We start from the raw sequence: 113,691 nt of genomic DNA, 5'->3' as shown, positions 1-113,691 counted from the left end.
TCCGCTGCTGCTGATGTGCGAACCGCAGGCCTACAGCCTGTTCCCGCTGTCCAACTGGCAGTTGTGCGCACCGCTGGACAGTGTGTCGGCCTACGACAGCTACGGGGCGGTGAACAGTTTAATCAACCTGCTGGCGAACGCTTTTCTGCATGAAATTCTCGATAAAGGCCGCCCGCGGATCCACGATATTGCCACCTTGTATCAGCAACTGGATGAGCTTGAGCAACGATAATGGGGCCTCAGGCTGGTGCTTTGCCTTTTTTTAGTGCAGTGAAACGGTGAGTAAATAACAGCGATTTTGTCACCGTTTTTCGCTATCTCTTGTTTATGCTCTCTTTTATTGCGCCTGACGCGGTGAGGTCATAGTTTTTTGTATCTGGCACATTAGTTGCAAAAGTTTATTTAAAGAATCTTTTGTTTCATACTAACGTAACGGGTAAACACCATGAAAAAACTGCTGATCGCCCTGGCCGGGGCCGCTTGTCTGTTCACCAACATCACCGCGGCAAAAGCCGACCAGCTGCAGGATATCGAAAAGCGCGGCGTGATCCGCATTGCGGTTCCGCAGGATTTCCCGCCGTTCGGTTCGGTGGGGACCGATCTTCAGCCGCAGGGCTATGACATCGACATGGCGCGTTATCTGGCAAAGCAGATGAAGCTCAAACTGCAGCTGGTGCCGGTAACCAGCGCCAACCGGGTGCCGTATCTGCAAACCGATAAAGTGGACCTGGTTATCTCCAGCCTCGGTAAAAATGCCGAGCGTGAGAAGGTGATTGATTTCAGCCGCGCCTACGCGCCGTTCTTCCTCGGCGTGTTTGGCCCGAAAGGGGCAGAGGTGAAAGATGTGGCGGCGCTGAGCGGCAAAACCATCGGCGTGACCCGTGGCGCGGTGGAAGATATGGTGCTGACCGGCATCGCCCCGAAAGAGGTGCAGATTAAACGCTACGAAGACAACAACACTACGCTGTCGGCGTATCTCTCCGGGCAGGTGCAGTACGTGGCGACCGGTAACCTGGTGGTGGCGGCGATCTCCCGCCAAAACCCGGCAAAAGCACCGGTAGCGAGCTTTATGCTGAAAGATTCACCCTGCGTGATTGGCCTGAAAAAGAATGAACCGGCTTTGAAAGAGAAAGTGAACGCCTTGATTGAGCAGGGAGTGAAGGACGGTACCCTGAATGCTCTCTCTCAACAGTGGCTGAAAGCTCCGCTGCCCGCCGACTTTGCTGCATAAGGTCTGTGAATGACGGAACAACTTCATTTTTCTGAGCTCTGGCCGCACTGGCCGGAGCTGCTGGCCGGGCTGTGGGTGACCATTCAGCTGACGGTGCTGGCGACCGCCGGCGGTCTGACCATCGGTATTTTTGGGGCCGCTATTCGTAGCGGGCGTCCATCATGGTTCAGCCGCATCTGGGGCGGCTATGTGGAGCTGATTCGCAACACGCCGTTTGTGGTTCAGCTGTTCTTTATTGTCTTCGGGCTGCCAAATCTTGGGCTCAAGATGACCGCTGGCGAAGCGGCGCTGCTGGCGATGGTTGTTAACCTTGGTGCCTACAGTACCGAGATCGTGCGCGCCGGTATTCAGGTGACGCCAAAAGGGCAGTGGGAAGCCGGGCGAGTGCTCGGGCTGAGCCGCACCCAGACCTTTATCCGCGTGGTGCTGCCCCCGGCTTTGCAGCGCATTTATCCGGCGCTGGTGAGCCAGTGCATTATTGTGATGTTGGGATCGTCGGTGGTGTCGCAGGTCTCTTATGAAGAGCTGACCTTTGCCGCCAACCTGATTCAGTCGCGGACGTTCCTGAGCTTTGAGGTCTATCTGGTGACCACGGGGATCTACCTGCTGCTGTCGATAACAATGCGTCAACTGCTGATGGCAGCAGGACGAAAATGGCTGAGGGTACAGGCATGATGACCACTTTTACCGACTGGGACATTATCCGCAACCTGCTGCTGGCAGGACGCTGGACGGTGCTGCTGTCGCTGGTGGCGTTTATCGGCGGCGCGCTGGTGACCCTGCCGCTGCTGCTGCTGCGCCTGACCGGCGGGCGCCAGGTGAAGCGCCTGATCCGCGGCTATATTGAGCTGTTTCAAGGTACACCGCTGCTGATGCAGCTGTTTCTGGCCTTCTTCGGCGTGGCGCTGTTCGGCATCGATGTGTCGCCGTGGACCGCCGCCTCGCTGGCCCTGACGTTTTACACCAGTGCATTTTTGCTCGATATCTGGTACGGCAGCATTCGCGCGCTGCCAAAAGGGCAGTGGGAAGCGTCGCGCTGCCTGGGGCTCAGCTTTGGCCAGACTCTGTTTCGCGTCGTGGCGCCCCAGGCGTTACGGATTGCGATTGCCCCGACCGTCGGCTTTGCGGTGCAGGTGGTGAAGGGCACCGCGCTGGCATCGATTATCGGTTTTGTCGAACTGACTAAAGCCGGCACCATGCTGACTAACGTCACGTATCAGCCGTTTAAAGTCTTTGCGCTGGTGGCGCTGGGCTATTTCGTTCTGTGTTATCCGCTGTCCCGTTACAGCCGCTATCTGGAGAATAAATTCAATGCCTCTCATCACCATTAATCAGATGCAGAAGTACTACGGCGACAACCACGTGCTTAAGGGTGTCGATCTGGACATTGATATGGGCGAGGTGATTTCGATTATCGGCCGCAGCGGCTCGGGGAAAAGCACGCTGCTGCGCTGTATCAACGGGCTGGAAGGGTACCAGGAAGGCAGCATTAAGCTCGGCGGCATGACCATCACCGATCGTGACTCGCAGGCGCGGGAGATCAGCCGCTCCGTCGGGATGGTCTTCCAGAATTTTAACCTGTTCCCGCATATGACCGCTCTCGAAAACGTAATGCTGGCGCCGCGGCGGGTGCTCAAGAAAAGCGCCGCCGAATGCCGGGAACTGGCGCAGCGGATGCTGGAGAAAGTGGGGCTGGGTGACCGGATCGACTATTACCCCTCCAGCCTCTCCGGCGGCCAGCAGCAGCGCGTGGCGATTGCACGGGCACTGGCTATGTCGCCCAAAGTTTTACTCTGTGACGAGATTACCTCGGCGCTGGACCCGGAGCTGGTGGGCGAAGTGCTCAAAGTGCTGGAGCAGCTGGCAGCGGAAGGCATGACGCTGATTCTCGTCACCCATGAAATGAATTTCGCCCGTGAAGTGGGTGACCGCGTGGTGTTTATGCATCAGGGGCGCGTCTGGGAGCAGGGCGACAGCAAGACGCTGTTTGCCAACCCGCAGACCAGCGAGCTGAAGCAGTTTATCTCCTCCGTGCGCGGTCTCAATTAATAAGGACTAAAAGATGGATATCACTCAGTTTTCGCAAATTAACCCGCCGTCACGCCTGCTGATGGGGCCGGGGCCAATCAACGCCGACCCGCGGGTGCTGCGCGCGATGGCAAGCCAGCTGATCGGCCAGTACGACCCGGCGATGACCCACTATATGAATGAAGTGATGGCGCTCTATCGCGGCGTCTTTCGCACCGAAAACCGCTGGACGATGCTGGTGGACGGCACCTCCCGCGCGGGGATCGAAGCGATCCTGATTTCGGCGATCCGCCCCGGCGACAAGGTGCTGGTGCCGGTATTCGGTCGCTTTGGCCATCTGCTGTGTGAAATTGCCCGCCGCTGCCGCGCCGAAGTGCACACTATTGAGGTGCCGTGGGGCGAGGTCTTTACCCCGGATCAGGTTGAAGAGGCGATCAAGCGCGTCCGTCCGCGGCTGCTGCTGACGGTGCAGGGCGATACCTCCACCACCATGCTTCAGCCGTTGGCCGAACTGGGGGCGATCTGCCGCCGTTACGACGTGCTGTTTTACACTGACGCCACCGCCTCGCTGGGGGGCAACGCCCTTGAGAGCGACGCCTGGGGGCTGGATGCGGTGTCGGCCGGGATGCAGAAATGCCTCGGCGGGCCGTCCGGTACCTCGCCGATCACCCTGAGCGAGCGCATGGAAGAGGCGATCCGCCGCCGCAAATGCGTTGAAGCGGGTATTCGTACTGATGCCCATCAGGATGGCGTCGACGAAATGGTCTATTCCAACTATTTCGACCTTGGCATGGTGATGGATTACTGGGGGCCGGAGCGCCTGAACCACCATACCGAGGCCACCTCGGCGCTGTTTGCCGCCCGGGAATGCGCGCGGCTGATCCTACAGGAAGGGCTGGATAACGGCATTGCCCGGCACAAGCTCCACGGCGATGCGTTACTTAAGGGCATTCAGGCAATGGGGCTCGATACCTTCGGCGACCTGAAACATAAAATGAACAACGTGCTCGGGGTGGTGATTCCCCACGGCATCAACGGCGACCAGGTCCGTAAGCTGATGCTGGAAGACTTTGGCATTGAGATTGGCACCTCGTTCGGCCCGCTGCATGGCAAAGTCTGGCGCATCGGCACCATGGGCTACAACGCGCGAAAAGATTGCGTGATGACCACGCTCAGCGCGCTGGAGTCGGTGCTGAATCACCTGAAATTTGCCACTACTCAGGGTGCTGCCATGCAGGCGGCGTGGGATCACTATCGCCGCGAGAGTGCGCTATGAGTCCATTGCCACGCCAGCAGGCGGAGACGACGGAAGCGGCGGTGCGGGTGATGGCCCGCGCCGATGAACTGGCGGCAATCAGCGCCACTGCGCAAGGGCTGACCCGGGTGTACCTCTCCCCGGAGCATCTGCAGGCCAATCAACGGGTGGCCCGCTGGATGACGCAGGCGGGAATGACCGTCTGGCAGGACAGCGTCGGTAATATTTGCGGGCGCTACGAAGGGGTTCAGGAAGGGGCGCCGGCTATTCTGCTGGGGTCGCACCTTGATACGGTGCGTAATGCCGGGCGCTATGACGGCATGCTGGGGGTGTTGACGGCGATCGCCGTGGTGGAAGATCTGCACCGGCAGGGACAACGGCTGGCGAAAGCTATTGAGATTGTCGGCTTCGGCGATGAAGAGGGGACGCGCTTTGGCATTACGCTGCTCGGCAGCCGTGGCCTGACCGGGACGTGGCCGGAGGGCTGGCTGGCGCAGTGCGATGCGGATGGCATCAGCGTGGCGCAGGCGATGGTTCAGGCCGGTCTCGACCCGGCCCGCATCCGCCAGGCCGAACGTCCGGTTAGCGACATTAGCGCCTATCTTGAGCTGCATATTGAGCAAGGACCTTGTCTTGAACAGGCCGGGCTGGCGCTCGGCGTGGTGGAGGCCATCAATGGCGCGCGCCGCCTGAACTGCCGCTTTACCGGCGAGGCGGGCCATGCCGGTACGGTACCGATGCTCCATCGGCGGGATGCGCTGGCCGCCGCCGCCGAATGGATGGTGCTGATTGAAACCATGACCCGGCAGCAGGCCGGCAACCTGGTGGCGACGGTCGGTACGCTGCGCTGCGCGCCCGGCGCGGTGAACGTCATTCCCGGCGAGGTGGCCCTGACGCTGGATATTCGCGGGCCGCAGGATGGTCCACTGGATGCGCTGCTCAATACGTTGCTGGAGGAGGCCCAGGCGATTGCAGCCCGGCGTCAGCTGCAATTCAGCGCCGCAGAGTTTTACCGCATTGCGGCCACCGCCTGTGACCGGCACTTACAGGCGGTGCTGGCGACGGCGGTGCATGAGGTGCAGGGGACGTCGCTCTCTCTACCGAGCGGTGCCGGACACGACGCGATCGCCATCGGCGAGCGCTGGCCGGTAGGGATGCTGTTTGTGCGCTGCAAAGGCGGCGTCAGCCACCATCCGGCGGAGTCGGTGACTATCGACGATGTGGCGCTGGCGATTGACGCGTATTCTCGCGCGGTCCTGGCGTTGGATGAGGCGAAATAAGAGCTGAAAGGCGCGGGATGCGTTCGCGAAATAGGGCGGCGTGCCGGGGGGCATTGCGATGTGGCAGAGTGGTTGCCGGGTATGCTTTAGCAGTAGTAATGCTGGTTATGCGTGCTCAGTGATAACGTCTGCTGTCTGGCTAAGCGGGTTGTCCAGGAGCATTACGGCATGGAACAGGAGAGAGGCTGACTGTCGATCGCAATGGCGACGATGCTGATGGCGGATCCAGCAGGGCGGCCACCGCTGAGATACAGCAGTGGCCGATTTGGCTTTCATATTGTGATGATTTTCTTTGTGTTGTATCAGACTGGACGCAAAAAGAATGTCGTGGGTGTTCTGCCATTTCCACTGGCGAACCGTTCATGAGGTACAGGTTGCTGATTGTCGGCAATCAGCATTTTGTCGCTATCGCTACGTTTCAGAACCAGATAAATATGATCATAACCATGATGTGCAGTAGGGCCGCAGGTGGAGCCGACATCGCCAGGTTGCTGTTGACCAACAGGGATGACGTTCCATTTTCTTTCATCACGAAGATAATTACCCAACGCTAATGCCTGCATAATATCGGGAACGGCAATTCCTCCTGCTTGTAATAAGTTAGATAAATTTAGGGCGCAACCATCATGTGGCCAATACTCATGAGCTAATTTGAAAAGCTCAGTTGCAGCGACAGCCTGAACTTTTTCGTAACGTGCAGGCGTGGTGGCAATATTCAACACGTCGAGCATTTTTTCTTTGTCGCTTAGAGGCTGTATTTTATCAGCTAAAATCTCAGCAGCGGGGGTATGTAGCGTGACGAATGTCTGAAACTCTTCCACGGCATCACGTCGCACGTGAGAAATAACCTTAGTGGGGTCTTTTATCGTTCCGCACCAGCTGGTGTTGAAACGTAACAATCGAGCACAATACTCTATAGCCAGCTTGTGGTCTGTTTTCATTTTGGTAATGAATGTTTCGGGTGTATCTATGCCATGCTGCCTGACAAAATCACGGAGTGCCGGGCCCCCTTTGTCGATGCTGTCAAATGACACCTGAAACGCCCCGGTTTCCTCGCTTTCAATGTGAGCCTTTGAACGTTCATTTTCCTCATCAACGCCTGCCTTCCAGCGCCAGTCTGATTCAAACCCCGCTTGCACACGAAGCACTTCACACATGACGGCTTTACGGTGTAAAAGGCTGGTGTAGGGCCCCAGCGCTCCTTTCATGACCGCATAGATATCATGAAGCTTATTTTCAGCGAAAATATCATCAGGTAAATCTTCTAAAGTATCGACTAACTGTTCCAGAAACTCTATGGGTGGGCTGGCGTGTTGCGCGCTGACAGGGTAGCGAGTCGTGATGAATATGCGTTTGTTCAGAGCATCCATAACACTCTCCTTCATGATGTTTATTAACATTGCGATGTTTATTGGTCTATTTATTAGAGGTTAACCCCTGAAATAGAGATGCGAACTTATTCACCAGATAAGGCGCAAACAATGTCATACCGGCAACCAGGAATTTAATGATTTCACTAAGAGCATCTGGGTCTGATATTTTATTGTTCTTGCCAAAATCAAGCAGTAATAATGATCCGAAGCCGATATACATGAACAAAATGACCAGCATACCGATCAGTGCAATAAGTCGGCTTGAACTGGCTTTCATTTCTGTGACCAGAAACGGTTTACCATCACCATCATAAAGGGGAGTCTTTGTCACTGTATCAACGCCGTTCTTAGATTCTTTAACCTCTGTGGTAGCGGATAATTCAACATCTTCAGAAAGCGCATCAGCTAAAGACCATTCTTTAGGAAGAGACTTGCGGATGACTAAAATTGAAAGTAATGTGCCAAAGATAACGATAAAAAACACAAGATAAACTAAAAATGAGTAACTGTGTGATGAAGACATAAGTGTACTCCTCGTTAATATTAAACTCACTTATGGTTGGCGCTTGAAGATAAAATAATATGCACCTGGATTGTTTGATTGCCTGGTCTTATCCATGCCTGTTACAGGGTCCTAAAAATTACCCTTGTATAAGGTTAAGTATAATGGTGGAAAGATAACCTACATTCATTCAAATGAATGAGTGGTTAAAAAAAATTAGCCGTGAATAGCCCTGATAATGAGCAGGAGTTCAGACTGATTACGGGTGTGTGTCTTCCGGTAAAGAGCGCTAAGGTGGGTTCTGACGGTGGTGATGGACACGCCAAGATGCAAGGCGCATTCATTCGGGGTCATCCCTCTGACCAGCAGTTCTGCCACCGCATTCTCGGCGGGTTTGACATTAAATAGCTCCATTAATGCATTGCTGCTGAAGAAAGGCTCAGGAATGATGATGCAAGCTGTACCGGGATTTCGTGGGGCCGGAATGACCAGAATCGGTGTGGGATTCCGTCCGGCGGTATAGCATAATCCTGCCCGAGGTCGCGCGGTTGTCAGAGTGGCCTGTTCGATAGCATGTCTCAGTTTTTTACTGTCGGTATTGAGGTTTAGCGTGTCAGCCCCCACGGGCCAGACCACCTTATGATTGTTGCGCTGGTAATTTTCGGCGTGGGCAGTGGCGTAAAGAATTTTCCCGGCATGATCCACCAGCCAGACCGGGTAAATCCCGTTATCGATGACGGTACTCTGATATTTAATGGTATTACGAAGCTGTTCAAACCTGGCGTGAATCTGACTAGCGGCAATTAACGCTGGGATAAGGCGCCGGAACACGTCAAATTGTTCAGGTCGGGGATAGGTAGCGTCATTCGCTGTCATCAGCGATAGATAGGTGGAATAGCCATTGATGGTACATAACTTAACGCTGGTTAGATAATTAAGATCGTTCGGGTGATGAAATTCATTGTAATAAATACTGTTAGTGATGAATTTATCTCCTAAAAAATCTCTGTCTCTGTACATTTGCCCGATAGGTAATCCCGTCAATATTTTTTCAGCAGGATCGATTGCCAGAAACACATCCCGGTAGGCCGTAAAGACCTTGTCATCGAAGAGCAATGAATCTGACATCAGATGCGCATTACCTTTGTCATAATAAAGCAATGCTGCGTACTGATGTCCTGTCAGTAACGCAAGTTTCTGCAGCGCGGGTTTCCAAAATTGCGGGTCAAGCGTTGCCATTAGGATATTTTCTAAAATTTCCAGATATATTATTTCCGGATCAATAGCCATAACGACACCTTATATTTAGTGTTTAGCCTGCCAGATGTGGCTAGTGATGCAGGTACTGTTATCATAGTCCCGGTAGATAAATGATGGCAATCTTGCCTCGGTCAGTTGGCATGGAAATTCATAAATGGCTTTGACCCCATTATTTTTCGGTGGGCTTCGTGCTTTTCATAAAATTTCTCGCTGTCTCAGTAACAGAATCTTCCGGCATTCCACAGTCCTGCAAAGTCCTTGCACCCAGCATCCATAGCTAAATTTCCGCAGCACTAACGTGATACCATCCGCGCCACTGACCTCGTCGCCATGGATTGGTAGCACGTTGGAAAAATTCCGCGGGGTCAGTCTATTCTTTTCGTCACATCCTTATGATTCCTTGAAATCAAACCGAATTTATCTTTAACCCTCAGAAAATTATCATTTTTATTCGACGAAAAACCACGGGCTGCTATGCTACCTGTTGAAAAGTTCTGATACCGCCGAGAGACATGCCGATGTTGAACTCAGAAAAGAATATCAATATAAAAACCCAGCCAGTCAGTCCCCATACCAACCTTTTCCCGGCGTTACTGGTGATCGTCGCCGTCGCCACGTTATGTATTGCCATTTCGACACCATTAGGCCCCTGGGACGTGATTTTTGCTAAAGCCGGGCTGTATATCGATTTGCTGGCGCTGCTGTTTTTGGTCTTTATGTTGTGGATCTCGTCGAAAGTCAGAATGAGCCATGTCGCGGTGAACTGGGTGCGCTACGGGCTGCTGCTGTGGATAGCCGGGGGCACCTTTGATTTAATGGATGAAATGTTCGTTCAGCCGAGATGGATGGGGTACTACTGCGAAGATCTGTTGCGGCTGTCGGGCATGCTATTGACCACGATTGGCATCTACAAAATCATCGAACGGATTAACGTTCTGTACGTCGACGCGCGCTCCCAGTCATTAAAAGATGAACTGACCCAGCTGCCTAACCGACGTTTCTTTATCGATACGATCCGCGAAAAACAGGACCATAGCCCGGTGGCGTTGATGATCCTCGATATCGATTTCTTCAAGAAGATTAACGATACCTACGGCCATCTGGTGGGCGATGAGGTGCTATTCGCGCTGGGTAAGCAACTGTCGAAACTGACCAGCAACACGGTCCTGCCGGCGAGGATCGGCGGCGAGGAGTTTGCTATCATCGTTGACGGGATGCCCGCCGATGAGGTGGCACAGCTCGCAGAGTCCATTCTGCTCAATGTCGGTTCCATTCTGATTAATCACGATTATCCGCTGTCGGTGAGCATTGGCGTTGGGATGCGGGAAAAAGATGAACCCCAGGATGCGTTTATTAAGAAAGTGGATGAAGCGCTCTATGCTGCGAAACACAACGGTCGCGGCCGGGTGGAGTGGGCTGTCTAGCATGGCCTTGCCTTACCCCTGCTGCGCGCTGCGGCAGTGGCGGCGGTATTCGGACGGCGAGCGCTCGGTGTAGCGTTTGAATACCCGGCAGAAGTAGTTGCTATCGACAAATCCGCAGTTGTGGGCAATCTCTTTGACCTTGAGATCGTAGCCGCGCAGCAGTTTTTTCGCCTTTTCCAGGCGCACGCTGGTGAGGAATTCATTGAAGCCGACGGAGCCTGATTTCTGGAAAATATGCGACAGGTAGTTAGGCGTAATGTGAAAGCGCCTGGCTACCGATTCGCGGGTTAAAGGCTGGCTGAGGTGCTCTTCAAGATAATCCTGCACCGCCATAAACAGGTCGCGACTGCGGCTGACCCGCATCTCCAGCCCCACCAGTTGCTCAAGACAGTGGCTCAATAACGCAGAGACCACCAGTCGGGCGGTCACCGGGTCCGGCTGCAGACAGATTTCATTCAGCGACAGCAGCAGATAGGAGCCGACCCGCGGCCCCAGACGGGCGACGTTCTGTTTTTCCGTCCGCAGCTGTTTGCCGTCCCAGTGCTGCAGACAAAACCCCAGCTTCTGGCGGCCAAACAGGATGCTGAGCGTCGATGCCGGCCCGTTCCATTCCGGCAGCGTCCATTTTCCGGCCTGAACATACAGGACCTGTGAGGCGGAGAGCATTGTCTCCGACAGCGGCAGCCCGTTCTCCTTTAGCTCACCCTCGAGCACAATTTCCAGTCGCGGAAACGGGACTTTCAGCGCCAGCGCGGGCTCGGAGATATCCGGGTCGGGGAACCTGGCATGCAGATTATCTTTCTGATTTACCAAACGATTTAAAATATCTGCCAGATCGTCAATCATCCTGTAGGCCTTAGCATGGAGTAATTATCTTGTTGATTGTCATCTATTTTATAACAGCTGAGCGTGCACGATGCGCTATTCACATCATGGATCGCATCGAGCAGACGGGTCGGGACGACAGACTTTGAGGCGTGTCACATTTTTCCCTGCCGTGTACGCGTGTCCAGTTTTTCGTAGTTTTGCCTTCATGTTTTCCGCCTCGCCGCAGCTTAGAGTTTGTTCTGTGTTATCGATACGTTAAGGAATATAAATATGGAACAACAATCTGCGGTTTATCTGAATGCGCTGGGGGCGAACATCGAACTGCCTCCGAAGATGAAAGAAGAGCTGGATACCCTGGGCTATACCGTGGTGCATAACGTTGCGGACCCGGAGTGGCTGGCGGCGATGCGCGAGTTGATTGACGCTATCGTCGAGAAAGAGGGCGATAATCTGGCGATTGAACATCATCAGGAGGCAACGGCGACGCGCATTGCCAACCTGATTAACAAAGGGGTGATTTGGGAAAAAGTCTGGTCGCATCCGCTGATCCTCTCCGCCTGCCAGTATGTTTTTCAGGGCGATTTTAAGGTTTCCAGCCTGAACGCGCGGGAAGCGTTGTTTAACGGCGGCCAGCAGCCGCTGCATGCGGACTGGAAGAAACCCCGTCCGGATTTTCCGAAAGTACATCTGGTGAACACCATTTGGGCTATCGATGATTTAAGCGCGGAAAATGGCGCGCCGCGTATTATTCCCGGCACGCATCAGCGCCCAGAGCTGCCGGAAGAGGTGCTGGACGATCCGGAGTTAACGCACCCTGACGAGGTGGTATTTGCCGCACCGGCGGGCAGCGTGATGATTTATAACGCCCATGCCTGGCATGGCGGGACCCGCAATCGGGTCGGCAGCAGGCGCCGGGTACTGCACGGGTTGTACATCGACCGGGAAGATACCGCGCAGCAGGATCAGCAGCGCTGGTTAACGCCGCAGACCGCGAGCCGCCTGACGCCGGCGCAAAAATGGCTGCTGGGCGTAGCCTAAATTTGACGTTGCCGTTTGGTGTTGTTCCCCGGAGGCGGCAGGCCAGCATCGTCTCCGGTCGTGTAGCCCGCACAGGTGCACAGCACCGCCTCCGGGGAAAACTGAAGATGCCCGAAGAAGGATTCTCCCCGGGTTCAGGGGATGTCGATATAAACCACCGGCTTTTTCATAATGCACTTCACCGCCTCGATAATCAGCTGCGGCTGCAACAGGAAGGTTTTGATGCTGGTCTTAATGGTGCGGATGCCGTGAAAACGTTTTGCGTCGTCAATTTCAATATCCGTCACCAGCAGGACGACATCAACATGGGCGATATCGTCAGCCGTGATTTTGTTCTCTACTCCCAGCGCGCCCTGGGTCTCGATTTTAATATGCCACTTTTCAAGGTGGCCCACCTTTTCCAGACGCTCGGCCGCCATGTAGGTATGCGCGACGCCGCTGACGCAGGCCGTTACGGCAACGATATTAACATCCATCGTATCCTCCTGGCGTTATCCGCCGATGGTCACCTGAAAACCGGACTGTTCAGCCAGCGCCCTGAAGGGGTGAATTTCAGACGCCTCCGGGGCGCGAACTCGCGACATTGCCCCGATTTTTCCCAGTAAGTGATATTTGGCTTCGCCGTATTGATGGAACGGCAGAAGATGAATTTCGGGCAGCTTAAAGGGGGCCAGGAACGCCAGAATCTGGCGGAAATTCTCTTCGTTGAGGGTATACCCCGGAATGAGCGGCACCCGGGGAATAACCTGAATATTCGCCGCGACCAGCCGGGTGAAATTATCCCGTACCCGCGGCATATTTATCTGCAGTACCGTTTGAGCCCGGGCGTCATCCATAATTTTCAGATCAAACAGCACTTCATCGCAGGTTTGCGCCAGCGGGAAAAAGCGGCTGAATGCGGCGTCGCCCGCCGTTTCAATGGCGGTGCGGATCCCCCATTCGCGCAGCCGGCGCAGCAGATGCGTAGCAAATTCAGCCTGCATCAGCACTTCGCCGCCCGACAGCGTGACACCGCCGCCGGAGGCGCGGAAGAAGACCTCATCTTTCAGCACCTCCTTCAGCAGATTATCCAGGGTGACGTCGCGGCCTATTTGCTCCCAGGCACCGGTGGGGCATTCGACCACATCCTGCTGGCAATGGGCGCAGTGCAGGCACTTGCTCTCCCGACGCACGGTCTGGATTTTGGGCGAGATCGACTCCGGGTTAGCGCACCACGGACAGGCGTGCGGACAGCCCTTAAAGAACACGACGGTACGGATACCCCGACCGTCGTTCAACGAGTAGCGCTGGATGTTAAAAATGCGTGCCCTGTCGGCACGCGTGGCCATCACCTCACAGCTGATGCGCGGTGCGACGGATAATGTCATCCTGAATCTCCTGCGACAGCTCGACGAAAAAGGCGCTGTAGCCCGCGACGCGCACCACCAGACCGGCAAAATCCTGCGGTCGTTGCTGGGCTTCCCGCAGCGTATCGGCGTTGACCACGTTGAACTGAATATGCTGCAGCTTCAGCCGGGTGAAGGCTTGTAAAAAATCTGCCAGCTTGTTGAGCCCGCTATCTCCGGCCAGCGTCGCCGAGGTGAATTTGACGTTCAGCAGCGTCCCGTTGGAAAGCAGGGTGTTATCCAGCTTGCTCACCGATTTCAGCACCGCCGTTGGCCCGAGGGCATCCTGACCGACCATCGGCGACAGTCCGCCGTCCGCCAGCTGTTCACCGGCCAGGCGTCCGTCCGGCGTCGCGCCGACCACCGAGCCCAGCGGCACGTGGGCAGAGACGGTGTAGGATCCGGGGGTAAAGCGGCCGCCGCGTGGGTTCTCGTAGCGTTCCACCTCTTTACAGTAAAAGCGCAGCAGATCGGCGCTGATGTTGTCCACGTCGTCGATATCGTTACCGTATTTTTCAAAGCGGTTGATCAGCCGGGCGCGAATTTTGTCGCCCTCCGGCGTCTGGAAGTTGGCTTTCAGCACTGCAACCAGCTCCGCGAAGCTCAGGCGTTGTTGCTCAAACACCATCCCATTTAGGGCGTGTAGCGAATCGCTCAGGTTGGCAATGCCGATACCCTGCACGCCGGAGAAGTTATAGCGCGCGCCGCCTTCGGTAATGTCTTTGCCATGCGGCACGCAATCCTCGACGAACGAGGAGAGCAAAGGCACCGGTGCCCAGTCGCGGTGGCCGATATCGCAGATATTGCTGCCTTCGACCATGAGCTTGATGTAGTAGCGGATCTTGTCACGGATCTGCACCATCAGCCCGTCCCAGGTGATGTCCGGGTTGTTTTCATTTTCCAGCATCACGATTTCCATCACCTTCAGCAGGTTGAACATCGCGATATCGTGCAGGCCGTACGTCCGTCCGGGGATCGACAGCTCTACGCAGCCGACCACCGCGTAATCCCGCGCATCTTCCAGCGACACGCCGCGGTTGAGAAACGCCGGGATCACCACTTCATCGTTGAAGATCTGTGGAATGCCGGTGCCCAGGCGGATGGTCTCGGCGGTTTTGCGCAGGAAAGGGCGGTCAATCAGCTCGTTGACCCGCACGCCGAGGTTCGGCTGCGGCAGGCGAACGTTCTGATAGGCGTCGAGGGACAAAAAGGAGAGGATATTCACCGCGCTGCGCCCGGTTTCGCTCAGGCCGCCGAGCAGGGCGGTATAGCCGGTAGGGAAGCCGGCGAAATAGCGCGCGCTGCTGGTGGAACGCAGCAGGACGATATCGTTACATTTCACCCACAGTGACTCCAGCAGCTCCTGCAGGAACTGCGGGTCCTGGCCGCGATTCAGCGACGCCTGATAATAGGGCAGCATGTACTGGTCAAAACGTCCCAGGGAAATCGAACTGGCGTTAGATTCATACTGCAAAATGATGTTCATATACCAGAACAGCTGGCAGGCCTGGGCGAAATCTTCCGGACGGTGCCGCGCATTGTGGCGCGACGTGGCGGCAATGGTTTCCAGTTCCTTGCGCCGCAGCGGGTCAACGCAGGCGACGGCCATCTCATCGGCCAGGGCCGCATAGCGCAGGATATGGCGCTGGGAGGCCTGCAGCAGGATCAGCACCGCCTCGTAAAACGCGTTTTGCGGGTGCTGGGCGTGGAGCGCATCCAGTTCCGCCACCAGCGCGGCGAGGCCATTGCCCAGCAGGCGTGGGTAGTCGATGATGATATGTCCCTGGCCTTTATCGGTCTGGTTCACGCTAAAAATCTGCGTGCTGATGGCGCGTTTTACCTCATCGGTCATCTGCTGGTTGATAAAGTCCTTCATTGAGCGCTTTTCCCAGTAGGGGAACAGCATTTCCCGGTAGATGCGCTGGTCTTCTTCACTGATGTTGAAGCGGTCCTGAGGACGGGTCGGGAAACTATCCAGCTCGTTAAGCAGCCAGTAGGGGTCCATCTCCGGAGAGATAATCCCGGCACGCGGCTTCACGGTACGGTTACCGGCGATCAGTTCATCATCACGAATCGAAATCTGCACATGGTCGAGGATCCAGGCGGTCGCTTTGGCCCGGCGGATCATCACCGGTTCTCCTTCTGTCTGCTGATGGCTGGCGGTATAGAGCAGGGCGCGCTCGAGGGAGATCTCCCGCGGCTGGGCGAACAGACGATCTTTCAGGCGTTGAGTGCGATTGGTCATGACAAACTCCATGTTATTCAGGCGGGGCACAAACCGTGCCCCGCGTTATTCATTCAGGCCTTCTGGGCAAGATGGCTGTCGATTTTGTTCATAATGGCGTCGGCCCGTTTCACCGCGTCGCTGATGTTGACGCGCACGATGGTTTTGCCGGCGAAGCGTTCTTCGAACTTGATACCGATATCTTTAGTGAGGATCACGATATCGGCGCTGGCGACGTCTTCGCTGTTTAGCTCGTTCTCAATCCCGATAGAGCCCTGCGTTTCGACTTTGACCTGCCAGCCCTTAGTTTTGGCGGCGCTCTCCAGCGACTCGGCGGCCATATAGGTATGGGCAACGCCAGACGGGCAAGCGGTAACGGCGATAATTTTGGTCATACAATATTCCTTCCCGTGTATCAGTTAATTTCGAAATCAAGATCTATCTCGTCGTCGGCTTTCGCGGCGGACGCTTTCTTTCTGGCGAGGGCTTTGAGCAGGATGACGCAGCCCGCGCTGACCACGGCTCCCACCAGCAGGCCCGCAATAAAGCCGCCTTTGCCCTGCACCACCGGCAGGACAATCAGCCCGCCCCAGCCGGCGTAACACTGTGCGCCGAGCAGCGCTGCGGTCACGCAGCCTGCCGCCGCGCCAATCATATTGGCGGGGATCACCCGCAGCGGGTCAGCGGCGGCGAAAGGAATCGCGCCTTCGGTGACGCCTACGCACCCCATCACCAGCGCGGCTTTACCGGTTTCGCGCTCTTCCGCAGAGAAGTATTTGCGGCCAATCAGCGTCGCCAGCCCCATGCCCAGCGGCGGTACGGCGATACCGACGGCGGCGATGGCGACCACGCTGTAGACCCCTTGTGAGACGCAGATCAGCATGAAGGCGTAGGCGACTTTGTTGACCGGGCCGCCCATGTCGAAGGCCAGCATCAGCCCCATAATGACGGCCAGCACGATGATGCTGCCTTCGCGCATTCCCTGCAGCCAGCCGGTCAGGCTGGCGGTCAGCGCGCCAATCGGCTCACCGAGGCCCCACATCATGATCCCGGCGGTAATAAAGGTGCCGATAATGGGAATAACGAAGATAGGCATCACCGAGCGCAGCACTTTGTGCACCGGGATTTTTTTCAGGTAGTAGACCACCAGGCCGCCAATCAGCCCGGCAATCAGCGCGCCGAAGAAACCGGCGCCAAAGCTGTTGCCGACCCAGGCGCCGATGGCACAAGGGGCCAGCGCCGCGCGGTCGGCGATGGAGTAGCCGATATAGGCCGCCAGAAACGGCACCATCAGCGTCAGGCCGGCCACGCCAATATCAAACAGTTTTTTGAGGTTAGGGTCGGAGACCGCATCGGGCACCGCCCCCTTGCCATACAACATGACGGAGACCGCCAGCAGGATCCCCCCGGACACGACAAAGGGGATCATGTGCGAGACCCCGGTCATAAGATGCTGGCGTGTATTTTTTAGTATTTGCACCAGTTCGTTCATCATTTTTCTCCTGAGCGCTGTGTGGCCCGTGACTGAGTTGATGCATCAACCTTAGAAAAAGGGCGACGCTTAAAACAGTAGAGAAAAAGTGCATTTACTGGATATTTGTAAGGTGAGCAGAAAATTGCGATCCACCTCAAATGTTAGTCTTGCCGGGAGATTGAATGATGTTGCCACGGGATTTGTGATGGCGAGCATAAAAACGAACGAAGCATACAATTGTCCAGTAATTGCCAGTTTTGTCGCGTAGTGACTGGCAAAGACATTCTTTACCTTTTGAATAACTCACGCATTGCTCAGGAGGAAGGCGATGGCTCTGGTAATTGAATTCATATGTGATTTGCCCAATGGCGTCCATGCGCGACCGGCAAGTCTGGTAGAAACGCTGTGTAACAGGTTTTCGTCTTCGGTCGAATGGGTCAATACCCGCGGCGACGGGCGCGGCAACGCCAAAAGCGCGCTGGCGATTATCGGCACGAATACCCTCAAAGGGGATGGCTGCCAGCTGATTATTGCAGGTCAGGACCAGCAGCAGGCGTTCGATGCGCTGTCGGCGTTTATGCGTGATGAGTTTCCGCACTGCGATGCGCCGTTGCCGACGGTGGACAAGATGGATATCCAGCCGGTGCCGCAATCGCTGTCACGCCTTAATCCGACCCTGTTTCACGCGTTACCGGTCTGTGCGGGCAGTGCCGGAGGCGTGCTCACGCACCTGAAATCTCTGGATCTGCGCGACGCCGGGACGCTGCCTGCGGCGGGGAGTATCGAGCAGGAGCAGGCGTTACTGGATAACGGCCTGACGCTGCTGGTTAAAAATATCGCGTTTCGGCTGCTGGACAACGATGGCACCGCCAGCGCGATCCTTGAAGCGCATCGCTCTCTGGCGACCGATGCCTCGCTGCGCCAGCACCTGCTGGGCGGGCTGCTGACCGGCCTGAGCTGCGCCGAGGCCATCGTCGCCACTGGTGAACATTTTTGCGCGCAGTTCAGCGCCTCCGGTAACGCGTATTTGCAGGAACGGGTGCTGGACGTTCGCGATGTCTGCTTCCAGTTGCTGCAGCATATCTATGGCGAATCGCGCTTTCCGGCGCCGGGCAAACTGATGCAAGCGTCCGTCTGCCTTGCCGATGAGTTAACCCCCAGTCAGTTTCTGGAGCTGGATAAAACGCTGCTCAAAGGCCTGCTGTTGCGCAGCGGCGGCACTACCTCGCATACGGTGATCCTCGCGCGATCGTTCAATATTCCAACCCTGGTGGGGGTCGATGTGACGGCACTACTGCCGTGGGTTGACCAGCCGGTGCAGATCGACGGCAATGCTGGTCTGGTGGTGGTGCAGCCGGATGAGGCGGTGACACGCTACTACCGGCAGGAGGCCTGGGTGCAGGCGCAAATACACCAGCAGCAACAGGGCTGGCTGGATAAAGCGGGCCGGACTGAAGACGGCATTCGCGTAGAGGTGGCGGCGAATATTGCGCACTCTGTCGAGGCCGCGGCGGCGTTCGGCCATGGCGCGCAGTCGGTGGGACTGTTCCGCACCGAAATGCTGTATATGGATCGCCCAAGCGCGCCGTCGGAAAACGAACTCTACAATATTTTTTGCCAGGCGCTGGAGCCAGCCAACGGGCGCAGCATCATCATTCGCACCATGGATATCGGCGGCGATAAGCCCGTGTCCTACCTCAATATCCCGGCGGAGAACAACCCGTTCCTCGGCTACCGGGCGGTGCGGATCTATGAAGAGTATCAGGCGCTGTTCCGTACCCAGCTGCGGGCCATATTGCGCGCGTCGGCGCACGGCTCGCTGAAAATTATGATCCCGATGATTTCCTCAATGGAGGAGATCCTGTGGGTGAAAGAGCAGCTGGCGGATGCGAAACAGTCGCTGCGTAGCGAGCATATTCCGTTTGATGAGACGATCCCCTTCGGCATTATGCTCGAAGTGCCGTCGGTGATGTTTATCATCGACCAGTGCTGTGAAGAGATTGATTTCTTTAGTATCGGCAGCAACGACCTGACCCAGTATTTGCTGGCGGTGGATCGTGATAACGCCCGGGTGACGCGCCACTATAACAGCCTCAATCCGGCGTTTTTACGCGCGCTGGATTATGCGGTTCAGGCGGTGCATCGCCAGGGGAAATGGATCGGCCTGTGCGGCGAGCTGGGGGCTAAGGGGTCGGTGCTGCCGCTGCTGGTGGGACTGGGGCTGGACGAGCTGAGCATGAGCGCGCCGTCGATCCCGGCGACCAAAGCGCGTCTGGCACAGCTCGACAGCCGCGCCTGTCGGCAACTGCTGAATCAGGCGATGCAGTGCCGCACCTCGCTGGAGATAGAGCATCTGCTGGCCCAGTTCCGCATGACCCAGCAGGATGCGCCGCTGATTACTGCCCAGTGCATTACCCTCAACAGCGACTGGCGCAGTAAAGAGGAGGTGCTCAAAGGCATGACCGATAACCTGCTGTTGGCCGGCCGCTGCCGCTACCCACGCAAGCTGGAGGCCGACCTGTGGGCTCGTGAGGCGGTGTTCTCCACGGGGTTAGGCTTTAGCTTTGCCATTCCGCACAGCAAGTCAGAGCATATTGAGCAGTCGACCATCAGCGTGGCGCGTCTGGCGCAGCCGGTGGCGTGGGGTGATGACGAGGCGCAGTTTGTGATTATGCTGACCCTCAACAAGCATTCCGCCGGCGACCAGCATATGCGGATCTTCTCGAGGCTGGCGCGACGCATTATGCACGAAGCGTTCCGCCAATCGCTGGTGACGGCGGAAAGCAGCGAGGCGATTGCCGCGCTGCTGCAACGGGAGCTGGAGCTGTAACCCGGACGTCCTCCCCGGTGGCGCTGCGCTGACCGGGCTACGGGCTCGCGGTAGCCCGGACAGGCGCAACGCGCCGCCTCCGGGGGATTTTTCTTACCGGCCCAGCGCCTGGCAAATTGCAGCGCCCACCTGTTGGGTAGAGGCGCTGCCCTGCATATCCGGCGTTTTCGGTCCGCTGGCGATGGTCTGCTCAATCGCCGCCAGAATGCCGTCATGGGCGGCCCGATAACGCGCATCTCCGTTGCCGAGGAAATCGAGCATCATCGCCCCGGCCCAGATGGTGGCGATGGGGTTGGCGATATTTTTGCCGTAGATATCCGGCGCCGAACCGTGCACCGCTTCAAACAGCGACGGGAAGGTGCGCTCAGGATTGAGGTTTGCTGACGGGGCAATCCCGATGGTGCCGGTACAGGCCGGGCCAAGGTCGGAGAGAATATCGCCGAACAGGTTTGAGGCGACCACCACATCAAAACGTTCCGGCTGCAGCACAAAACGGGCGCACAGAATATCGATATGCTGCTTATCCCACTGCACCTGCGGATAGTGCCGGGACATCGCTTCAACGCGTGAATCCCAGAACGGCATGCTGATGGCGAGGCCGTTGGATTTGGTGGCTGACGTTAACGTTTTACGTGGGCGGCTTTGCGCCAGCTCAAAGGCGTAGCGCAGGATCCGATCTACGCCGCGGCGGGTAAACACCGACTCCTGAATCACCACTTCATGCTCGGTCCCCGGATTGACATGCCCACCGAGGGCGGAATATTCCCCTTCGGTATTCTCGCGCACCACGTAAAAATCGATATCGCCGGGCTGCTTGCCGGCCAGCGGGCAGGGAACCCCAGGAAACAGGCGCACCGGACGCAGGTTGACGTACTGGTCAAACTCGCGGCGGAACTTCAGCAGCGAGCCCCACAGGGAGATGTGATCCGGCACGATAGCTGGCCAGCCGACCGCGCCGAAATAGAGAGCATCGAACGGTTTCAGTTGCGCCTGCCAGTCGTCGGGCATCATTTTCCCGTGCCGGGCGTAGTAATCGCAGCTGGCCCATTCAATGTGCTCGAAGCTTAACGCCAGCCCCCAGCGCTCGGCGGCGGCCTGCAGTACGCGAATGCCCTCAGGTAGCACTTCTTTACCGATGCCATCGCCGGGGATGGCGGCAATACGTAGGGTTTTATTCATCGTTGTTCTCAGTTTGCGGTAAGGAAAATTGACTTCATCGCTATCCTATAATTGACTGATTCATAATTAATCCCGTCAACTGGTGAAACATAAAACACGAATCATGAATAATCTGCCGCTGCTGAACGATTTACGCGTCTTTATGCTGGTTGCCCGTCGCGCCGGTTTTGCCGCCGCCGCCGAAGAGCTGGGCGTCTCACCGGCGTTTGTCAGCAAGCGGGTGTCGTTGCTGGAGCAAACGCTCAATGTCCAGCTGCTGCACCGCACCACCCGCCGGGTTGCCATCACCGAAGAGGGAGAGCGTATCTACGAGTGGGGACAGCGCATTTTGCAGGATGTCGACCAGATGATGGATGAGCTTTCCGATGTGCGGCAGGTGCCGCAGGGGACGCTGCGGATTATCAGCAGTTTTGGTTTTGGCCGCCGGGTGGTCGCTCCGGCCCTGTCTGAGCTGGCCCTGCGTTATCCGCAACTGGAGATCCGTTTTGATGTCGCCGACCGGCTGGTGGATTTGGCTAATGAAGGCGTCGATCTGGATATCCGCGTGGGGGACGATATCGCTCCTCATCTGATTGCCCGCAAGCTGGCCACCAATCACCGTATTCTCTGCGCCTCGCCGGAATTTGTGGCCCGCCATTCCCGGCCAAAACAGCTGAGCGACCTTGCCGCACTGCCTTGCCTGGTGATCAAAGAGCGCGACCGGCCTTTTGGTGTCTGGCAGCTGCACGATAAAGAGGGAGAACACGCGATTAAAGTGACCGGGCCGCTGTCGTCGAACCACGGCGAAATTGTTCACCAGTGGTGTCTGGAGGGGCAGGGCATTGCGCTGCGCTCGTGGTGGGACGTCAGGGAAAATATCGCCAGCGGCAATCTGCTGCATCTGCTGCCCGAGTACTATCAGCCCGCCAGTATCTGGGCGGTGTATGTGTCGCGACTGGCGACCTCGGCGAAAATTCGCATCTGCGTGGAGTTTTTGCGCCACTACTTTCAGCAGCATTTCCCGCAGAGCCTTCCCCAGCAAAAGAGTGAGGCAACCTTGCCGACGGCGGGCGCCGTCGGCTGAGGGGATTAAACGCCCAGCCGATCGCGCAGGCTGTAGTACGCCGCGCCCATGGCGGTAAACGGAATACGTAAGCTGCGCCCACCCGGGAACGGATAGTGCGGCAGGTTGGCAAAGGCGTCGAAGCGCTCGGCATCCCCGCGTAGCAGTTCGGAGATCAGCCTCCCGGCGAGGTGGGTACAGGTCACGCCGTGGCCGCTGTAGCCCTGCATGTAATAAATATTGTTATCCAGGCGGCCAAACTGCGGCATCCTCGAGAGCGTCAGCAGGAAGTTGCCGGTCCAGCGGTAATCGATTTTCACCCCTTTCAACTGCGGGAAAGTTTTCAGCAGCTTCGGCATAATCAGGCGTTCGACGTCGTCCGGGTCACGGGCGCCGTAGACTACGCCGCCGCCGTAAAGCAGGCGGTTGTCGCCGGTCAGGCGGTAGTAATCCAGCAGGTAGTTACAATCTTCCACGCAGTAGTTTTTCGGGATCAGCGAGCGCGCCATCTCGTCCGAAAGCGGTTCGGTGGTGACGACCTGGGTGCCGCACGGCATGCTGCGTTTGGCCAGTTCGGGCTCCACTTTATCGCCAAGGTAGGCGTTGCCGGCGACGATCACGTAGCGGGCGGTGACCTGGCCTTTGGCGGTAGTGACCACTGCCGGGCTGGTGTGCTGGATGCGGGTCACCGGCGACTGTTCGTACACCCGGCCGCCGTTAAGGCGAATGGCATCCGCTTCGCCGATGGCCAGGTTCAGCGGATGAATATGCCCGCCACTATGGTCAAGCAGGGCGCCGGTGTAACGGTCGCTGTTGACTTCCTGGCGGATGGCGTTGGCGTCCAGCAGCTCCAGTTGCTGATTACCGTAGCGCTCCCAGTTCGCTTTCTGCTCTTCCAGAGTTTCCAGCTGCTTGTGGTTCATCGCCACAAACAGACCGCCGGGGCGGTAGTCGCACTGGATCTGATAGCGCTGAATGCGCTCGCGAATAATATTGCCGCCCTCGAACATCATGCTGCCGAGCATGCGTGCCGTATCGGGGCCGTAGGTTCGTTCAATCACGTCGATATCGCGGCTGTAGGAGTTGACCAGCTGGCCGCCGTTGCGCCCGCTTGCGCCAAAGCCAATGCGCGCGCTTTCCAGCAGCACTACGTCGTAGCCCATTTCGGCCAGATGCAGGGCCGAAGAGAGGCCGGTATAGCCGCCGCCGACAACACAGACATCGCAGCTGATGGATTCGCTCAGCGTCGGAAAGGGTTCGTAGCGGTTGGCGCTGGCGGCATAATAACTGGTGGTATGTTCGGTCATGATTAAGACTCCAGAGTCATCCATATCGTTTTCAGTTCGGTGAATTTTTCCAGCGCGTGCAGCGATTTGTCGCGTCCGTTGCCGCTCTGCTTATACCCGCCAAACGGCACGGTCATGTCACCATCGTTATAGTTGTTCACAAATACGGAGCCGGCTTTCAGACGGCGGCTCATCCGGTGGGCGCGGGAAAGATCGCGCGTCCAGACCGCGGCGCCCAGGCCGTAATTGCTGTCATTGGCAAGACGCAGGGCTTCTTCTTCTGAGGTGAAGCGGGTCACTACCAGCACCGGGCCAAAAATCTCCTCGCGGCTCAGCGGGGAAGCCGGGTCAACGTCAACGAAAATTGTCGGGCCGACGGCGGCGGGCCACGGGTTTTTACGCCCGTCGAGCAGCAGGGTGCTGTGGCTTTCTCCGACGCGGATGAAGCTGTGCACGCTGTCGGCATGGGTGTTATCAATCAACATGCCCATGGTGGTCTGCGGATCCAGCGGGTTGCCCGGCTGCCAGAGGCGAGCCTGCTCCTGCAGGCGACGCAGAAACTCGTCGGCGATGCTCGCTTCAACCAGCAGACGGGTACCGGCGATGCAGACCTGGCCCTGGTTGTAGAAGATGCCGCCGGCGGTGGCGTTAACCGCCTTTTGCAGATCCGGGCAGTCGGCAAAGACGATGTTGGCGCTCTTGCCGCCCGCTTCCAGCCAGACGCGTTTCATGTTGCTGTCGCCGGCATCTTTTAACAGCTGTTTGCCGGTCCGGGTGGAGCCGGTAAAGGTGAGCACCTCGACGTCGGGGTGCAGGGACAGGGCCTGACCCGCTTCATGGCCGTAGCCGCTGATCACGTTCAGCACGCCGTCCGGCAGGCCGGCCTCTTTCGCCAGCCCGGCCAGACGCAGGGCCGTCAGCGGAGATTTTTCTGACGGTTTCAGGATCACGCTGTTGCCGGTTGCCAGCGCCGGGCCAAGCTTCCAGCAGGCCAGCAGCAGAGGGAAGTTCCACGGCACCACGGCGGCGATGACGCCTACCGGTTCGCGGACGATCATCGCCAGTTCATTGGCGCCAGTAGGGGCCACTTCGCCATACACTTTGTCGATGGCTTCGGCATACCAGCGGATGGCGCGGGCGGCACCGGGAATATCGTCGCGCAGGCTGTGGCGGATCGGTTTCCCGGTATCAAGGGTTTCCAGCAGCGCCAGCTCTTCACGATGGAGCTCCATCAGGTCCGCCAGCTTGTTCAGCACGGCTTTGCGCTGCGCCGGCGAGGCCTGGGACCAGTCGCCGCGATCGAACACGCGGCGGGCGGCCTGAACGGCGAGTTCGACGTCGGCCTTTTTGCCCCGGGCAACGTGCGCCAGCGTCTGCTGTGCGGCGGGGTCGATGGTTTCAAACGTGGTATTATCGACAGCAGAGCAATAGTCGCCATTAATAAATAACCGCGTTTCAATCTCCATGCTTTGCGCTTTATCCTGCCACCAGGCCAGATGTTTGAAATCCATATAAGACTCCTTAATCACATAATCGAATTGTGGGCATGCCGGACCGTGCGGGGCGTAGGGCGTCCCCGGGGTCAGATACCGTTATTGCGCGTTTGACTTACGCGTATATATTCGTGGGCCCGCAGGAAATAAGCCGCCGCACGACGCAGCAGAATCGCTGCGCGGCAGGATATTTGCGTGTTCTTCGCGCCGCGGGATAAGAGGCTTCCGACGGCGCTGGCCTGAAGAAAGCCTGAGATAGTCTCAGGCTAAAAAATCAGAATGTGGTGGGAGTATGGGCACTGATAATTCGGCAAACACCTGCCGAAGTATTGCTGAAACTGTGCGGTATGCCGGTATTAATGGCATAGCTCTGTCCAGCCACCAGATGATACGACTGGCCGTTCATCTCCAGTACGACTTCACCTTCCAGTATGGTGCCAATTTCCTCACCCTGATGTTTGATCCTCTCCCCGGTCGTGGTTCCAGGCTGGTAAGTTTCAAAAATCATCGCCAGCGTACGGTTCGGATTTCCATTATGGACCAGCTTCATCGAAACCCCCTGACTGCCGATTTCGATAAGGTCATCCTGATTAATCACCACCTGGGGTTCATCAGGTTTTTCTGGTTCAGAAAAGAATTCCGAGAGCGACAGCCCATAAACTTTCAGCAGCTTTTGCAGCGTACTGATGGCAGGACTGACTTTGTCCTGTTCTATGGTGCTGATGGCACTATGTGTTAACCCAGACAGTTCGGCGGCACGACGTTGTGAGAGACCCAGCTGTTGGCGGATCGCTGACAGACGTTTTCCTGGCGCCAGTCCGTCATCGCTCATATTTGCATTTCCTTAACTGTAATGGTCAGAGCCGCTGCTTTTCAGCCATGTGGTTCTGACAGGCGGTGATAAAACCTTCAAACAACAAACGCGAGAGGGCATATTCGCTACTGTTCCATTCCGGGTGCCATTGCACGCCCAGCGCGAAAGGGTGGTCATTGACGCTGACCGCCTCTGCCAGTCCATCTGAAGAACGAGCTTCGACGCGCAGACGTGAGCTTATGGTGCGCGCTCCCTGCCCATGTAGCGAGTTTACCCAAAACGTGTTGCAGCCCGGTATTAACTGAGAAAGTAATCCTCCTTCCTGAACCAGAACTTCGTGAGAGGGGGCATATTGTTGTTCAACCGGCAGCTCCGGATCTTCGCGATGCTCAAGGAGCTCCGGCTGTTCGAAAAGACGACGATACAGAGTCCCTCCGGTGGCGACAACCAGTTCCTGTAACCCACGGCAGATGGCGAAAATGGGGATGCGCCTTTCGAGCGCGGCGTTAATCAATGCCATGCTCAGAAGATCACGCCCGGGATCGGCGTCAGGCTCATCGCCGTTTTCACCATAAAGGTGCGGCTGCACATTGCTGGGGCTGCCTGGCAGATAGATGCCATCCAGTTTAGGTAACAACGCGGCAAGCATTTCCGGCTCGGCCAGCGCATGCGGCAGGGCAATCGGCAACCCTCCGGCGTTAATAATGGCATTCAGGTACTTTTCTTGCAGAGTCTGGGTCTGGTGACCCTTCAGCCTGTTCCTGCACATCACGACACCAATAACTGGTCCGTACATTATATTTTCCATGATCGCCCTCACAAAGTGGACTAAATAATGACCGTTTAGCGTGCCAAATGGCCATATCGTTCAATATTTTCTCAATCTAGCAGCGCAAATAGCCGTTTGCAAACTTAATTTAACATTTGACAAACATTTTGTTTGCATACACATTCGAATGGTGGACATTATATTTAACGGCAAGATAGCCAGCGGTCCGAAACCAACACAACGGCGGTGAATGATGGAAACCAATATTGTAGAAGTTGAGAATTTTGTTCAGCAGTCAGAAGAGAGACGGGGCAGCGCATTCACTCATGAAGTGAAGCGCTACCTTGAGCGTTATCCCGAGACGCAGTACGTCGATGTGTTGCTGACCGACCTGAACGGTTGCTTCCGTGGCAAACGTATTCCGGTCTCCAGCCTGAGCAAGCTGGAGAAAGGCTGTTACTTCCCGGCGTCAGTTTTTGCGATGGATATTCTCGGTAATGTGGTGGAAGAGGCCGGGCTGGGTCAGGATATGGGAGAGCCGGATCGTTCCTGCATCCCGGTGCCGGGGACCTTAACCCCTTCAGCTGCCGATCCGCAATCTATCGCTCAGGTACAGCTGACGATGGTGGATGAAGATGGCGCTCCCTTTGACGTTGAGCCGCGGAACGTACTTAACCGCCTCTGGCAGCAGCTGCGCCAGCGCGGATTGTTCCCCGTGGTAGCGGTAGAGCTGGAGTTCTATTTACTGGATCGTAAACGTGATGCCGAAGGCTATCTGCAGCCGCCTTGCGCGCCGGGCACCGGCGATCGCAACACCCAGAGCCAGGTTTACTCGGTGGACAACCTCAACCACTTCGCCGACGTGCTCAATGACATCGATGAGCTGGCCCAGCTGCAGCTGATTCCGGCCGATGGCGCGGTAGCTGAAGCCTCACCGGGCCAGTTTGAAATCAACCTTCACCACACCGATAACGTGCTCGATGCCTGCGATGATGCGCTGGCGTTAAAACGCCTCGTGCGTTTGATGGCCGAGAAGCATAAGATGCATGCCACTTTTATGGCCAAGCCCTATGAAGAGCACGCGGGCAGCGGGATGCATATCCATATCAGCATGCAAAACCACCGGGGCGAAAACGTGCTAGCGGATGCCGATGGTGAAGATTCTGCACTGTTGAAACGCGCGCTGGCCGGGATGATTGACCTGATGCCGTCGTCGATGGCGCTGCTGGCACCGAACGTCAACTCGTGGCGTCGTTTCCAGCCGGGGATGTATGTCCCGACCCAGGCTTCCTGGGGGCATAACAACCGCACAGTAGCACTGCGGATCCCGTGCGGCGATCGTCAAAACCACCGGGTGGAATACCGCGTGGCCGGCGCGGATGCCAACCCGTATCTGGTGATGGCGGCGATCTTCGCCGGCATATTGCACGGGCTGGACAATACGCTGCCGCTGCAGGAAGAAGTGGAAGGCAATGGCCTGGAGCAGGAAGGGCTGCCGTTCCCGATCCGACAGAGCGATGCGCTGTGGGAGTTTATGCAAAACGATAGTCTGCGTGCGCGTTTGGGTGAACGTTTTTGCCACGTTTACCATGCCTGTAAGAATGATGAATTAATGCAGTTTGAACGGCTTATCACCGAAACCGAAATTGAGTGGATGTTGAAAAACGCCTGATGGTCGCCCCGCAAGGGGCCACTGTCGTCGGGCGATAAAGTTGCATCATACGGCCTGAGCGGAGCCTGGTCGGACGTTTTGCTGGAATTCCAGTGATTTCCCGGATGTCGCGTAAAGGAGCGCAGGCGATACCGGGCTTCAGTTAACGACACAGTGTGTGACGAGGAAAGAGATGATGCCGATGTTCAAATATCCGCAGGGAGAAGGGGGCCATGAAGGCCGCAAGATGTCCGAATCAACCGCCGCTCGTTGGTCTGTCCGAAGCGATTTTTTATGCCTTACCCCCCTGTTAAGCAGGTTTGTCACCCGATCGTTGTGCGCACAAACCTACGTTTGCATGGGGGGGGATGCTCATGGTTGCTAACACTTCACTCGATGTGTCTTCTGCCGCCGGCAAACCCGGACTGCGCAAGTCGCTCAAGCTGTGGCAAGTGGTGGTGATGGGGCTTGCCTATCTCACGCCAATGTCGGTATTTGATACCTTCGGGATTGTGTCCGGTATCAGCAACGGCCACGTTCCCGCCTCCTATATTCTGGCGCTGGCCGGGGTGCTGTTTACGGCTATCAGCTACGGCAAGCTGGTGCGGCAGTTCCCGGAAGCCGGGTCGGCGTACACCTACGCGCAAAAGTCGATCAGCCCCCACGTCGGCTTTATGGTGGGTTGGTCATCGCTGCTCGACTACCTGTTCTTACCGATGATTAACGTCTTACTGGCGAAGATTTATCTGTCGGCGCTGTTCCCGGAAGTGCCGCCGTGGATCTGGGTGGTGGGGTTCGTGGCGATTCTGACGGCGGCAAACCTTAAAAGCGTTAATCTGGTCGCAAACTTTAATACGCTGTTTGTACTGGTACAGATTGCGATCATGGTGGTCTTTATTTTCCTGGTGGTGCAGGGACTGCATAAAGGGGAAGGGGTCGGTACCGTCTGGTCGCTGCAGCCGTTTATCAGCCAGAACGCCCATCTGATCCCGATCATTACCGGGGCGACGATCGTCTGCTTCTCGTTCCTTGGTTTTGACGCGGTGACGACGCTGTCAGAAGAGACCCCTGACGCCGCGCGGACGATCCCGAAAGCGATTTTTCTGACGGCGGTGTACGGCGGCATTATCTTTATCGTTGCCTCGTTCTTTATGCAGCTCTTCTTCCCTGATATCAGTCGTTTTAAGGACCCGGATGCGGCGCTGCCGGAAATTGCGCTGTATGTTGGCGGGAAGCTGTTCCAGTCGATTTTCCTGTGCACCACCTTTGTGAACACCCTGGCGTCAGGCCTGGCATCGCATGCCAGCGTGTCGCGTCTGCTGTATGTTATGGGGCGGGATAACGTCTTCCCGGAACGTATTTTCGGCTATGTGCATCCGAAGTGGCGGACGCCGGCACTGAACGTCCTGATGGTCGGGGTGGTGGCGCTGTCGGCACTGTTCTTCGATCTGGTGACCGCGACGGCGCTGATCAACTTTGGCGCGCTGGTGGCCTTTACCTTCGTTAACCTGTCGGTGTTCAACCACTTCTGGCGGCGCAAGGGCTATAACAAAACGTGGAAGGATCGCCTGCACTATCTGATTCTGCCGCTGATTGGCGCCGCGACGGTGGCGGTACTGTGGATCAACCTCGAAGCGACATCGTTGACGCTGGGGCTGGTATGGGGAGCGGTCGGGCTGCTGTATTTGACCTATTTGACCCGTCGCTTCCGTCAGCCGCCGCCGCAGTTTGATGCTGCGAAAGCGGAGCGGGCATGGGAGTCCTAGTCGTTCCGGCCGATCGGAAATCACTGCCGGCATAGCGCCTGAGGCTGGTCACCTGAGTGACCAGCCTGTTTCTGTACATGGCGATCGGCAGAGAGGGGTTACTTTTTCTTTTTATGGAAAGGGAGTTGGCTGGCGCGACGTTCTTTGACGTATGACACCAGACTATAAACCGCAACCCCCAGCAAAATGACCGCGACAACAATGAGAATAATACCGGACATAAGCGATCCTGGGCTTGAGTGGAAAACCATGAACTCTATAAATTTGCCGCCACGATAGCATCAGGATGTGTCTGAAATGTGACGTTTAACAGTGATAAATTCGCCGAAAATCAGGATGATATGGTTTTTGTGACCGATGTAAATGCCTGTTTTCTCGCTGAGAAACAATCCGTTAACTGATTTTACAGACGTAAGACCTTCAGACTGTTACCCTGTACCGGAGTGAGAATTATCTGAGAACAATGCATGTGTAAGAAACCTATCGTCGGCCTGCTTGGGCTGACCTTGATCCTGACCTCCTTTACCACTGTGGCAGAGTCAGAGAGCCAGCAAACCCGCGAACGGGTTATGGACCAGGTATTAAAACCCTGTGAAGGCAAAAAAGCCGGCGACAAAGTGGTGATGATCGATCGCCGCGGCGGACAGCATGAAGCCATTTGCACCCTGGCGGCGGTCCCGCTACCGGAGTAACGCCCGCCGCCACCGTGATATCAGAGATTTTTCGTCCCGCCATCCACCAGTAGCTCGCTGCCAACAACGTAGCTGGACTCATCCGATGCCAGGTACAGCGCGGCTTTGGCCAGCTCCTGCGGTGTGCCCATGCGTCGGACTGGTACCAGGTTCTTGATCTCTTCCTGCAGGGCGCTCATGGCCTGCGCGCTGAGGCCCAGCTTATCCAGTGCCGGGGTGCGAACCGGACCGGGGCTCAGGCCATTCACGCGGATGCCGCGCGACAGCAGCTCCGCCGACAGGGTACGCGCCAGCGACAGCAGCCCGGCTTTGCTGGCGGCGTAAGCGCTGCTGGTCGGCAAGCCGATATGGGCGCTGACCGATCCGCAAAGAATCACCGACGCGGGGTTGGCGAGCAGCGGCAGCAGCGCCTGCAGCAAGAAGAACGGCCCTTTGAGGTTAATGTTCATCAGCCGATCCCACTCCTCCTCATGCCACTCACCAAAGGCACCGTGGGTCACGTCACCGGCGTTGATAAAGACGGCATCCAGCCGCGGCCAGCGTGCGCTCAGGGTCTCTGCCAGCTGGCGCTGCCCGCCGGCGTCACCGGCATCTGCCGCAATAACCCATGCGTTTTCCCCCAGCAGCGCCTGCGCCTGTTCGCGCGCTGCAGGCTGGCGGCCAGTGACCGCCACCTGCGCCCCTTCGGCAATAAATTCCTGCGCGGTGGCGAGGCCAATGCCGCTGGTGCCCCCGGTAATCAGCGTATATTTTCCTGCTAAACGTCCCATGATCTTGCTCCTGACTGCGTCTCTGGAAAAGGGACTATAAAAGCTTTAGTATTCAAAGGATACCAGGTACCAATTGGATACTAACGAGGCAAAAGGTGTGCTATGGCGAAGACCGCGGAGAGCGTCGGTGAAAATAATTTGGGGCACTCATCTTGCCCGATGACCGACTTTGTTAATTTGATTGCCGGGAAATGGGCGATCCCGATCCTCTACCGGCTGATCGTCCTCAATGCGCCGGTGCGCTTCGGCGAACTGCTGCGGGCGGCGGCGCCCATTACGCAAAAAGAGCTGACCCGTCAGCTGCGCTTGTTCGAGCAGCGCGGGCTGGTGTCGCGCTGCGTCTATGCCGAAATCCCCCCTCGGGTGGAATACCAGATAACCGGGCTGGGGCTGTCGATGCGCAGCGCGTTACAGCCGCTGGCGGAGTGGATGAGCCAGCACGGTCATCTGCTCAAGCGTTAAATGAGGCGGTAGCGGGGCGCCGGCTGGCCGGTGCGCGCGCTGTCAAACAGCGCCACTCTTGTCCGGTCAAAATCTTCCCATAGCTTCAGGTCGTGCACCGGCGGCAGGGTGATATTTTCACCCTGGTCCAGCCCGCTAAGCGCTGCATCGACGAGGTCTTCCGTGGTCATCACCGAGCCGGCTGGCAGAGCATCAAGGGCGACGCCTGAGGTCGGCCACAAGTCGGTGGCGGTGGCCGCCGGGAGAACGGCCTGAATGCGCAGGCCGCTATCGGCAAATTCTTCCTGAAGCGCGCGGGTAAAACTGAGCACCCACGCTTTACTGGCGCTGTACACCGCACTACCCGGCAGCGCGTGGAGCGCGAGAATCGAGGCGATATTGATAAGCGTACCCTGGCCGCGAGGCTGGAAGGCAGCCAGTGCCGCATAGCTCAGGCGCAGCAGGGCGGTAGTATTGAGGGTATGGACCATCTGATGATCGGCGACATCGCTGGCCAGCAACCCGCCCATTTTGGCTGTCCCAGCGTTGTTAATCACCAGCGCGATCGTCGGATCTGCCTGCAGGCGTGCTTCAACGGCACGGATACCGCTTTCTTCACTCAGGTCTGCCGTCAGTACATCGGCCTGAATACCGTACTGGCTTTGCAACTGCCCGGCGAGCGCCTGCAAACGCGCTTCACGGCGTGCGACCAGGATCAGGTGGTAGCCCCGGGCGGCGAGGCGCTCGGCGTAAACGGCGCCGATGCCGGAGGAGGCGCCGGTAATTAAAGCGGTGTGAGTTGTCATGATGTACCTCTGTTATGTTGGTTGCATTATTAAACCAAATTAAGCATGAGATAACTGGTTTAATAATGCAACCACATGGCGCGGTATTTTTTTGTTATGCCACCCGGGTTTGGGTGGCTATTGCTTTAAATCAGTTGGTTATAGGGAGTTTAGCGCGAATGTCATCGGGCTGGAGCGTCCGGCCATCGGCGGCCTGCAGTACCAGCTTACGCAGCGGCTGGTGCGTCAGGTTATCCACCAACACGGTTGCGGGCTCGTCGGGCGTCAACAGGTATTCATCGGCCCACTGCGCGAGCGCCACCAGCACGGTTTGCAGCCCACGCCCCTTTTCGGTAAGCACGTACTCCTGCCACGCGCTGCCGTCGGAGGCGGGCTGCAGCATCAGGATGTCTTCTTCCACCAGCATTTTCAGCCGTCCGGCGAGCATGTTTTTAGCAATGCCAAGGTGCTTTTGAAACTCGCTGAAGCGCCGGGTTCCGCCCAACGCTTCGCGAACGATGAGCAGCGACCACCAGTCGCCAATGACATCCAGTGAGCGGGCGATAGGGCAACTGCTGTTTTCCAGACGGGTACGTTTCACGAGAGCTCCTCCAGCTTTAGTGCCTGGCACATAATTGTTTTATTATAAAACTATTTCAGCGGGTTGATAAAAGTTTCTCCCGGTGCCTCAGTTTGCGAGCGACGAAGCGGAAAAATGTCATAAATTTGCCACAATAAAAAGCGATGAAAATGACTGAGGATAAAGGGATGAGAAAGAGTCTACTCGCAGGTATCGTGGCCCAGGCGCTGGTGTTATCCGCGGCGGCCCAGGCGCAAGAGGCGGTGGCACCGCAGGGTTACCAGCTCCAGCAGGTGTTGATCATGAGCCGCCACAACCTGCGCGCGCCGCTGGCCAACAATGGCAGCGTACTGGAACAGTCAACGCCGAAATCATGGCCGGAGTGGGATGTCCCCGGCGGTCAACTGACCACCAAAGGCGGGGTGCTCGAGGTGTACATGGGGCACTATATGCGCGAATGGCTGGCGCAGCAGGGGTTGGTGACCAGCGGTGAGTGCCCGCCGGATAACGCGGTTTACGCTTACGCCAACAGTCTGCAACGCACCGTCGCCACCGCCCAGTTCTTTATCACCGGCGCCTTTCCCGGCTGCGGCGTGACGGTCCATCACCAGCCGCAAATGGGTACCATGGACCCGACCTTTAACCCGGTGATCACCGAAGATTCTGCCGCATTCAGCGAAAAAGCGGTGCAGGCGATGACCAAAGAGCGCCAGGGCATGCAGCTCACCGACAGCTACAAGCTGCTCGAGGAAATGACGGACTACCAAAACTCGCCCTCCTGCAAAGAGAAGCAGGTGTGTGAGTTAAGCGCAGCGAAAGATACGTTCAGCGCGAAATACCAGCAGGAGCCGGGCGTTTCCGGGCCGCTGAAGGTGGGGAACTCGCTGGTCGATGCCTTCACGTTGCAGTATTACGAAGGTTTCCCGCTGGATCAGGTGGCATGGGGAGAGATCAAAACCGATAAACAGTGGCAGGTGCTGTCGAAGCTGAAAAACGGCTATCAGGACAGTCTGTTCACCTCGCCAGAGGTGGCGCGCAACGTGGCTAAACCGTTGGTGAAATATATCGATAAGGCGCTGGTCAGCGATGAGCAGCAGGCGGCCAAAGTGACGCTGCTGGTGGGGCACGATTCCAATATCGCTTCCCTGCTGACCGCGCTGGATTTCAAGCCTTATCAACTGCATAACCAGTATGAGCGTACCCCTATCGGTGGCAAAATAGTCTTCCAGCGCTGGCACGATAGCGGCAGCAACCGCGAGCTGATGAAGATTGAGTACGTCTATCAAAGCACCTCACAGCTGCGAAATGCTGAACCGTTAACCCTGCAATCACCACCGCAGCGGGTGACGCTGGCGCTTAACGGTTGCCCGGTAGATGCCGACGGTTTCTGCCCGATGGCGACGTTTAAGCAGGTGATGAACGAGGCAGCAAAATAGGGGATAAAAAAAACCGGACGGCCTGGTGGCCGGTCCGGTTGTCAGTACTGGCGTGCCGGTAGCGATACCGGCGCGTTTTGCGTCAGACGTTTTTACGTTCGATGGTCTGTTCGCCCCAGAACAGGGCGTCTTTGTCCGTTTTGGCAAAGGCCAAAGCGAGCACCTCGTCGCTGCCTTCTTCCCAGATTTTTTCTGCTAGCTTTTCATCGTATTTGGCTAATTCGAAAATCGCCTCGGCGATCTCGGGAGAGGTATTACGTAAACTTGCCCATTCGCCCACATGGTGGGTCTTCGCTTCTTGAGTTGGCATGCACATCCTCCTGCTGAAGGTTAGCCGTGTAATTTAACTGCCAGTCCTGCGACGTGTTCACCTTGATAGCGGGCAATCGCCAGCTCTTCCTGACTCGGCTGACGTGAACCGTCGCCGCCGGCGATGGTGGTCGCGCCATACGGCGTACCGCCGCGAACCGCCGACACATCAAAGAGTTCCTGCGCACCGTAGCCGATTGGCACAATCACCATCCCGTGATGGGCCAGGGTTGTCCAGGTGGAGGTAATGGTTTGTTCTTGCCCACCACCGGTACCGGTGGAGCAAAAGACGCTGGCCAGTTTGCCGTACAGTGCACCCGATGCCCACAGGCCACCGGTCTGATCGAGGAAGGTGCGCATCTGTCCGGACATATTGCCGAAGCGTGTTGGGGTACCAAAGATGATGGCGTCGTACTCTGCCAGTTCCTGCGGCGTGGCGACGGGCGCATTCTGCGTTTTCCCGCCTGCTTTGGCAAACGCCTCTGCTTGCATAGTTTCCGGCACGCGCTTCACGACCACGTCAACGCCATCTACTTTGTTCGCCCCTTCGGCGACGGCATGAGCCATGGTTTCGATGTGTCCATACATTGAATAATAAAGCACCAGAATTTTAGCCATTTGCATCACTCCTCGGTTGCGTTTGAGACCAGCCAATCGACTGGCTACCTTTAAAGATAAGGCGTCTGGCTAAGAGTGCAAATCTAACAATCATTTATTTGATTTATAACAAAATTGCAAAAAGTGCTGCTGTCGCAAAAAGAAACATCTTTGCCGGACGGCTTTTCGTGAGCCATAAGAGACGCTTAGCGTGACGCGGCCGAGGGAGGGGCCGTTTTACCCCGGCAGGTATTGCAAAATATTTCCATTTGCCAGGTGAATGCGTTTCATTCACTACGCTTAACAATACGCAACACCAAAATGGCCATGCCCTATGCTGCGCTGCAGGGCCAGGTGCTGCCGGTAATGCAAGATGATGTCTAACCAAGTGGAGGTCAGTGATGGCAAACCATCGTGGCGGTTCCGGTAACTTTGCCGAGGATCGTGAAAGAGCATCAGAAGCAGGTCGCAAAGGTGGCCAGCATAGCGGGGGGAACTTTAAAAACGATCCTCAACGCGCGTCGGAAGCTGGCAAAAAAGGAGGGAAAAACAGTCACGGAAACCGTCATAGCTGACGAGCAGGCTGATTGTTTGTGATGTGGCGTTAATCTCCTGGGCACCCGCTACATCCTCCCCGCCGCCGGTCTCTACCGGCGGTTTTTTTATGCCTTTATACGGGGCGAACGGCACGATGACTGCCGTCGCCCCAGAGCACGGAGGGGGATCACACGGTGACGTTGGACTGCGCCGTCTCCGGTGCGCGGCGGTTAAGCAGCGCGTGGAGCAAAATGGCGCCAAAGGTGGCCGTCCCGATACCGCCGAGGGTAAAGCCGCCGAGGGAGAGGGCAAAATCGCCGGCGCCGAGCACCAGCGTGACCGCCACCATAATCAGGTTGCTGTTCTGACTCAAATCCACCCGGTGCTGGATCCAGATACGCGCGCCGGCCACTGCAATCAGTCCGAACACGACGATTGATGCGCCACCGATCACCGGTCCGGGAATGGTGTGGATCAGGGCACCAAACTTCGGCGAGAAGCCAAGCAGTATCGCAATCACCGCCGCCGCCACGAACACCAGCGTAGAGTAGACTTTGGTGACCGCCATCACCCCAATGTTTTCCGCGTAGGTGGTCACCCCGCTGCCGCCAACGGCACCGGAGAGCATCGTGGCCAGCCCGTCACCGACGAACGCCCGGCCCATATACGGGTCCATATTGCGCCCGGTCATACCGGCGACTGCCTTCAGGTGACCGAGGTTTTCCGCCACCAGAATGACCGCGACCGGGGCGATCAGCATCATGGCCGGGCCGCTAAAGGTCGGGGCCGTGAAGTGCGGCATGCCGAACCATGCGGCCTGTTCCAGCAGGCTAAAATCGAGCGGTTTACCCAGCCCGAACACGTTCGCCAGCAGTGCGTACAGCGCGCAGGCGACGATCAGGCCGACAAGGATCAACAGCCGCTGCACCATCCCGCGGGTAAACACCGCCACCAGCCCAATACACAGCACGGTCAGCACCGCCATCCAGCCATCGAAGGCCGTTGCCGAGACGCTGCGCACGGCGATGGGCGCGAGGTTCAGGCCAATCGCCATCACCACCGCGCCGGTCACCACCGGCGGCATCAGCCGTTCAATCCAGCGGGTGCCGACTTTCATCACCACCAGTCCAATCAGGGTATACACCAGGCCGCAGGCGATGATCCCGCCGAGCGCGACGCTCAGATTCGGGTTCAGCCCCTGGCCGTTAAAGCCGGTTACGGCGATCACCACTCCGATGAAGGCGGCGCTGGATCCAAGATAGCTGGGCACCCGGCCACCGGTGACCACGAAAAACAGCAGGGTCCCGACCCCGGAGAGCAAAATCGCGAGGTTCGGATCCAGCCCCATCAGGATCGGCATCAGTACGGTGGCGCCAAACATCGCCACCGCGTGCTGGACGCCCATTACCATCGTCTGCCCGAAGGAAAGCCGTTCATCGGGGGCCACAACGCCGGACGCGGCGGAGGGGGAGGTCAACTGCCAGCGAGGAAAATCGAAAAGTGCCATGATGATATCCCGGGTTTGAGGTTAACAGGCTGGACGCATGAGCGTGTGGTAGCCGCGGTCGAACCACATCAGCCCGCGCGGCTCTGGGTGTCTGACAATATCGGCGACTTCACAGAATAAAATATCGTGGGTGCCGACGCTGACTATCTGGCTGATACGGCAGTCGAAGCTGACCAACGCATCGACCAGGCGTGGACAGCCGGTAAGACCGGTTTGCCATGCGGCGGCGGCAAAGCGCTCCGCCATCGGGGTTTTACCGCCAAAGACGTTTGATAACGACTCCTGTCCCGCCGCCAGCGTATTGACGCACAGCGCCTGATGCTGATTAAAGGTCGGCCACACCGAGGCCGAGCGGTTCAGGCAGACCAGCAGCGTCGGCGGCGTATCGGTGACGCTACAGACCGCGCTGGCGGTAAACCCGGCGCGTCCCGCCGGACCGTCGGTGGTGATAATGTTGACCGCCGCGCCGACCTGCGCCATGGCGTCACGAAAATGCTGTTTATCCGCTACGGACATAGGGGCTCCTTATGCCAGCTGGCAGGCATCATCAAACGCAAGACGCGGCAGACGGCCATACAGCTTGCCGGCATCGCCATAGCCGATATTGATCAGCAGGTTGCTCTGCCAGCCGCTGTCAGCGAAGAACGCCGCATCGACCTTCTGGCGATCGAACCCTGACATCGGGCCGGTATCCAGCCCGAGAGCGCGACAGGCGAAAATCAGATACGCCGCCTGCAGCGAACTGTTGCGAAAGGCGGTCTCCTCGGCCAGCTGCGGGCTGGAGGTGAACCAGCTGCGGGCGTCACCGTGGGGAAACAGTTCCGGCAGGCGATCGTAGAAGGCGCTGTCCCAGGCGAGGATCGCCGTCACCGGGGCGGTCATGGTTTTTTCGAGGTTACCGCTGGAAAGCGTCGGGCGCAGCAGCGCTTTGCCTTCCGGGGTACGGACAAACAGGATCCGCGCCGGGGAGCAGTTGGCGGAGGTCGGCCCCATTTTCATCAGATCGTAAATCTCGTGCAGCAACGCATCAGAAACCGGCTGATCCAGCCAGCCGTTATGGGTTCTGGCGTGAGTGAACAGGGTGTCTCGCGCGTTCTGGCTAATGCTTTCGCTCATAGATTTTCCTTAATTACGGGGCCAGCATCCTGGCCAGTCCGTCGCATAAAATAGGGTTGAAGGTCCCGGCATCGGTCACGTTACAGGCGTGTCCTCCCCATGCCATCTCCACCTGCTGGCTGTTCGGTATCGCCGCCGCCAGGGTGCGGGAGCAGGAGGCGGGAACCAGCAAATCGTCATTGGCGCTGACGATCAGCGCCGGGCAGGCCAGCTGAGCTGCCCGCCGCGAAAAATCGGCCTCTTTCAGCGCATGCAGGCGCTTCAACAGGTTGTCTTTACCCTGAAAATGGCTGAGGGCCAGCGCATCTTCCGCCTCCAGCCTTGGCATGCGTGCAGCCATCCATTCCGCCGGGTAGAGGAACAACGGCTGTGCTTCGACCCACGCCTGGGCGCCGCCAGCGTGCAGCAGGCGTTCGCGCACCTGAAAACAGCGGCGGGTATGTGGCGAGAGGCTCAGCCAGGCGTTAACCAGCACCAGCGCGCTGACCGCCTGCGGAAAGTCCAGCGCCAGCTGGAGCCCAATCAGGCCGCCCAGGGCGTGACCGACGAAGGCAAAGCGAGTGATACCCGCCACCTGCAGCGCCTGCTTAAGCTCCAGCGCCATCGTGGCCATGCTGTAGCCGGCGGGCAGCGGGCCGGCATTTTCGCCGGTGCCGTTCTGGTCATAACTTACCAGTTGATACCGCTCCGCCAGCGCCGCACGCTGCGGGAGCCAGTAGCTGCCCGCGCCGCCTAAACCCGCGCTTAACACCACCACCGGTGCGCCATCGAAAGGGGCTGGGGAGATATTCAGTTTCATAAGCCCGGTTTCCCGATGTGGGCGACGGTGGCGATTTCGACCAGCGCCTCAGGCTTAACCAGCCCGCACTGGATACAAAAACGCGCCGGTTTATCGCCGGGGAAAAATTCGGCATAGACTTCGTTAATCGCGGCGTAGTTTTTCCAGTCGGTGATAAAGATGCTGTTGAACGTCACATCCTCCATACTGCCACCCGCCGTTTCGATCACCGTTTTGATGGTGTCGAGGACGTGGCGGGTTTGCGCCTTTGGGTCGCCGGGATAGACCACGTTATTTTGTTTATCAAACGGCAGCGTGCCGGAGACATAGACCACCCCGTCGGCCAGGGTACCGGGGACAAAAGGGGCAATCGGCGTGGTGGTGCCGGGCGGTATAATGACCTGTTTAGGCATAACGTTTCTCCTCCGGGAATGAGAGCGGGGCGGCGGGCTCCAGCGCGTCGCAGAAGCTGGCGACATCGCTGACCCAACCAAAAAAGGTTTCGATATTGAACAATGCGGCCTGCTGGGCGAAGGCCGGACCAGCCTGATGGGTGGCGTCTTCCAGCACGATGCCGAAATATTCAAGGAAGAAGCCGTCGCGCAGGGTCGACTCCACGCAGACGTTAGTGGCAATCCCGGTAAACACCAGATGGCGAATGCCGCGGCTGCGCAGGATGCTGTCGAGCGGGGTGTTGAAAAAGCCGCTGTAGCGCGGTTTCGGCAGCACCACATCGCCGGGCTGCGGTTGCAGTTGATCGACCAGCTGGTAGTCCCAGCCGCCTTTCGCCAGCAGTTTGCCCTGTAGCTCCGGGCGGCTGCGCATGGTCTTCAGGGCGTTCGATTTATGGTAGTTCGGCGAACCGGGACCGCCGGCTTCAACGTACTGCTCGTCCCAGCCGTTCTGGAACCAGATAATCAGCATGCCGGCGCCGCGCGCCGCGGCAACGGCGGTATTAATATTGTCGATCACCGGCCGGGTGGCGGAGACGTCAAACCCGGCGAGGTCGAGGTAGCCGCCCTGGCTGGCATAGGCGTTTTGCATATCGACGACGATCAGCGCGCTGTTCTGCGCCGGGAAGGTCAGGGATTCCGGACGGGCGGGAAGGGTAATCATCAGGCAACCTCACGGGTAACGGTGGAAACAGCGTCGCGGCAACGCATCAGCGGCTGGATACGCTCGCCAAAGGCTTCTATGCCGAGCAGGAAATCGTCAAAGGTGAGCAGCACGCCGTCGGTGCCCGGCACTGTCGCCACCTCGTCGAGCATACGCGCGACATTGGCGTAGGAGCCGACCAGCGTGCCCATGTTGATATTGACCGCCGAGGTTGGGTCCGCCATCTGGCGCACGTTGGTATCGCTGCCGGAACGGGTGTCTTTCTGGCTCTGTTCGGTGAGCCAGGCCAGCGCGTCATCATCGGCGCCGGCTTTGTAGTGCTCCCATTTGGCCCGCGCCGCCTCGTCGGTTTCGTCGGCGATAATCATAAACAGGACGTACGAGCCAACGTCGCGACCGGTTTTTTCTGCCGCCTGCATCATGCGTGCCGCGGTAGGGGCAAAGGCGGTGGGCGTGTTCACCCCTTTGCCGAAGCAGAAGTTGTAGTCGGCGTATTGCGCGGAGAAGGCCATGCCCGCGTCGCTTTGTCCGGCGCAGATCACCTTCATTGGCTGTGACGGTTGCGGGCTGACGCGGCAGTCGTTCATGGTGAAATAGTCACCTTTAAAGTCGCTGCGCCCGGTTCCCCACAGGTCGCGCAGTACCTGGACATATTCGGTGAGATACTCATAGCGGCGGGAGAAGTATTCGTCGCCGGGCCAGATGCCCATCTGATCGTATTCCGGTTTTTGCCAGCCGGTCACCAGATTGACCCCGAAGCGTCCGCCGGAGATGGAGTCGATGGTGGAGGCCATGCGCGCCACAATCGCCGGGGGCAGGGTGAGTGTGGCGGCGGTAGCATAGATCTGGATCCGCGACGTCACCGCCGCCAGCCCGGCCATTAAGGTGAAGGATTCAAGGTTGTGATCCCAGAATTCGGTTTTGCCGCCGAAGCCGCGCAGTTTGATCATCGACAGTGCGAAATCAAAGTGGTAGTGCTCGGCTTTCTGCACGATCGCCTTATTCAGCTCAAAGGTCGGCATGTACTGCGGAGCGTGAGTGGAGATCAGCCAGCCGTTATTACCAATCGGAACGAAGACACCAATTTTCATACGTACCTCTCTGCAGTCGGGGAAGAAGAAGGCGCGTGGTGCTGCATCCTGCATCTCCCTGGTCACCTCGCCTGAAAGATAAAGCAAACTCGATGCCAGTTTTTCAAAAACTAATGTTATTAATGTGTTGCGCTTTGGTTGCTGAATGTGTTGATTGAAAAAGTGGACTGAATGGTCAAAAAGAGTGCACGAAAAAACGGCAGTCATGCGCAATTGGGGTGCATAACGTCGTGTCGGCGTTGGGCTTTTGCTATGCTGAGGGCGTTGATTACAGGAGATGACGTATGGCGCAGGGCGCTGTGAAAAAAACCGGCAAGCGTGTACAGGCGGTAAACGCCAAAAAAGAGGCGATTCTGGCCGCGGCACTGGACGCGTTTTCACAATTTGGTATTCATGGGACGCGGCTTGAACAGGTGGCCGATCTGGCTGGGGTATCAAAGACCAATCTGCTCTATTACTACCCGTCGAAAGAGGCGCTGTACATCGCGGTGCTGCAACAGATCCTGACCATCTGGCTGGCGCCGCTGCGGGCGTTTCGCGAGGATATCAGCCCGTTGGTGGCAATCCGCGAGTATATTCGCCTGAAGCTGGAAGTCTCCCGTGATTATCCGCAGGCCTCGCGGCTGTTCTGTCTGGAGATGCTGCAGGGGGCGCCGCTGCTGATGGGCGAGCTGACCGGCGATCTGAAAAGTCTGGTGGATGAAAAATCGGCGATCGTCTCTGGCTGGGTAGAGAGCGGTAAACTGGCGCCGGTGGACCCGCAGCACCTGATCTTTATGATCTGGGCCACCACGCAGCATTACGCCGATTTTGCCACTCAGATTGAGGCTGTAACCGGCGCAACGTTACGCGACGAGACCTTTTTCCAGCAAACCGTGGATAACGTTCAACGGATGATCATTGAAGGGATCCGGGTTCGTTAATTGGCCGGAGGCAGCGGGCAGCTCTGATCGCCATCTTCGCACTGCAGGAGCGAGGCGAGGAACGATTCGCGCTCGACGGTTTTATCCGCCATGCATTGATTGAGCAACATCGGCTGGGCGCTGCCGCCTTCTGCCCCGGAGACGAGGAACGCGCAGTCGTCGTTGCGCAGCGCAATCCAGGCCAGCTGCGCCTTTTTCAACATTTCCTGCTGTTTGCCTGAGGCCCGCTTCAGCGCTTCCTGATAGGTTTGATTGAGTTTTTGATCGTCTGCCTGATACTGCGCCGCCGTACACTGGTTCATTTCCGCTTGCGTGCTGGCGCTGGCGCATTCGTCTGCCAGCGCCTGCCCGCTTGCCAGCAGGGCGACAAGGGCAATTACAGTACGTTTCATTGGTTTTCTCCCATAAAAAAGCTCCCGTCGGGGAGCTTTAATTAAGCACAGCTTTGGCCTGCTGTCATCCGCTGCCGTGGGTTTCCCCGGTGGCCTGCGCTGACCGGGCGGCAGGTACGTGCGGCCTGTCGCCCGAGATGCGGGCTTAGCCAATCGTCATCAGGCTGGCGTTGCCGCCTGCCGCTGCGGTATTGACGCTCAGCGAGCGTTCAATATAGAGGCGTTCCAGCAGCAGATTGGTTTCACCGCGGGCGAAGCCCTGCACCGAAACGATCGCACCATCACGCGCCGCCACCTGTTCGCACAGCTCACGCAGCTGATCGGAATCGCCGTGGTAGATCACCGCGTCGAAGGCCTGGGTGGTCAGCGTCTCTGGTTTGGCAAAATGGAGACGATCGCTGACGTCACGCGGCAGCTTCTTCGCCAGCTCACGCTGCAAAGCGCTATCCGGCCACAGAATTTCACAGCCCACGGCGGTGACCGCCGCCAGCTGAATCAGCGCATCCTGCTCGTTATCCGCGATGCACAGCACGCGATCACGCGGGATAAAGGTCAGAGTATTGCGCTCGCCGGTTGGACCCGGCAGCAGACGCTGCGTCCCTGCCTGCGCCAGCTCGCTGTACTGCTGGCACAGGGCCTGCAGATCCGGACGACCGGCCGCCCATTGCTGCAGGGCCGTTAGCGGTTTTTCCAGCAGGGTTTTCAGCTGCGCATCCAGCGGACGTTCGGCATCCTGACGGGCAAGAGTGGTCCCCACCGCGTTTTGCGGACGGCTGGAGAGCAGACGATACAGATACAGCGGGCCGCCGGCTTTCGGACCGGTTCCCGACAGACCTTCGCCACCGAATGGCTGGACGCCAACCACTGCGCCGACCATATTGCGGTTGACGTACAGGTTGCCAACTTTTGCACTGCCGGTGACCTGGGCAATGGTCTCGTCGATACGGGTATGTACGCCAAGGGTCAGACCGTAGTTCGACGCGTTAATTTGCTCAACCAGCTTATCCAGTTCATTGCGGTTGTAGCGAACCACGTGCAGCACCGGGCCAAAGACCTCTTTTTTCAGCTCATCAAAGCTGTCCAGCTCGATCAGCGTCGGCGGAATAAAGGTCCCGCTTTGCCACTCCCGCGCATCGTCGCTGTTCTCACGCACCGCCTGGAAGACGGTACGCCCTTTGGCGCGCAGGGTCTGAATATGGCGTTCAATATTCTCTTTGGCTTCGGCGTCAATCACCGGACCAATGTCGGTGGTCAGACGACCCGGGTTGCCCATCCGGCACTCGCCCATCGCGCCGCGCAGCATGGTCAGGGTATGGTCGGCGATCTCTTCTTGCAGGCAGAGGATACGCAGGGCGGAGCAACGCTGCCCGGCGCTATCAAATGCCGAGGCCAGCACATCGACCACCACCTGTTCGGTCAAGGCGGAGGAGTCGACGATCATGGCGTTCATCCCGCCGGTTTCGGCGATCAGCGGCGTCGGGCGGCCCTGAGCATCGAGGCGGCTGGCGATATTGCGCTGCAGCAGGGTGGCGACTTCGGTGGAGCCGGTGAACATTACGCCACGCACGCGCTCATCGCTGGTCAGCGCGGCGCCGACGGTTTCCCCGCGGCCCGGCAGCAGCTGAATGACGCCCGGCGGTACGCCGGCTTCCAGCAGGATCGCCACGCCCTGAGCGGCAATCAGCGGCGTCTGTTCGGCTGGTTTTGCCAGCACGCTGTTACCTGCCGCCAGCGCGGCGGCTATCTGGCCGGTGAAAATAGCCAGTGGGAAGTTCCATGGACTGATACAGACCACCGGGCCCAGCGGACGGTGGGTTTCATTGTCAAAATCGTCACGAACCTGGCCGGCGTAGTAGTGCAGGAAGTCCACCGCCTCGCGGACTTCAGCGATGGCGTTACTGAAGGTTTTACCCGCTTCACGGACCAGAATGCCAATCAGCGTCTGGGTCTGACCTTCCATCAGGATCGCGGCACGTTCGAGGATCGCGGCGCGCTCCTGCGGCGGAGTTGCAAACCAGATCGGCGCGTTATTGACCGCGCTGCTGAGCGCCAGTTCGACCTCTTCCGGGCGGGTTTCACGCACGTGACCGACAATATCTTTCGGTTCGGCCGGGTTCACCACGGCCTGCAGTTCCCCTTCAATCACCGGATGCTCCAGCGCCGGCAGGGCCTGCCACTTGTGCAGCGCACTGTTCAGCAGCGAAGAGGAGAGGGAGGCCAGACGGTGTTCATTCGCCAGATCGAGACCGGCGGAGTTGATGCGGCCTTTGCCGTAGAGATCGCGCGGCAGCGGGATTTTCGGGTGCGGCAGGCCAGCCTGGCCCTCTTGCTGCGCCAGTTTCTCGACTGCGCTGACCGGGTCGGCAACCAGCTCATCGAGCGGCAGGGTGGTGTCAGCGATACGGTTGACGAAGGAGGTGTTCGCGCCGTTCTCTAACAGACGACGCACCAGGTACGCCAGCAGCGTTTCATGGGTACCGACCGGGGCATAAATACGGCACGGACGGTTCAGTTTGCCGTCGGCCACTTTGCCAACGACCTGCTCGTACAGCGGTTCACCCATGCCGTGCAGGCACTGGAACTCATACTGACCAGGATAGTAGTTTTGTCCCGCCAGCTGATAGATGGCCGCCAGGGTATGGGCGTTATGGGTGGCGAACTGCGGGTAGATCAGGCTCGGGACCGCCAGCAGCTTTTTGGCGCAGGCGAGGTAGGAGACGTCGGTATACACTTTGCGGGTATAGACCGGGTAGCCTTCTAAACCGTCCATCTGCGCACGTTTGATTTCGCTGTCCCAGTAGGCCCCTTTCACCAGACGGATCATCAGGCGACGGCGGCTGCGGGTGGCGAGGTCGATCAGCGAGTCAATGACAAACGGGCAGCGTTTCTGATAGGCCTGAATAACGAAGCCGATGCCGTTCCAGCCGGCCAGTTCCGGTTCAAAACACAGTTTTTCCAGCAGATCGAGCGAGATCTCCAGACGATCGGCCTCTTCGGCATCGATGTTGATCCCGATGTCGTACTGGCGGGCCAGCAGGGTCAGTGATTTCAAACGCGGGTAGAGTTCGTCCATGACCCGGTCATACTGCGCGCGACTGTAGCGCGGATGCAGGGCGGAAAGCTTGATGGAAATCCCCGGGCCTTCATAAATGCCCCGGCCATTGGACGCTTTGCCAATGGCGTGGATCGCCTGCTGGTAGGAGACCATGTAGGCCTGCGCATCGGCGGCGGTAAGCGCCGCTTCACCCAGCATGTCGTAGGAGTAACGGAACCCTTTCTCTTCCAGCTTGCGGGCGTTGGCCAGCGCTTCGGCAATGGTTTCCCCGGTGACGAACTGCTCGCCCATCAGGCGCATCGCCATATCGACGCCTTTGCGAATCAGCGGTTCGCCGCTTTTACCGATAATCCGGTTCAGCGAGCGCGAGAGGCTGGTTTCATTGTGGGTCGAGACCAGCTTACCGGTGAACAGCAGGCCCCAGGTGGCCGCGTTGACGAACAGCGACGGGCTGCGGCCGATATGCGACTGCCAGTTGCCGTTGCTGATTTTGTCGCGGATCAGGGCATCACGGGTGGCTTTATCCGGAATACGCAGCAGCGCTTCCGCCAGACACATCAGCGCCACCCCTTCCTGTGAAGAGAGGGAGAACTCCTGCAGCAGGCTTTGCACCATGCCCGCGCGGCCGCTGGCCGTTTTCTGATTGCGCAGTTTTTCCGCCAGCTGGTACGCCAGCTTATGCGCCTGCTCGCCCAGAGGCTGTGGCAGACGAGCCTGTTCTAGCAGCATCGGTACGGCGTCGGTTTCTGCCCAGCGATACGCGGCGGTGATCGAGGCGCGGGAGACGGACTGCGGCAGGATTTGTTCGGCAAATTCCAGGAACGGCTGATACGGCTCATCCGCCGGGCTGCCGGCTTCGTCGCTTTCGTTGGCGGCACCGGAGAGCAGCGCCGGTAACTCAGGCAGCGTCTCGTCGTTTTCCAGTTTTTCCAGGTAATTGAAGATGGCCTGCTTAATCAGCCAGTGCGGCGTGCGGTCAATACGGCTGGCGGCAAACTTAATGCGTTCGCGCGTCGCGTCGTCAAGCTTAACACCCATGGTGGTGGTGCCCATGCTTATCACTCCTGTAATGAATCATTGTTCTTTTTTCGGTTACGCGAAAATATCTACCATGTTGCAACTTTGTGCAACCTTGTTAATCGTGATTTGTGTCGCACGGTCAGAAAAGGGCTGGTTGTTAAATTTAATGGTGCATATTGGCAAAAATTAACATTTGTCAAATAGGGGATTTGTATGCGTGAGTTAACAGTTTCACCAGGTGCAACCAATAAAAATGTGAGAGAGTGCAACCTATGGCGAAATGCTGTTTGGTCACGATAAAAATTAGTGTAAATGCTGTGTTAAATCGTTTGTGAAATGCAGTTGCTTCCGTCAGGATACGGTCGCCCAATACAACCAATGTGCCATTACCCCGTTCCGGTAGTGGAATAAAATGACAAAGCAGGACGTTGTCGACAAAAAAACTGGAGATTTTACATGGCTATCAGCACCCCCATGTTGGTGACTTTTATTATTTATATTTGCGGCATGGTACTTATCGGTTTTATTGCCTGGCGTTCGACTAAGAACTTTGATGATTATATTCTCGGCGGCCGTAGCCTTGGTCCATTCGTGACCGCGCTGTCTGCTGGAGCCTCTGATATGAGCGGCTGGCTGCTGATGGGTCTGCCGGGGGCGATATTTCTCTCCGGTATTTCCGAAAGCTGGATCGCCATTGGCCTGACCCTCGGCGCATGGATTAACTGGAAACTGGTTGCCGGTCGCCTGCGTGTTCACACCGAAGTGAATAATAACGCGCTGACCTTACCGGATTATTTCACCGGCCGTTTTGAAGATAAAAGCCGGGTGCTGCGTATTATTTCCGCGCTGGTTATTTTGCTGTTCTTCACTATCTATTGTGCCTCCGGGATTGTGGCTGGCGCCCGTCTGTTTGAAAGCACTTTCGGTATGAGCTATGAAACGGCGCTGTGGGCCGGTGCGGCCGCCACCATTATTTATACCTTTGTCGGTGGCTTCCTCGCGGTGAGCTGGACCGACACCGTGCAGGCCAGCCTGATGATTTTCGCGCTGATCCTGACGCCGGTGATGGTGATTATTTCCGTTGGCGGCTTCGATACCTCGCTGGAAGTGATTAAGCAGAAGAGCATTGAAAACGTCGATATGCTCAAAGGGCTGAATTTTGTGGCGATTATCTCGCTGATGGGCTGGGGCCTGGGCTATTTCGGCCAGCCGCATATTCTGGCGCGCTTTATGGCGGCGGACTCCCACCACAGTATCGTCCATGCACGCCGTATCAGCATGACCTGGATGATCCTGTGTCTGGCAGGTGCGGTCGCGGTTGGTTTCTTCGGTATTGCCTGGTTCAACAACAACCCGGCGCTGGCGGGGGCGGTCAACCAGAACTCAGAGCGCGTGTTCATTGAACTGGCGCAGCTGCTGTTTAACCCGTGGATTGCCGGGATCCTGCTGTCAGCGATTCTGGCGGCGGTGATGTCGACCCTGAGCTGCCAGCTGCTGGTGTGCTCCAGTGCAATTACTGAAGATTTGTACAAAGCGTTCCTGCGTAAAAACGCCGGTCAGAAAGAGCTGGTATGGGTTGGACGGACCATGGTGCTGGTGGTAGCGCTGATCGCTATCGCATTGGCAGCGAACCCGAACAACCGCGTACTGGGTCTGGTCAGCTACGCGTGGGCAGGCTTCGGCGCGGCGTTTGGTCCGGTGGTGCTGTTCTCGGTGATGTGGTCACGTATGACGCGTAATGGCGCACTGGCCGGGATGGTGATCGGCGCGCTGACCGTGATTGTCTGGAAACAGTTCGGCTGGCTGGGACTGTATGAAATCATTCCTGGCTTTATCTTCGGTAGCCTCGGGATTGTCTTCTTCAGCCTGCTGGATAAAGCCCCTTCGGCGTCGATGCAGAAGCGTTTTGCTGAAGCGGACGCGCATTATCGCTCCGCGCCGCCGACAGATACCGTCGCAGAGTAAACCCCCGCTTTCCCTCAAGCCCGCGTCCAGCGGGCTTTTTTGATCCTCTTGCTAATTCGCTGAAAATACGCTGATATCGTGGCACAAAAAACAATGAGGATAGCAAAATGACGTTCAGACAGGGTGCGATGGTGCTGGTGATGGCAGGGCTGCTTGGCGGCTGTGTGGCTCCGGCGAAGAACAGTGCCCCGGTTCCGGCCAGCGCGGCATGCCCGGCGGACAATGCCATGGTACAGACCACGCTCTATTTCGGTTTAAGCCGTCCGGCGGGGAAAGATATTACCGCTCAGGAGTGGCAGCAGTTTGTCGACCGGGACGTGACGCTACGCTTTCGCGATGGCTTGACGGTGTTTGATGCTCGTGGCCAGTGGCTGGGTAATGATGGCAGCGTGGCCCGCGAGCAGAGCAAAGCGCTGATGCTGATCCACGGTAAAGACGGCAAGAGTGAAGAGGGGATTGAAGCGCTGCGTAACCTCTATAAATCACGCTTTGCTCAGGAGTCGGTAATGCGTGTCGACCAGCCGGTCTGCGTTCATTTCTGATGGTGTGAGGGATAATCCCGGCTGGCGCTGCGCTTCGCCGGGATTCGGTTTGAGTTCAGATGGTTACAGCACCAGTCCGGCAAAGCTGGCGGAAAGCAGGCTCACCAGGGTAGCGCCGTAAACCAGACGCAGGCCGAAGCGGGAAACGATATTCCCTTGCTTTTCGTTCAGCCCCTTAATGGCCCCGGCAATGATGCCAATTGAGGCGAAGTTGGCGAAAGAGACCAGGAATACCGAAAGGATCCCCAGCCCGCGCGGCGTCATGCTGGCGGCAATTTTTTGCAGTTCAAGCATGGCGACGAACTCATTAGCCACCAGCTTGGTGGCCATAATACTGCCGGCGTTCAGCGCATCGCTCAGAGGAATACCGATAAGCCAGGCCAGCGGATAAAAGACATAGCCGAGGATCTGCTGGAAGCTAAGGCCAAACAGCGTGGCAAACAGGGCATTAATGGCGCTGATGATGGCAATAAAGCCAATCAGCATGGCCAGAATAATCATCGCCACTTTGAAGCCGGCGAGAATATATTCGCCGAGCATTTCAAAGAAGCTTTGCGATTCGTGCAGCTTCTCGAGCTTAATTTCCTCTTCGCTGCCCGGACGCGTCGGGTTAATAATCGACAGCACAATAAAGGTGCTGAACATATTAAGGATCAGCGCCGCTACCACATATTTCGCATCGAGCATGCTCATATAAGCGCCGACGATGGAGAGCGACACTGTCGACATTGCGGTTGCGGACATGGTGAACAGTCGGCGCGAGGAGAGGTCGCCCAGCACCCCTTTATAGGCGATGAAATTCTCGGACTGCCCGAGGATCAGCGAGCTGACGGCGTTAAAGGATTCGAGTTTGCCCATGCCGTTGACTTTCGACAGCAGGGTGCCAATCACGCGGATGAAGATCGGCAGGATGCGCCAGTGCTGGAGGATGCCGATCAGCGCAGAAATAAAGATAATCGGGCACAGCACGCCGAGGAAAATAAAGGCCATCCCTTTTTCGCTCATGCCGCCAAATACAAAATTGGTGCCCTCGGCGGCAAAGCCGAGTAAAGAGGTAAAGAAGCTGGAAATATTTTTCACTATCCACAGGCCGCTTTCGGCGTGGAGGAAAAAGAATGCCATGGCAATTTCAATGATAATGAGCTGGATAATATAGCGAATGCGGATTTTTTGTCGGTCATAGCTGACCAGCCAGGCGAGGGCAAGGATAACCACCAGCGCCAGCAGGAAGTGCAAAAATTGTGTCATGTTATTCATTTCGCAGGTCAATAAGGCCGCTATTTAGCCACAGCCGGTCAGTTCGGTAAATATCTGAGGCGAAAAATCGCCAGCCCGACTGGCCTGGCCGACGCGCAGACAGATAATCCCGTAAGTAATTATTTTGCAGCGATTAATTTACAACTCGTCACCATTCTCTCTACATTTCACTTGTGTTTCTGATTATTGTAATGATAATCACTATCAGAAATATTTACCTATCTTTGCATCCACTGACTGCGATTCACATTGAAGGGTGTCGGCATGTTTGTTCCATTTCTCATAATGTTACGCGAAGGGCTGGAAGCGGCGCTGATTGTCAGCCTGATTGCCAGCTATCTCAAACGCACCCAGCGCGGCAACTGGATTGGTGTGATGTGGATCGGCGTTATCCTGGCCGCAGCACTGTGTCTGGGCCTTGGGATCTTCATCAACGAAACCACCGGTGAATTTCCGCAGCGCGAACAGGAGCTGTTCGAAGGCATCGTCGCGTTGGTGGCGGTATGCATCCTGACCTGGATGGTGTTCTGGATGCGCAAAGTGTCACGCAACGTGAAGCAGCAGCTGGAACAGGCGGTGGATAACGCGTTGCAGAAAGGCAACAACCACGGCTGGGCGCTGATCCTGATGGTCTTTTTCGCCGTGGCGCGGGAAGGGCTGGAGTCGGTGTTTTTCCTGCTGGCAGCCTTTCAGCAAGATGTTGGGATCTGGCCGCCGATCGGGGCGATGCTCGGACTGGCGACCGCTATTGTCCTCGGTTTCCTGCTGTACTGGGGCGGTATTCGCCTTAATCTTGGGGTGTTCTTTAAGTGGACCAGCCTGTTTATTCTGCTGGTGGCGGCGGGTCTGGCTGCCGGGGCGATTCGCGCGTTCCATGAAGCCGGTCTGTGGAACCATTTCCAGGACGTCGCATTCGATCTGAGCGGCGTGCTGTCGACGCACACCCTGTTCGGTACGCTGCTTGAAGGGATCTTCGGATACCAGGAAACGCCGACCGTCAGCGAAGTGGCGGTGTACTTTATCTATTTGATTCCGGCGTTGGTGCTGTTTGCCCTGCCGCCGCGTAGCAATACAGCAACCTCGCGCACGGCTCCTCTTAAATAGAGCTCCGCAGGATTTTGGGTTACATCTACTTACCGAAAGGGATGATCATGATGATTCATTTTCGCCGTAATGCGCTGCAGCTTGCCGTCGCAGCGTTGTTCAGCTCTGCCTTTTACGCACAGGCTGCGGATATTCCGCAGGTAAAAGTCACCGTCAATGATAAACAGTGTGAACCAATGAACGTGACCGTGAAGGCGGGTAAAACACAGTTCATTATTCAGAACCATAGCCAGAAAGCGCTGGAGTGGGAGATCCTCAAGGGCGTGATGGTGGTGGAAGAGCGCGAAAATATTGCGCCTGGCTTCACCCAAAAGCTGACGGCAAACCTACAGCCGGGCGAATATGACATGACCTGTGGCCTGCTGACCAACCCGAAAGGTAAGCTGATTGTCACCGGCGAGGCCACCAAAGACGCGGCTAAAGCCGATGCGGTGCTGAGCCTGGGCGAGGCGATCACCGCCTATAAAGCCTATGTCACCGCAGAGACTGCTGCGCTGGTCAGCGGTACTAAAGCCTTTACCGATGCGGTGAAAGCGGGCGATATCGAAAAAGCCAAAGCGCTGTATGCGCCGACGCGTCAGCATTATGAGCGCATCGAGCCTATCGCCGAGCTGTTCTCCGACCTTGACGGCAGCATTGATGCCCGTGAAGACGATTATGAGAAGAAGGCGGAAGATCCGAAATTTACCGGCTTCCACCGTCTGGAAAAAGCCCTGTTTGGCGACAACAGCGTCAAGGGGATGGAGCAGTATGCTACTCAGCTGAACGACGATGTGCTGGAGCTGCAAAAACGCATCAGCGAGCTGGCCTTCCCGCCGTCTAAAGTGGTGGGCGGCGCGGCTGGCCTTATCGAAGAAGTGGCGGCCAGCAAAATCAGCGGGGAAGAAGATCGCTACAGCCACACCGACCTGTGGGACTTCCAGGCCAATATTGACGGCGCGCAGAAGATTGTTGACCTGCTGCGTCCGCAGCTGCAAAAAGAGAACAGCGCGCTGCTGGCGAAAATTGACGCTAACTTCAAGAAAGTTGACGGCATTCTCAGCAAATACCGCACTAAAGACGGCTTCGAAACCTATGACAAGCTGACCGATGCGGATCGTAATGCGTTGAAAGGGCCGATCACCACTCTGGCGGAAGATCTGGCGCAGCTGCGTGGGATCCTCGGTCTGGATTAAGTCGATGGCAGAACAGAAGCAATTCGACGTGGATGAACCTTCACGTCGTCAATTATTAAAAGGGATCGGCGCGCTCGGTGGCGCGCTGGCCATTGCTGGTGGCTGTCCGGTGGCGCACGCGGCGAAGGGCGGTAGCGCGCCGGGCGTGCTGTCTCCTGACGCGCGAGCCGAGGTGCAGCCTTTTTACGGGCAGCACCAGGCGGGCGTACTGACGCCGCAGCAGGCATCGATGATGCTGGTGGCCTTTGATGTGCTGGCCAGTGATAAAGCCGATCTTGAACGGCTGTTTCGTCTGCTGACCCAGCGCATTGCCTTTCTGACCAAAGGTGGCCCGGCGCCGGATACGCCGAATCCGCGCCTGCCGCCAATGGATTCAGGGATCCTCGGACCGTGGATATCGCCGGACAACCTGACGGTGACCGTGTCGCTGGGCCATTCGCTGTTTGACCAGCGTTACGGACTGGCGAATCACGCGCCGAAAAAGCTGCAACCGATGACCCGTTTCCCCAACGATTCACTGGACGCCGCGCTCTGTCATGGCGATCTGCTGTTGCAAATCTGTGCCAATACTCAGGATACGGTCATCCACGCGCTGCGCGATGTGATTAAACACACCCCGGATCTACTGAGCGTGCGCTGGAAGCGTGAAGGGTTTATCTCCAGTAGCGCCGCGCAGAGTAAAGGCAAAGAGACGCCGGTGAACCTGCTGGGCTTTAAAGATGGCACCGCGAATCCGCTCAGTACCGATAAGGCGTTGATGGATGAGGTGGTGTGGGTCACTGCCGGGCAGGGCGAGCCCGCGTGGGCGACCGGCGGCAGCTATCAGGCGGCGCGTATCATCCAGTTTCATGTGGAGTTCTGGGATCGTACTCCGCTGAAAGAGCAGCAGACTATTTTTGGCCGGGATAAGCACAGCGGCGCGCCGCTGGGGATGCAGAACGAGCACGATGTGCCGGATTACAGCAACGATCCCAACGGCGATACTATCGCCCTGGATAGCCACATTCGACTGGCAAATCCGCGGACCCCGCAGACCCAGTCGAGCCTGATGATGCGCCGCGGTTACAGCTATTCATTAGGGGTAACCAACTCCGGTCAGCTGGATATGGGGCTGCTGTTTGTCTGCTATCAGCACGATCTCGAGAAGGGATTCCTGACGGTGCAAAAGCGCCTGAATGGCGAGGCGCTGGAGGAGTACGTCAAACCGATTGGCGGCGGTTATTTCTTTGTGTTGCCGGGGGTTATCGACAGCCAGCACTACCTGGGACAATCTCTGCTTGAAGCCTGATCGCTCTGCCCGTAAGGGCAGGGCGTTTTCTGCTGTTTTTCCATTCTTTTTTTGTATTTCCTGCCTTGTGTTATTTTTCTGTAATCTAAATGACGGAAACTCTCTTCAGCTGTTCGGGGAATTATTTGTTGCGTTTGTGTAAAAAATTAGTTGCATCTTAGACGATTTTTGATGTAATTATTACAGACGCGGTAGTTCCCGGCAGTGATGTCGTTTCACTATGGAGATCGCGAATGGTAGGGTCCTGTACCGGACAACGCAAAACAACACGCCGTACTCTTCAGCGCGGAGGGAAAACCTCCGGCAGCGACTTCGTCACCGTAAATTCACCCCTTTCCACCACGACAGAACATCCGAACCCTGACAGGGTACGCGGTGCGCGTAGCCGTGACTCATTGTCAATTCAACAGGCAAGCAATGGCTTAAAAGGAAGCCAAACCTCAATCGTTTGTGCGCATAGTCGCGTCGATAGTGACGCGTGTGATGTAAACCAACAACGCAAGGTGCTATCCATGGGAAGACAAAAAGCAGTGACCAAAGCTCGTCGTGAAGCAAAACGTGTGCTGAGACGCGATTCGCGCAGTCATAAGCAACGCGAAGAAGAATCGGTCACATCGCTGGTGCACATGAGTGGCGTAGAAGCAATTGGCATGGCGCGGGATAGCCGTGATACTTCCCCAATTGAAGCACGCAATGATGCTCAGGCGCATTATTTGAATGCCATCGACAATAAACAGCTGATTTTTGCCACGGGCGAAGCCGGGTGCGGTAAAACCTGGATTAGCGCCGCGAAAGCAGCCGAAGCCCTGGTCCACAAAGATGTGGACAGGATTATTGTTACCCGTCCCGTTCTGCAGGCCGACGAAGACCTCGGCTTCTTACCGGGAGATATCGCCGAGAAGTTCGCTCCTTATTTCCGACCGGTTTATGACGTTCTGGTGCGGAGATTGGGCGCTTCCTTTATGCAGTACTGCCTGCGACCGGAAATTGGCAAGGTGGAAATCGCGCCGTTCGCCTACATGCGCGGACGTACATTTGAAAATGCCGTGGTGATTCTGGACGAGGCCCAGAACGTGACGGCTGCGCAAATGAAAATGTTTTTGACCCGCCTCGGGGAGAACGTCACGGTCATCGTCAATGGCGACATTACCCAGTGTGATTTACCGTCTGGTGTGAAATCTGGCCTGGTCGATGCGTTGGGACGTTTTGAGGAAGACGAGATGATCGGTATCGTGCGCTTTACCGCCGATGATTGCGTCCGTTCGATGCTCTGCCAGCGAACGCTGAAAGCTTACTACTAGCGGCTAATTAGTGTGCAAAGCCCGGGGAAACCCGGGCTTTGTTGTTTTGTGGTTCCCGTGAACCACGCTTTGCTTAGTATTGCGGGTTAGCCAATGGCGCCCAGCGCATCCTCATTTCCCTGGCTTTTTGGCAACAGGAACAGGGTGGCGAAAATATCCAGCAGGTAGAGCAGCGCCAGCAGGGTGATGGCGGCGGTAAAGGACCAGTGGCTGACGAACAGACCAATCACCAGAGGACCAAAACCACCGACGCCCCGACCAAGGTTGAACAGGACGTTCTGCGCCGTCGCGCGGACCTGCAGCGGATAGGTATCCGAGATCAGCGCGCCGTAACCGCCGATCATTCCGTTGACGAACATGCCCATTAACGCTCCGGTAAACAGCATAATGGTTGGATCACGCAGTTGGGCGTAGATAATCACCATCACGACCGCGCCGGCCTGGTAAATCAGGAAGATTTTCCAGCGCGCGAAACGGTCCGCCAGCACGCCAAACAACCAGATACCGAAGGTCATTCCCACGACGGTGACGGCGGTCCATACGCCTGATTTGGTGAGCGAAAAACCAAAGTTGGATGACAGATAGCTCGGCATCCAGATCATCAGGCCGTAGTAACCAAAATTCTGCACCGAGCACAGAATAAAGATACCGAGGCTGGCCTTCGAGGTGGCGCGGTCGGAGAGCAGCATTTTGATCCGCGACGAGAATGAGAGCTGCTGGGTGGTATCGATATCTTTGGTAAACGCTTCCGGCTCGCCCATTCCACGACGGATGGCAAATGACACCAGCGCCGGCAGCAGGCCGACGAGGAACATTCCGCGCCAGCCGATAATATCCAGCAGCAGCGGGGTGATAAAGGCGGCAAGCAGAACGCCCAGCTGCCAGCCGATGCCCACCCAGGCAGAGGCCCGGTTGCGTTTGTGCGCCGGCCAGACTTCAGCAATCAGCGCCATGCCAATGCCGAATTCACCGCCTAACCCCATTCCCGCCAGCGTGCGGTAGGCCAGCAGATCCCAGTAGCCCTGAGCGACGGCGCACAGGCCGGTAAAGACGGAGAACATCAGAATGGTGAAGGTCAGGACGCGAATGCGACCAAGGCGATCGCTAAGGTGGCCGAAGATAATCCCACCCAGCACCGCCCCGATCAGCGTCCATGTCACCAGTGAACCGGCCTGCGAGGTGCTGAGGGCGAGTGAAACGCTGATGGCCGGTAACATAAAACCGAGGATCAGCAGGTCAAAGCCGTCCATTGCATAGCCGCTGATGGCGGCGACCATGGCTTTTGCCGGGGTCACGCCGCGTTTTGTTTGTGAAGAAGAGAACGTCATGTTCAGGCCTTTGGCAGTCAATTTGGCGCCAAGTATAGATTTGTCAACGAATGCGATCTACACAACAAAGAGAGCATTGTAGGTCGCATTGATGGCATTAACCGGATGTTTGTGTGTTTTTAATGGAGTAAATGACTGGTTTATGTTTTTAGGTGTTAGTGGTAATGCTTAATGTGTGAATAACGATGACGTAATGTGCTGTCGATAAAAAACGACGATTGTCGGATTTTTGCTTCGCGGGGGTTGAGGGCTGCTGGTAGCCCGGTCGGGGCTTACGGTCTGTCCAACTGGTGTTGGTAGCCCGGGCGAGGCATTTATGCCGACCCCCGGGAAAAGCGCGCACCATGCTGACAGAATGACTGGTGCAACATACGAAAAAAAAGCCCGTGACTGCGTACGAGCTCTTCTTAAAATATGGCGGTGAGGGGGGGATTGACTCGCGTTGCTCGCCCTGACGGGCAGCCCGTTCGCAGGCTCACGGTCTGTCCAACTGGCGTTGCCAGTTGTCGAACCCCGGTCGGGGCTTCTCATCCCCCCTGGTGGGGTGCAACATGCGAAAAAAAAGCCCGTGACTGCGTACGAGCTCTTCTTAAAATATGGCGGTGAGGGGGGGATTGACTCGCGTTGCTCGCCCTGACGGGCAGCCCGCTCGCAGGCTCACGGTCTGTCCAACTGGCGTTGCCAGTTGTCGAACCCCGGTCGGGGCTTCTCATCCCCCCTGGTGGGGTGCAACATGCAAAAAAAAGCCCGTGACTGCGTACGAGCTCTTCTTAAAATATGGCGGTGAGGGGGGATTGACTCGCTTTGCTCGCCCTACGGGCAGCCCGCTCACAGGTTCGCGGTCTGTCCAACTGGCGTTGCCAGTTGTCGAACCCCGGTCGGGGCTTCTCATCCCCCCTGGTGGGGTGCAACATGCGAAAAAAAAAGCCCGTACTTGCGTACGAGCTCTTCTTAAAATATGGCGGTGAGGGGGGGATTCGAACCCCCGATACGTTGCCGTATACACACTTTCCAGGCGTGCTCCTTCAGCCACTCGGACACCTCACCATATTGTTTTGCTGCTCACCTTGGGTGGGCAACGGGGCGCTACTATAGGGAGTTGCGCTAAAACGGTCAAGCAGTATTTATTCTTTCTTTACCGTTCGGTCAAGCAATGAACACTGCCCCGCAGAAAACCGACGGGGCAGTGATTTTAACGCAGAGAATCAAGCTGTTTGCGCTGCTTTAGCACTACGCTGGCAGGCCGGAAGACGCTGAAGTCAGATCTGGCCGAAGCGCCCGCTGTTAAAATCGCTAACGGCTTCGGCAATCTGCTGCCTGGTATTCATCACGAACGGGCCATAACCCACAATGGGCTCCTGCAACGGCTCACCGGCCAGCAGCAGCACTTTGGCGTTTGCCGTTGCCTTGAGATGAATCGTTTCTCCCTGCTGGCTCAATACGACCAACTGCCCTTCACGTGCCTGCTCGGTACCATTGACCGCGACTTCGCCTTCAAGGACCACTAACGCGCTGCTCCAACCATCAGGCTGACGGAGCGTAATGTCATGGCCCTGATTCAACTGCATATCCCAGACGTTCAGCGGCGAGAAGGTATGCGCAGGGCCAGACACTTCGCCATAGCTGCCGGCGATAACCCGGATATTGCCCGCACCGTCCGCCAGGGCGACGTCCGGGATAACATCTGCGGTAATGCTCTGATAGCCCGGATGAGCCATTTTGTCTTTTGCTGGCAGATTGACCCACAACTGGATCATCTTCAGTTCGCCGCCGGTGCGGGTAAACTCTGCCGAATGGAACTCTTCATGCAGAATGCCGGCGCCCGCGGTCATCCACTGCACATCGCCCGGGCCAATGACCCCGCCTTTACCCGTCGAGTCGCGGTGCTCAACTTCACCGGAATAGACGATGGTGACGGTTTCAAACCCACGGTGCGGGTGTTCGCCAACCCCGCGTCTGCCGCTTCCCGCCGGGAAGTGGTGCGGACCGGCGTAGTCCAGCAGCAGGAAGGGGCTTAACGGTTCGCCATGAGTCTGGTAAGAGAACAGTGAGCGGACCGGGAAGCCATCCCCCACCCAATGCTGGGCTGGTGCGGTGTAGACGCCTGTAATCTGTTTCATGGTGCTCTCCTGTATCGCTATTTCTGATGACCATAAGCTTATATGCGTGGCCAATAAACCGGTAGATAGCAAAAGTAGCCTATACTGTTCTTAAAATGGAACAATGGAGGAAGGATGCTGGATCTCAATGACTTAGCCTGGTTTGTCCAGGTCGTCGACCATCAAGGATTCGCCGCGGCGGGCAGGGCGCTCGATCAGCCGAAATCAAAATTAAGTCGTCGGATCGCGCAGCTGGAAGAGCGGCTTGGCGTACGGCTGATTCATCGCACGACCCGCCAGTTCGTGGTCACCGAAGTGGGACAGACCTTCTACCAGCACTGCAAAGCGATGCTGATAGAGGCCGAAGCGGCGCAGCAGGCGGTGGAAACGTTGCGTTCAGAGCCGCGCGGCAGCGTGAAGCTCACCTGTCCGGTAACCTTACTCCATGCCCACGTCGGGCCAATGCTGGCGCGATTTATGCTGCGCTACCCCGGCGTCAATGTGCAGCTGGAGGCTACCAACCGGCGGGTGGACGTTGTCGGCGAAGGGATCGATGTGGCGATCCGCGTGCGTCCGCGCCCGTTTGACGATAGCGATCTGGTGATGCGGGTGCTGGCCGACCGCGGGCAACGGCTGGTCGCCAGCCCGGCGTGTATTGCCCGAATGGGGCGGCCGCAGGCGCCATCGCAGCTGAGTACATGGCCGGGGCTGAGTCTCGATGCTGGAAAACATCAGCATAAATGGCAGCTGAGCGGGCCCGAGGGGGCGAGGGCGGAAGTCTATTTTACGCCGCGGATGGTCACGACGGATATGTTGGCACTGCGCGAAGCAGCGATAGCCGGCGTGGGGGTGGTTCAGCTTCCTTTATTAATGGTGCGCGATCAGCTGACTGCCGGAACGCTGGAAGTAGTGCTGGATGCGTGGCAGCCGCAGCGGGAAGTGATTCATGCGGTCTTTGCCTCGCGTCGTGGCCTGCTGCCGTCGGTAAGGGCGCTGGTGGATTTTCTCAGTGAGGAATATCAGCGGATGGAAGAAGATTGATTTTTTCCGTGCCCGCCTGGGCACGGAAATGACCTCAATTAAAACGACATGGTGACTCCAGCGTAATAAGCACGGCCCGGCTCATTATAGGTAGAGGCCCCTTCGTTCTCGCGGTAAACACGCTTATCAAACAGGTTGTTGATACCGGCATTGGCGCGCAGGTTTTTCGTGATGTCATAATTGACGTTTAAACCCACGATGGAGTAAGGACTAATCTCTTTCTGGGAAAGTCCATTTCTGTTTTCAAGAGTGGTTTCAGCATACTGGCGTGGTTTCTGGCGACCATATTGCGTCCAGTTAATGTCGGTACTCAGGTCCTGAGTGACTTGCCATTCCAGTTGGGAGTTGATGGTAAATTCCGGGATGACCGACAGCGGATTACCCGTTTTTTTGCTTTCAGAACGGAACATGTAGGTCGCGTTGGTGCGCCATTCCAGCGTATCGGCAATCAGAGGAACGGCCAGGTTACCCTCGAGCCCTTCAACGATGGCTTTACCGCCGTTCTCCCACTGCAATACGTTATAGGTGCCATTGCTATAAATAGCAGAGGTTCCTGAGACGATTTTATTTTTGTAATCATTGCGGAAGTAGGTAATACCGGCAGTGTAACCTGCATGGCTGAATTCTATTCCCACTTCTTTGTTGACGCTAATTTCAGGGTCGAGGTTATCGTTACCAAGTAAATAGCACTGGCTCAGACCAATCGGGCAGCCGTTGCCACGCGTGGACAGGAGGTAGCCTGGCGTTGACTGATAAAGATTGGGGGCTTTAAATGCGCGGGCAATACCGGCTTTCAAGACGAAATATTCGCCCAACCCTTGCGACATATTCAGGCTGGGGCTCCAGTTAGCGCCGAATTGATCGTGATAATCAAAGCGCAGACCCGGAATAATTTCGGTGCTGTCGGTTGCCGCAATATTATCTTCGAAATAGAGTGAACTGATGGTGGCGGAGTTTTTACTGCTACGTTGGGAAGGGTCACCTGAGCTACCCGGTAAATATAAGTCCGTGTTTGCGGATTGCATGGAGGCGGGATCGTTGAGCTCATCGCGGTTCCATTCCGCCCCCAGCGTCACCGTTTGATCAACCAGCAGCTGCAGAGGGAAGTTTATCTCCCCGCCCGCGCGATAACTTTCCAGACGGCTGGTCGAATTCTCATCGCTATTAATCATACCTTCAGTACTGCCGCCGGTACCTTCTTTTAAGCGCGTGTTATTGGTTTTTTCATAGTTAAAGTTGAGCCTGGATGTTCCCCAGTCCCAGATACCGTTATGGGTGATACCGTAGTTTTGACGATATAAACGGTTTGTTTCGCTGCCATATAACGATTCAACCAGACCGTTCGCGCTGCTATTACTATTGCTGTTTTGCGTATCACCGGCGTAGATATTTCCCTGACGGCTGTAGGCATAGGAGAAGTCAACGATCTGGGTCGGCGTCATTTTCCAGGACAGTACGCCGCTGATGTCTTTATTGCGCACGCCTTCACGACCCGCGGCATAGGAGCCGTTTTGTGCGGTATTGATGTCAAAGGCATCAGCATCGGTGCGGTTGAGGTTGCCGTACAGACGCATTGTCAGCGCGTCGCCTGCCAGCGGGCCACTGAGGTTGAAGTTGGCGCGACGGGTGTCGCCTTCTTTACTGTTTTCGGGCTGGTTGGTGAAGAGAGAGAGTGAACCGTGCCAATCATTGGTAGGGCGCTTAGTGATGATATTCACCACACCACCGGCTGCTCCGGAACCATAACGGGCGGCTGCCGGGCCGCGAATCACCTCAATACGTTCCACCATTTCCGCCGGGACCCAGTTGGTATCGCCGCGAGAATCACGTTCGCCACGCCAGTTGTAGCGAACGGAGTTACGAGAGCTTACCGGCACACCATCGATCAGCACCAGGGTGTTTTCCGGCCCCATGCCGCGAATATCAATTTGGCGGTTGTTACCGCGGCTGCCGCTGGCACCGTTGCCGGTCAGGTTTACGCCGGGCATTTTACGGATGATGTCAGAAAGATCGTTCACCGGGGGGCTTTTTTGAATGTCTTCTGCCGTGATAATCGAGACGCCTGGTTGCTGTTTTAGCTCCTGTTCAGCGGTGACCAGCATGACTTCATCATCAGCGAGATTTTCTGTCGGTTCGGCGGCCAATGCAGGAGCGGACAGTAAGCTGGCAAAAAGCAGCGTTATCGGGCGCTTTCTACCATAAAAAGTAACATTCATTTTCATTATCTCCATAATATGCAGGAATAAGGCGCAGATGCGGATGATAATGAGATTGATTATCATTGTATATTGCGTGCGGTGTTTCTCCTTTTTTTCTACATTGTTCGTCAATTTTTCGTTTTTATGTAAGAGGATGTAAAAATTTGCCGCTGAGGATCTCGATGCTGAGAGGAATGTGATCTGGCCCGCTTTTATTTGTAATACATTGATAAATATGGCTATTAACACCTTTAAATCATGTGGTTATTTTTTGTTCTCACGGTCTGGCTCTAAACGCAACTCCTGTGGCAGCGAAAAATAAGGAGAAATGGTGTTATTCGCAATACAAATATTTACATTCAATATCATCCGAAAATGCAATTTCAGACTATGCGAATGTCATCAGGCGATTCATTGCACCTGCCGGTGTTGTAACGCTTTGTTAACAAATATTGCGTCATCTGCCAGAGAGTGGATGGCAGTGTGGGGATGCAACGGCGAGGGTAGCGATAGTAGCCCGGGCGAGGCATTTATGCCGACCCCCGGGAAAAGCGCGCACCGTGCTGACAGGATGGCAGGTGAAACAGCGAAGGTAGCCCGGGCGAGGCATTTATGCCGACCCCCGGGAGAAGCGCGCACCATGCTGACAGAATGACTGGTGCAACATACGAAAAAAAGCCCGTGACTGCGTACGAGCTCTTCTTAAAATATGGCGGTGAGGGGGGATTGACTCGCTTTGCTCGCCCTACGGGCAGCCCGCTCACAGGTTCGCGGTCTGTCCAACTGGCGTTGCCAGTTGTCGAACCCCGGTCGGGGCTTCTCATCCCCCCCTGGTGGGGTGCAGCATGCGAAAAAAAAGCCCGTGACTGCGTACGAGCTCTTCTTAAAATATGGCGGTGAGGGGGGGATTGACTCGCGTTGCTCGCCCTGACGGGCAGCCCGTTCGCAGGCTCGCGGTCTGTCCAACTGGCGTTGCCAGTTGTCGAACCCCGGTCGGGGCTTCTCATCCCCCCTGGTGGGGTGCAACATGCGAAAAAAAAGCCCGTGACTGCGTACGAGCTCTTCTTAAAATATGGCGGTGAGGGGGGATTGACTCGCTTTGCTCGCCCTACGGGCAGCCCGCTCACAGGTTCGCGGTCTGTCCAACTGGCGTTGCCAGTTGTCGAACCCCGGTCGGGGCTTCTCATCCCCCCTGGTGGGGTGCAACATGCGAAAAAAAAAGCCCGTACTTGCGTACGAGCTCTTCTTAAAATATGGCGGTGAGGGGGGGATTCGAACCCCCGATACGTTGCCGTATACACACTTTCCAGGCGTGCTCCTTCAGCCACTCGGACACCTCACCATATTGTCGTTCCCGTTGCTGCTGGGAACGGGCGCTAATTTAGGGAAATACGTATCTCTCGTCAATCAACTTTTTCAAAAAACCGTGCGTTTAGCCAAACTTCGCGCAACTTGCGTTTTAAATGCGCGACAATCGATTTTTTTGTCACCACTTTCTTTTTACTCGATAGAAAAATGAAATTTGTTATGCTGGCAACCCAATAGAAAACAACAAATAAAACATGACGCTTGGGTAGACCTGCACGACGCGTCAGCTATCAGGAGCCACGATGGACATTATTTATTATCACCCGACATTTGATACCGCTTACTGGATTGCAGAGCTGGAAAAACGGCTGCCAGGGGCGCGCGTACGTGAATGGAAATCCGGTGACAACCAGCATGCTGATTACGCGCTGGTCTGGCATCCGCCAGTCGAAATGCTTCAGGGACGGGATTTAAAAGCCGTCTTTGCCCTCGGAGCGGGCGTTGATTCGATCCTCAGTAAACTACGCCAGCACCCGGAAATGCTGCCAATGTCGATCCCGCTTTTCCGTCTCGAAGACACCGGAATGGGTCAGCAGATGCAGGAGTACGCGGTCAGCCAGGTATTGCACTGGTTCCGTCGCTTTGATGACTATCAGGTCTTAAAACAGCAAGCGCGCTGGCAACCGCTGGACGACTATCCGCGAGAAACCTTTACTATCGGGATTATGGGCGCGGGCGTACTCGGCGCAAAAGTCGCCGAAGCGTTACAGGTCTGGGGCTTCCCGCTGCGTAGCTGGAGCCGCAGCCGCAAAGCCTGGCCGCAGGTACAAAGTTTTGCCGGCGCCGATGAGCTGGGCGCGTTTCTCGGCGGAACCCGGGTGTTGATCAACCTGCTGCCGAACACGGCGGAAACCGCCGGGATTATTAACCAGCAGCTGTTGGCGCAGCTTCCGGATAACAGCTATGTTCTCAATCTGGCACGTGGTGTTCACGTTGTGGAAGACGATCTATTAGCGGCACTGAATAGCGGCAAGCTCAAAGGGGCGATGCTGGATGTCTTTAGTCGTGAACCGTTACCGGCAGCAAGCCCGCTGTGGGCGCACCCTCGGGTAGCCATGACCCCACACGTGGCCGCGGTCACGCGTCCGCTGGAAGCCATTACCTATATTGCCGGCACCATCGGCCAGCTGGAGCGGGGCGAAACGGTAAGCGGGAAGGTCGATCGTCAGCGCGGATACTAAGACATAACCCCGCTGCGGCGGGGTTTTTGCTAATCATAGGTCCTGATTCCTGCTATCCTTGCCACAAACAGAGAAGGAGAATGTGATGTATCCTGTTGACCTGCACATGCATACCGTCGCCAGTACCCACGCCTACAGTACCCTGCACGATTATATTGCTGAAGCAAAGCGCAAGGGGATCAAACTTTTCGCCATTACCGACCACGGTCCGGATATGGCCGATGCACCGCACTACTGGCATTTCGTCAATATGCGCATCTGGCCGCGGATGGTGGATGGCGTTGGCATCTTGCGCGGCATTGAAGCCAATATTAAAAATATCCAGGGCGAAATTGACTGCAGCGGGCCGATGCTGTCGTCGCTGGATTTGTTCATCGCCGGCTTCCATGAACCGGTGTTCCCGCCGCAGGATAAAGCGACCCACACCGAAGCGATGATCGCCACCATGGCCAGCGGCGCGGTACACATTATCAGCCATCCGGGCAACCCGAAATTCCCCGTTGATATCCCGGCCATCGCCGCGGCTGCGGCAAAATATCAGGTGGCGCTGGAAATCAATAACTCATCCTTTGTCTCCTCGCGCGTGGGCAGTGAAGATAACTGCCGGGCCATTGCCGCCGCTGTTCGCGATGCCGGCGGCTGGGTGGCGTTGGGCTCTGATTCGCACACCGCCTTTACCCTGGGTGAATTTTCCGCGTGCCGTAAGATCCTGGATGAAGTGGGCTTCCCCGAGGATCGGATCCTTAACGTCTCTCCACGTCGGCTGCTGAATTTCCTTGAGTCCCGCGGGATGCCGGCAATCCCTGAATTTGCCGACCTTTAATGTGAAAAACTGGAATAATTGAATGAACGAGTTTTCAATCCTCTGCCGTGTACTGGGTTCTTTGTACTATCGCCAACCTCAGGATCCGCTGCTGGTGCCGCTGTTTACCTTGATTCGGGAAGGGAAGCTGGCGGCGAACTGGCCGCTGGAACAGGATGAGCTGCTGGAGCGTCTGCAAAAAAGCTGCGATGTACAACCGCTGGCTGCGGACTATAACGCGCTGTTTGTCGGGGACGAATGCAGCGTTCCCCCATACCGTAGCGCATGGGTTGAAGGGGCGAGCGAAGCCGAAGTGCGTGGTTTCCTGAGCGCCCACGGCATCCCGACTGGCGAAGGCAAAGCCGATCATATTGGTTCCTTGCTGCTGGCGGCCTCCTGGCTGGAAGATCACGCGACCGAAGACGAAAGCGAAGTCCTGGAAACCCTGTTCGCGGACTATATTCTGCCGTGGTGCGGGACCTTCCTCGGGAAAGTCGAAGCCCATGCGGAGACGCCGTTCTGGCGCACCATGGCCCTGCTGACGCGCGAAGCGATCTCTGCGATGTGGGATGAGTTAGAAGAAGAAACTGAAGAGTAAAATGTGATTTAAGTCACGCATTAAGTGCAAGTGAAAATGGTTGCTTGCATATAACGTGCTTCAGATCTCATTTGAACGGCGCGTATCTGCTATGATACGCGCCATGAACATACTTCTCGCAATTGCAATAACGACAGGCATTCTCTCCGGTCTCTGGGGATGGGTGGCGGTCGCGCTTGGCCTGCTGAGCTGGGCGGGTTTCCTGGGCTGTACGGCCTATTTTGCCTGCCCGCAGGGCGGTCTGAAAGGGCTGTTGATCTCCACCTGTACGGTAATGAGCGGCGTGGTGTGGGCGCTGGTCATAATCTACGGCAGCGCACTGGCGCCGCATCTTGAGATCCTGGGCTATATGATGACCGGCGTTGTCGCCTTCCTGATGTGTATTCAGGCGCGCAAGCTGTTGCTCTCTTTTGTCCCCGGCACCTTTATTGGTGCTTGTGCCACCTTTGCTGGCAACGGTGACTGGCGAGTGGTGGTGCCTTCTCTGGCTCTGGGACTGGTCTTTGGCTACGCGATGAAAAATTGCGGGTTATGGCTGGCCGCGCGAGCGCAAAAAAATAAAGACGCTTTAGTGAATGAAACGCCCGACCGGGCGCGATCTTAACGACCCCCTAATGCCAAAACAGGACCTGAGGTCCTGTTTTGTTTTCTACACGCTTATCCCTTATGGCGGGCGGCCAGTCTGCAGCATATCCTTGACACTCCGCGCTGTTCGATTGCCCGTGGTCAAATACACAGACTTTCGTCCTGGGGACTATCGTGCCATATTAGCCACAATGCATTATGTAAAGACGTAAGCCGACAGGAGGCAAAATGACGGTTAAACCTGAGGTGATTCTCGGCGACATCACCACGCTGGAGGTCGATGTTATCGTCAATGCCGCTAACCCTTCACTACTGGGTGGTGGGGGCGTCGATGGCGCGATTCATCGTGCCGCCGGGCCCGAACTTCTTACTGCCTGCAAGGTAGTGCGCCAACAACAAGGGGAGTGCCCTCCGGGCCATGCGGTGATTACCACTGCTGGCCAACTACCGGCCAGCGCGGTTATTCATGCGGTCGGGCCGGTCTGGCACGGTGGCGAACAACATGAAGCGCAGATCCTCGCCGACGCTTACCGCAACAGCCTGCTGCTGGCATCAGCCAACAGCTATCGGTCGATAGCTTTCCCGGCAATCAGTACCGGAGTGTACGGTTATCCGAAACAGGCCGCGGCGGAAATTGCGGTGCAGACGGTGAATGCCTTTCTGGTCCGTTATAACCCGCTGGAGCGGGTCTTTTTCGTCTGCTTTGATGATGAAACCGCGGAGATTTACCGTCGGTTATTGCAGCCGCAGTAATCACGGCGAAAGGGGAGTGCTGGTCGTTCACTGCCAGAGTTGAGCCGGTGAACGACCGGACATGTAGGTTGAGTTAGCTGGCGGAAACCTGCGGTTTAGCGGCTTTGCTCTGAAACTTCCCCGAGAAGAGAAAGCGTAGCAGGGGGATGCGCAGGTGAATTTCATACAGCACCACGGCAATACCCACCACAAAGATTAAGCCAGTCACAAATCCGAGCGCGTTCGATTTTATCGCCGGGGCTATCCAGGCGCCGTAGAGCAGGGTCAGCGGATGATGCACCAGATAAATGAACAGTGAGGCATTCACAAAATAGGTCACCCGTGCCGACTGGAAGTTCAGCAGGCGGTGGCCAAGCGAAAACACCACGTTGACCATCCACAGCCCCAGCACCATGGTAATGACATACTCGACTTCGTACATCCACCCGTCACCAGAGCCATACTGCTGATTCAGGCGATAGGCAATAAAGCCTAGCAGAGCGCCCACGAAGCACCACGGTGAGGGGGTGGTGAACATCGCTTTCAAGCGCGCATTGATAAACACCTGAGCGCCAAGAATAAAGAACGGCAGATAAAACAGGGTCTGCATGACGATAAAGTTAAACAGGCCATTGCTCAGCACCGGGGCGTAAATCACCAACAAGGTGCGACGGATCAGGGCGTAAAGCACGCCGAGCGCGAGGAAAATCATCGACAGCTGAGCTAATGTGACGGTGTCACCAAAGGTGGAGCCATCGGCCGGGCGACGGCCTGTCAGCCATTTAAACAGCACCACGCCAAGGGTTGTCAGGACCACCAGCACCAGTAAAAACCACAGGTGGGAGATCAGCTCCCATGCCAGTGTATTAAACTTGTCATAGCCTGAAAGCGCGTGCCAGCTGTCGGCCTTGCCGTTGACGTACTGCAACATGATGAACTGCGGGAGCGTCAGCAGTGGAATGGCCGTGAGCATCGGGATGCCGACGCGTTCCACGCGCACTTTCCACCATTTTTTGAGCGGATAGCGCAGGAACAGCATGTAGGAGAAATAGCCGGAAATAACAAAGAAGACCTGCATGCGAAACGCATGGATAAAGTCGTTGAACAACGTCAGCCACCAGGAGGGCTCGACGCTATTCACATGCCAGCTGTGGCTGGAGTAAATCAGGGATATATGAAAAGGGATCCCCAGCAGCATAAGCCATGCGCGGATGCTATCGAAGAAGTATTCACGTTGTGCTGGCGCATTATTCATACAATATCACTACATTCTCAGACAATTCGTCTTATCACTCAAGGTGATAACGTTTAAATTCCCAGCAACCCTACATCAACTCAGGGTATCTGTCTCCAGGATAAGTACGCAAAGTACAAAAGTGGAGTTAACAGTCTGTTACCTGCACCGCTGAGATGAACAAAGCAGGGATTATGTTGTCGGATTGCCTGAATTACCATTAAAATAGATCGGATCGATTTAAGCACACAAAGGGGGAAGTGCTTACTTATATGAAACTTAAACCACAGATGATGAAAATGCGCTGGTTAAGCGCAGCCGTAATGTTGTCCCTGTGTACTTCATCTGCATGGGCGTTTAGCATTGATGACGTTGCAAAAGAGGCCAAAACGTTAGCCGGGAAAGGCTATGAAGCCCCTAAGAGCAACCTGCCCTCCGTTTTCCGCGATATGAAATACGCGGACTATCAGCAAATTCAGTTTAATCACGACAAGGCTTACTGGAACAATCAAAAGACGCCGTTCAAGCTTGAGTTTTATCATCAGGGTATGTACTTCGACACGCCGGTAACCATCAATGAAGTCACCGTGAACAGCGTGCGTAAGATTAAATATAGCCCGGATTACTTTAATTTTGGCAGCGTCCAGCATGATAAAGATACGGTGAAAGACCTTGGCTTCGCCGGATTCAAAGTACTGTACCCGATCAACAGCAAAGATAAGAACGACGAAATTGTCAGCATGCTCGGCGCCAGTTACTTCCGCGTTCTCGGTCAGGGCCAGGTGTATGGATTATCCGCTCGTGGTCTGGCGATCGATACCGCGCTGCCTTCCGGCGAAGAATTCCCGCGTTTCCGTGAGTTCTGGATTGAACGTCCGAAAGCCACGGATAAGCGCCTGACGATTTATGCCCTGCTGGACTCACCGCGCGCCACCGGCGCCTACCGTTTTGTGATCATGCCAGGCCGCGACACCGTGGTTGACGTGCAGTCCAAGGTGTATCTGCGCGACAAGGTTGGCAAACTGGGTGTGGCACCGCTGACCAGTATGTTCCTGTTTGGGCCGAATCAGCCTTCCGCGGCATCTAACTTCCGTCCGGAGCTGCACGATTCCAACGGTCTGTCGATTCTTGCCGGCAACGGTGAGTGGATCTGGCGTCCGCTGAACAATCCAAAACATCTGGCCGTCAGCAGCTATGCGATGGAAAACCCGCAGGGCTTTGGTCTGCTGCAACGTGGCCGCCAGTTCTCCCGCTTTGAAGACCTCGACGATCGTTACGATCTCCGCCCGAGCGCGTGGATCACCCCGAAAGGCGACTGGGGGAAAGGGAAAATCGAGCTGGTTGAAATCCCGACCAATGATGAAACCAACGATAACATCGTGACCTACTGGACGCCGGATCAGCTGCCGGAGCCGGGTAAAGAGATGAACTTCAAATACTCGATTACCTTCAGTCGCGATGAAGACAAACTGCATGCGCCGGATAACGCCTACGTGATGCAGACTCGCCGTTCCACAGGCGATGTGAAGCAGTCAAACCTGATCCGTCAACCGGATGGCACCATTGCATTTATCGTCGATTTCACCGGCGCTGACATGAAAAAAATGCCGTCAGACACGCCGGTAACGGCGCAGGCGAGCATCGGTGATAACGCGGAGATCGTTGAGAATACCGTGCGTTACAACCCGGTGACTAAGGGCTGGCGTATGATCCTGCGCGTAAAAGTCAAAGATCCGAAGAAAACCACGGAAATGCGCGCTGCCCTGGTCAATGCTGACCAGCCGCTGAGCGAAACCTGGAGCTATCAGCTGCCTGCCAATGAATAAGATAACGAAGTACATTGACGCATTGCCGCTGTCCGATGCTGAAAAAGCGGCGCTTCCGGATACCAGCCTGCAGGCGGTACACCAGGCGCTGGATGCGGAGCATCATACTTTTGCTCGTGAAGACGACTCCCCACTGGGGTCCGTTAAATCACGTCTGGAACACAGCTGGCCAGATTCTCTGGCCGCTGACCAGTTGATAAAAGATGATGAAGGCCGCACGCAGTTACAGGCAATGCCGAAAGCTAAACGCTCCTCGATGTTCCCGGACCCGTGGCGCACCAACCCGGTGGGCCGCTTCTGGGATCGTCTGCGTGGCCGCGACGTAACCCCGCGCTATCTCTCTCGCCTGACCAAGGAAGAGCAGGAGAGCGAGCAGAAGTGGCGTACCGTCGGCACCATTCGTCGCTACACACTGCTGCTGCTGACGCTGGCGCAGACCGTCGTCGCGACCTGGTACATGAAAACGATTCTGCCCTATCAGGGCTGGGCGTTAATCAACCCGGCAGATATGGTCGGGCAGAACCTATGGGTCTCCTTTATGCAGCTGTTGCCATACATGCTGCAGACCGGGATTCTGATCCTCTTCGCCGTGCTGTTTTGCTGGGTATCGGCAGGCTTCTGGACGGCGTTGATGGGCTTCCTGCAGCTGCTGATGGGGCGAGATAAATACAGTATTTCCGCTTCTACCGTCGGTGACGAGCCATTGAATCCCGAACACCGCACCGCGCTGATCATGCCGATCTGTAACGAAGACGTCGATCGCGTCTTTGCCGGGCTGCGTGCGACCTGGGAATCGGTGAAGGCCACCGGCCAACAGCAGCATTTTGACGTCTATATCCTCAGCGATAGCTACAACCCGGACATCTGTGTTGCTGAGCAGAAAGCGTGGATGGAACTGATCGCCGAAGTGCAGGGCGAAGGGCAGATTTTCTACCGCCGCCGCCGCCGTCGTGTGAAGCGTAAAAGCGGAAACATCGATGACTTCTGCCGCCGCTGGGGCAGCCAGTACAGCTACATGGTGGTGCTGGACGCTGACTCGGTGATGACCGGTGAGTGTCTGACCGGGTTGGTGCGTTTGATGGAAGCGAACCCGAATGCCGGGATCATCCAGTCCTCGCCGCGCGCCTCCGGAATGGACACCCTGTATGCGCGTTGCCAGCAGTTTGCGACCCGGGTCTACGGCCCACTGTTTACCGCAGGTCTGCATTTCTGGCAGTTGGGAGAATCGCACTACTGGGGTCACAACGCCATTATCCGCGTGAAACCGTTTATCGAGCACTGTGCGCTGGCGCCGCTGCCGGGCGAAGGCTCCTTTGCCGGTTCGATTCTGTCACATGACTTCGTCGAAGCGGCGCTGATGCGTCGTGCCGGCTGGGGCGTGTGGATCGCCTACGATCTGCCAGGTTCCTACGAGGAGCTGCCGCCAAACCTGCTGGACGAACTCAAGCGTGACCGCCGCTGGTGTCACGGCAACCTGATGAACTTCCGCCTGTTCCTGGTGAAAGGTATGCACCCGGTTCACCGTGCGGTGTTCCTGACCGGTGTGATGTCATATCTGTCGGCGCCGCTGTGGTTTATGTTCCTTGCCCTGTCTACCGCGCTGCAGGTCGTTCATGCGTTGACGGAGCCGCAGTACTTCCTGCAGCCGCGTCAGCTGTTCCCGGTCTGGCCGCAGTGGCGTCCGGAACTGGCGATTGCGCTGTTTGCCTCCACGATGGTGCTGCTTTTCCTGCCGAAACTGCTGAGCATTATTCTGGTGTGGTGCAAAGGCTCGAAAGAGTACGGCGGATTTTTCCGCGTGACCCTTTCTCTGCTGTTGGAGGTACTGTTCTCCGTGCTGCTGGCGCCGGTGCGTATGCTGTTCCACACCGTGTTTGTGGTCAGCGCGTTCCTCGGCTGGGAAGTGGTCTGGAACTCACCGCAGCGTGATGATGACTCCACGCCGTGGGGTGAGGCCTTTATGCGCCATGGTTCTCAGCTGCTGCTGGGTCTGGTGTGGGCGGTTGGTATGGCCTGGCTGGATCTGCGTTTTCTGTTCTGGCTGGCACCGATTGTCTTCTCGCTGATCCTGTCGCCGTTTGTCTCGGTGATCTCCAGCCGGGCGACCATGGGCCTGCGCACCAAACGCTGGAAGCTGTTCCTGATCCCGGAAGAGTATTCGCCGCCGCAGGTGCTGAAAAATACTGACGCTTATCTGACCCTGAACCGTCAGCGTTCGCTGGATGATGGCTTTATGCATGCCGTGTTTAACCCATCGTTTAACGCGCTGGCGACAGCGATGGCAACGGCACGTCACCGTCACGGGCATATTCTGGACATCGCCCGTGAGCGTCACGTTGAGCAGGCGTTGAATGAAACGCCGGATAAGCTCAACCGCGATCGCCGTCTGGTGTTGCTGAGTGACCCGGTCACCCTGTCTCGTTTACACTATCGCGTGTGGGCTGCACCGGAGAAATACTCTTCGTGGGTGAGTGCGTATCAGCAGACGACGCTCAACCCGCTGGCGTTAAAGACGAAATAAGCCGTTTATTAAGGAAAAATACCGGCAATAGTGCCGGTATTTTTTTATCTGAGAATTGAGGTAGAGATGAGAGTTTTACTGATTGTCGCCATGACGCTGCTGCTCAGCGGCTGCGGCAGCATCATTAGCCGTACGGTGCCAGGGCAGGGGCATGGAAATCAGTATTATCCCGGTGTGCAATGGGATGTCCGTGATTCGTCATGGCGCTATATCACGATTCTCGACCTGCCATTTTCGTTGGTCTTCGATACGCTGTTGCTACCACTGGATGCCAGCCACGGCCCGTATAACTGATCAGCGCTCGTCCCATTCGTCCGCGGCAGTCTGACCCTCTTCAGTGTCCAGAGAGGGTTCCAGCTGGAATTCGCCTTCATCCCATTCATGTAGCGTATTCTCTTCCAGCCACTCCTGACGCAGCTCTATCTCATCATAATCACCGTCAAACACGCTCTGTGCCGCCTCGCCGCTTAACATGGGCAGGCACTCACCTTCTTCATCTTCGTCGGCAAAAAATTCAGCCTGCCAGGCGATATCGCCATCCTGCAGAACGTACTTCTGAATATTCAGTTGCTCAACGTTGGCACTCTCCTCGTCGCTATCCGGATTATTGACAAGGAACTCTTCACGGGCCGCATCGATAGCTTCTTCGAGTGTGGCGTAGAAAATCGAATCCTTTGGCATGGCTAACCCCCTAAGAAGAATGAAAAATGGACACGATTCAATCTATAGAAGGCAGTCGGCAATGCGTCAAGGGGAAGGCCCTATGTTGAACTTAATTTACCGAACCGTCGCGGGTATCGGTACGTGGCGCGGAGTTGTCGCGGTTGGGGCGCCGTAAACTCAAGGTGGAATAGAGGGCATTGAACAGCACTACGGCGGCCGTTACTAAGAATACCGACCGGAAACCGTAGCTGGCAGAAACAGAGGCACCGATCAACGGGCCGGTGACGTTGCCAATATCGCGAAACGACTGGTTATAACTGAAGATTCGCCCGGAGATCTGGCTGGTGGAGTTGTAAACCAGCAGCGTCTGTACCGCAGGCAGTAGCGCACCGTCGGCGGCTCCCAGCAGAAAGCGCAAGATCCCGAGTTGTAGCGGCGTCTGGACGAACGCCATCGGGATCAGCAGCAGCACGGATAACAGCAGGGCGACGATAAGAATTTTTTCCGGGCCGATACGATCGCCGAGCTTGCCGAGGCGCGGCGCGCTGATCAGTGCCGCAACGCCGGGCACGGAGGCTATCATGCCGCTGATAAAGGCAATATCGCTAACATCTCCTGCCAGGTCACGCACGTAGAGCGTCAGAATAGGGGCAATTGACCCGGTGGCAACCTGAATAATCATCGTGGTCACAAACAAGCTGAGGACCAGCTTTGGGTTTTTCAGGGAGGAGAACACCGCACGGGCGTTGAGCATCTCTTTTTTCGCCACCGGTACAAACTGCTCGCGGATGAGCAGCAGCGTCAGGATAAAGCAGATGAGCAGTACGCTGGCGGTGAGAAAAAACACCATGCGCAAACCCCAGTGATCGGCGAGAAATCCGCCCGCCAGTGGGCCGAGCAGGGCGCCACTGACTGCCCCGGTGGAAAGCGTGCCCAGCGCCCAGCCGCTCTTCTGACGGGGGATTTGGGTGGCGATAAGCGCATTGGCATTCGGAATAAACCCGCCAAGCAGCCCCAGCAAGGCCCGCAGCACCATAAACTGCCAGATATTTTGCGCCAGCCCCATTAGCATCATGACAATGGCCATCCCCAGGGCCGAGCGCAGCAACATGATTTTACGTCCTTTGCGGTCGGCCAGTCCGCCCCAGAAGGGGGATGCGACGGCGGAGAATAAGAACGTAATGCTGAACACTAACCCGGACCACATATTCAGGGCACTATGCCCCGTGACCCCGAGCTGCTCGACATAGAGCGGGAGAAAGGGCATGACCAGACTGAAGGCGGCGCCAGTCAAGAAACAGCCAAACCAGGTAACAGTGAGATTTCGCTTCCAGTTAATCGGGGTATCTGCAGACAACATAGGCTTCCGGTGGCCTGCCAGGCAGGTCAGACAAAGTGGAAATATGAGCCTGCTAATTATGCGCCTGAGAAATGATCATCGCAATAAAGGCAAGTGATTAAAAGCGCGAGAAGGGAGGCTCCTCCGGCAGGCTAATGCTACCGGAGGGAGAGCAATTTAGTAGCGTGAAGGCATATCAGGTGGACGAGTTTTAAAGCGGCGGTGCAGCCACATATATTGCTCCGGCGCCATCAGAATGCACTTTTCGACGATACGGTTCATCCACGCCGCGGTGGTTTCAGCATCATCCAACGGCGGATCGCATTCCGGTGGCAGGATAATCAGTTCATAGCCCTGGCCATTGGGCTTACGGCGCGGAACGAAAGGCACAATGCAGGCTTTCGACATTTTCGCCAGCATCCAGGTCCCGGAAGTGGTGGCGGCCTGGTCGACGGCGAAAAACGGCACAAAGACGCTGGCGGCAGGGCCGTAGTCGTGATCGGGGGCATACCAGATGACGTCACCTTTCTTCAGCGCACGGATCATGCCCTTCAGATCTTTACGGTCGATCATGTCTTTGTTGGAACGCAGGCGTCCCCAGGTTTGCAGCCAGTCGATGACCGGGTTGTCATTCGGACGGTAGACGCCGATGCCGGGTTCGTTCATGCCAAACATCCTGGCCCCCATTTCGAGCGTCAGGAAGTGGATGCCGATCAGCAGAATCCCGCGATGCTGGGCCTGTACTGCTCTGATATGTTCGACCCCGATAGAGTCGGTCCAGCGGGCGATGCGGTGTGCCGGCCAGAACCAGGCCATCCCGGTTTCCATTAATCCCATACCGACGGATTCAAAGTTTTGCACCACCATCTGGTGACGTTCTTCTTCTGTTTTGTCCGGGAAGCAGAGTTCCAGATTACGGTAGGCGATTTTAGCGCGACGTTTCATAAAGCGCAGTGCCAGGCGGCCAATGGCGGTGCCAAGACGGTAAATCAGCGGATAGGGCAGTTGGACAACCAACCACAGCAGACCAATACCTGACCATAGTGGCCAGTAACGCGGGTGCAGCAACGCCACAGAGAATTTAGGTAAGTGGGTCATCTTATACCTGTTCAAGTAAGCAACTCGTTCTATTATCGCATTATTTAGTGCATCAGCCAAAACGACAGTCCCAGGTGGCATTTATTGTTAAACGACAACCCAGGGGCGTGAGGGAAATGTAGCGCAAAATGAGGGGATGTAAATTTACGTTGTTTGCTATATGATGCCGGCCGTTTATTTTACTCATTTCCTATGCCGAGCAGGTACACCATGCCAGTGTTACACAACCGCATTTCAAATGAGACGTTAAAAGCGCAGATGTTAGCCGAGAGCGAACCGCGTACGACGATCTCGTTTTATAAATATTTCACCATCGTGGATCCGAAAGCGACGCGCGATGCACTGTGGATTGCCCTTACCCGATTAAACGTCTTTGGCCGCATCTATCTGGCCCATGAAGGGATCAACGCCCAAATTAGCGTGCCGGAAAGCCAGGTAAATGCCTTGCGTGAGTTTCTCTACGCCTTCGACCCGGCGCTGGATGGCCTGCGGATGAACATTGCCCTGGACGACGACGGTAAATCCTTCTGGGTACTGCGGTTGAAAGTCCGTGACCGAATCGTGGCGGATGGTATCGACGATCCGACATTCGATGCATCAGACGTGGGCGATTATCTGAAAGCAGCGGAAGTGAATGCGATGCTGGACGATCCTGACGCGGTCTTTATCGATATGCGTAACCACTACGAGTATGAAGTCGGCCATTTTGAGCAGGCGCTTGAAATTCCGGCTGATACCTTCCGCGATCAGCTGCCGAAAGCGGTTGAGATGATGCAGGATCATAAAGATAAAAAGATAGTGATGTACTGCACCGGCGGAATTCGTTGCGAGAAAGCCAGTGCCTGGATGAAGCATAACGGTTTCAGCAAAGTCTGGCATATCGAAGGCGGGATCATTGAATATGCACGTCGTGCCCGCGAACAGGGGTTGCCGGTCCGCTTTATTGGCAAAAACTTTGTCTTTGATGAGCGTATGGGTGAGCGCATCTCCGATGATGTGATTGCCCACTGCCACCAGTGCGGTACGCCGTGCGACAGCCATACGAACTGCCTGAACGACGGCTGCCATCTGCTGTTTATCCAGTGCCCGAGCTGTGCCGAAAAATTTGCCGGCTGCTGCAGTGAGGCGTGCATGGAGGAGCATAAGCTGCCGGAAGAAGAGCAACGTCAGCTGCGCGCCGGGCGGGAGAATGGCAACAAGATTTTCAATAAATCACGGGGTCGTCTGAATACCAAGCTGGGGATCCCCGACCCAGACCTGTCAGAAAAACCATAACCAGATGAGATCGATGATCGCCAGCAGAAGCCACAGCGCGAGGTAAATCATAAAGTGCTCGCGGACGTTGTTGACCAGTAATTCATACAGGCGACGCATAATCTCTCTCGGAATTCCATGGCCTCTGTTGAGGCCGTTTTTTTATCGGCGATGTTCAGGCCGCGTTTGCGCGGCCTGAAAAGCCTGCAGTATGACTAAAAACGTGACAGTGAGAAGGGCGTCAGATCAAAGGCCGGCGTCTCTCCACGGGCAAACTGGGTGGCAATCTCACCCAACACCGGCGCAAATTTGAAACCATGGCCGCTCAGCCCGCTTATCAGCAGGGTATCCGGGTGGCCGGGCAGGGTATCAATGATAAAATCCTCATCTACCGTATTGTCGTAAGTGCAGGAGGCACCGTGCAGGCAGCCACCAATGCCCGGCAGGACATTACGCAGGAAATTAAACGATTCAGAGCCATCGGTGGCCACTGCGCCAAACGGTGTGCGCTCTTCCGGCGCGGCAATCGGCTGGCCGCCGTTGTGCTTGCCAATTTTCAGTTCATTATCTTCGGCCGGGAAACCATAGAACTGATCGCCGTTCGGTAGCTCGCCGGTAAAGGCTGGAAAGTTGTTTTTGCTGCTGTAGCGTCCATCTGCCTGGAACCAGGCAAAGATTTTACGTACCGGCTGGATCGGCAGATCCGGTAGCAGGCGCGTAACCCAGGTTCCGGCGCTGACCAGCAGCTTCTTACCGTGGTAAGTGCCATCAGCGGTCTCGATAGAAACGCCATCTGCATGGTGATGGATGGCGGTCACCGGGCAGTTGAACAGCTGTGCGCAGCCAGCTTCACGCGCCAGGCGGATCCAGGTTTTGATTGCCAGCTCGCTGCGTAACACTCCGGAGGCGGGTTCGAAAATGCCGCGATAATCTTGCGGTACGCGAATTTCAGGCCAGCGGGCCATAATGGCCTGGGCATCGAGTTCTTCTGTCTCCAACTGAAAGGTGCTGGCGCTGTGGGCGGCGTTAGCGAGGAACGTCGAATTTGCCGGACCCAGGTTAATGACCCCGGTGCGTTCGAACACTGCTTCGCCACTGCTGGCGGCGAACTCATCCCACAATGTCTGAGCGCGCAGGACCAACGGAACATATCTTTCACCTTCGCCGTAGGCGTGACGGATAAGGCGCGTATTACCGTGATGGCTGCCTTCCTGGTGTGGTGGCTGGTGCGCATCGGTCATCAGCACGTTAAGTCCCGCCTGGCGGGCATAATAGCCAGCGGCAGCACCCGTTGAGCCGCTGCCGATAATGATGAGATCGTATTGCATGATAGGTTCCGGTTTTTTGTTTTAATAAGCAGGGTAATTAACCGTCTGCACTTATACAAGTGCGAATACAAGCACGAAAATAAATCAGGCACCCGACGGGTGCCTGTTTAGTGAGTGTATATTGCGTGCGGCATACTCGTCATACTTCAAGTTGCCTGGGTGTTGGCTGCACCCGTTTACCCCAGTCACTTACCTGAGTAAGCTCCTGGGGATTTACGGCCTTGCCGTCTACAAGCAACTCGAATTATTTAGGGTATGATCTTTAATGCCTGCGGTACTCATTTGCCTGGTATTCGCCTGATTCAATCTTGGCAATACCTGCTTCCAGAATAGAGATAAATTGACGTGCGACTTCCGTGGTGAGCCATAGCGTCTGGCCAATTTCAGCTTCGTTACTGCTTTCTTGAGTGGGGTTTTGGTAGTGCAGGCGCAACATCATTGCATCGTAGCTATCAACGGTGCTGATGTCCCATCCGACGAGGGGATGGGTCTGGATGACTTCATTATTCTTTTCCATCATAACCCCTTATTCATATGTTAAAAGACAACAATTCTCGAGGTTTAATGCATGTTTTTTGAAGCAAGTTAATTATATCAGGAGTTAAGAATAAACACGAGAAATTAACGCAAACAGAGCGAACACTCCTCTGTTTGGCGCTTTTTTGCACAAATATAGTGTCGTGAAGGGTTATTTTTAAAGGAAATAATCATGAGGGGAATGAAAAGTCTGAATTTTAGCGGGATAAAAAAAGCCGGGGCGACCCGGCAAAAAAAGCACAATGAGGGAGCAAATATTATTTGCTGCACCTGCCACGCTTCAGACAACTCTGGTAAACACGAGATTAACTCGCGCTGAGCACGCGGGTGGATCGCGTACGCGTCTTCAGGCTGCCGAAAGGGCGTCAGGATACGTCATGGATAAACCAGTCATCGGCGCTTTCCCAGGTCTCTTGCAGGATTTCGCTAATCCGGTCTTTATCTTCTTTGAGGCCACCAATCACAGACAGATTGTTGCTGGCGGCAAAGCGTACGGTGACCTGGCTTGGGTTAGTCGGGAATTGTTGTTCAATGCGTCGGGAGAGTTCATTGTTTAGCGCTTCTAAGGCGCCGTTGGGTAAGGCTGTAGTTTTGGCGATAGACACTTCAATGCGCATGATTGCCCCCTGTGTAATATACTGTTTATTTATACAGTATGTGTTTGGCGTTTACAACAGGGGGCACCGTTTTTATTTTTTCATCGTCCAGCGTACGGTTTCGCCGGCAAGGAACGGCACCAGCGTATCGCCCGGAAGCGCGATGCTCTCGACGACGGTGCTCTCTTCGCGTACCAGTTCAACGAAGGTCTCATTGACCGGCAGCCCGTAGAAGCGCGGGCCATTCAGCGAACAGAATGCCTCAAAGTGTTGCAGAGCATTCATCTCTTCAAATACCGTCGCGTAGCTGCCCAGCGCCGTCGGAGCATTGAAGCAACCGGCACAGCCACAGCTGGCTTCTTTACGATGACGGGCATGCGGCGCCGAATCCGTGCCGAGGAATGCGCGGGTAAAGCCGCTGGCGACCAGTTCACGCAGCGCCTGCTGGTGGATATTGCGTTTCAGAATGGGCAGGCAGTATAGATGCGGACGCACGCCGCCAACCAGCATGTGATTACGGTTAAACATCAGGTGCTGTGGAGTAATGGTGGCGGCCAACAGGTCATTGCCATCCCGAACGTACTCGGCGGCGTCCTTGGTGGTGATGTGTTCAAACACCACTTTAAGACCCGGTAAGCGCTGGCGCAGCGGTTCCATCACCGTTTCGATAAAGCGCGCTTCGCGATCGAAGATATCGATCTCTGCGTGTGTCACTTCGCCGTGAACCAGCAGCGGCATGCCCAGTTTTTCCATGCGCTCAAGCACCGGCATAATTGCATCGATGCTGGTGACGCCGTGGCTGGAGTTGGTGGTGGCATTGGCCGGGTAAAGCTTGGCTGCGGTGAACACGCCTGCGTGGAAGCCGCGCTCCAGTTCTGCCGGGTCGAGCGTATCGGTGAGGTAGCAGGTCATCAGGGGCGTGAAATCATGCCCGGCCGGTACGGCATCGAGGATGCGCTGGCGATAGCTGATGGCGGCCTCGACGGTGGTGACAGGCGGCACCAGATTCGGCATCACGATCGCCCGGCCATAAAACTCACTGGTGTAAGGCACGACGGTCTTCAGCATATCGTCGTCACGCAGATGGATATGCCAGTCGTCAGGGCGGCGGATTTTCAATACCTGGGATTGTGCTGTCATGGAGAGCTCCGGCTAATAGGGTCAGTCATCAGGGCTGTTTTTGCCGGGCACTAAGGATAAGCGTAAACGTTTCCCTTTGCATCAATTTCTGTAAAAAAACGGGCGCCAATGCGCCCTGGATATTAATTGGTGAACGGGATGATAATTTCCCCGGGCTTCACTTCTATGCCTTTGGCGTATTTTTTCGCCAGGGCTTCGCCGGTGCTGGCGTCTTCACGCAGAACGTAGGCCGGTTGCTGGTTAAAATAGCTGCGCAGCGATTGATTCAGATAAGGGATCAGCGTCTGCACGACGGACTGCAGCTTGTCGGGCGTTACTTTGGCATCAACCACTTCCATTTCCTGCAGGAAGATAGCCCCTTTCTCTTTATTAAAGACCGGTAGCGCTTTCAATTTCAGGTCAATGGTGGCCTTCTGGTTGCCAAACAATGAGTTCAGATCCAGATTGGCGATACCGCTCAGGGTGATTTTATTGGGTTCTTCACGGCCGATGGCGCTGGTCAGATTGTGTAGTTCAATGTGTGCATCCGCCACGCCGGGCAGGCCGATATCCTTGGCGAAGTGGTTACGTTTCTGCAGCGCCTGGTTAATTTCCTGCTCGCTCACCGAGTACTGCGTAAGCTGATTACAGCCGCTCAGAAGGCCGCTAACCATGAGTGCGGCCACGATAAACATCTTTTTCATTGGGTTCCTTAACGGTCGTGCCATGCGCTTATCCTGACATAAAGCAGCATGGCCTGCCAGTACCGAAGGGAATAGCGGAAAAGGCTGAAAATGCGCTTCAGCCTGAATGCCGGTCAGGTTCGGGGCTCGAGCATACCGGAGGTGGAACGTTTCTGGCTGAACTGCCACCACAAGGCAATAAAGGTAATAAAGCCGATAATCCCCAGCATCAACCACGGTAGTTCCGGTTGATTCAGCGCTTTCCCGGAATCGAACAGCCAGCCGCCGCCGGCGTAACCAAAGGCGCCGCCGAAGGCCAGTCCCAGCCGACTAAATCCCATATAGCTACCGCGTGCGCGGGCGTCAGCCAGCGATGCGCCGAGGGTCTCACGAGCCGGCTCAGCGATGATAGAGCCAATATAGAACAGGCAAATCAGGGTAAACAGCTGCTGTAAATTGCTGGTCAGGCCAATCGGCAACATGGCGGCGGTCATCACCAGCAATCCGGCCATCAGCCGGTGCTCCAGACGAAAACGCTGTTCACTCCAGCGGGCGATGGGATAGAGCAGGGTCAGCGATATTGCTGCTTCAATGGCATACATCCACTTCACGGCAGTGGGCGAGCCGGCGATATCATTGACCATAATCGGCAGCATCAGCATCACCTGGACGGCCAGCATGTAATACCCGGTGAGGGTCAGAACGTAGGTCACAAAGCGCTTATCGCGCAGCACCCGACCTAAGCCTTCGCGTACCGGCGTTTTGACCGTCGATAGTTTCCATGCCGGGAGATACCAGGCGTTGAACGCTGCGCAGGCAATAAACATCGCGGCACCCACGCTACACACCAGGCGGAAATCGTATTGCAATAGCCAACTGCCGAGCAGGGCACCGATTACAGCCCCGGCGCTGTCCTGCATCATCAGGATGGAGAAAAACCGGCCGCGCTGATGCGGGCGCACCAGCTTGACGACCAGCGCCGCACGTGGTGGATCGAACAACGTGCCGCCTAGCCCGGAGAGAATACAGGAGAGCCACAGCACCCATGGTTCATGGGCGACGGCCATCGCTGCAAAGCCGGCCGCGCGCATCAGCATGCCGGTGACAATCATCGGTTTGGCGCCAAAGCGATCGGCGACCGCACCGCCAAAAATACCTAATCCCTGCTGAACCAGCTGGCGCAAACCGAGGGCAATGCCGACCATCAACGCGGCCCAGCCCATTTGATCGACAAAACGAATAGAAATGAGTGGAAAGACGACAAAAAAGCCGAGCACGACCAGCATATTGTCGACTAACAGGAAATATTTACCCAGGTTCCTTGCCTGCGATACGCGGGACATTTCCCCTCCAGGGAAAATAAAGAGTTGCCCGGATAGTGTGCGGGGAAGCGGCAGACTTTCCCAGCATCCCTGTGACAATATTTTTTTATCAAAATGCAAGATCGATAGAGTCTATTCATCGAAAAGGGGAGATGGTGCAGAAAATGGTATGTTGCTGTTTTCACACAACCGTTCAGGACAGGTATAGTGAAGGGAGCAGGGTAATCAGTCAGGGGAACAGGAGAAGGGAATGTTTGGCTATCGCAGTAACGTGCCGAAGGTACGTTTGACGACGGACAGGCTGGTAGTGCGGCTGGTATACGATCGTGACGCCTGGCGTCTGGCCGATTATTACGCGGAGAATAAAGGGTTCTTAAAACCCTGGGAACCAGTGCGCGATGATAGCCACTGCTACCCCTCTGGCTGGCAGGCGCGCTTGTCGATGATCTCTGAGTTTCACAAGCAGGGGACAGCCTTCTATTTTGCGCTGCTCGATCCGGAAGAGAAAGAGATCATCGGCGTGGCGAATTTTTCCAATGTGGTTCGCGGGTCATTTCATGCCTGTTACCTCGGCTACTCGATTGGCGAGAAATGGCAGGGCCAGGGGCTGATGTTCGAAGCGTTGACCTCGGCGATTCGTTATATGCAGCGCACGCAGCATATCCATCGCATTATGGCCAACTACATGCCGCATAATCAGCGTAGCGGCGGTTTACTGGCGCGTCTCGGTTTTGAAAAAGAGGGCTATGCCAAAAATTACCTGCTCATTGATGGGCAGTGGCGTGACCATGTACTGACGGCGTTAACGACACCGGACTGGACTCCGGGTCGCTAAGGAGAAAGCATGAAATATCAGTTAACCGCACATGAAGCGCGCGTGATTGGGTGTTTGCTGGAAAAGCAGGTGACCACGCCAGAACAGTACCCGCTGTCGGTAAACGCGGTGGTGACCGCCTGTAATCAGAAAACCAACCGTGAACCGGTGATGTCGCTCAGTGAGAGTGAGATTCAGGATCTGCTGGATACCTTAGTCAAACGTCACTATCTGCGCACGGTCAGCGGGTTTGGCAATCGGGTCACTAAATATGAACAGCGCTTCTGCAATTCCGAATTTGGCGATTTGAAACTGACGTCGGCGGAAGTGGCGGTGGTCACAACGCTGCTGCTGCGTGGCGCACAGACGCCGGGCGAGCTGCGTAGCCGCGCACAGCGCATGCACGATTTTAGCGATATGGCTGAAGTTGAAGGCGTGCTGGAGACGTTAGCCAATCGCGAGGACGGCCCCTTCGTGGCGCGTCTGCCTCGTGAGCCAGGGAAACGTGAATCCCGCTACATGCATCTGTTTTGTGACGACATGGACTCGCTTATCACCGCCGTTGAGGCTGTCTCACCGCCGGCAGACGATCTGGTCAGCAGAGTGGCGGCACTGGAAGATGAAGTGGCTGAACTCAAAGCTCGGCTGGACTCATTGCTGGCACACCTGGGAGATTAATCGTGACGACATTACGTGTTGGCGTGGTGGGGCTGGGAGGCATTGCGCAGAAGGCCTGGCTGCCGGTGCTCGGCGCCGCGGATGGCTGGACGCTGCAGGCCGCGTGGTCGCCAGGCAAAGAAAAGGCGCTGCGTGTCTGCGATACCTGGCGGATCCCCTACGCGGAATCGCTGGAGCAACTGGCGGCACAGTGTGATGCGGTATTCGTCCATACGTCGACGGCCTCACATTTTGAGGTCGTCAGCCGTTTGCTGAACGCTGGGGTGCACGTCTGTGTCGATAAACCGCTGGCCGATAAACTGAACGAGGCGGAATCGTTAGTTGAACTTGCCGAGCGGCGTAAGCTGACGTTAATGGTCGGGTTTAACCGCCGATTTGCGCCACTCTATCGCGAACTGAAAGCGCAGCTGGGCAGCGGCGCGTCGCTGCGGATGGATAAACATCGTGCCGACAGCGTGGGCCACGATCTGCGCTTCACGCTGCTGGATGATTATCTGCATGTGGTGGATACCGCGCTGTGGCTGTCTGGCGGTAACGCGCGCCTGAGCGGCGGAACACTACAGACCACTGCTCAAGGTGAAATGCTCTATGCCGAGCACCATTTCAGCGCCGGACAGCTCAACGTGACTACCAGCATGCACCGGCGTGCCGGCAGCCAGCGGGAATGGGTGCAGGCCGTAACCGATGGTGGGCTGTATGAAGTCCGTGATATGCGTGAATGGCAGGAAGAACGCGGGCAGGGGGTAGTGCAACGCCCTGTGCCGGGGTGGCAAACCACGCTGGAGCAACGTGGTTTTGTCGGTTGCGCCAGACATTTTATTGAATGCGTGCAAAATCAGACGGTTCCCGAAACCTCAGGTGAACAGGCTCTGCTGGCCCAGCGCATCGTCGAAAAACTCTGGCGTGAGGCGATGAGTGAATAATTGGTTGTAACAACTGGGAGTAGTAATTCATCACGAACCCGGTAGACTATCGCCACTTTCCAGCGCCCGCCATTGCGGGCGTTTTACTTCAGGGTTGTGGAATAACACGTTAATGAACCTATTAAAATCACTGGCGGCAGTCAGTTCGATGACGATGTTCTCGCGCGTTCTTGGGTTTGCGCGTGATGCGATCGTCGCCCGAATTTTTGGCGCCGGGATGGCGACGGATGCCTTTTTCGTGGCGTTCAAATTGCCCAATTTACTGCGGCGCATTTTTGCAGAAGGGGCATTCTCCCAGGCATTTGTCCCGATTCTGGCGGAGTATAAAAGCAAGCAGGGCGAAGACGCGACCCGTGTCTTTGTGGCCTATGTTTCTGGTCTGCTGACGCTGGTGCTGGCGGTCGTGACCGTGCTGGGAATGCTGGCGGCGCCCTGGGTCATCACCGTCACCGCGCCGGGCTTCGCCGACAGCCCTGATAAATTTGCACTGACCACCCAACTACTACGGATCACTTTCCCGTACATTCTGCTGATTTCGCTGGCCTCATTAGCCGGGGCGATCCTCAATACCTGGAACCGCTTCTCGGTTCCGGCGTTTGCCCCGACGTTTCTCAACGTCAGTATGATTGGCTTTGCGCTGTTTGCTGCGCCGTATTTCCATCCGCCAATGCTGGCGATGGCCTGGGCGGTGACCGTGGGCGGCGTGCTGCAACTGGCCTATCAGCTGCCGCATTTGAAAAAAATCGGCATGCTGGTCCTGCCGCGTATCAGCCTCAAAGATGCCGGGGCGATACGGGTGGTAAAACAGATGGGGCCGGCGATCCTCGGCGTCTCGGTGAGCCAGATTTCGTTAATCATTAACACCATTTTTGCGTCATTCCTGGTGTCGGGCTCCGTCTCGTGGATGTATTACGCCGATCGCCTGATGGAGTTCCCGTCCGGAGTGCTGGGCGTGGCGCTGGGGACGATTCTGCTGCCGTCGCTGTCAAAAAGCTTCGCCAGCGGTAACCATGACGAATATTGCCGCCTGATGGACTGGGGCTTGCGTCTGTGTTTTCTGCTGGCATTACCGAGCGCGGTAGCGCTGGGGATCCTTGCCAAGCCGTTGACCGTGGCGCTGTTCCAGTACGGAAAATTCAGTGCTTTTGATGCCGCAATGACCCAGCGTGCGCTGGTGGCTTACTCCGTCGGGCTGATGGGATTGATCGTCGTTAAGGTGCTGGCGCCGGGGTTCTACTCGCGTCAGGACATCAAAACCCCGGTGAAGATCGCCATCGTGACGCTGATAATGACCCAGGTGATGAACCTGATCTTTATCGGGCCGTTAAAGCATGCGGGTCTGTCGCTGTCTATCGGTCTGGCGGCCTGTCTTAATGCCGGATTGCTCTACTGGCAGCTGCGTAAGCAACAGATCTTCACCCCGCAGCCGGGCTGGTTCTCGTTCCTGCTGCGTCTGGTGGTGGCGGTGCTGGTGATGTCCGCGGCGCTGCTCGGCATGATGTATCTGATGCCTGAATGGTCGCTGGGGTCAATGCCATACCGTCTGCTGCGTCTGATGGCGGTGGTGGTAGTGGGTGTGGTGGCCTATTTCGCCACCTTGCTGCTGCTGGGCTTTAGAATCAAAGAGTTTGCCCGACGCACCGCATGACATGATGCGTCAGACTGAAAGAGACCCGTTCCGCTTTGCGGAGCGGGTTTTTTTTATCGGTTTATCCGCTGGGCGGCAGCCAGACTGGCACTTTCACGCAGACGGATAGCGAGGGCGATGGCGCCGGTTACCACAGCCAGAATCACTACGCCGTTCCAGCCAGCCACCACATAAAGTTTACTGCCGAGGACTGAACCGAGCGACATGCCGATAAATACGCCGGTGAACAGCAGGGCGTTGAGTCGGCCACGGGCCTGTGGCTCCAGGCTGTACACCAGGTTCTGGTGCGCTACCAGGCTGGACTGCAGGCCAAGGTCAAAACCGATAGCCGAAAGCCCGATCAGTATCAGTTGGCCATGGGGCGGTAATGCCGGCATCAGGAGCATCAGGGCAAACGAGACGGTCACCAGTCCGGCCCCCAGTTGGGTCACTCTGCCGGCGCCATATTTATCGGCCAGCCCGCCGGCCAGCGGTGCAGCTAATGCCCCTGCGGCTCCGGCGATACCGAATCCACCGGCGACGGCGCTGCCCATCTGATAATGTTCGAGCAGCATTACCGCCAGCGTTGACCAGAAGGCGCTAAAGGCGATAGATAAAAAGCCTTGAGCCACCGCGGCGCGGCGCAGGGCAGGGTAGCGCCGCCAGAGGTGCGCCATCGATGTCATCAACTGCGGATAGCTTAGCGTTGAGTGAATCGCGAAGCGGGGCAGAATGCGCCACATCAGCCCCCCAATGAGTGCGATGCTTACCGCCGCAGCCTGATACATTACTCGCCAGCCAAACAGCGCCCCGACGAGCCCGCTAACGGTCCTTGAAAGTAAAATCCCCAGCAGCAGGCCGGTCATCACCGTGCCAACCATTTTCCCCTGTTTTCCTGCCGGCGCCAGAATCGCCGCGGCCGGGACGATATCCTGCGCCATCGTTGCGGCCATGCCGATCAGCAGGCTGACCACCAGCAGTGAGGTCAACTGACCCGTCAGGCTGCACAGCAGCAGCAATACCGCCAGCGCCGCGCTTTTCATCAGGATCAGCGTTCGTCGATCGTGACGGTCGCCGAGCGGCAGAAGGAACAGTATGCCCAGCGCGTAGCCCGCCTGAGTCAGGGTCGGGACCAGACCCATCCCTTCTACGCTCAGATGCAGATTAGCGCCTATTAATGGCAGCAGGGGCTGAGCGTAATAAATTGACGCGACGCTAAAGCCAGCGCCAAGGGCGAGTATAAAAATAATCCAGCCTGCCTCGCGGGAGGATAACGGCGTTGGAGTCATGATGAAGTCCTCGTAGATGAGATGGCGCTATTGTTCCCTGAATACGGTTGGCGCGGTAGATAGCGTGGTGGTAAAACGGTTATACGTATAGCGTATAGAGAAAATGATAATGAAGAAGCCGGAGCGTATGGATCGGATTGAACTGATGCGGACCTTTATTCGCATTGTTGAAGCCGGCTCGCTTTCTGCAGCGGCGCTGCAGCTGGAGACGACGCAGGCGACGGTGAGTCGCCGTCTGCAGTCGCTGGAAGGGATGCTCGGCAGCAAGCTGATTCTGCGCACCACCCACGCGATGAAACTGACCGATGATGGTGAGCGTTGCTACCAGCACGCGCGACAGGTGATGGATGCGTGGCTGGCCCTTGAAGATGATTTGAGCATTGCTGACGACCGGCCGGTGGGTATATTGCGGGTTCGGGCGCCTCACGCCTTCGGCCAGCAGCAGCTATTAGATCCGTTGGTCAGCTTTTTGCAGCGCTACCCGCAACTGGCGGTGGAGTGGATGCTCAACGACAAAACCGTCGATTTCCTCAGTGACAATATCGATTGCGCGATTCGGGTGGGCGCGGAGGTTGACCCGGCGACGGTGTCGGTGTTGCTGGCGGAAGTTCCCCGCAGTCTGGTGGTTTCACCCGCGCTGCTGGCGCGGTATCCCGAATTAACGCAGCCTGAGGAGCTGTCACAGCTGCCGTGGGTGGCCATCAGCACGTTCTACCAGCATGAAGTGAAGCTGCGGCAGGAGGAGGGGCAGGAACTGACGTTTGGCATTGTCCCCTGTCTGAGTACCGATAGCGTCTATGTAGCACGCAATACTGCACTGGCGGGTTTGGGGGTGGCTATCGTATCGAGCTGGGCGGTGGCTGAGGATATTGCCGCCGGGAGGCTGGTTGAGCCGTTTACCTCGTGGCGAGCGGCGCCACTGCCGGTACATCTGGTCTATCCGTGGGCGCGTTATTATCCCACCCGCTTGCGGAAATTTCTCGATCTGATGCGGGAGGTGATGCCGCAGGTGGCTGGAATGAAGCGGCCTGAAGGAGAATAAAAAAAACCGGCCCTAAGGCCGGTTTTACACGTTGTGTCGCGCTTACTCGACAGGCTGTGGACGGGTTGGTTCCGCCGTTGCCTGGTGGGTTGCGCTGTGACCACCTGCGGCGCCTTTGCCATCGAAGTCAAAGGACGGGCGAACCCAGTCGCTGTGACGCGGCGCTTCTGGCTCATACGCCGGAGCCGGTGCACGGGTCATCGGTGCCGTAGCATGGTGGTTGGCAACGCTCGCCGCGGAGGCAACCGGCGCTGCTTTAACAACCGGAGTTGCTTCAACAACCGGAACTGCTTCAACAACCGGGGCTGCTTCAACAACCGGGGCTGCTTCAACAACCGGAGCTGCTTCAACAACCGGAGCTGCTTCAACAACCGGAGCGGCTTCAACAACCGGAGCGGCTTCAACAACCGGAGCGGCTTCAACAACCGGAGCGGCTTCAACAACCGGAGCGGTTTCAGCAACCGGGGCTGCTTCAACAACCGGAGTTGCTTCAACAACCGGAGCGGCTTCGACAACCTGAGTTGCTTCAACAACCGGAGCTGCTTCGACAACCGGAGCTGCTTCAACAGCCGTGGCGGCTGCGACAGGTGCAATAGCCTCAGCAACGACTTCAGCAACCTGCTGCTCTTCCTGCTGATCCTGCGGACGAGCCACCGGGTAACGGATCCACACTTTACCTGAAGCCATTTCCGGGGATGCGCAGGCAACCGTCAGCGGCATCGCCGACTGGGTCGGGTAGCGCTCATCGCGGTAACGGCGACGACGCTGACCGCTGACGCGCAGATGGCGCGGCGAACGACGTGAGCGGCGCGGCATCCCGTTGGATTCACGTGCGTCGTTGCTATCGTCATGCTCAGCGTGATTTTCTACAACGGCAGGCAGGTCGACTTTCGCCAGAGCGGTGCGCGGGGCAGCAACTTCCGGTTGCGCAACGACTGCGGTTTCAACAACCTGTTCAACCGTTTCAGTCGTGGCCGACTCGATGCGAACCTTCTGGGCTAACTGACGCGGTTTACGACGTGACAGGGTCTGAACACGCTCTTCCTGCTCGGTTTCCGGCTGAACAACCGGCTCGTCACGGGTTTGCGCTTTCGCTTCCTGGGATACCTGACGCTTATCGTCGTTACGACGACGGTTACGCTCGCGACGCGGTTGCTGCTCATCGCGGGTTTTGCCTTTATCAGCATCGTCGGCCGTCGCTGGACGAGATTCCCGCTGCTCTACGTTCTGCTGCGGTTTCTCGCGACGGTTACGGCGGTTTTCCTCGCGGGATTCACGCGGTTCACGACCTTCGCCATTTTCCGCGCGATTATCGCGGTTGTCACGATTATCACGGTTGTCACGATTATCGCGGTTATCACGACGATCGTTGCGATCGCGGCGGTTGTTGGAACGCGGTTTACGGCGTTCCTGCTGACGTTCTGGTTTCTCTTCGGCTTTCTTCTCAACCTGCTGCGGTTCAGCCGGTTTGGCTTCTTCTGCGCCAGAGAAGATATTCTTCAGTGCGCCGAAGAAACGCGAGAGCAGGCCAGGCTGAGCTGATGCAGCAACGGTGGTAGACGCGGCGGCGGCTTTTGCTGCGACCGGGGCATCAACAGGTGCTGCTGGTTCTGGCGCAGGCGGGACGTCTGGCATCACGAAGGTAGCCAGAGCCGGTTGCTCAGGGCGTTTACGCTCAGCCGGTTCTTCATCGGCTGGCAACGCCATCTCTTCTTCGTGCAGTTTCGGCAGCAGATAGCTCAGGGTTGAGGTCTCTTCGCCTTTACGAACGCGCAGAACAGAGTAGTGCGGCGTTTCCATCTGATCGTTTGGCACGATGATCACGCGAACGTCGCCCTGACGGGTTTCGATGGCGCTTACAGCGGCACGCTTTTCGTTCAGCAGGTAGGACGCAATCGGCACCGGCACGATAGCGTGAACTTCCTGGGTATTCTCTTTCAGTGCTTCTTCTTCAATCAGACGCAGGATAGAGAGCGACAGCGATTCGTTGTCACGCACGGTACCGGTACCGCTACAACGCGGACAGACGTGGTGGCTGGATTCACCCAGTGACGGGCTCAGACGCTGACGCGACATTTCCAACAGACCGAAGCGGGAAATATGGCTGATCTGAATGCGCGCACGGTCCTGGCGGACGGCTTCACGCAGACGGTTTTCAACCGCACGCTGGTGGCGAACCGGGGTCATGTCGATAAAGTCGATAACGATCAGACCGCCAAGGTCACGCAGACGCAGCTGACGGGCAATCTCATCGGCTGCTTCCAGGTTGGTGTTAAACGCCGTCTCTTCGATGTCGCCGCCGCGGGTTGCGCGAGCGGAGTTGATATCGATAGCGGTCAACGCTTCGGTGCTGTCAATAACGATAGAGCCGCCGGAAGGCAGGCGAACTTCACGCTGGAAAGCGGATTCGATCTGCGATTCGATCTGGTAATGGCTGAACAGCGGGATTTCACCGGTGTACAGTTTAATTTTGCTGCTGAAATCCGGACGACCCAGCGCGGCAATGTGCTGGCGAGCCAGCTCAAGCACTTTCGGGTTATCGATCAGGATCTCGCCGATGTCCTGGCGCAGGTAGTCACGGAATGCGCGCACGATGACGTTGCTTTCCTGATGGATCAGGAACGGCGCCGGGCGGCTTTCTGCGGCTTTCTGGATAGCTTCCCAGTGTTTCAGGCGGAAGCTGAGGTCCCATTGCAGGGCTTCGGCTGATTTGCCGACGCCTGCGGTGCGCACGATAAGTCCCATGCCGTCTGGCAGCTCAAGGCTGGCCAGTGCTTCTTTCAGTTCAGTACGGTCATCACCCTCGATACGCCGTGAGATACCGCCAGCACGTGGGTTATTTGGCATCAGAACCAGATAGCTTCCCGCCAGGCTGATAAAGGTAGTGAGCGCAGCACCTTTGTTGCCTCGTTCTTCTTTATCAATCTGAACAATGACTTCCTGACCTTCACGCAGCACATCCTTGATGTTCGGACGACCGTGAGAATTGTAATTGGCAGGGAAGTATTCGCGGGCGATTTCTTTGAGGGGGAGGAAACCATGACGCTCGGCACCGTAATCGACAAATGCCGCTTCAAGGCTAGGTTCAATGCGGGTAATTTTGCCTTTGTAGATGTTCGCTTTTTTCTGTTCGTGCCCGGGGCTTTCGATATCCAGGTCGTACAGGCGCTGCCCATCAACAAGGGCGACGCGCAACTCTTCCTGCTGAGTTGCGTTGATTAACATTCTTTTCATCGTAACTTACTCATTATTCTTACATTGACGACTAAGCTGCGGGCAGAGTATTGCCTTGCCGGGGAAAACCGATGGCCTCGTGTCTGTTTCACGTCGCCAACCTCACGGTTGTCGCGCGCTTAAGAGGCGCAGAGTGTCGGTCGCCTGTATTTCAAACGGAAACACAGCGCAATTAGCAGGGGAACAGCCTGGGATGTATCACCAGAGAAGATTCCATTTATACACGTCATTTTTCAGGTTGCTTCTGCGTCGGCTATGCTCGTTCACCCCTGTTACTAACGATGTCAGTTTCGGGGTTTCTCTTCTTTCGCCGCCTTGACGCATCCTGAGTCACGTTGCGTATATCTCGTCGTCTTTCACGTTGCAGAGGTAATGGCTTAACCCGCTCTCCTCAATCAGTGGACTGAGAAGCGCACCCGGGAATACCCGGAGTCGACGCCTTCCTGCGACGTGAAATCCATAGAGGCCTGTACCGGTAAGGACTGCAACCCGCAGCCCGCTAACTGTCTGAAAGATCAATACGTCTTACGCCATTGCTGCGTGGATGATCGGTCAGACAAAATTGGTCATTCCGCTAATTTCTTGTTCTAACAAGATTCAACACGGAAAACGGCATCATTATTCCATTGCTAAGCTTGTTATAGCAAGTTGACTTTTACCTTTTATCACCCGGTTACTCACAGTTTTTTCACCAGCTCATTGAGATTGTTCTAATAACAAACAAAACGACGATGAAGCATCCACTCAAAACCGGATAATGATAAATATAAGCATATAAAAATGAGTGGCGCTAATGCGTCGGGCTATTTAGAATCGCGCACCATGAAAACTGAGACTCCAAGCGTAAAAATGATTGCTATTACCGCCGATGAAGCGGGGCAACGTATCGATAACTTTTTGCGTACGCAGCTGAAGGGCGTACCGAAGAGCATGATTTATCGCATCTTGCGTAAAGGCGAGGTGCGGGTGAATAAAAAACGCGTTAAGCCGGAATACAAACTGGAAGCGGGCGACGAGGTTCGGGTCCCACCGGTTCGGGTAGCCGAACGTGAAGACGAGGCAATCTCTCCGCATCTGCAGAAGGTCGCCGCGCTGGCGGACGTGATTCTGTATGAAGATGACCATATTCTGGTGCTCAATAAGCCCTCCGGAACCGCGGTACACGGCGGCAGCGGTCTGAGCTTCGGCGTGATTGAAGGCCTGCGCGCCTTGCGCCCGGAAGCGCGCTTCCTTGAGCTGGTGCATCGCCTTGACCGCGATACGTCCGGCGTGCTGCTGGTGGCGAAGAAGCGTTCTGCGCTGCGTTCGCTGCATGAACAGCTGCGTGAAAAAGGCATGCAAAAAGATTACCTGGCGCTGGTGCGCGGGGAGTGGCAGTCGCACACTAAAGTCGTGCAGGCACCGCTGCTGAAAAATATCCTGCAAAGCGGCGAGCGTATTGTCCGCGTCAGCCAGGAAGGTAAACCGTCTGAGACCCGTTTTAAGGTCGAAGAGCGCTATGCCCATGCGACGCTGGTACGCTGTAGCCCGGTGACCGGGCGTACGCACCAGATCCGTGTGCATACGCAGTACGCCGGCCATCCTATTGCCTTTGACGATCGCTATGGTGACCGTGAGTTCGATAAGCAACTGGCGGGTACTGGCCTCAATCGCCTGTTCCTGCACGCCGCCGCGCTGAAGTTTACTCATCCGGGAACGGGTGAGGAAATGCGTGTCGAAGCCCCGCTTGATAGCCAGCTTAAGCGCTGTCTGCAGGTGCTGCGTAAAACCAAGTAATACTCCCGGCGGGCCGTCGGTCCGCCGCTGTAAGCTATTGCGTCGTTTCGTTAAGACTAACGGCGACGCTTTTCTCTTTTATCGGTAAATTCACCAACGCCGCCAGCAGGGCGAGGGCGATATCCGCATACCACACCCAATCCAGATTACCGTTGTGCTCCATCGCCAGTCCGCCAAGCCAGGCACCGAAGAAGGCGCCAATCTGATGGCTGAACAAGGTGAAACCAAATAAGGTCGCCAGATAGCGGGTGCCGAATAGTTTCCCGATGATCCCGGCGGTCGGTGGCACGGTGGCAAGCCAGGTAAAGCCGATTGCCGCGGCAAAAATATAGAAGTCGAGTACGCTTTTGTCGGAGACCAGGAACAGGCCAATCAGCACCGCACGCGAGGCATACAGCACGGCGAGGATATATTTCATCGGAAAATGCTTGCCGAGATAGCCCGCGAAGATACTGCCGGCAATATTACATAGGCCAATCAGCGACAGGCTGACCGCCGAGACCGCGGCTTCGTGTCCACACAGCGTGACTTCACCCGGGAGATGGGTGGTCAAAAAGGCAACATGGAAGCCGCAGGTGAGAAATCCAGTATGTAACAGCAGGTAGCTACGATTGCGAAACGCCGCATGGATCTGCTGCTTCAGCCCTTGTTCAGGCGCGCAGGCGTGTGAAGTATCGGCTTTTTTCACGCTATCCCGGCACAGCAGCCACGAGGGGAACAGCGTCGCCAGCGCCGCAATCGCCAGAAAGATCAGCCCGGAAGCCATGCCACGCAGGCTGACGATCAGCTGCACCAGCGGCGCAAAAATAAATTGCCCCATTGAACCGCCGGCGTTAATCAGCCCGCTGGCCATCGACCCTTTGTCGGTAGGTAAACGCCCGGCGACGATACCAATCAGGACGGAAAAGCTGCCCGCGGCCGCACCTGCCGGGCTGAGCAGCCCCTGGGCCAGGGTTAATGAGGAGAAGGAGGTCGCCCACAGCGTCGCCAGTTGCCCGAGGGCTATCAACAGGGCGCCGATCACCAGCACGCCTAACGCGCCGCGCTTGTCGGCCCAGGCGCCAAACAGCGGCTGAAATGCTCCCCACATCAGTTGACCAATCGCCAGCGCCATACTGATTTCGGCAATATTCATGGTGGTTTCGCCCATCAGCGGATGGACAAACAGGCCGACGGTCTGACGGATGCCCATAGTGATGAGTAATATCAGGCTGGCGAGCGCAATAGGCAGCCACATCCTGGCGGCGGCAGGTTTTGCTGAAGGTGAGTCCACGATGAGTTTTGGTCGGCAAAGGGGGAATATACTGAGAGTACTGGCAGCGCGCTGAAAAAGCTATGACGAAAAAGTGATGACCCACTGCAGGGCCAGAGCGAAGACTCCGGCCCGATAAAAGAGAAGGGGATTTAGCTTAACAGCGGGTTACAGCCTTCCCGACGCAGCATCTGGCACAGTGCAATCAGCGGCAGGCCCACCAGAGTATTGGGATCGCGTCCTTCGAGGCGTTCAAACAACGTAATGCCGAGCCCTTCACTTTTAAAGCTCCCGGCACAGTGCAGCGGGTTCTCTTTGCGGACGTAATGGTCGATCTCCTGATCGCTTAAGTGGCGAAAATGGACATCAAATGGTTCACACTCGGTCTGTAAATGACCGTTCGCTGAATTATAGAGCGCCAGCCCGGTATAGAAGGTAACAATAGTCCCGCTTGCGGCACGCAGCTGGCGTCTGGCATTCTCCTCGGTGTGGGGTTTGCCGGTGATTTCACCGTCCAGGACGCAGACCTGGTCAGAACCGATAATTAAGTGATTCGGGTAACGTGCAGCCAGAGCCTGGGCTTTCGCCTGCGCCAGGCGGACCACCAACTGGCGAGCAGGCTCGCCGGGATGTGGGGTTTCATCGACATCAGGCGCGGCGCAGTCAAACGGCATCGCCAGCTTTTCCATCAGCATGCGTCGCCAGGGCGATGTCGACGCCAGGATAATCTCAGACATATTTTTTCATCCACATATAGCGCTTCGAAGAGCATCATTTTAAACTATGGGCCGCAATGTGTGCGAATAAATGGCGAAAGGCAACCTGAGGCTGCCTTTTTCTTTGACTCTATGACATTACAAAGTTAATATGCGCGCCCTATGCAAAAGGTAAAATTACCCCTGACTCTTGATCCGGTCCGCACGGCTCAAAAACGCCTCGATTACGAAGGTATTTATGCCCGTGATCAGGTTGAACGTGTAGCCGATTCTGTAGTCAGCGTGGACAGCGATGTGGAATGCAGCATGTCGTTCGCTATTGATAATCAGCGCCTTGCCGTTATTACCGGTGATGCAAAGGTATCAGTAACCCTCGAATGTCAGCGTTGCGGGAAACCGTTCCCCCGTCATGTCCACATAACGTATTGTTTCAGCCCGATCAAAAATGATGAGCAGGCTGAGGCACTCCCGGAAGCGTATGAGCCGATTGAGGTTAACGAATTCGGTGAAATCGACCTGCAAGCGATGGTCGAGGATGAAATCATTCTCTCCTTGCCTGTAGTTCCGGTGCATGATTCTGAACACTGTGAAGTGTCCGACGCGGACATGGTGTTTGGTGAACTGCCTGAAGAGGCACAAAAACCAAATCCATTTGCCGTATTAGCCAGCTTAAAGCATAAGTAATTGAGGAGTAAGGTCCATGGCCGTACAACAGAATAAACCAACCCGTTCCAAACGTGGCATGCGTCGTTCCCATGACGCTCTGACCGCAGTCACCAGCCTGTCTGTAGACAAAACTTCTGGTGAGAAACACCTGCGTCACCACATCACTGCCGACGGTTTCTACCGCGGTCGCAAGGTCATCGCTAAGTAATCACGCACTACTCCCAGGATTTTCGTGACAAGAAAGCGCAAGCGACTTGTTGCGTAAAAGACAAAGAGTAAAAGCGTGATGAAGCTTAGCGAGGATATCCCCAGGCAACTGGGGAATAACCGAAGCGGGCAGCGACGATACCTTGACACGTCTAACCCTGGCGTTAGATGTCATGGGGGGCGATTTTGGCCCCACCGTGACAGTGCCTGCAGCACTGCAGGCACTGAACTCTAATTCGCAACTCACACTTCTTTTAGTCGGCGATCCCGACACCATCACGCCATTACTTGCCAAAGCTGATTTCGAACAACGTTCGCGTCTGCAGGTCATCCCTGCGCAGTCAGTTATTGCTAGTGATGCGCGGCCCGCACAAGCGATCCGCAGCAGTCGCGGAAGCTCAATGCGCGTGGCGCTGGAGTTAGTAAAAGAAGGCCGGGCGCAAGCCTGTGTCAGCGCCGGGAATACCGGTGCGCTGATGGGGTTGGCAAAATTATTACTCAAGCCCATTGAGGGGATTGAGCGTCCGGCGCTGGTGACGGTCCTGCCGCATCAGCAGAAGGGCAAAACGGTGGTGCTGGATTTAGGCGCTAACGTCGATTGTGATAGCACGATGCTGGTGCAGTTTGCGGTGATGGGAGCGGTGCTGGCAGAAGAAGTGGTCGGTATTGAAAATCCTCGCGTCGCGCTGCTGAATATCGGCGAAGAGGAGATGAAAGGACTCAGCAGCATCCGCGATGCTGCTGCAGTGTTGAAAACGCTGCCGTCACTTAACTATATCGGCTATCTTGAAGCTAACGAATTATTGACGGGCAAAACCGATGTACTGGTTTGTGATGGATTCACGGGCAACGTCACATTAAAAACTATGGAAGGTGTTGTCAGAATGTTCCTTTCGCTGCTGAAATCGCAGGGTGAGGGCAAAAAACGGTCGTGGTGGCTGCTGTTATTGAAGCGTTGGTTACAAAAAAGCCTGGCCAGGCGATTCAGTCACCTCAACCCCGACCAGTATAATGGCGCCTGTCTGTTAGGATTGCGCGGTTCCGTGATTAAGAGTCATGGTGCTGCCAATCAGCGCGCCTTCAGCGTGGCGATAGAGCAGGCAGTGCAGGCGGTGCAGCGGCAGATTCCTCAGCGGATTGCCGCTCGCCTGGAATCTTTATACCCAGCTGGTTTTGAACTGCCCACGGGCGACAGCAACGGCAACTCCCGACAGCAAAGCGGGACGAACCCGCAAGACTGACGCACCAGCGGTTCGAACAAGGCGGGTATATTACCCTAGAGTGACTGAGCGTACATGTATACGAAGATTATTGGTACCGGCAGCTATCTGCCCGAGCAAGTGCGTACTAACGCCGACCTGGAGAAAATGGTAGATACGTCTGACGAGTGGATTGTCACCCGTACGGGTATCCGTGAACGTCGTATTGCTGCACCGAATGAAACCGTTGCTACGCTGGGTTTTGAAGCGGCAAAAAATGCGCTGGAAATGGCGGGCGTTTCGCCGGAGCAAATTGGTCTGATCATTGTTGCGACCACCTCCGGGACTCATGCGTTTCCAAGTTCAGCCTGTCAGATTCAGTCTATGCTGGGTATTAATGGTTGCCCGGCCTTTGACGTTGCGGCGGCCTGCGCAGGGTTCACCTATGCGCTGAGCATTGCCGATCAATACGTCAAAAACGGTTCAGTAGATTACGCGCTGGTGATTGGCGCTGACGTATTGGCACGCACCTGCGATCCGACCGATCGCGGGACGATCATCATTTTTGGTGATGGTGCGGGGGCCGTGGTGCTGGGCGCTTCTGAAGAGCCGGGCATTATCTCTACCCATCTGCATGCAGATGGTCGTTACGGCCAGCTGTTGACGCTGCCAAACGCCGATCGCGTGGATCCGGAAAACCCGATCTATCTGACGATGGCTGGCAACGAAGTATTTAAAGTGGCAGTGACCGAGCTGGCGCGCATTGTTGATGAGACGCTGGCAGCGAACAATCTCGAACGCTCCGCGCTGGACTGGCTGGTGCCGCATCAGGCGAACCTGCGCATCATCAGCGCGACGGCGAAAAAACTGGGAATGTCGATCGATAATGTGGTTGTGACGCTTGACCGTCATGGCAACACTTCTGCGGCTTCCGTTCCTTGTGCGCTGGATGAAGCGGTACGCGATGGCCGCATTCAACGTGGTCAGCTGATTCTGCTGGAAGCCTTTGGTGGCGGTTTCACCTGGGGTTCCGCGCTGGTTCGTTTTTAGTATAAGGATTTAGACATGACGCAATTTGCTTTTGTGTTCCCGGGACAGGGTTCTCAGACCGTCGGTATGTTGTCTGACATGGCAGCAACCTTTCCGGTTATCGAAGAGACATTTCGCGAAGCCTCTGCGGCGTTGGGTTACGACCTGTGGGCGCTTGTTCAGCAGGGCCCGGCAGAAGAACTGAACAAAACCTGGCAGACTCAGCCGGCACTGTTGACCGCATCCGTAGCGCTGTATCGCGCCTGGCAGCAGCAGGGCGGCAAAGCCCCGGCACTGCTGGCTGGCCACAGCCTTGGTGAATACTCCGCGCTGGTATGCGCCGGGGTGATTGATTTCGCTGATGCCGTGCGTCTGGTGGAGTTGCGCGGTAAGTTCATGCAGGAAGCCGTTCCGGAAGGCACTGGTGCGATGTCCGCCATTATCGGCCTTGACGATGCATCCATTGCGAAAGCCTGTGAAGAGTCTGCTGAAGGGCAGGTGGTTTCTCCTGTAAACTTCAACTCTCCTGGTCAGGTGGTCATTGCCGGCAACAAAGAAGCCGTTGAGCGTGCTGGTGCCGCCTGTAAAGCCGCGGGTGCTAAACGTGCGCTGCCGCTGCCGGTGAGCGTGCCGTCCCACTGCGCACTGATGAAACCTGCAGCAGAGAAACTGGCGGTTGAACTGCAGAAAATCACGTTCAACGCACCGGTCATTTCCGTCGTGAACAACGTTGATGTGAAATGCGAAACGGCACCTGATGCGATTCGCGATGCCTTGATTCGCCAGCTGTACAGCCCGGTTCAGTGGACCAAAACCGTTGAGTTTATGGCATCCCAGGGCGTAGAGCATCTGTATGAAGTGGGTCCGGGTAAAGTCCTCACCGGCCTGACTAAACGTATTGTTGACACCCTGACCGCTTCCGCGCTTAACGAGCCTGCAGCGATGTCTGCGGCGCTTGAGCAATAAAAGAGGAATACCATGAGTTTTGAAGGAAAAGTCGCGCTGGTTACCGGTGCAAGTCGCGGTATTGGCCGTGCAATCGCAGAGACTCTCGTCGCCCGTGGCGCGAAAGTGATTGGTACTGCCACTAGCGAGAGCGGTGCGCAGGCGATCAGCGATTATTTAGGTGCTAATGGTAAAGGTCTGCTGTTGAATGTGACCGAGCCAGCATCTATCGAATCTGTTCTGGGAAATATTCGCGCAGAGTTTGGTGAAGTTGATATCCTGGTTAACAATGCCGGTATTACTCGTGATAACCTGTTAATGCGGATGAAAGATGACGAGTGGAACGATATTATCGAAACCAATCTGTCATCAGTTTTCCGTCTGTCAAAAGCAGTAATGCGCGCTATGATGAAAAAGCGTCACGGCCGCATTATTACTATCGGTTCTGTGGTCGGTACCATGGGAAATGCTGGTCAGGCCAACTACGCTGCGGCGAAAGCGGGTCTGATTGGTTTTAGTAAATCGCTGGCACGTGAAGTCGCGTCCCGCGGTATTACGGTTAACGTTGTTGCTCCGGGCTTTATTGAAACGGACATGACGCGTGCGCTGTCTGATGATCAGCGTGCGGGTATTCTGGCGCAAGTTCCGGCGGGTCGCCTCGGCGATGCAAAAGAAATCGCCAGTGCGGTTGCATTCTTAGCTTCTGACGAAGCAGGTTACATCTCTGGTGAAACCCTGCACGTCAACGGCGGAATGTACATGGTCTGACCGAGATTTGCACAAAACGTTCAGGAACCGCGCAGTCTGTGCGATCCCTCATACGGTTTTGTGCAAAATGATTTGCGTTCTGAGGGCAAACGGCCTCAAAATAGCGTAAAATCGTGGTAAGACCTGCCGGGATTTAGTTGCAAATTTTTCAACATTTTATACACTACGAAAACCATCGCGAAAGCGAGTTTTGATAGGAAATTTAAGAGTATGAGCACTATCGAAGAACGCGTTAAGAAAATTATCGGCGAACAGCTGGGCGTTAAGCAGGAAGAAGTTACCAACAATGCTTCCTTCGTTGAAGACCTGGGCGCTGATTCTCTTGACACCGTTGAGCTGGTAATGGCTCTGGAAGAAGAGTTTGATACTGAGATTCCGGACGAAGAAGCTGAGAAAATCACCACTGTTCAGGCTGCCATTGATTACATCAACGGTCACCAGGCGTAAGTGAACATCTCCAGGCGGTCATTCGACCGCCTGAGTTTTATCTTTTTGTCCCACAAGAATCTATTTTCCCTCCCTGGAGGACAACCGTGTCTAAGCGTCGTGTAGTTGTGACCGGACTGGGCATGTTGTCTCCTGTCGGCAATACCGTAGAGTCTACCTGGAAAGCTCTCCTTGCCGGTCAGAGTGGCATCAGCCTGATCGACCATTTCGATACTAGCGCCTATGCAACAAAATTTGCTGGCTTAGTAAAGGATTTTAACTGTGATGACATTATCTCGCGCAAAGAACAGCGCAAGATGGATGCCTTCATTCAATATGGAATTGTCGCTGGCGTTCAGGCCATGCAGGATTCTGGTCTTGAAGTAACGGAAGAGAACGCAACCCGCATCGGTGCCGCTATCGGTTCCGGTATTGGCGGCCTCGGCCTGATCGAAGAAAACCATAGTTCTTTAACGAACGGTGGTCCTCGTAAGATTAGCCCGTTCTTTGTACCGTCTACAATTGTTAACATGGTGGCCGGGCATCTGACCATCATGTTTGGTCTGCGTGGACCAAGTATCTCTATCGCGACCGCTTGTACTTCAGGCGTGCACAACATTGGTCAGGCCGCGCGTATCATTGCGTATGGCGATGCTGACGCAATGGTGGCTGGCGGTGCTGAAAAAGCCAGTACCCCGCTTGGCGTGGGTGGCTTTGGTGCTGCGCGTGCGCTCTCTACCCACAACGAAAACCCACAGGCTGCAAGCCGTCCGTGGGACAAAGATCGCGACGGTTTTGTACTGGGCGATGGCGCGGGTATGGTGGTGCTGGAAGAGTACGAGCACGCGAAAAAACGCGGCGCGAAAATCTACGCAGAAATCGTCGGTTTTGGCATGAGCAGCGATGCTTACCATATGACCTCTCCGCCGGAGAACGGCGCGGGCGCCGCGCTGGCGATGGTTAATGCTATCCGCGATGCCGGGATTGAAGCGGGTCAAATCGCTTACGTCAATGCGCACGGTACCTCCACGCCGGCTGGCGATAAAGCAGAAGCGCAGGCCGTTAAGTCGGTCTTTGGCGATGCGGCGAGCCGTGTGATGGTCAGCTCAACCAAATCAATGACCGGGCACCTGCTGGGCGCCGCCGGGGCAGTAGAATCTATCTACTCCATTCTGGCGCTGCGCGATGGCGCGGTTCCTCCGACCATCAACCTGGATAATCCGGATGAGGGTTGTGACCTGGACTTCGTCCCGCACGAAGCGCGTCAGGTTGCCGGTATGGAATACACCCTGTGTAACTCCTTTGGTTTTGGTGGCACTAACGGATCGCTGATCTTTAAAAAGGTCTAAGCGTCTCGTTTACCCCGCTGACATCTCTCAGGCCTGCATTTATGCAGGCCTTCTTTTTTCTTCAGCTTTCTCTGCTTGTCCCACGACATTCATCCTGAGACACTGACAGGCCATCGAAAAGGAGCCGCTATGTTCTTGATTAATGGCATTGAACAGGACACCCTGGCCGCCAGCGACCGGGGCGTACAGTTTGGCGACGGGTGCTTTACCACCGCGCGCATTGTTGACGGTCAGGTGCACATGCTGCCGGCTCACCTGCGACGCTTACAGCAGGCCTGCGAAAAACTGCTAATTCCCTACACGCAATGGCAAACGCTGGAAGCTGAAATGCAGCGCCTTTCTCTTGCGCAGCAAAGTGGCGTGCTGAAAGTCATTCTGACCCGTGGTGCAGGCGGCCGCGGCTATAGCGGCACGTTATGCCAGGCACCGACGCGTATTCTGAGCGTTTCGCCTTACCCGGCACACTATACCCGCTGGCAAGAGACGGGCGTCGCCCTGGCACTTAGCCCGATTCGTCTCGGGCGTAATCCTGCGCTGGCCGGGCTTAAGCATCTGAACCGACTGGAGCAGGTGCTGATCCGTTCTCATCTTGAGCAGACGGAAGCCGATGAAGCGCTGGTTCTTGACAGCGATGGGTGGCTTACGGAATGCTGTGCCGCGAATCTGTTCTGGCGTAAAGGGACGACGGTTTTTACTCCGCGCCTCGATCAGGCGGGGGTCAACGGCATTATGCGCCAGCACTGTATTGCACAGCTGGCACAATCTCCGTTTGGCGTTGTCGAAGTCACAGCGGCTCCCGATGCGTTGCAGGAGGCTGACGAAGTGCTGATTTGTAATGCGCTGATGCCGCTGGTACCGGTTCGCCGCTGGGACCAGACATGCTGGTCCTCGCGAGAGCTTTATCATTTTTTAGCCCCACTGTGTGAGCTGTCTGGTTAGTCATGAAGAAAATGTTACGTTTTATCCTGCTGTTATTGGTGGTGCTGGGCATTGCTGCCGGCGCGGGCATCTGGAAAGTTCGCCAGCTTGCCGATAGCAAACTGCTGATTAAAGAAGAGACCATCTTCACCCTGGAGGCTGGCACCGGCCGCATGGCGTTGGGCGAGCAGCTCTATGGCGACAAGCTAATCAACCGACCACGCGTGTTCCAGTGGTTGCTGCGCCTGGAGCCTGAATTATCCCATTTTAAAGCCGGTACCTACCGCCTCACGCCGTCCATGACGGTGCGTGAGATGCTGCAATTGTTGGGTAGCGGCAAAGAGGCGCAGTTCCCGCTGCGTTTCGTGGAGGGGATGCGGGTCAGCGATTATCTGCGCCAGCTTCGCGATGCGCCTTATGTCAAACATACGCTTGCCGACGACAGCTACGAGACGGTCGCCAAGGCCCTGGATCTTGAACATGCTGACTGGGTTGAAGGTTGGTTCTGGCCGGATACCTGGATGTATACCGCCAATACCAGCGATGTGGCGATCCTCAAGCGTGCGCATCAGAAAATGGTCACTCAGGTCAACAAGGCCTGGGAAGGGCGGATGGATAACCTGCCGTACAAAGACCAGAATCAGCTGCTGACCATGGCATCCATCATTGAGAAAGAGACGGCGGTTGCGGAAGAGCGCGACCGCGTGGCGTCGGTATTTATTAACCGTCTGCGAATTGGCATGCGGTTGCAGACTGACCCGACGGTGATCTACGGGATGGGTGAGAGCTATAATGGCAAGCTCAGTCGCAAAGATCTCGAGACGCCGACGGCTTACAATACCTATGTGATCGCCGGTATGCCGCCGGGGCCTATCGCCGCACCGGGAGAGGCATCGCTGAACGCGGCGGCCCACCCGGCGAAGTCGCCGTATCTCTATTTTGTTGCCGACGGCAAGGGCGGGCATACGTTTAATACTAATCTGGCCAGCCACAACCGCTCGGTTCAGGATTATCTGAAAGTACTTAAGGAAAAAAATGCGCAGTAATTACATTGTCATCGAGGGCCTGGAAGGCGCGGGAAAGACCACGGCACGTAATCTGGTCGTAGAGGCGCTGCAACAATCGGGCATCAGCGATCTGGTGTTTACCCGGGAACCGGGCGGGACCATTCTCGCTGAAAAACTGCGCAGCCTGGTACTGGATATCCAGTCCACCGGCGATGAAGTCATTAATGACAAAGCCGAAGTGCTGATGTTTTATGCCGCCCGCGTTCAGCTGGTGGAAACGGTGATTAAGCCAGCGCTGGCCAACGGACAGTGGGTAATCGGCGACCGTCACGATCTGTCGACCCAGGCCTATCAGGGCGGGGGGCGTGGTATTGACCAGACCATGCTCGCTACCCTGCGTGATGCCGTACTGGGTGATTTCCGTCCGAACCTGACGGTGTACCTGGATGTGACGCCAGAAGTCGGGCTGAAACGCGCGCGTGCCCGCGGCGATCTCGACCGTATCGAGCAGGAGTCGCTGGATTTCTTCAATCGTACCCGGGCTCGTTATCTGGAGCTGGCGGCGCAGGACCCGACGATCCGCACCATTGACGCCACTCAGCCGCTGGACGCTGTCGCCCGTGATATCCATGCGCTCATCAGCCAGTGGGTTGCGGAGCAACGCGCATGAAATGGTACCCGTGGTTACGCCCGTCATTTGAGCAATTAGTCGCCAGCTATCAGGCTGGACGGGGTCACCATGCGTTACTGCTTCAGGCACTGCCTGGCATGGGAGGCGATGCGCTGATCTACGCGCTATGTCGTTATCTGATGTGCCGGCAGCCTGAAGGGAACAAAAGCTGCGGACATTGCCATAGCTGCCAGCTGATGCAGGCTGGCACGCACCCCGACTACTACACCCTGGCGCCGGAAAAGGGCAAAAGCGCCCTTGGAATTGACGCCGTACGTGACGTCAACGAAAAGCTGTATGAGCGTTCACGTCTCGGCGGCGCCAAGGTGGTGTGGATCGCTGATGCCGCGCAGTTAACCGATGCCGCGGCTAATGCGTTGTTAAAAACCCTGGAAGAGCCGCCGGAGAATACCTGGTTTTTCCTGGTCAGCCAGGAGCCCGCGCGTTTGCTGGCCACGCTGCGTAGCCGCTGTCGTCTGTATCACCTGATGCCGCCGACGGAATCCTATGGGCTGGCGTGGCTGGAACGTGAGGTGGCATTGCCGCAGGAGGCGTTGCTTTCAGCGCTGCGACTGAGCGCCAACGCTCCCGCCGCTGCGCTGGATCTGCTGCAGGAGAGTCATTGGTCCGCCCGCCAACAGCTGATCGCGGCACTGGAAAATGTCACAACCAGCGGCGACTGGTTGTCGCTGCTGTCTATTCTGAATCATGAACAGGCTGCAGTTCGTCTGCACTGGCTGGCATCGCTGCTGCTGGATGCACAAAAACGGCAACAGGGCATTGCCCAGGTGAGCAACCCTGATGCCTGGGCGCTGGTCAACCAACTGGCTCAGACTTTGCCTGCTGCCCGGTTACAGGCCATTGCGCGCGATGTCAGTACCTGCCGCGATCGGCTGCTGAACGTTGTCGGCGTCAACCGCGAACTGCTGCTAACCGAGCGCCTTCTGCGCTGGGAACATTACCTGCAACCCGGGACGGTACTGCCCGTATCCCACCTCTGAGCGAGACATTATGTTTTTAGTCGACTCCCACTGCCATCTGGATGGTCTGGATTATCAAACGCTGCATAAAGACGTGGACGATGTGCTGGCAAAAGCCGCCGCGCGTGACGTGAAGTTTTTCCTTGCAGTCGCCACGACCCTGCCGGGTTACCGCGGAATGCGTGAACTGGTCGGGCCGCGTGACAACGTGGTTTTCTCCTGTGGTGTTCACCCGCTCAATCAGGACGAAGAGTACGACGTTGAAGAACTGCGTCTGCTGGCGGCAGAAGAGGGCGTTGTCGCCATGGGAGAGACGGGTCTGGATTATTTTTACACGCCAGAAACAAAACCCCGCCAACAGGATTCGTTCCGCGACCATATCCGCATCGGCCGCGAACTCAACAAGCCGGTCATCGTTCATACCCGTGATGCGCGTGCCGATACCCTGGCTATTTTGCAGGAAGAAAAGGTGACGGATTGCGGTGGCGTACTACACTGTTTCACTGAGGACAGGGAGACCGCGGGTAAATTGCTGGATATGGGCTTCTATATCTCGTTTTCCGGGATCGTGACGTTCCGTAACGCCGAGCAGCTACGCGATGCCGCGCGCTATGTGCCGCTCGATCGTCTGCTGGTGGAAACCGATTCGCCGTACCTGGCACCGGTTCCGCATCGTGGCAAAGAGAACCAGCCGGCGATGGTGCGAGACGTTGCTGAGTACATGGCGGTGCTGAAGGGCGTTTCGCTCGAACAGCTGGCACAACAGACCACACAGAACTTTGCCAGCCTGTTCCACATTGACCCCTCCCGGCTGTAACCTGTCGATCTTTCTATTATTTTAAGGCTCGTAATTAATACGCAAAGCGAGTAAAGTTCACCGCCACAAAACAGGCGGTGAACGGCTTTTTGCAACATCCAGATACAGCTTATGTAAGATGGTGTAAATTTTTCAGCGCTGACTGATTGAAACGTGATAGCCGTCAAACAATCTTTTCGGTAATTATTTTACTCTGTGTAATAAATAAAGGGCGCTTAGATGTCCTGTCCACGGCACGGTTCTCCCCCCGGGCCAATGCGTGAAAGCGTAAAAAAGTACCAAATACTCAGGAGCACTCTCAATTATGTTTAAGAATGCATTTGCTAACCTGCAGAAGGTCGGTAAATCGCTGATGCTGCCGGTCTCCGTACTGCCTATCGCAGGTATCCTGCTGGGCGTCGGTTCCGCAAACTTCAGCTGGCTGCCAGCCGTTGTTTCCCACGTTATGGCAGAAGCGGGCGGTTCAGTCTTCGCCAATATGCCGTTGATCTTCGCTATCGGTGTGGCGCTTGGCTTCACCAATAACGACGGCGTTTCTGCGCTGGCTTCCGTTGTGGCGTACGGCATCATGGTGAAAACCATGGCGGTCGTAGCACCGCTGGTTCTGCATTTACCTGCTGAAGAAATTGCGGCCAAACACCTGGCGGATACTGGTGTACTTGGCGGTATTATCTCTGGTGCCATTGCAGCCTACATGTTCAACCGCTTCTATCGCATCAAGCTGCCAGAGTATCTGGGCTTCTTCGCGGGCAAGCGTTTTGTTCCGATTATCTCCGGTCTGGCCGCTATTTTCACCGGCGTGATCCTCTCCTTCATTTGGCCACCGATCGGTAGCGCTATTCAGACCTTCTCTCAGTGGGCTGCATATCAGAACCCGGTTGTGGCATTCGGTATCTACGGCTTCATCGAACGCTGCCTGGTACCGTTTGGTCTGCACCACATCTGGAACGTTCCTTTCCAGATGCAGATTGGTGAATACACCAACGCCGCAGGCCAGGTCTTCCACGGCGATATCCCGCGCTACATGGCAGGTGACCCGACTGCAGGTAAACTGTCTGGCGGCTTCCTGTTCAAAATGTACGGTCTGCCGGCTGCTGCTATCGCTATCTGGCACTCCGCTAAACCGGAAAACCGCGCGAAAGTGGGCGGTATCATGATCTCCGCAGCGTTGACCTCGTTCCTGACCGGTATCACCGAGCCGATCGAGTTCTCCTTCATGTTCGTTGCGCCGATCCTGTACATCATCCACGCGATTCTTGCTGGTCTGGCATTCCCGATCTGTATCCTGCTGGGTATGCGTGACGGTACGTCGTTCTCACACGGTCTGATCGACTTTATCGTTCTGTCCGGTAACAGCAGCAAACTGTGGCTGTTCCCGATCGTCGGTATCTGCTACGCCATCGTTTACTACGTTGTCTTCCGCGTGCTGATTAAAGCACTGGATCTGAAAACGCCTGGCCGTGAAGATTCGACTGAAGACAGCAAAGTCGGTGCGACCAGCGAAATGGCGCCAGCACTGATTGCAGCCTTCGGCGGTAAAGAAAACATTACTAACCTCGACGCATGTATTACCCGTCTGCGTGTCAGCGTTGCTGACGTGGCAAAAGTTGATCAGGCTGGCCTGAAAAAACTGGGTGCTGCAGGTGTGGTTGTTGCAGGTTCAGGTGTTCAGGCTATCTTCGGGACTAAATCCGATAACCTGAAAACTGAAATGGATGAGTACATCCGCAGCAACTAAGTCGTGATGTGGGGAGACTAAGGCAGCCGAATGGCTGCCTTTTTTATTGTCTGAAATAAAGTCGATACCCGGGCAGGATGTCTGCCCGGAAAGGAGGAAGTTAGAAGTCGTAGCTGGCGGATACCGAGACGTTCAGTGGGGCGCCATACACGAGGTAGGAGCCGACATAGTCGTAGTACTCTTTATCAAACAGGTTGTTGATATTCGCCTGCAGAGCAAAGTTTTTGGTCACCTGATAACGACTGAAGAGATTCACCAGGCCGTAGCTGCCTTGATCGATGTAATCACGACCGTTTGGCCCGCCGCTCACGTCATTCCAGATTTTGCTTTGCCAGTTAACCCCACCGCCGACGGTCAGCTCCGGCATCATTGGCAGCTGATAGCGGGTGAACAGTTTCATGGTGGTGCGCGGCTGGTCGGAACTCACGGCATTACCGCTCTTGTCTTCGGCAATATAGCGGGTCGCGCCAAAGGTAAGCTGCCAGTTATCGGTCAGCGCGCCGTTCAACTCGAACTCCACCCCTTTACTGACTACGCCATCCAGCGACTCGTAGATAGACTCGCCGCTCGGCAGGTAGGTATAGGTATTGTTGGCCACGTTATCCTGCTCGATGCGGAAGATGGCCAGCGAGGTGGTCAGGCGGGTGTTAAACCAGTCGGCTTTGACGCCGGCTTCGTAGCTTTTTCCGGTTGTCGGGTCGAGATAACGGCCGTTGGCATCACGCTTATCCTGCGGCTGGAAAATCGAGGTGTAGCTCGCATAGGCCGACCAGGCGTCGTTGATGTCATACACCACGCCGGCATACGGGGTTACATCATCTTTGGTACTTTCGAGGCGCGTCTGCGGTGAACCGGCAGGGTTATAACGAATGTTGTAGCTGGTATAGCGGGCGCCAAGGATAAGGTGCAGCGGGTCAGCCAGCGAGAAGCGGGCCGAGGTATAGGCCGATGACTGACGAATGTCGTCCTTGCTGTACAGCTGCCAGTCGGTCCACTGTGGGTCGGCAATATTGCTGTTCCAGTTACGGAAGCTGCCGACATCCACCATCCCGTACAACGAATCCGGGAGTGAGTTATCGTAATGGTTGCGCTGACGGCTGAGACTGCCGCCGATCATCATTTCGTGCTGGCGGCCAAACAGGTCAAAGCCCCCGCGCAGGAAAGCATCAACCGCGTCCTGTTTACGTTCACCGCGGTTCCAGCCGCCGTATCCAACCATGCCATTTCCGGTGTCCTTATCCGGGTAACCGTACATGTACATCATTTTGGTATCGAAGTTAGTATCGGTGTGCATACCGTTGATGTGCGCTTCCCAGCCGTTATCGAAGCGCTGGGTGAAGTTAGCGAACACCTTTTTGCTGTCTTTATCGGAGTATGCCCAGTTCGGCGCAACGGTGTCGCTACGGTTGTAATGGGTTTTGCTGCCATCGCTATACCAGGTCGGCAGGCCGCCCCAGGTTGGGTCTTCGGTATTGCTTTCCTGATACTCATAGCCCAGCGACAGGGTGGTGCTGTCGGTGAGGTCGGCATCTATCACGCCGTAAAGGAATTTTTTGCGGTAGTGGTAGTTGTCGACCCAGGAATCGTTATCCTGGTAGCCGGCAATCATGCGTCCACGCACGTTGCCTGATTCGACCAGCGGTGCCTGCAAGTCCAGCACGTACCGTTGCTTGTCCCAACTGCCGTAGCTGGCGGAAACATTGCCTTTGAACTCACGGCTATCGGCATGTTTACGCACCATATTGACGTAGGCTGATGGATTGCCTGAGCCACTCATCAGGCCGGTGGCGCCGCGCACCACTTCGATACGGTCATAAATCGCGGTATCGGTGGTGGTATCGCCAAAGTTCCACACTTCGCTGATCGAGGTCGGAAGGTCGTCGTAGGCGTAGTTACTGACGAAAAAACCGCGGGAATAAAAGACCGTACGGTCGCTGTCCTGCACCTGCTGCGTGATCCCGGTGGTGTTGCTTAGCACCTGACCGATGGTCTGCAGGTTTTGATCTTCCATGCGTTGCTGGCTGATGACGCTGACGGATTGCGGGATATCCCGCGGCACTAACAGCAGCTTGGTGCCGGTAGTGGTGGTTTTGACGCTGTAATCCTGCTGCTGCGCCTCAGCGCTGGTGTCCGTTGTGCCTTCTACAATAATAGTATCTTCAGTGTTGTCGGCGGCGGAACTGAGGGTGGGGTGCAGCGCCAGCGCAATGCCGACAGCCAGCAGGGAAGGCGCGAGGCGCCATTCCCCGGAATGGAGAGTGGGAGACATCATGAACCCTTAATCGAATGGTTATTGTTATGCGCCGGGGCTCTGCGGCCACGGTCATCGTTGTGTTAAAGCGCACTGCATTCTTAATGAATACAAATGAGAAATATACGCATTAGTATTTAATGTGTAAACAAGCGTAAGAAAAGTTCTCAACAACGCGCGTCAGCAGGCCAGGCGAAAGGTCGTCACCCGCGATATGATTAATCCGCCAGCAGCCAGCGGCGTTGTGGCATAAGAAAAAGCGCAATCAGGTTGAAAGAGAGGGAGTAACTCGCTCATACTCTTAGGCGAATCCTGTGCATCCGCGTTTATCTGCAGAGGCAGGCCAGAGCACGGTATAAAAATTTATAAGGAATCAGTCATGGCAGAAGAAACGATTTTTAGCAAAATCATTCGCCGGGAGATCCCGTCGGATATGGTTTATCAGGACGAACTGGTGACCGCATTTCGCGATATTTCCCCTCAGGCGCCAACCCACATTCTGATCATCCCCAATATCCTGATTCCGACCGTCAACGATGTGACCACTGAACATGAACTGGCGCTGGGCCGCATGATGACCGTCGCCGCGAAAATTGCGCGTGACGAAGGTCTGGCTGACGACGGCTATCGTCTGATCGTCAACTGCAACCGCCACGGCGGCCAGGAAGTTTACCATATCCACATGCACCTGCTGGGCGGTCGCCCGCTGGGTCCGATGCTGGCACATAAAGGTTAATCGATGCGCGCAGCTCATTTCGGCACACTTCTGGCGGCGGTACTCCTGGCCGGATGCGGTTCACATGCGGAAATCCCTGTGGGTGAACAACAGACGCTGGTGATGGAATCCAACGTGCTGGCGGCGGGTATCAGCGCCGATCCACCGTCGGTCACCGCGTCAGAAATTCAGGCTACCGCCACCTCCCGACTGTTTAATGAACGGTCGGAGCCGATCGTCGTGCATTACCGCTTCTTCTGGTATGACGCACGAGGGCTGGAAATGCATCCGCTGGAACCGGCCCGCAGCATCACGGTGCCAGCACGCTCCTCCGTCACTTTATACGGCAGCGCAAATCTTCTGGGGGCGCACAAAGCCCGCCTTTATCTTTATCTGTAAGGGGTAATTGTAATGATTAAAATGTGTCGCTATGCGTTAATCACAGCACTGGCGATATTCCTTGCTGGGTGCGTCGGGCAACGTCAAGAGCCCGCTCCCGTCGAGGAGGCTAAGCCGAAGCCTGAGCAGCCCGCTCAGCCTCAGCCAACGGTCCCGACGGTGCCTTCGGTGCCGACCATTCCTGAACAACCGGGGCCGATCGAGCACGAGCAGCAACCGGCACAGCCGGCGCCACGCGTGCGTCATTACGACTGGAATGCCGCGGTTCAACCGCTGGCAGGGCAAATGCTGCAGGCTGGCGGCGTCAGTGCCGGGAGCATTTTGCTGGTCGACAGCGTGAATAACCGTACCAACGGTTCTCTCAACGCCGCCGATGCCACCAGCGCGCTGCGTAATGCCCTGAGCGGCAATGGCAAATTTACCCTTGTCTCTGCTCAGCAGCTGAACGTGGCAAAACAACAGCTTGGCCTGTCGCCGCAGGATAGCCTTGGCAGCCGCAGTAAAGCGATGGGTATTGCCCGCACCGTCGGCGCGCAGTACGTGCTGTACTCTAACGCCACCGGCAACGTCAATTCGCCGGAGCTGAAAATGCAGTTGATGCTGGTGCAGACTGGCGAGATTATTTGGTCAGGTAAAGGTGCAGTTCAGCAACAGTAAACTGACGCGCGATGAGGTGTTGTCGCGCTATTTTCCCCGCTATTCACCTGTCGTCGACCCGGGCCAGCAAGGCCTGAGCGGCGGCAGCTGCATTATCAGCGATGGTGTCAGACGGCTGGTGCTTCGCCAGCCGCACGACCCTGAAGCCCCCACCAGCGACTTCCTTCGTCAGTACCGCACATTATCTCGCCTACCGGCGACAATCGTCCCCACAGCGCGTTTTTACTCCCCGAACTGG

At 56.3% G+C, this 113,691-nt stretch carries 107 protein-coding genes, 2 tRNA genes and 3 other RNA genes (2 of these 112 running past the window's edge); 58 read left to right on the top strand and 54 right to left on the bottom strand.

Annotated features, from left to right (window positions below):
- The 7 genes from hpxU to hpxK all read left to right on the top strand — a co-directional run.
- A protein-coding gene (hpxU, locus tag ACMYSP_RS03470) for a MurR/RpiR family transcriptional regulator HpxU (protein WP_434585590.1) crosses the window boundary here: on the top strand, positions 1-232 show its 3' end. Its footprint begins 608 nt before the window's first position; 232 of the gene's 840 nt are visible here — the last part of the coding sequence; its start codon lies beyond the left edge, outside the window; its stop codon occupies positions 230-232.
- A 213-nt stretch (positions 233-445) separates the two neighbouring features.
- Positions 446-1,231, top strand: coding sequence for a transporter substrate-binding domain-containing protein (locus ACMYSP_RS03465; RefSeq protein WP_123753739.1), 786 nt, complete (start codon positions 446-448; stop codon positions 1,229-1,231).
- 9 nt (positions 1,232-1,240) lie between these two features.
- A complete protein-coding gene (locus tag ACMYSP_RS03460) occupies positions 1,241-1,906 on the top strand; it encodes an amino acid ABC transporter permease (protein ID WP_434585589.1) in 666 nt (221 codons plus the stop codon).
- Positions 1,906-2,562, top strand: a complete 657-nt coding sequence (locus tag ACMYSP_RS03455) for an amino acid ABC transporter permease (protein ID WP_174510340.1) — start codon at positions 1,906-1,908, stop codon at positions 2,560-2,562. Before ACMYSP_RS03460 ends, ACMYSP_RS03455 begins: the two co-directional genes overlap by 1 nt.
- The gene (locus ACMYSP_RS03450; protein WP_123753742.1) at positions 2,543-3,280 is read left to right on the top strand and encodes an amino acid ABC transporter ATP-binding protein; all 738 of its coding nucleotides are present in this window, start codon (positions 2,543-2,545) and stop codon (positions 3,278-3,280) included. Before ACMYSP_RS03455 ends, ACMYSP_RS03450 begins: the two co-directional genes overlap by 20 nt.
- A 13-nt stretch (positions 3,281-3,293) precedes the next feature.
- Positions 3,294-4,535: a pyridoxal-phosphate-dependent aminotransferase family protein gene (locus ACMYSP_RS03445; protein WP_434585588.1), complete on the top strand. Its 1,242-nt coding sequence runs from the start codon at positions 3,294-3,296 to the stop codon at positions 4,533-4,535.
- On the top strand, positions 4,532-5,794 hold the full coding sequence (gene hpxK / locus ACMYSP_RS03440; protein ID WP_434585587.1) for an allantoate amidohydrolase: 1,263 nt from the start codon (positions 4,532-4,534) through the stop codon (positions 5,792-5,794). The genes ACMYSP_RS03445 and hpxK overlap by 4 nt, the downstream gene beginning before the upstream one ends.
- A gap of 302 nt (positions 5,795-6,096) precedes the next feature.
- Here hpxK and ACMYSP_RS03435 read toward each other — a convergent pair whose 3' ends face one another.
- From ACMYSP_RS03435 to ACMYSP_RS03425, 3 genes are all read right to left on the bottom strand, one after another.
- Complete coding sequence (locus ACMYSP_RS03435) at positions 6,097-7,164, bottom strand: hypothetical protein (protein WP_434585586.1); 1,068 nt, start codon at positions 7,162-7,164, stop codon at positions 6,097-6,099.
- Between the two features lie 46 nt (positions 7,165-7,210).
- On the bottom strand, positions 7,211-7,690 hold the full coding sequence (locus tag ACMYSP_RS03430) for a hypothetical protein (protein WP_434585585.1): 480 nt from the start codon (positions 7,688-7,690) through the stop codon (positions 7,211-7,213).
- A 195-nt stretch (positions 7,691-7,885) separates the two neighbouring features.
- The gene (locus ACMYSP_RS03425; RefSeq protein ID WP_434585584.1) at positions 7,886-8,959 is read right to left on the bottom strand and encodes a helix-turn-helix transcriptional regulator; all 1,074 of its coding nucleotides are present in this window, start codon (positions 8,957-8,959) and stop codon (positions 7,886-7,888) included.
- 482 nt (positions 8,960-9,441) lie between these two features.
- Between ACMYSP_RS03425 and ACMYSP_RS03420 the strand changes: the two genes are divergently transcribed.
- A complete protein-coding gene (locus tag ACMYSP_RS03420) occupies positions 9,442-10,353 on the top strand; it encodes a GGDEF domain-containing protein (protein WP_434585583.1) in 912 nt (303 codons plus the stop codon).
- A 12-nt stretch (positions 10,354-10,365) separates the two neighbouring features.
- Here the strand turns inward: ACMYSP_RS03420 and ACMYSP_RS03415 are convergent, their stop codons facing one another.
- Positions 10,366-11,199 carry a helix-turn-helix transcriptional regulator gene (locus ACMYSP_RS03415; RefSeq protein ID WP_434585582.1) on the bottom strand — a complete coding sequence of 278 codons (834 nt, stop codon included), beginning with the start codon at positions 11,197-11,199 and terminating at the stop codon, positions 10,366-10,368.
- A gap of 252 nt (positions 11,200-11,451) precedes the next feature.
- Between ACMYSP_RS03415 and ACMYSP_RS03410 the strand changes: the two genes are divergently transcribed.
- Positions 11,452-12,219: a phytanoyl-CoA dioxygenase family protein gene (locus ACMYSP_RS03410; protein WP_434585581.1), complete on the top strand. Its 768-nt coding sequence runs from the start codon at positions 11,452-11,454 to the stop codon at positions 12,217-12,219.
- Positions 12,220-12,353: 134 nt separating this feature from the next.
- On the opposite strand, the gene ACMYSP_RS03405 is transcribed toward ACMYSP_RS03410, so the two are convergent.
- Genes ACMYSP_RS03405 through ACMYSP_RS03385 form a run of 5 tightly spaced genes read right to left on the bottom strand, consistent with a single transcriptional unit; the run spans position 12,354 to position 17,320 of the window.
- Positions 12,354-12,695 (bottom strand): PTS fructose-like transporter subunit IIB, encoded by a 342-nt coding sequence (locus ACMYSP_RS03405; protein WP_123753747.1) that lies wholly within the window; start codon positions 12,693-12,695, stop codon positions 12,354-12,356.
- A 15-nt stretch (positions 12,696-12,710) separates the two neighbouring features.
- On the bottom strand, positions 12,711-13,586 hold the full coding sequence (locus ACMYSP_RS03400; RefSeq protein WP_434585580.1) for a [formate-C-acetyltransferase]-activating enzyme: 876 nt from the start codon (positions 13,584-13,586) through the stop codon (positions 12,711-12,713).
- Entirely contained in the window at positions 13,552-15,849 is a 2,298-nt protein-coding gene (locus ACMYSP_RS03395) for a formate C-acetyltransferase (protein ID WP_434585579.1), read from the bottom strand. Before ACMYSP_RS03395 ends, ACMYSP_RS03400 begins: the two co-directional genes overlap by 35 nt.
- A 53-nt stretch (positions 15,850-15,902) precedes the next feature.
- Positions 15,903-16,223 carry a PTS fructose-like transporter subunit IIB gene (locus tag ACMYSP_RS03390; RefSeq protein WP_434585578.1) on the bottom strand — a complete coding sequence of 107 codons (321 nt, stop codon included), beginning with the start codon at positions 16,221-16,223 and terminating at the stop codon, positions 15,903-15,905.
- A gap of 20 nt (positions 16,224-16,243) precedes the next feature.
- Entirely contained in the window at positions 16,244-17,320 is a 1,077-nt protein-coding gene (locus ACMYSP_RS03385) for a PTS fructose transporter subunit EIIC (RefSeq protein ID WP_154143586.1), read from the bottom strand.
- Positions 17,321-17,630: 310 nt separating this feature from the next.
- Here ACMYSP_RS03385 and ptsP point away from each other — a divergent pair, with 310 nt between their 5' ends.
- On the top strand, positions 17,631-20,132 hold the full coding sequence (gene ptsP, locus ACMYSP_RS03380) for a phosphoenolpyruvate--protein phosphotransferase (RefSeq protein ID WP_434585577.1): 2,502 nt from the start codon (positions 17,631-17,633) through the stop codon (positions 20,130-20,132).
- Between the two features lie 93 nt (positions 20,133-20,225).
- On the opposite strand, the gene ACMYSP_RS03375 is transcribed toward ptsP, so the two are convergent.
- On the bottom strand, positions 20,226-21,311 hold the full coding sequence (locus tag ACMYSP_RS03375; protein ID WP_434585576.1) for a tartrate dehydrogenase: 1,086 nt from the start codon (positions 21,309-21,311) through the stop codon (positions 20,226-20,228).
- An 82-nt stretch (positions 21,312-21,393) separates the two neighbouring features.
- Between ACMYSP_RS03375 and ACMYSP_RS03370 the strand changes: the two genes are divergently transcribed.
- On the top strand, positions 21,394-22,374 hold the full coding sequence (locus tag ACMYSP_RS03370; protein ID WP_434585574.1) for a LysR substrate-binding domain-containing protein: 981 nt from the start codon (positions 21,394-21,396) through the stop codon (positions 22,372-22,374).
- A 5-nt stretch (positions 22,375-22,379) separates the two neighbouring features.
- Here the strand turns inward: ACMYSP_RS03370 and ACMYSP_RS03365 are convergent, their stop codons facing one another.
- The 4 genes from ACMYSP_RS03365 to puuD all read right to left on the bottom strand — a co-directional run bounded on the left by ACMYSP_RS03365 (position 22,380) and on the right by puuD (position 26,742).
- Positions 22,380-23,660, bottom strand: coding sequence for an NAD(P)/FAD-dependent oxidoreductase (locus ACMYSP_RS03365; RefSeq protein ID WP_434585572.1), 1,281 nt, complete (start codon positions 23,658-23,660; stop codon positions 22,380-22,382).
- A gap of 2 nt (positions 23,661-23,662) precedes the next feature.
- Complete coding sequence (gene puuC, locus ACMYSP_RS03360) at positions 23,663-25,150, bottom strand: aldehyde dehydrogenase PuuC (RefSeq protein WP_434585570.1); 1,488 nt, start codon at positions 25,148-25,150, stop codon at positions 23,663-23,665.
- A 256-nt stretch (positions 25,151-25,406) separates the two neighbouring features.
- On the bottom strand, positions 25,407-25,964 hold the full coding sequence (gene puuR, locus ACMYSP_RS03355) for an HTH-type transcriptional regulator PuuR (RefSeq protein ID WP_123753757.1): 558 nt from the start codon (positions 25,962-25,964) through the stop codon (positions 25,407-25,409).
- Between the two features lie 25 nt (positions 25,965-25,989).
- The gene (gene puuD, locus ACMYSP_RS03350) at positions 25,990-26,742 is read right to left on the bottom strand and encodes a gamma-glutamyl-gamma-aminobutyrate hydrolase (RefSeq protein WP_434585568.1); all 753 of its coding nucleotides are present in this window, start codon (positions 26,740-26,742) and stop codon (positions 25,990-25,992) included.
- A gap of 226 nt (positions 26,743-26,968) precedes the next feature.
- Here puuD and ACMYSP_RS03345 point away from each other — a divergent pair, with 226 nt between their 5' ends.
- Entirely contained in the window at positions 26,969-28,387 is a 1,419-nt protein-coding gene (locus tag ACMYSP_RS03345; protein ID WP_123753759.1) for a glutamine synthetase family protein, read from the top strand.
- 353 nt (positions 28,388-28,740) lie between these two features.
- The gene (locus ACMYSP_RS03340; protein ID WP_434585566.1) at positions 28,741-30,132 is read left to right on the top strand and encodes an APC family permease; all 1,392 of its coding nucleotides are present in this window, start codon (positions 28,741-28,743) and stop codon (positions 30,130-30,132) included.
- A 98-nt stretch (positions 30,133-30,230) separates the two neighbouring features.
- Here ACMYSP_RS03340 and ACMYSP_RS03335 read toward each other — a convergent pair whose 3' ends face one another.
- Positions 30,231-30,353, bottom strand: coding sequence for a small membrane protein (locus ACMYSP_RS03335; RefSeq protein WP_434585565.1), 123 nt, complete (start codon positions 30,351-30,353; stop codon positions 30,231-30,233).
- 246 nt (positions 30,354-30,599) lie between these two features.
- Between ACMYSP_RS03335 and ACMYSP_RS03330 the strand changes: the two genes are divergently transcribed.
- Positions 30,600-30,824, top strand: coding sequence for a hypothetical protein (locus ACMYSP_RS03330; protein ID WP_434585563.1), 225 nt, complete (start codon positions 30,600-30,602; stop codon positions 30,822-30,824).
- A 20-nt stretch (positions 30,825-30,844) separates the two neighbouring features.
- Here the strand turns inward: ACMYSP_RS03330 and ACMYSP_RS03325 are convergent, their stop codons facing one another.
- A complete protein-coding gene (locus ACMYSP_RS03325; protein ID WP_434585561.1) occupies positions 30,845-31,594 on the bottom strand; it encodes an SDR family oxidoreductase in 750 nt (249 codons plus the stop codon).
- A gap of 102 nt (positions 31,595-31,696) precedes the next feature.
- Between ACMYSP_RS03325 and ACMYSP_RS03320 the strand changes: the two genes are divergently transcribed.
- The gene (locus ACMYSP_RS03320) at positions 31,697-32,056 is read left to right on the top strand and encodes a winged helix-turn-helix transcriptional regulator (RefSeq protein WP_434585559.1); all 360 of its coding nucleotides are present in this window, start codon (positions 31,697-31,699) and stop codon (positions 32,054-32,056) included.
- Here ACMYSP_RS03320 and ACMYSP_RS03315 read toward each other — a convergent pair.
- On the bottom strand, positions 32,053-32,841 hold the full coding sequence (locus tag ACMYSP_RS03315) for an SDR family NAD(P)-dependent oxidoreductase (protein WP_434585557.1): 789 nt from the start codon (positions 32,839-32,841) through the stop codon (positions 32,053-32,055). The two genes, ACMYSP_RS03320 and ACMYSP_RS03315, sit on opposite strands and share 4 nt — an antisense overlap.
- A gap of 130 nt (positions 32,842-32,971) precedes the next feature.
- Entirely contained in the window at positions 32,972-33,421 is a 450-nt protein-coding gene (locus ACMYSP_RS03310) for a winged helix-turn-helix transcriptional regulator (RefSeq protein WP_434585555.1), read from the bottom strand.
- 167 nt (positions 33,422-33,588) lie between these two features.
- Between ACMYSP_RS03310 and agp the strand changes: the two genes are divergently transcribed.
- On the top strand, positions 33,589-34,836 hold the full coding sequence (gene agp, locus ACMYSP_RS03305; protein WP_434585553.1) for a bifunctional glucose-1-phosphatase/inositol phosphatase: 1,248 nt from the start codon (positions 33,589-33,591) through the stop codon (positions 34,834-34,836).
- Positions 34,837-34,918: 82 nt separating this feature from the next.
- Here the strand turns inward: agp and ACMYSP_RS03300 are convergent, their stop codons facing one another.
- Together ACMYSP_RS03300 and wrbA are read right to left on the bottom strand one after the other, a co-directional pair.
- Entirely contained in the window at positions 34,919-35,146 is a 228-nt protein-coding gene (locus ACMYSP_RS03300) for a YccJ family protein (RefSeq protein ID WP_434585551.1), read from the bottom strand.
- A 20-nt stretch (positions 35,147-35,166) separates the two neighbouring features.
- Complete coding sequence (gene wrbA / locus ACMYSP_RS03295; protein WP_123753767.1) at positions 35,167-35,763, bottom strand: NAD(P)H:quinone oxidoreductase; 597 nt, start codon at positions 35,761-35,763, stop codon at positions 35,167-35,169.
- Between the two features lie 380 nt (positions 35,764-36,143).
- On the opposite strand from wrbA, the gene ACMYSP_RS03290 reads away from it, so the two are divergent.
- A complete protein-coding gene (locus tag ACMYSP_RS03290) occupies positions 36,144-36,317 on the top strand; it encodes a general stress protein (protein ID WP_004860412.1) in 174 nt (57 codons plus the stop codon).
- A gap of 149 nt (positions 36,318-36,466) precedes the next feature.
- On the opposite strand, the gene rutG is transcribed toward ACMYSP_RS03290, so the two are convergent.
- Genes rutG through rutA form a run of 7 tightly spaced genes read right to left on the bottom strand, consistent with a single transcriptional unit; the run spans position 36,467 to position 41,887 of the window.
- On the bottom strand, positions 36,467-37,786 hold the full coding sequence (gene rutG, locus ACMYSP_RS03285) for a pyrimidine utilization transport protein G (RefSeq protein WP_434585549.1): 1,320 nt from the start codon (positions 37,784-37,786) through the stop codon (positions 36,467-36,469).
- A 21-nt stretch (positions 37,787-37,807) separates the two neighbouring features.
- A complete protein-coding gene (rutF, locus tag ACMYSP_RS03280) occupies positions 37,808-38,302 on the bottom strand; it encodes an NADH-dependent FMN reductase RutF (protein ID WP_123753769.1) in 495 nt (164 codons plus the stop codon).
- A 9-nt stretch (positions 38,303-38,311) separates the two neighbouring features.
- On the bottom strand, positions 38,312-38,902 hold the full coding sequence (locus tag ACMYSP_RS03275) for a malonic semialdehyde reductase (RefSeq protein ID WP_434585547.1): 591 nt from the start codon (positions 38,900-38,902) through the stop codon (positions 38,312-38,314).
- A gap of 13 nt (positions 38,903-38,915) precedes the next feature.
- The gene (gene rutD, locus ACMYSP_RS03270) at positions 38,916-39,701 is read right to left on the bottom strand and encodes a pyrimidine utilization protein D (RefSeq protein ID WP_434585545.1); all 786 of its coding nucleotides are present in this window, start codon (positions 39,699-39,701) and stop codon (positions 38,916-38,918) included.
- Entirely contained in the window at positions 39,698-40,093 is a 396-nt protein-coding gene (gene rutC, locus ACMYSP_RS03265) for a pyrimidine utilization protein C (RefSeq protein WP_434585543.1), read from the bottom strand. Before rutC ends, rutD begins: the two co-directional genes overlap by 4 nt.
- Positions 40,086-40,796: a pyrimidine utilization protein B gene (gene rutB, locus ACMYSP_RS03260; protein WP_434585541.1), complete on the bottom strand. Its 711-nt coding sequence runs from the start codon at positions 40,794-40,796 to the stop codon at positions 40,086-40,088. Before rutB ends, rutC begins: the two co-directional genes overlap by 8 nt.
- Complete coding sequence (gene rutA, locus ACMYSP_RS03255; protein ID WP_434587005.1) at positions 40,796-41,887, bottom strand: pyrimidine utilization protein A; 1,092 nt, start codon at positions 41,885-41,887, stop codon at positions 40,796-40,798. The genes rutB and rutA overlap by 1 nt, the downstream gene beginning before the upstream one ends.
- Positions 41,888-42,171: 284 nt before the next feature.
- Here rutA and rutR point away from each other — a divergent pair, with 284 nt between their 5' ends.
- On the top strand, positions 42,172-42,810 hold the full coding sequence (gene rutR / locus ACMYSP_RS03250) for an HTH-type transcriptional regulator RutR (protein WP_434585539.1): 639 nt from the start codon (positions 42,172-42,174) through the stop codon (positions 42,808-42,810).
- Here rutR and ACMYSP_RS03245 read toward each other — a convergent pair.
- Positions 42,807-43,202, bottom strand: coding sequence for a lysozyme inhibitor LprI family protein (locus tag ACMYSP_RS03245; protein WP_434585537.1), 396 nt, complete (start codon positions 43,200-43,202; stop codon positions 42,807-42,809). The genes rutR and ACMYSP_RS03245 overlap by 4 nt on opposite strands.
- Before the next feature lie 145 nt (positions 43,203-43,347).
- Positions 43,348-47,310: a trifunctional transcriptional regulator/proline dehydrogenase/L-glutamate gamma-semialdehyde dehydrogenase gene (gene putA / locus ACMYSP_RS03240; protein WP_434585535.1), complete on the bottom strand. Its 3,963-nt coding sequence runs from the start codon at positions 47,308-47,310 to the stop codon at positions 43,348-43,350.
- A gap of 423 nt (positions 47,311-47,733) precedes the next feature.
- Here putA and putP point away from each other — a divergent pair, with 423 nt between their 5' ends.
- Entirely contained in the window at positions 47,734-49,242 is a 1,509-nt protein-coding gene (gene putP, locus ACMYSP_RS03235) for a sodium/proline symporter PutP (RefSeq protein ID WP_434585533.1), read from the top strand.
- 107 nt (positions 49,243-49,349) lie between these two features.
- Entirely contained in the window at positions 49,350-49,784 is a 435-nt protein-coding gene (locus ACMYSP_RS03230; RefSeq protein ID WP_434585531.1) for a DUF3574 domain-containing protein, read from the top strand.
- Positions 49,785-49,847: 63 nt separating this feature from the next.
- On the opposite strand, the gene ACMYSP_RS03225 is transcribed toward ACMYSP_RS03230, so the two are convergent.
- On the bottom strand, positions 49,848-51,032 hold the full coding sequence (locus ACMYSP_RS03225; protein ID WP_434585529.1) for a NupC/NupG family nucleoside CNT transporter: 1,185 nt from the start codon (positions 51,030-51,032) through the stop codon (positions 49,848-49,850).
- A 273-nt stretch (positions 51,033-51,305) separates the two neighbouring features.
- Here ACMYSP_RS03225 and efeU point away from each other — a divergent pair, with 273 nt between their 5' ends.
- From efeU to phoH, 4 genes are all read left to right on the top strand, one after another.
- Positions 51,306-52,145 carry an iron uptake transporter permease EfeU gene (gene efeU, locus ACMYSP_RS03220; RefSeq protein ID WP_434585527.1) on the top strand — a complete coding sequence of 280 codons (840 nt, stop codon included), beginning with the start codon at positions 51,306-51,308 and terminating at the stop codon, positions 52,143-52,145.
- 47 nt (positions 52,146-52,192) lie between these two features.
- Positions 52,193-53,320 carry an iron uptake system protein EfeO gene (gene efeO / locus ACMYSP_RS03215; RefSeq protein WP_434585525.1) on the top strand — a complete coding sequence of 376 codons (1,128 nt, stop codon included), beginning with the start codon at positions 52,193-52,195 and terminating at the stop codon, positions 53,318-53,320.
- A gap of 4 nt (positions 53,321-53,324) precedes the next feature.
- Positions 53,325-54,608 (top strand): iron uptake transporter deferrochelatase/peroxidase subunit, encoded by a 1,284-nt coding sequence (efeB, locus tag ACMYSP_RS03210; RefSeq protein ID WP_434585523.1) that lies wholly within the window; start codon positions 53,325-53,327, stop codon positions 54,606-54,608.
- 512 nt (positions 54,609-55,120) lie between these two features.
- Positions 55,121-55,909, top strand: a complete 789-nt coding sequence (phoH, locus tag ACMYSP_RS03205; protein ID WP_434585522.1) for a phosphate starvation-inducible protein PhoH — start codon at positions 55,121-55,123, stop codon at positions 55,907-55,909.
- 86 nt (positions 55,910-55,995) lie between these two features.
- Here the strand turns inward: phoH and ACMYSP_RS03200 are convergent, their stop codons facing one another.
- The 4 genes from ACMYSP_RS03200 to ACMYSP_RS03185 form a co-directional block, all read right to left on the bottom strand.
- Positions 55,996-57,237 carry an MFS transporter gene (locus ACMYSP_RS03200; RefSeq protein ID WP_434585521.1) on the bottom strand — a complete coding sequence of 414 codons (1,242 nt, stop codon included), beginning with the start codon at positions 57,235-57,237 and terminating at the stop codon, positions 55,996-55,998.
- Between the two features lie 778 nt (positions 57,238-58,015).
- A non-coding RNA gene (locus tag ACMYSP_RS03195) (RtT sRNA) lies at positions 58,016-58,149 on the bottom strand.
- Positions 58,150-58,196: 47 nt separating this feature from the next.
- Positions 58,197-58,284 (bottom strand) — tRNA-Ser (locus ACMYSP_RS03190).
- A gap of 212 nt (positions 58,285-58,496) precedes the next feature.
- The gene (locus ACMYSP_RS03185; protein ID WP_434585519.1) at positions 58,497-59,357 is read right to left on the bottom strand and encodes a pirin family protein; all 861 of its coding nucleotides are present in this window, start codon (positions 59,355-59,357) and stop codon (positions 58,497-58,499) included.
- Between the two features lie 114 nt (positions 59,358-59,471).
- Between ACMYSP_RS03185 and ACMYSP_RS03180 the strand changes: the two genes are divergently transcribed.
- Positions 59,472-60,377 (top strand): LysR family transcriptional regulator, encoded by a 906-nt coding sequence (locus tag ACMYSP_RS03180; protein ID WP_434585517.1) that lies wholly within the window; start codon positions 59,472-59,474, stop codon positions 60,375-60,377.
- A 38-nt stretch (positions 60,378-60,415) separates the two neighbouring features.
- Here ACMYSP_RS03180 and ACMYSP_RS03175 read toward each other — a convergent pair whose 3' ends face one another.
- The 4 genes from ACMYSP_RS03175 to ACMYSP_RS03160 form a co-directional block, all read right to left on the bottom strand.
- Positions 60,416-62,593, bottom strand: coding sequence for a TonB-dependent siderophore receptor (locus ACMYSP_RS03175; RefSeq protein WP_434587004.1), 2,178 nt, complete (start codon positions 62,591-62,593; stop codon positions 60,416-60,418).
- A 692-nt stretch (positions 62,594-63,285) separates the two neighbouring features.
- Positions 63,286-63,419: non-coding RNA, RtT sRNA (locus ACMYSP_RS03170), on the bottom strand.
- Positions 63,420-63,648: 229 nt separating this feature from the next.
- Positions 63,649-63,782: non-coding RNA, RtT sRNA (locus ACMYSP_RS03165), on the bottom strand.
- Between the two features lie 47 nt (positions 63,783-63,829).
- Positions 63,830-63,917: transfer RNA gene (locus tag ACMYSP_RS03160), tRNA-Ser, on the bottom strand.
- 268 nt (positions 63,918-64,185) lie between these two features.
- Here ACMYSP_RS03160 and ghrA point away from each other — a divergent pair.
- The 5 genes from ghrA to ymdB all read left to right on the top strand — a co-directional run bounded on the left by ghrA (position 64,186) and on the right by ymdB (position 67,862).
- Positions 64,186-65,124 (top strand): glyoxylate/hydroxypyruvate reductase GhrA, encoded by a 939-nt coding sequence (ghrA, locus tag ACMYSP_RS03155; protein WP_434585515.1) that lies wholly within the window; start codon positions 64,186-64,188, stop codon positions 65,122-65,124.
- 85 nt (positions 65,125-65,209) lie between these two features.
- A complete protein-coding gene (locus ACMYSP_RS03150) occupies positions 65,210-65,947 on the top strand; it encodes a phosphatase (protein WP_434585513.1) in 738 nt (245 codons plus the stop codon).
- 22 nt (positions 65,948-65,969) lie between these two features.
- Positions 65,970-66,524, top strand: a complete 555-nt coding sequence (locus ACMYSP_RS03145) for a TorD/DmsD family molecular chaperone (RefSeq protein WP_434585511.1) — start codon at positions 65,970-65,972, stop codon at positions 66,522-66,524.
- A 91-nt stretch (positions 66,525-66,615) separates the two neighbouring features.
- Complete coding sequence (locus ACMYSP_RS03140) at positions 66,616-67,128, top strand: DUF1097 domain-containing protein (RefSeq protein ID WP_434585509.1); 513 nt, start codon at positions 66,616-66,618, stop codon at positions 67,126-67,128.
- A 209-nt stretch (positions 67,129-67,337) separates the two neighbouring features.
- Complete coding sequence (ymdB, locus tag ACMYSP_RS03135) at positions 67,338-67,862, top strand: O-acetyl-ADP-ribose deacetylase (RefSeq protein ID WP_434585508.1); 525 nt, start codon at positions 67,338-67,340, stop codon at positions 67,860-67,862.
- A gap of 73 nt (positions 67,863-67,935) precedes the next feature.
- Here ymdB and mdoC read toward each other — a convergent pair whose 3' ends face one another.
- The gene (gene mdoC / locus ACMYSP_RS03130; RefSeq protein ID WP_434585507.1) at positions 67,936-69,096 is read right to left on the bottom strand and encodes a glucans biosynthesis protein MdoC; all 1,161 of its coding nucleotides are present in this window, start codon (positions 69,094-69,096) and stop codon (positions 67,936-67,938) included.
- Between the two features lie 251 nt (positions 69,097-69,347).
- On the opposite strand from mdoC, the gene mdoG reads away from it, so the two are divergent.
- From mdoG to ACMYSP_RS03115, 3 genes are all read left to right on the top strand, one after another.
- The gene (gene mdoG, locus ACMYSP_RS03125; RefSeq protein ID WP_434585506.1) at positions 69,348-70,901 is read left to right on the top strand and encodes a glucans biosynthesis protein MdoG; all 1,554 of its coding nucleotides are present in this window, start codon (positions 69,348-69,350) and stop codon (positions 70,899-70,901) included.
- Entirely contained in the window at positions 70,894-73,422 is a 2,529-nt protein-coding gene (gene mdoH, locus ACMYSP_RS03120) for a glucans biosynthesis glucosyltransferase MdoH (RefSeq protein WP_434585504.1), read from the top strand. The genes mdoG and mdoH overlap by 8 nt, the downstream gene beginning before the upstream one ends.
- Positions 73,423-73,488: 66 nt before the next feature.
- Positions 73,489-73,716, top strand: a complete 228-nt coding sequence (locus ACMYSP_RS03115; protein WP_123753795.1) for a YceK/YidQ family lipoprotein — start codon at positions 73,489-73,491, stop codon at positions 73,714-73,716.
- Here the strand turns inward: ACMYSP_RS03115 and ACMYSP_RS03110 are convergent, their stop codons facing one another.
- From ACMYSP_RS03110 to ACMYSP_RS03100, 3 genes are all read right to left on the bottom strand, one after another.
- A complete protein-coding gene (locus tag ACMYSP_RS03110) occupies positions 73,717-74,103 on the bottom strand; it encodes a MysB family protein (protein WP_004860482.1) in 387 nt (128 codons plus the stop codon). It abuts the gene before it with no gap.
- A 91-nt stretch (positions 74,104-74,194) separates the two neighbouring features.
- Positions 74,195-75,445: a multidrug efflux MFS transporter MdtG gene (gene mdtG, locus ACMYSP_RS03105; RefSeq protein ID WP_434585503.1), complete on the bottom strand. Its 1,251-nt coding sequence runs from the start codon at positions 75,443-75,445 to the stop codon at positions 74,195-74,197.
- 156 nt (positions 75,446-75,601) lie between these two features.
- The gene (locus tag ACMYSP_RS03100) at positions 75,602-76,522 is read right to left on the bottom strand and encodes a Kdo(2)-lipid IV(A) acyltransferase (protein WP_434585501.1); all 921 of its coding nucleotides are present in this window, start codon (positions 76,520-76,522) and stop codon (positions 75,602-75,604) included.
- A gap of 210 nt (positions 76,523-76,732) precedes the next feature.
- Here ACMYSP_RS03100 and ACMYSP_RS03095 point away from each other — a divergent pair, with 210 nt between their 5' ends.
- Positions 76,733-77,797, top strand: coding sequence for a rhodanese-related sulfurtransferase (locus tag ACMYSP_RS03095; RefSeq protein ID WP_123753798.1), 1,065 nt, complete (start codon positions 76,733-76,735; stop codon positions 77,795-77,797).
- Here the strand turns inward: ACMYSP_RS03095 and ACMYSP_RS03090 are convergent.
- From ACMYSP_RS03090 to mdtH, 7 genes are all read right to left on the bottom strand, one after another.
- On the bottom strand, positions 77,783-77,896 hold the full coding sequence (locus ACMYSP_RS03090; RefSeq protein WP_123753799.1) for a DUF2770 family protein: 114 nt from the start codon (positions 77,894-77,896) through the stop codon (positions 77,783-77,785). The genes ACMYSP_RS03095 and ACMYSP_RS03090 overlap by 15 nt on opposite strands.
- Before the next feature lie 95 nt (positions 77,897-77,991).
- Positions 77,992-79,104: an N-methyl-L-tryptophan oxidase gene (gene solA / locus ACMYSP_RS03085; RefSeq protein WP_434585500.1), complete on the bottom strand. Its 1,113-nt coding sequence runs from the start codon at positions 79,102-79,104 to the stop codon at positions 77,992-77,994.
- 262 nt (positions 79,105-79,366) lie between these two features.
- Entirely contained in the window at positions 79,367-79,621 is a 255-nt protein-coding gene (gene bssS, locus ACMYSP_RS03080) for a biofilm formation regulator BssS (RefSeq protein WP_004860493.1), read from the bottom strand.
- Between the two features lie 385 nt (positions 79,622-80,006).
- On the bottom strand, positions 80,007-80,258 hold the full coding sequence (dinI, locus tag ACMYSP_RS03075; protein WP_434585498.1) for a DNA damage-inducible protein I: 252 nt from the start codon (positions 80,256-80,258) through the stop codon (positions 80,007-80,009).
- A gap of 72 nt (positions 80,259-80,330) precedes the next feature.
- On the bottom strand, positions 80,331-81,377 hold the full coding sequence (gene pyrC / locus ACMYSP_RS03070; RefSeq protein WP_434585496.1) for a dihydroorotase: 1,047 nt from the start codon (positions 81,375-81,377) through the stop codon (positions 80,331-80,333).
- 122 nt (positions 81,378-81,499) lie between these two features.
- Positions 81,500-82,060 (bottom strand): lipoprotein, encoded by a 561-nt coding sequence (locus ACMYSP_RS03065; RefSeq protein ID WP_434585494.1) that lies wholly within the window; start codon positions 82,058-82,060, stop codon positions 81,500-81,502.
- A gap of 113 nt (positions 82,061-82,173) precedes the next feature.
- A complete protein-coding gene (mdtH, locus tag ACMYSP_RS03060; protein ID WP_123753805.1) occupies positions 82,174-83,382 on the bottom strand; it encodes a multidrug efflux MFS transporter MdtH in 1,209 nt (402 codons plus the stop codon).
- 229 nt (positions 83,383-83,611) lie between these two features.
- Here mdtH and rimJ point away from each other — a divergent pair, with 229 nt between their 5' ends.
- The 4 genes from rimJ to murJ all read left to right on the top strand — a co-directional run bounded on the left by rimJ (position 83,612) and on the right by murJ (position 87,424).
- Positions 83,612-84,196, top strand: a complete 585-nt coding sequence (gene rimJ, locus ACMYSP_RS03055) for a ribosomal protein S5-alanine N-acetyltransferase (protein WP_123753806.1) — start codon at positions 83,612-83,614, stop codon at positions 84,194-84,196.
- 9 nt (positions 84,197-84,205) lie between these two features.
- Positions 84,206-84,853 (top strand): YceH family protein, encoded by a 648-nt coding sequence (locus tag ACMYSP_RS03050; protein WP_434585493.1) that lies wholly within the window; start codon positions 84,206-84,208, stop codon positions 84,851-84,853.
- Complete coding sequence (locus tag ACMYSP_RS03045) at positions 84,853-85,776, top strand: Gfo/Idh/MocA family protein (protein WP_434587003.1); 924 nt, start codon at positions 84,853-84,855, stop codon at positions 85,774-85,776. Before ACMYSP_RS03050 ends, ACMYSP_RS03045 begins: the two co-directional genes overlap by 1 nt.
- Positions 85,777-85,888: 112 nt before the next feature.
- Positions 85,889-87,424 carry a murein biosynthesis integral membrane protein MurJ gene (gene murJ, locus ACMYSP_RS03040; RefSeq protein WP_434585491.1) on the top strand — a complete coding sequence of 512 codons (1,536 nt, stop codon included), beginning with the start codon at positions 85,889-85,891 and terminating at the stop codon, positions 87,422-87,424.
- A gap of 53 nt (positions 87,425-87,477) precedes the next feature.
- Here murJ and ACMYSP_RS03035 read toward each other — a convergent pair whose 3' ends face one another.
- The gene (locus tag ACMYSP_RS03035; RefSeq protein WP_434585490.1) at positions 87,478-88,692 is read right to left on the bottom strand and encodes an MFS transporter; all 1,215 of its coding nucleotides are present in this window, start codon (positions 88,690-88,692) and stop codon (positions 87,478-87,480) included.
- Positions 88,693-88,795: 103 nt separating this feature from the next.
- On the opposite strand from ACMYSP_RS03035, the gene ACMYSP_RS03030 reads away from it, so the two are divergent.
- A complete protein-coding gene (locus ACMYSP_RS03030; RefSeq protein ID WP_434585489.1) occupies positions 88,796-89,734 on the top strand; it encodes a LysR family transcriptional regulator in 939 nt (312 codons plus the stop codon).
- Between the two features lie 42 nt (positions 89,735-89,776).
- On the opposite strand, the gene rne is transcribed toward ACMYSP_RS03030, so the two are convergent.
- Positions 89,777-92,968, bottom strand: a complete 3,192-nt coding sequence (gene rne / locus ACMYSP_RS03025; RefSeq protein ID WP_434585488.1) for a ribonuclease E — start codon at positions 92,966-92,968, stop codon at positions 89,777-89,779.
- Positions 92,969-93,790: 822 nt separating this feature from the next.
- Between rne and rluC the strand changes: the two genes are divergently transcribed.
- Positions 93,791-94,744 carry a 23S rRNA pseudouridine(955/2504/2580) synthase RluC gene (gene rluC, locus ACMYSP_RS03020; RefSeq protein ID WP_434585487.1) on the top strand — a complete coding sequence of 318 codons (954 nt, stop codon included), beginning with the start codon at positions 93,791-93,793 and terminating at the stop codon, positions 94,742-94,744.
- Positions 94,745-94,778: 34 nt separating this feature from the next.
- Here the strand turns inward: rluC and ACMYSP_RS03015 are convergent, their stop codons facing one another.
- Both ACMYSP_RS03015 and ACMYSP_RS03010 read right to left on the bottom strand, forming a co-directional pair.
- Positions 94,779-95,981 (bottom strand): MFS transporter, encoded by a 1,203-nt coding sequence (locus ACMYSP_RS03015; protein WP_434585486.1) that lies wholly within the window; start codon positions 95,979-95,981, stop codon positions 94,779-94,781.
- Between the two features lie 167 nt (positions 95,982-96,148).
- Positions 96,149-96,733, bottom strand: coding sequence for a Maf family protein (locus ACMYSP_RS03010; RefSeq protein ID WP_123753815.1), 585 nt, complete (start codon positions 96,731-96,733; stop codon positions 96,149-96,151).
- 141 nt (positions 96,734-96,874) lie between these two features.
- Between ACMYSP_RS03010 and yceD the strand changes: the two genes are divergently transcribed.
- From yceD to ptsG, 14 genes are all read left to right on the top strand, one after another.
- Positions 96,875-97,396 (top strand): 23S rRNA accumulation protein YceD, encoded by a 522-nt coding sequence (gene yceD, locus ACMYSP_RS03005; protein ID WP_123753816.1) that lies wholly within the window; start codon positions 96,875-96,877, stop codon positions 97,394-97,396.
- A gap of 16 nt (positions 97,397-97,412) precedes the next feature.
- Positions 97,413-97,586, top strand: a complete 174-nt coding sequence (gene rpmF, locus ACMYSP_RS03000; protein ID WP_000290724.1) for a 50S ribosomal protein L32 — start codon at positions 97,413-97,415, stop codon at positions 97,584-97,586.
- A 142-nt stretch (positions 97,587-97,728) separates the two neighbouring features.
- Positions 97,729-98,826 (top strand): phosphate acyltransferase PlsX, encoded by a 1,098-nt coding sequence (gene plsX / locus ACMYSP_RS02995; RefSeq protein WP_434585484.1) that lies wholly within the window; start codon positions 97,729-97,731, stop codon positions 98,824-98,826.
- Positions 98,827-98,880: 54 nt separating this feature from the next.
- A complete protein-coding gene (locus ACMYSP_RS02990) occupies positions 98,881-99,834 on the top strand; it encodes a beta-ketoacyl-ACP synthase III (RefSeq protein WP_123753818.1) in 954 nt (317 codons plus the stop codon).
- Positions 99,835-99,849: 15 nt separating this feature from the next.
- The gene (fabD, locus tag ACMYSP_RS02985) at positions 99,850-100,779 is read left to right on the top strand and encodes an ACP S-malonyltransferase (protein WP_434585482.1); all 930 of its coding nucleotides are present in this window, start codon (positions 99,850-99,852) and stop codon (positions 100,777-100,779) included.
- A gap of 12 nt (positions 100,780-100,791) precedes the next feature.
- Positions 100,792-101,526, top strand: coding sequence for a 3-oxoacyl-ACP reductase FabG (gene fabG, locus ACMYSP_RS02980; RefSeq protein ID WP_434585481.1), 735 nt, complete (start codon positions 100,792-100,794; stop codon positions 101,524-101,526).
- A 210-nt stretch (positions 101,527-101,736) separates the two neighbouring features.
- Entirely contained in the window at positions 101,737-101,973 is a 237-nt protein-coding gene (gene acpP, locus ACMYSP_RS02975; RefSeq protein WP_000103754.1) for an acyl carrier protein, read from the top strand.
- 86 nt (positions 101,974-102,059) lie between these two features.
- Entirely contained in the window at positions 102,060-103,301 is a 1,242-nt protein-coding gene (gene fabF, locus ACMYSP_RS02970; RefSeq protein ID WP_434585473.1) for a beta-ketoacyl-ACP synthase II, read from the top strand.
- A gap of 129 nt (positions 103,302-103,430) precedes the next feature.
- Positions 103,431-104,240: an aminodeoxychorismate lyase gene (gene pabC / locus ACMYSP_RS02965; RefSeq protein ID WP_434585472.1), complete on the top strand. Its 810-nt coding sequence runs from the start codon at positions 103,431-103,433 to the stop codon at positions 104,238-104,240.
- 2 nt (positions 104,241-104,242) lie between these two features.
- Positions 104,243-105,265, top strand: a complete 1,023-nt coding sequence (yceG, locus tag ACMYSP_RS02960; protein WP_434585471.1) for a cell division protein YceG — start codon at positions 104,243-104,245, stop codon at positions 105,263-105,265.
- Positions 105,255-105,896: a dTMP kinase gene (gene tmk / locus ACMYSP_RS02955; protein ID WP_434585470.1), complete on the top strand. Its 642-nt coding sequence runs from the start codon at positions 105,255-105,257 to the stop codon at positions 105,894-105,896. The genes yceG and tmk overlap by 11 nt, the downstream gene beginning before the upstream one ends.
- Positions 105,893-106,897, top strand: a complete 1,005-nt coding sequence (gene holB, locus ACMYSP_RS02950) for a DNA polymerase III subunit delta' (protein WP_434585469.1) — start codon at positions 105,893-105,895, stop codon at positions 106,895-106,897. The genes tmk and holB overlap by 4 nt, the downstream gene beginning before the upstream one ends.
- Before the next feature lie 10 nt (positions 106,898-106,907).
- A complete protein-coding gene (locus ACMYSP_RS02945) occupies positions 106,908-107,693 on the top strand; it encodes a metal-dependent hydrolase (protein ID WP_434585468.1) in 786 nt (261 codons plus the stop codon).
- Between the two features lie 304 nt (positions 107,694-107,997).
- Positions 107,998-109,431 carry a PTS glucose transporter subunit IIBC gene (ptsG, locus tag ACMYSP_RS02940; protein WP_123753827.1) on the top strand — a complete coding sequence of 478 codons (1,434 nt, stop codon included), beginning with the start codon at positions 107,998-108,000 and terminating at the stop codon, positions 109,429-109,431.
- 100 nt (positions 109,432-109,531) lie between these two features.
- Here the strand turns inward: ptsG and fhuE are convergent, their stop codons facing one another.
- Positions 109,532-111,703, bottom strand: coding sequence for a ferric-rhodotorulic acid/ferric-coprogen receptor FhuE (gene fhuE / locus ACMYSP_RS02935; protein ID WP_434585467.1), 2,172 nt, complete (start codon positions 111,701-111,703; stop codon positions 109,532-109,534).
- Between the two features lie 358 nt (positions 111,704-112,061).
- Here fhuE and hinT point away from each other — a divergent pair, with 358 nt between their 5' ends.
- The 4 genes in view from hinT to thiK are tightly spaced (at most 21 nt apart) and all read left to right on the top strand, a layout consistent with a single transcriptional unit that may run on beyond the window.
- Complete coding sequence (gene hinT / locus ACMYSP_RS02930) at positions 112,062-112,418, top strand: purine nucleoside phosphoramidase (RefSeq protein WP_123753830.1); 357 nt, start codon at positions 112,062-112,064, stop codon at positions 112,416-112,418.
- Between the two features lie 3 nt (positions 112,419-112,421).
- The gene (locus ACMYSP_RS02925; protein ID WP_123753831.1) at positions 112,422-112,796 is read left to right on the top strand and encodes a YcfL family protein; all 375 of its coding nucleotides are present in this window, start codon (positions 112,422-112,424) and stop codon (positions 112,794-112,796) included.
- Positions 112,797-112,817: 21 nt separating this feature from the next.
- Entirely contained in the window at positions 112,818-113,453 is a 636-nt protein-coding gene (gene lpoB, locus ACMYSP_RS02920; protein ID WP_434587002.1) for a penicillin-binding protein activator LpoB, read from the top strand.
- On the top strand, positions 113,434-113,691 hold the 5' portion of the coding sequence (thiK, locus tag ACMYSP_RS02915; RefSeq protein WP_434585466.1) for a thiamine kinase. 561 nt of this gene lie beyond the right edge of the window; only the first 258 of its 819 coding nucleotides appear in the window; its start codon is at positions 113,434-113,436; its stop codon lies beyond the right edge, outside the window. The genes lpoB and thiK overlap by 20 nt, the downstream gene beginning before the upstream one ends.

The sequence above is a fragment of the Klebsiella sp. R390 genome, assembly GCF_051131745.1.
In the GTDB taxonomy this organism is placed as follows: Bacteria; Pseudomonadota; Gammaproteobacteria; order Enterobacterales; family Enterobacteriaceae; genus Klebsiella.
This window is presented reverse-complemented; position numbering and strand designations above follow the sequence as displayed.

Excerpts from the sequence above, each read along its gene's own strand:
- ACMYSP_RS03465 (WP_123753739.1), top strand. The coding sequence starts at position 446 with ATGAAAAAACTGCTGATCGCCCTGGCCGGGGCCGCTTGTCTGTTCACC.
- ACMYSP_RS03460 (WP_434585589.1), top strand. The coding sequence starts at position 1,241 with ATGACGGAACAACTTCATTTTTCTGAGCTCTGGCCGCACTGGCCGGAG.
- ACMYSP_RS03455 (WP_174510340.1), top strand. The coding sequence starts at position 1,906 with ATGACCACTTTTACCGACTGGGACATTATCCGCAACCTGCTGCTGGCA.
- ACMYSP_RS03450 (WP_123753742.1), top strand. The coding sequence starts at position 2,543 with ATGCCTCTCATCACCATTAATCAGATGCAGAAGTACTACGGCGACAAC.
- ACMYSP_RS03445 (WP_434585588.1), top strand. The coding sequence starts at position 3,294 with ATGGATATCACTCAGTTTTCGCAAATTAACCCGCCGTCACGCCTGCTG.
- hpxK (WP_434585587.1), top strand. The coding sequence starts at position 4,532 with ATGAGTCCATTGCCACGCCAGCAGGCGGAGACGACGGAAGCGGCGGTG.
- ACMYSP_RS03435 (WP_434585586.1), bottom strand. The coding sequence starts at position 7,164 with ATGGATGCTCTGAACAAACGCATATTCATCACGACTCGCTACCCTGTC.
- ACMYSP_RS03430 (WP_434585585.1), bottom strand. The coding sequence starts at position 7,690 with ATGTCTTCATCACACAGTTACTCATTTTTAGTTTATCTTGTGTTTTTT.
- ACMYSP_RS03425 (WP_434585584.1), bottom strand. The coding sequence starts at position 8,959 with ATGGCTATTGATCCGGAAATAATATATCTGGAAATTTTAGAAAATATC.
- ACMYSP_RS03420 (WP_434585583.1), top strand. The coding sequence starts at position 9,442 with ATGCCGATGTTGAACTCAGAAAAGAATATCAATATAAAAACCCAGCCA.
- ACMYSP_RS03415 (WP_434585582.1), bottom strand. The coding sequence starts at position 11,199 with ATGATTGACGATCTGGCAGATATTTTAAATCGTTTGGTAAATCAGAAA.
- ACMYSP_RS03410 (WP_434585581.1), top strand. The coding sequence starts at position 11,452 with ATGGAACAACAATCTGCGGTTTATCTGAATGCGCTGGGGGCGAACATC.
- ACMYSP_RS03405 (WP_123753747.1), bottom strand. The coding sequence starts at position 12,695 with ATGGATGTTAATATCGTTGCCGTAACGGCCTGCGTCAGCGGCGTCGCG.
- ACMYSP_RS03400 (WP_434585580.1), bottom strand. The coding sequence starts at position 13,586 with ATGACATTATCCGTCGCACCGCGCATCAGCTGTGAGGTGATGGCCACG.
- ACMYSP_RS03395 (WP_434585579.1), bottom strand. The coding sequence starts at position 15,849 with ATGACCAATCGCACTCAACGCCTGAAAGATCGTCTGTTCGCCCAGCCG.
- ACMYSP_RS03390 (WP_434585578.1), bottom strand. The coding sequence starts at position 16,223 with ATGACCAAAATTATCGCCGTTACCGCTTGCCCGTCTGGCGTTGCCCAT.
- ACMYSP_RS03385 (WP_154143586.1), bottom strand. The coding sequence starts at position 17,320 with ATGAACGAACTGGTGCAAATACTAAAAAATACACGCCAGCATCTTATG.
- ptsP (WP_434585577.1), top strand. The coding sequence starts at position 17,631 with ATGGCTCTGGTAATTGAATTCATATGTGATTTGCCCAATGGCGTCCAT.
- ACMYSP_RS03375 (WP_434585576.1), bottom strand. The coding sequence starts at position 21,311 with ATGAATAAAACCCTACGTATTGCCGCCATCCCCGGCGATGGCATCGGT.
- ACMYSP_RS03365 (WP_434585572.1), bottom strand. The coding sequence starts at position 23,660 with ATGACCGAACATACCACCAGTTATTATGCCGCCAGCGCCAACCGCTAC.
- puuC (WP_434585570.1), bottom strand. The coding sequence starts at position 25,150 with ATGGATTTCAAACATCTGGCCTGGTGGCAGGATAAAGCGCAAAGCATG.
- puuR (WP_123753757.1), bottom strand. The coding sequence starts at position 25,964 with ATGAGCGATGACGGACTGGCGCCAGGAAAACGTCTGTCAGCGATCCGC.
- puuD (WP_434585568.1), bottom strand. The coding sequence starts at position 26,742 with ATGTACGGACCAGTTATTGGTGTCGTGATGTGCAGGAACAGGCTGAAG.
- ACMYSP_RS03345 (WP_123753759.1), top strand. The coding sequence starts at position 26,969 with ATGGAAACCAATATTGTAGAAGTTGAGAATTTTGTTCAGCAGTCAGAA.
- ACMYSP_RS03340 (WP_434585566.1), top strand. The coding sequence starts at position 28,741 with ATGGTTGCTAACACTTCACTCGATGTGTCTTCTGCCGCCGGCAAACCC.
- ACMYSP_RS03335 (WP_434585565.1), bottom strand. The coding sequence starts at position 30,353 with ATGTCCGGTATTATTCTCATTGTTGTCGCGGTCATTTTGCTGGGGGTT.
- ACMYSP_RS03330 (WP_434585563.1), top strand. The coding sequence starts at position 30,600 with ATGTGTAAGAAACCTATCGTCGGCCTGCTTGGGCTGACCTTGATCCTG.
- ACMYSP_RS03325 (WP_434585561.1), bottom strand. The coding sequence starts at position 31,594 with ATGGGACGTTTAGCAGGAAAATATACGCTGATTACCGGGGGCACCAGC.
- ACMYSP_RS03320 (WP_434585559.1), top strand. The coding sequence starts at position 31,697 with ATGGCGAAGACCGCGGAGAGCGTCGGTGAAAATAATTTGGGGCACTCA.
- ACMYSP_RS03315 (WP_434585557.1), bottom strand. The coding sequence starts at position 32,841 with ATGACAACTCACACCGCTTTAATTACCGGCGCCTCCTCCGGCATCGGC.
- agp (WP_434585553.1), top strand. The coding sequence starts at position 33,589 with ATGAGAAAGAGTCTACTCGCAGGTATCGTGGCCCAGGCGCTGGTGTTA.
- ACMYSP_RS03300 (WP_434585551.1), bottom strand. The coding sequence starts at position 35,146 with ATGCCAACTCAAGAAGCGAAGACCCACCATGTGGGCGAATGGGCAAGT.
- wrbA (WP_123753767.1), bottom strand. The coding sequence starts at position 35,763 with ATGGCTAAAATTCTGGTGCTTTATTATTCAATGTATGGACACATCGAA.
- ACMYSP_RS03290 (WP_004860412.1), top strand. The coding sequence starts at position 36,144 with ATGGCAAACCATCGTGGCGGTTCCGGTAACTTTGCCGAGGATCGTGAA.
- rutG (WP_434585549.1), bottom strand. The coding sequence starts at position 37,786 with ATGGCACTTTTCGATTTTCCTCGCTGGCAGTTGACCTCCCCCTCCGCC.
- rutF (WP_123753769.1), bottom strand. The coding sequence starts at position 38,302 with ATGTCCGTAGCGGATAAACAGCATTTTCGTGACGCCATGGCGCAGGTC.
- ACMYSP_RS03275 (WP_434585547.1), bottom strand. The coding sequence starts at position 38,902 with ATGAGCGAAAGCATTAGCCAGAACGCGCGAGACACCCTGTTCACTCAC.
- rutD (WP_434585545.1), bottom strand. The coding sequence starts at position 39,701 with ATGAAACTGAATATCTCCCCAGCCCCTTTCGATGGCGCACCGGTGGTG.
- rutC (WP_434585543.1), bottom strand. The coding sequence starts at position 40,093 with ATGCCTAAACAGGTCATTATACCGCCCGGCACCACCACGCCGATTGCC.
- rutB (WP_434585541.1), bottom strand. The coding sequence starts at position 40,796 with ATGATTACCCTTCCCGCCCGTCCGGAATCCCTGACCTTCCCGGCGCAG.
- rutA (WP_434587005.1), bottom strand. The coding sequence starts at position 41,887 with ATGAAAATTGGTGTCTTCGTTCCGATTGGTAATAACGGCTGGCTGATC.
- rutR (WP_434585539.1), top strand. The coding sequence starts at position 42,172 with ATGGCGCAGGGCGCTGTGAAAAAAACCGGCAAGCGTGTACAGGCGGTA.
- ACMYSP_RS03245 (WP_434585537.1), bottom strand. The coding sequence starts at position 43,202 with ATGAAACGTACTGTAATTGCCCTTGTCGCCCTGCTGGCAAGCGGGCAG.
- putA (WP_434585535.1), bottom strand. The coding sequence starts at position 47,310 with ATGGGCACCACCACCATGGGTGTTAAGCTTGACGACGCGACGCGCGAA.
- putP (WP_434585533.1), top strand. The coding sequence starts at position 47,734 with ATGGCTATCAGCACCCCCATGTTGGTGACTTTTATTATTTATATTTGC.
- ACMYSP_RS03230 (WP_434585531.1), top strand. The coding sequence starts at position 49,350 with ATGACGTTCAGACAGGGTGCGATGGTGCTGGTGATGGCAGGGCTGCTT.
- ACMYSP_RS03225 (WP_434585529.1), bottom strand. The coding sequence starts at position 51,032 with ATGACACAATTTTTGCACTTCCTGCTGGCGCTGGTGGTTATCCTTGCC.
- efeU (WP_434585527.1), top strand. The coding sequence starts at position 51,306 with ATGTTTGTTCCATTTCTCATAATGTTACGCGAAGGGCTGGAAGCGGCG.
- efeO (WP_434585525.1), top strand. The coding sequence starts at position 52,193 with ATGATGATTCATTTTCGCCGTAATGCGCTGCAGCTTGCCGTCGCAGCG.
- efeB (WP_434585523.1), top strand. The coding sequence starts at position 53,325 with ATGGCAGAACAGAAGCAATTCGACGTGGATGAACCTTCACGTCGTCAA.
- phoH (WP_434585522.1), top strand. The coding sequence starts at position 55,121 with ATGGGAAGACAAAAAGCAGTGACCAAAGCTCGTCGTGAAGCAAAACGT.
- ACMYSP_RS03200 (WP_434585521.1), bottom strand. The coding sequence starts at position 57,237 with ATGACGTTCTCTTCTTCACAAACAAAACGCGGCGTGACCCCGGCAAAA.
- ACMYSP_RS03185 (WP_434585519.1), bottom strand. The coding sequence starts at position 59,357 with ATGAAACAGATTACAGGCGTCTACACCGCACCAGCCCAGCATTGGGTG.
- ACMYSP_RS03180 (WP_434585517.1), top strand. The coding sequence starts at position 59,472 with ATGCTGGATCTCAATGACTTAGCCTGGTTTGTCCAGGTCGTCGACCAT.
- ACMYSP_RS03175 (WP_434587004.1), bottom strand. The coding sequence starts at position 62,593 with ATGAATGTTACTTTTTATGGTAGAAAGCGCCCGATAACGCTGCTTTTT.
- ghrA (WP_434585515.1), top strand. The coding sequence starts at position 64,186 with ATGGACATTATTTATTATCACCCGACATTTGATACCGCTTACTGGATT.
- ACMYSP_RS03150 (WP_434585513.1), top strand. The coding sequence starts at position 65,210 with ATGTATCCTGTTGACCTGCACATGCATACCGTCGCCAGTACCCACGCC.
- ACMYSP_RS03145 (WP_434585511.1), top strand. The coding sequence starts at position 65,970 with ATGAACGAGTTTTCAATCCTCTGCCGTGTACTGGGTTCTTTGTACTAT.
- ACMYSP_RS03140 (WP_434585509.1), top strand. The coding sequence starts at position 66,616 with ATGATACGCGCCATGAACATACTTCTCGCAATTGCAATAACGACAGGC.
- ymdB (WP_434585508.1), top strand. The coding sequence starts at position 67,338 with ATGACGGTTAAACCTGAGGTGATTCTCGGCGACATCACCACGCTGGAG.
- mdoC (WP_434585507.1), bottom strand. The coding sequence starts at position 69,096 with ATGAATAATGCGCCAGCACAACGTGAATACTTCTTCGATAGCATCCGC.
- mdoG (WP_434585506.1), top strand. The coding sequence starts at position 69,348 with ATGAAACTTAAACCACAGATGATGAAAATGCGCTGGTTAAGCGCAGCC.
- mdoH (WP_434585504.1), top strand. The coding sequence starts at position 70,894 with ATGAATAAGATAACGAAGTACATTGACGCATTGCCGCTGTCCGATGCT.
- ACMYSP_RS03115 (WP_123753795.1), top strand. The coding sequence starts at position 73,489 with ATGAGAGTTTTACTGATTGTCGCCATGACGCTGCTGCTCAGCGGCTGC.
- ACMYSP_RS03110 (WP_004860482.1), bottom strand. The coding sequence starts at position 74,103 with ATGCCAAAGGATTCGATTTTCTACGCCACACTCGAAGAAGCTATCGAT.
- mdtG (WP_434585503.1), bottom strand. The coding sequence starts at position 75,445 with ATGTTGTCTGCAGATACCCCGATTAACTGGAAGCGAAATCTCACTGTT.
- ACMYSP_RS03100 (WP_434585501.1), bottom strand. The coding sequence starts at position 76,522 with ATGACCCACTTACCTAAATTCTCTGTGGCGTTGCTGCACCCGCGTTAC.
- ACMYSP_RS03095 (WP_123753798.1), top strand. The coding sequence starts at position 76,733 with ATGCCAGTGTTACACAACCGCATTTCAAATGAGACGTTAAAAGCGCAG.
- ACMYSP_RS03090 (WP_123753799.1), bottom strand. The coding sequence starts at position 77,896 with ATGCGTCGCCTGTATGAATTACTGGTCAACAACGTCCGCGAGCACTTT.
- solA (WP_434585500.1), bottom strand. The coding sequence starts at position 79,104 with ATGCAATACGATCTCATCATTATCGGCAGCGGCTCAACGGGTGCTGCC.
- bssS (WP_004860493.1), bottom strand. The coding sequence starts at position 79,621 with ATGGAAAAGAATAATGAAGTCATCCAGACCCATCCCCTCGTCGGATGG.
- dinI (WP_434585498.1), bottom strand. The coding sequence starts at position 80,258 with ATGCGCATTGAAGTGTCTATCGCCAAAACTACAGCCTTACCCAACGGC.
- pyrC (WP_434585496.1), bottom strand. The coding sequence starts at position 81,377 with ATGACAGCACAATCCCAGGTATTGAAAATCCGCCGCCCTGACGACTGG.
- ACMYSP_RS03065 (WP_434585494.1), bottom strand. The coding sequence starts at position 82,060 with ATGAAAAAGATGTTTATCGTGGCCGCACTCATGGTTAGCGGCCTTCTG.
- mdtH (WP_123753805.1), bottom strand. The coding sequence starts at position 83,382 with ATGTCCCGCGTATCGCAGGCAAGGAACCTGGGTAAATATTTCCTGTTA.
- rimJ (WP_123753806.1), top strand. The coding sequence starts at position 83,612 with ATGTTTGGCTATCGCAGTAACGTGCCGAAGGTACGTTTGACGACGGAC.
- ACMYSP_RS03050 (WP_434585493.1), top strand. The coding sequence starts at position 84,206 with ATGAAATATCAGTTAACCGCACATGAAGCGCGCGTGATTGGGTGTTTG.
- murJ (WP_434585491.1), top strand. The coding sequence starts at position 85,889 with ATGAACCTATTAAAATCACTGGCGGCAGTCAGTTCGATGACGATGTTC.
- ACMYSP_RS03035 (WP_434585490.1), bottom strand. The coding sequence starts at position 88,692 with ATGACTCCAACGCCGTTATCCTCCCGCGAGGCAGGCTGGATTATTTTT.
- ACMYSP_RS03030 (WP_434585489.1), top strand. The coding sequence starts at position 88,796 with ATGATAATGAAGAAGCCGGAGCGTATGGATCGGATTGAACTGATGCGG.
- rne (WP_434585488.1), bottom strand. The coding sequence starts at position 92,968 with ATGAAAAGAATGTTAATCAACGCAACTCAGCAGGAAGAGTTGCGCGTC.
- rluC (WP_434585487.1), top strand. The coding sequence starts at position 93,791 with ATGAAAACTGAGACTCCAAGCGTAAAAATGATTGCTATTACCGCCGAT.
- ACMYSP_RS03015 (WP_434585486.1), bottom strand. The coding sequence starts at position 95,981 with ATGTGGCTGCCTATTGCGCTCGCCAGCCTGATATTACTCATCACTATG.
- ACMYSP_RS03010 (WP_123753815.1), bottom strand. The coding sequence starts at position 96,733 with ATGTCTGAGATTATCCTGGCGTCGACATCGCCCTGGCGACGCATGCTG.
- yceD (WP_123753816.1), top strand. The coding sequence starts at position 96,875 with ATGCAAAAGGTAAAATTACCCCTGACTCTTGATCCGGTCCGCACGGCT.
- rpmF (WP_000290724.1), top strand. The coding sequence starts at position 97,413 with ATGGCCGTACAACAGAATAAACCAACCCGTTCCAAACGTGGCATGCGT.
- ACMYSP_RS02990 (WP_123753818.1), top strand. The coding sequence starts at position 98,881 with ATGTATACGAAGATTATTGGTACCGGCAGCTATCTGCCCGAGCAAGTG.
- fabD (WP_434585482.1), top strand. The coding sequence starts at position 99,850 with ATGACGCAATTTGCTTTTGTGTTCCCGGGACAGGGTTCTCAGACCGTC.
- fabG (WP_434585481.1), top strand. The coding sequence starts at position 100,792 with ATGAGTTTTGAAGGAAAAGTCGCGCTGGTTACCGGTGCAAGTCGCGGT.
- acpP (WP_000103754.1), top strand. The coding sequence starts at position 101,737 with ATGAGCACTATCGAAGAACGCGTTAAGAAAATTATCGGCGAACAGCTG.
- pabC (WP_434585472.1), top strand. The coding sequence starts at position 103,431 with ATGTTCTTGATTAATGGCATTGAACAGGACACCCTGGCCGCCAGCGAC.
- yceG (WP_434585471.1), top strand. The coding sequence starts at position 104,243 with ATGAAGAAAATGTTACGTTTTATCCTGCTGTTATTGGTGGTGCTGGGC.
- tmk (WP_434585470.1), top strand. The coding sequence starts at position 105,255 with ATGCGCAGTAATTACATTGTCATCGAGGGCCTGGAAGGCGCGGGAAAG.
- holB (WP_434585469.1), top strand. The coding sequence starts at position 105,893 with ATGAAATGGTACCCGTGGTTACGCCCGTCATTTGAGCAATTAGTCGCC.
- ACMYSP_RS02945 (WP_434585468.1), top strand. The coding sequence starts at position 106,908 with ATGTTTTTAGTCGACTCCCACTGCCATCTGGATGGTCTGGATTATCAA.
- ptsG (WP_123753827.1), top strand. The coding sequence starts at position 107,998 with ATGTTTAAGAATGCATTTGCTAACCTGCAGAAGGTCGGTAAATCGCTG.
- fhuE (WP_434585467.1), bottom strand. The coding sequence starts at position 111,703 with ATGATGTCTCCCACTCTCCATTCCGGGGAATGGCGCCTCGCGCCTTCC.
- hinT (WP_123753830.1), top strand. The coding sequence starts at position 112,062 with ATGGCAGAAGAAACGATTTTTAGCAAAATCATTCGCCGGGAGATCCCG.
- ACMYSP_RS02925 (WP_123753831.1), top strand. The coding sequence starts at position 112,422 with ATGCGCGCAGCTCATTTCGGCACACTTCTGGCGGCGGTACTCCTGGCC.
- lpoB (WP_434587002.1), top strand. The coding sequence starts at position 112,818 with ATGTGTCGCTATGCGTTAATCACAGCACTGGCGATATTCCTTGCTGGG.